This window comes from Pseudomaricurvus sp. ABR4_320, assembly GCF_056159445.1.
Genome location: NZ_JBSWVF010000006.1, coordinates 1 through 115,343, shown reverse-complemented (window position 1 = coordinate 115,343; position 115,343 = coordinate 1). Strand labels below are relative to the sequence as shown.

Sequence of the window (115,343 nt, the reverse complement as noted above, 5' to 3'; positions counted from 1 at the left end):
TAACCGGGCACTCAGGTGCAGGCAAGAGCACCCTGCTAAAATTGTTGTTGCTGATCGAGCGTGCCACCAGTGGTGAAATCTGGGTTGATTCCCGTCGTTTGGATAAACTTAAATCCCGCCATATTCCGGGGCTTAGACGCCGGGTAGGTGTTGTATTTCAAAATCCCCATTTGCTCTACGATCGGTCGGTTTACGACAATATTGCGCTTCCGCTCCTGATTGAGGGTTACTCTCCGAAAGAGGCGGGACGTAGAATTCGAGCGGCATTGGACAAAGTTGGCTTGCTGCACTGCGAAAAACAAAATCCCCACGTATTGTCTGGAGGCGAGCAGCAGCGAATTGGTATTGCACGGGCAATTGTCAACAAACCCAGAATGCTCATCGCCGATGAGCCAACGGGAAATTTGGATCCCGATCTCTCCAGTGAAATCATGGAACTCTTTCAGCAATTTAGTGCAGTGGGCGTTACGGTGCTCGTTGCGACGCACGATATTTCATTGATTCGGCAGATGCAACGCAGGGTATTGCATCTTGAACAGGGACAATTAATTGCAGACGAGTTCTTAGCACATGTCGACTAAACGCGATGGGTCAGCCCGGCGCGGCGAAGGACGTGGGGCACAGGTGCGAAAGAAGCGAACCGGTTCAAAACTGGTCAATTGGGTACATCATCATCGCGAGAGTGCTTTGGGAAGCTTGCGCCGGATTTTTCGCCATCCTTTGCAAAGTTTGGCGACTTGCCTGGTCATTGCTGTAGCGCTTGCCATGCCGGCCCTGATGTATTTAGGCGTCAACAATGTTCAACAATTAGACCAGCATTGGAATGGCAATCCGAAGTTCACCTTGTTTTTGAAAGAGGCTCCAAAACTGGAAGCGCTTGACCTTTGGCGTCAGCAGCTACTGGAAAATCCGTTGATTGCTTCGGTGACCTATATCTCGCCGGAACGTGCGCTTGATGATTTTGAGCAGGCTTCGGGTCTTGGGGCTGCTATCCGTATTCTCGATGAAAATCCATTGCCCCCTGTTCTGGAGGTTCTGCCCGAGGCCAGTGCCGAACCCTATGAGCTGGACCAGTTGGCGCTAAAATTTAACGCTGACGTCCGCATTGACGACATGGTGTTTGATCGCACTTGGGTCAAACGGTTACATGCACTGTTGGCTGCGGGGCAGAGGCTAGCACTTCTAACGGCACTTCTTCTGGGGTTTGGCATTCTTATCATTATTGGTAACACCTTGCGGCTTGCCGTTGAAAACCGCCGCGAAGAGATCATCGTAATCAAGCTGGTTGGCGGCTCAAGGGCATTTGTACGTAGGCCCTTTTTGTATTCCGGCTTCTGGTTGGGCTTGTTAGGAGGACTTTTGACCTTGCTTATGGTTTGGGGAGTCTCGGAAGCACTGCGCGAGCCCATTGCTCAGCTGGTGAGCGCTTATGGTTCCAGTTTTCGGCTACAGGGGCCGGATGTCTCTGAAGTCGTCGTCTTTCTTGCGGGGGCTGCGGGTCTTGGGCTGATTGGCGCGTGGTTGTCTGTAGGACGCCATCTGAAAGCCGTTGAGCCAGAATGATTAAGTTGTGGATAAGTTTTTAACTGGATGATTTCATTGTAAAATTTTCAATAACAATATGTGGGTAAATAATCGTAAAAAGGGAACTTTTCCACATCCTGGAACTCTATAATTCGAGATGCTAAACTTCTTACGCTTTAGCTTCTGACTTGTTTGTCCATTTACGGTAGCTGTTTCAATTTTGGAGAGATTTAATGGGTAAAAGCTTAATGCCTGCTGGAGTTCTTGCGCCGGGGGGTAACCTCAACGCATACATTCAGGCGGTTAACGGCTTCTCAATCCTTTCCGCAGAAGAAGAGAAGCAACTGGCGGAAGAGCTCTACTATCATAATGACCTCGAGTCTGCACGTCGCCTTGTTATGGCGCACTTGCGCTTCGTGGTTCATATAGCCAAGTCTTATTCTGGCTATGGCTTATCTCAAGCTGACTTGATCCAAGAGGGAAACGTCGGCTTGATGAAGGCTGTGAAACGTTTCAATCCTGAAAAAGGTGTTCGCCTGGTGTCCTTCGCGGTGCACTGGATCAAGGCTGAAATGCATGAATTCATCCTCCGCAACTGGAGGATTGTGAAAGTTGCAACCACGAAAGCTCAGCGCAAACTGTTCTTTAACTTGCGCGGCGCTAAAAAGCGGCTGGCGTGGTTGTCTAACGAAGAAGCTGCAGCTGTTGCGAGTGACTTAAACGTTGAAGTAAACCAAGTGCGCGAGATGGAAGGTCGTCTTGCCGCTTATGACTCCGCGTTTGATGTCGGTGTTGATGACGACGACGACACTGCGTTCCAAGCTCCTGTGCACAGTCTTGAAGACAAAAGATTTGACCCAGCGCGTCAGTTAGAAGATGCCGATTGGGAAGAGTCTAATGTCAACAGCCTTATTCTAGCCCTTGATGGTCTGGACGATCGGGCGAGGGATATCATCCAGCAACGCTGGTTGAACGAAGAAAAGGCAACATTGCATGAACTGGCGGCGAAGTACAGTGTTTCTGCGGAGCGCATTCGTCAGTTAGAAAAAAATGCGATGAAAAAAGTAAAAGCCGCTATGGAGGCTTAACAGCTTTTTTCTACGGTCTTTGTACCTCTTAATCAAAAGCCGCCCATTTGGCGGCTTTTTTATTCGTTTAAGGTAAGGCAAAATACGCTTTATCAGGTATTCAGTGAGACTGATTGCCCCTTTTTGCTTCGTTTTATATGCATCCATTTATGGCTAAGATGTTTTTGCTGGCAGCTACGCTCAGTGGCTTTCTGGCGGTTTGTTTTGGCGCCTTTGCTGCTCACGGTTTGCGCGGAAAAATTGAACCACACCTGCTGTCGGCGTTTACGACCGGTGTTCAATACCATTTTTACCACACGCTGGCGCTGCTGTTGTTGGGCTTGTGGATGCTGAATGGCCGGCCTAGCGGTGAAGAGCCAAGTAGAGCTCTTAACTGGAGCGGTTACGCCTTTATCTTCGGTATTATTCTGTTTTCCGGAAGTCTATACGCAATGGCGCTGGGCGGACCGTCATGGTTAGGTCCACTGACACCGGTAGGTGGCGTTAGCTTTTTGGTTGGCTGGATTTTACTTTTTTGGGCTGCTGGTCGAGTCGAGCGCTAGCTGTTCCTGCAAATTACCTCTCATACACTCTCGGTCAATGATCGTTGCTACGACCACAAAAGAAATAACATCATGAACACTGAAAGCCGAGAACCGGTCATTGAATCAAAACAGAAATCGATCCGTTCTTATGTAATTCGTGGCGGGCGTATTACCGAAGCTCAACGACGCTCCTTTGATCAGCACTGGCAGACATTTGGGCTCAGCTTACACGACGGCTTAATGCAACCTCAGGATACCTTTGGACGCAACGGCTCTGTGATTGTGGAAGTAGGGTTTGGTATGGGGGACAGTCTGTTAGAGATGGCTATTAACGAACCCGACAACCTTTTCATCGGTATAGAAGTCCACCCTCCAGGTGTTGGCGCGTTATTGAATAACGCGTCTAAGGCTGGTGTCGAGAATCTGAGAATTTATATGGCTGATGCCATAGATGTTCTTAGCGACTGTATTGAAGATGGCAGTCTGGACCGGTTTCAACTCTACTTTCCCGATCCCTGGCCGAAGAAAAAACATCATAAACGCCGAATTGTTCAGACCCCTTTTGTTGAGTTAATAAAGCGAAAGCTGCGGCCAAATGGGATTTTGCATATGGCGACCGATTGGGAGCCCTATGCCGAATATATGTCCGAAGTATTAGAGGGCGCTGAAGGGTTGACCAATACAGCGACAGGATCTTATGCAGAGCGTCCTGACTTTCGGCCGGTGACAAAGTTTGAAAAGCGAGGGGAGCGGCTGGGTCACGGTGTCTGGGATTTACTCTATTCTCGTACTCCAGAGTAAGCCCAAAAAACCATTGTTACGTAGATACCTTCTTGTGTGCTTATGCGCCATTGCAGAATGACAGCCCTGTTGGCTGAGAGGAATAGATATCAATGAAGAAACTGATGTTGGGAGCAATGCTTGTTTTGGCGGGTTGCCAGAGCACCTACTACAGTGCGATGGAATCTGTAGGTTTTCACAAGCGTGATATCTTGGTTGATCGAATTGAAGAGGTTCAAGAGTCGCAGGAAGACGTAAAAGAGCAATTTTCCTCCGCTCTCGACAGGTTCACTATCGAGCTTGATTTTGATGGTGGTGATCTCGAAAAAATCTACAAAATCGTTAATACAGAATATGAGAAAAGCCGCGAGCGTGCGGACGAGCTCAGCGAAAGAATTGATGATGTTGATAGTGTCGCCAATGCCTTGTTCCGCGAGTGGGATAAAGAGCTCGATGAGTACAGTAATACGGCTCTGCGTCGAGACAGTGAAGCGCAGCTGAAGGAAACTCAGCAGCAGTACAGCCAGATGATCACAGCGATGCGCAGTACTGAAAGTAAGATGCAGCCTGTCTTGTCAACACTGAAAGATCAGTCGCTTTACTTGAAGCATAACCTTAACGCTCGGGCCATCGCATCGTTGAAAACAGAATTCGGTGGACTTCGTGAAGACATTAACCAACTGATTCGTGACGTCGAAACGTCTATCGAAGAAGCTGAGCGGTTTATGGCAGCGCTGCAAAACTAAATGGTATAAGCCAATATTAATTTACGACCAAAATATCCGTATCTAGCTGGTCGAGAATTTTCTCAGCGGTGTTGCCGATGAGCGCACCGTTGATGCCCCGTCTTGCTACAGTCCCAATAATTAACGCGTCTGCTTTCAGTTCATCGCAAACGCCAACAATGGCAGATGTTGCTGCTCCAGTACGAAAATGTACTCTACTCGCTGGAATACCATAGGTTTCCGCGACTCGGTCTTCATCTGTTTCTTCTTCGTCGCCGTCAACCAACGGATCCAAAGTAAGGGAAAAGTCACCATCAGAGTGGAAAGCGGCGGCGATATGCAATTCCGATTGCGTGGCTTTTGCCAGGCGCTGTCCCTCGGTAATAATCGCATTGTTCAGTAATTCATGACCGGAATCGGCGGCGTCCAGGCATAGTGCTGCCACCAGTCTCTGTTCCATCCACGGGCTACCGTCTTTTACGAGCAAGGTCGCACAGGGGGCATGGCGAAGCAGCGTGATATCAGACGTTTTTTGTAACTGGCGAGAAACTCTTGAATGCCGGAAAGACGATTTCAATACCATGTCTGCACCTGTGCGACTGCAGGCATGCACGATGGCGTCACGCCAATTCTGATTCCAATAGGCTTCTGTGCGGACGCTCAACCCTTCTTTGCGCAATGGTTCAGCCAGAAACTCCAGACTGTCTTTGATACCGTTAAGAATGGATTGTTTGGCGTCTTTACGTGAACGATAACCGGTAAAATCATCGGTAAAGTCACAACAAAACAGGTGTAATGCAGCGCCGCTATCTACGGCGATCTGCTCGGCACGTTTGAGAGCAATTTGATCATTTTGCGTGGGATCAATGACAACCAGAAGCGTTGCGGGAACCATGTTTGCCTCCTGTTTTATCGTTGTGTTTACTATGTCATAAAACCACGAGGGGGAGTAGAAATACTCGGCTAGAGTTGACTGGGAACAAGATCAGGACGTCAAATCTTCGAGTTGCTGCTGTAACTCGAACCATTCCTCTTCTACAGATTCAAGTTGCTGTCGCAGTTCACCTTGAGCTTTTAAATGTTCCTGTAATTTGTCTTTGTTTTCATCTTCGTACAAGCTGGTGTCGGCGAGCTTTTCTTCAAGTTTATTCAGCCGAGATTGCAGTTTTTCAACGTCGGACTCTCGTTTCCGAATCTCTTTCCGCAGCGGCTGTAATTTCTCCCGCGCTGCAGCACTGGCCTTACGTTCCGCTTTGCGGTCAACGCTAGGAGCGCCACTTGGCGCGGATGTCGATGCGTTTTTCTGGCGTCCTTCCAACCATTGGTGATAATCATCCAGATCGCCATCGAAAGGGCTGACACTACCGTCTGCAACCAGTAAAAACTCGTCGACACAATTTCGCATTAAGTGGCGATCGTGAGATATCAATAAAACAGCGCCGGGAAAGGTTTGCAATGCCATTGTCAGGGCTTCGCGCATTTCCAGATCCAAATGGTTAGTCGGCTCATCGAGCACGAGTAAATTGGGGCGCTGCCATGCAATGAGAGCCAGTGCGAGTCGCGCTTTTTCTCCGCCGGAAAAATGGGTGATCACCTCGAAGGCTCTATCGCCGTGAAATCCGAAGCCGCCGAGAAAGTTCCTTATCGACTGCTCGCTGGCCTTGGGGTCGGAGCGCTGCAAATGCATAGCGGAAGAAGCGGATAAATCCAAAGCTTCTAACTGGTGTTGATTAAAATAGCCGACGGCGAGATGTTCACCGCTTACCCGCTGGCCGTTCTGAGGAGAGATTTCTCCGATCAAAGCCTTAAGCAGCGTCGATTTTCCCGCGCCATTAGGACCGAGTAGTCCCAGTCGCGAATCTGGCTCAATTCGCAAATCCACTTTTTCCAAAATGGTCTTATCGTCATAACCAATAACGGCCTGCTGCAGTGTCAGGAGCGGTTGCGAGGTCTTCTCTGCACAGGGCAAGGAAAACTGGAAGGGAGAGTCGACATGAGCGGGCGCTATAAGCTGCATCCGCTCGAGCGCTTTTAGGCGACTCTGAGCCTGCCTGGCTTTTGTTGCCTTGGCGCGAAAGCGATTGACGAATTTTTCGATGGATTCAATTTGTCGTTGCTGGCGTACAAACATTTGCTGCTGTTGCGCGAGTTGTTCGGAGCGTTGCCGTTCAAACGCACTGTAGCCACCGGAGAACAAATGCAGTTGTTGCTGATCAATTTGAACAATATGGTTGACGGTATTGTCCAGAAAATCCCTGTCGTGGGAAATAATGATGAGTGTACCTCGAAATTGTTCAAGGCGCTGCTCCAGCCACCAGGTGGTGTCCAAATCCAAGTGGTTGGTCGGCTCGTCAAGTAACAGCAAATCCGCTGGACACATCAGGGTTTGAGCAAGATTTAACCGTATGCGCCATCCACCGGAAAAGTCGGTGACAGGTCGGGCCCCGTCTCCGGGGGCGAAGCCGAGACCTCGTAGTAATTCCTGAGCGCGGGCTTCTGCGGTGTAGCCGTCGATGGTTTCAAGCTCGCCGTACAGATGAGCCAGTTGCTCGCCTTTATCAGCGGGTGTCTGATCAATCTGACGCTGGATATCACGGAGTTTTTGATCACCATCGAGAACGAAATCCAGTGCCAGACGCGTGTCGTTCCCGGTTTCCTGCCGCATATAGCCGATGCGCCAATTTTGCGGAATTTGGCAATCACCGCCATCGGCGCTCAGCTGTCCGCTTAACAGCTGAAAAAATGTCGATTTGCCACACCCGTTTTTTCCAATTAACCCAATACGTTGACCGTCATGAAGACGAACGGACGCGCTGTTAAGCAGTATTTTACTGCCACGTTGCAGGCTGAGTTCGTTGATGACAATCATGGTAGCTTCCTATTGGTACAATCTGGAAAAGGCAGAAATGGCTTAGTCGTCACCGAATAAACTGGGATGTTTGGGCGGCTCAGGCTCTTTTTCTTCGCGATCAGTTTCAGCGGGCGTATCCAGAGATAGTTCGGCTTGACCGCTATCGATGGTGTCGTTTGCAGCTTCAGTGATCGGCAATGTCGCTTGCGGAGACGTTTCCTCCTCGATAGGTTGTGAAGGCTCCTCTGGCAAATCGAGTTTGAGTTCGGTCTGAGCTTCGTGGCGGGCTTTTTTGCCGCGCGCCCCGGCTTTTGATGTTGTAGCCGTCGACTTCTTGACTCGTTTCTGCTGTTTCTTTTCAAGATCTTTCAGCAGTTGGGCTTCGGCTTTCGCACTTGCCGCGGCGAGCAGGCTGACCATGCGCATACTCTGTTTTAGGCTTTTCAGCGCCTCTCTGGCTTCAGCCAGTTGGTTACGGCAGTCTGCGACCTGTACTGATTTTTCGCTGACCAGTTGCGACAGGGTTTCGACTTTATTCTGCGCCGCCGCAGTTTTCCGCTTTTTTGCGGCAACTTTTGCTGTGGTTAAGCGGGTGCGAGCTGTCGTCAGCTGTTTTTTACTGGCATCACTTGCTTTCATCGCTTGGGCAACGGCTTTCTCTGCGGCAGAGAGCTTCTGCGCGCGAGCTTTTTGCAGTTTAACTTCAAGCTTGCCGATTTCTTTTTCGATGATTGCCACTGGATCAACGGGCTTCTTACGTGCGGCCATGAAATCCTCCTTATTGAAACTGGGCGCTATAATAGCCGCTTTCTGCCAAGAATATTACGGCTGAAAAAGGAAAATTTAGCGACGGTGGCAGAATTTCCTCAGCTTTTGGTGGTGAGCATCTAATCCGATATCCGTGTTGGGGTGTGCTTTTGAGGATATCCATAATTATTTGTGCCAACGGCTGAACCAGCCTTGCATTCCCCGGTCTTAGTGGTCAGCATAGGCTTCGCCGAGCGGCATACTCGAATTATTACAGGACTACCCATGTTATCTAAGAAAATCTGTAAACCTTTGGCCCTGACCATGTTAATTAGCGGTATAGGCTTTTCTCAGGCGCCATTGGCAGAAGATGAAGAATTCAAAACTCTGTCCGAGAAGGTCAGCTATATCTTGGGCTACAACATCGGACAGAACTTTAAGCGCGAGCAACTTGACGTTGACTTGGATATTTTCCGTAAAGCGATGGAAGATGTTCAAAAAGGCGAAGAGCCGCAAATGACCCAAGAAGAAATGCAAACGGCAATGCAACAGCTGCAAGAAATGCAGCAGGCCAAGCGCAATGAAATGTTGGAAATGGTCGGCAGTGCGAATCAAAAAGAAGGCGAAGCTTTCCTGGCTGAAAATGCCAAAAAAGATGGCGTTGTCACAACAGATTCTGGCTTGCAGTATAAAGTCGTGAAAGAAGGTAGTGGACCCAAGCCTTCTGCGACCAGCAAAGTGACAGTTCACTATCGCGGAACGCTGCTCGACGGCACTGAGTTCGACAGCTCTCACAGCCGTGGCGAGCCGGCGACTTTTGGTGTTAATCAGGTGATTCCTGGTTGGACCGAAGTGTTGCAATTAATGCCGGAAGGTTCTACCTGGGAAGTTTATATCCCGTCTGAATTGGCTTATGGTCAAGGCGGTGCAGGCAGCGATATCGGTCCTAACGCTACTCTGATCTTTGAAATCGAGCTGCTCAGCGCCAACGCTGAAGGCTAATCTTCGCTGAGGGCTGGAAAGCAGCCCTCACTCAAGCCTTCTGGTTTTCACGTCGGTAGTAGAGTGAGGACCAGATTGGCGGTTATTTCTCTCGTTTCAGCCCAAACTGCAATCCATTTGATGCGGTTGCCAGGTATTGGCCGGATTTACCACTAAAGGCGACAGCGAGAACCGCTGCACCGGTAGGCTCCCAGGCGTTGCGTTTAGGGAGGCGCCAGCCTTGTTGCAGTGTCATCGAACGCGTGTTCCAAAGTTGTACGATTTGATCTGGTCTTCCCGTTAGCAGTCGCGATCCGTCTTTGTTGAATTTTGCGGTTGTAAATCGGAGGCCGCGTTTCAGTTTTTCTGCCGCCAGCGGAATTTGTCCGAGGGTTTTCCCGTCATCAGTGCGCCAGACGATGGCTTGATCGTATTTCGCCGCGGAGAACGCGATCTGGCCATCTGGGCTTAAGGCGACAACTTGCACATCTTCTTGATGTTGTTGCAGGTGCAATTGGCGACCTGACGCCATATCCCAGAGTCGAGCGGTATTGTCCTCTGAGCCGGTAAGAGCAAGGCGCCCGTTATCACTCAGGGCCACGCTGCGAACTCGATTATCATGTTGAAAACGCCGCTTGATGCCGCCACGCCGGATATCAAACAGAACGGCGGATCCATCGCTGAGTCCGAGCAGAGCATATTCCCCATAGGCACTTAAGGCGATCGAGAGTATTTCGCCGGGTGCTGTCCAGTAGCGGATGGCCTGGCCATCTTTAACACTCCACAGGACGATAGTATGGGCTTCGGCGGTCACGGCCCAGTCACCATCGGGCGAGAAGTCTGTCGCGACAATGGTGGAATACTCTCCCTCCTTGTGATTCCAACTATAAAGACGCTCGCGACTGGAGAGCTTCCAGAGGCTTCCTCCATGTTCGACAGAACCCAGACTCAGAAACTTGCCGTCATCGGATATAGCTGCTGCCTCAGACCCGCGTACGGCGACTTCCAGCGTTGCATAGGGTTTTGAATAGTCACTGCATCCGGTGATTGCGAAAAGGGTAACAATCACCGACAGCAGCCAGCCGGCACGAAAACGCCGGTCGGGATAGGTCATGAAGTCGTCTCTCTACCAAAAGCTAAAAGGCCATCAATTGTCGTACTATGGGTCTTTTAAGTATCGTCTATCTGGCAGAGTGCTGCTGAAAATTTAGTTGACGGTCTGCTGGTTAGCGACGTAGAGGGTATCGATCATTTGATCTTCGGCGTCAAAGCGGGTTGCCATGACCTCTCCAAGTTTGGAAAGATCTTCGCTGATGGTTTCCAGATCGTCTGTTTCCAGATATTTATCGTTAAAATCCAGAATAAATTCTGTCGTATTATCAATAGTATCGAATAAAGTCCGTGCTTTTTGTAGGGCCTCTGCATCAGAGGTTTCACGTCCTTCTTTAATCAATTTGTCATAAATTTCGAAGTGACCGGCCGAGACGTAATCCACGAGGATCTCGCAAGTGCGTTGCAGTTTTTGACCTGCGTCGCTGCAACCCGGCTCTTCGCTAAGGTTGCAATAATTGATGATGAGTTCCTGTCGCTCTTTTAGCCAGCGGTCGATCATATCGCTCGCTCCGCCCCAACGCTCCTGCGCTGATTGGATATTTTTGAGCATCTGTTTGGTCCTTTTCGTAAGCCGGGGTAATTTTATTTCGAATTAATTGTACTACGGAATTGTAAAATGCGTGGAAAATTTCACCAATTCGCTCATGACAATAACGTTGCGAGATAGGGAAGTGTCAGCGCCGAGAAGGCGCCCGTCAATCCCATCGCCAGAGTTGCAAATGCACCACTGGTGCCGTCAACGTCGAAGGCTCTTGCAGTGCCAATACCATGCGCATTGAGCCCTAGTATCAAGCCTTGGTGTTTGGAATCATTCAGCTTCAAAAGTCGAAACACCAGTGGGCTGGCGATAGTGCCAATGATTCCAGTGAAAACCACGACACCGGTGGTCAGCGTGGCGAGGCCTCCAACCGATTCAGCAATGCCAATGGCGATCGGCGTAGTTACGGATTTGGGTAGTAGAGAATGTACTACCAAGTCGTTGGCACCGAGTATCCAGGCAATCAAGATTGCGCATGCAGGTGCCAGTAGACTGCCTGAGGCAATGAGAATGATAATTGGCTTTGCCAGCCGTCGAATGTGGTGAAATTCTCGATAAAGCGGAATCGCCAATGCGACTGTGGTTGGTCCCAATAAAAAATAGAGTACCTGATTGGCGTCGACGTAATCTGTGTAGTCAATGCCGCTTAAGCTTAAAACTGATGCGATGACGACAGAGCTGATGGTAATGGGATGCAGCAATGCGTTTCGCCCGCATTTTTCATAGACTTTTAGCCCGCCGAGAAAAGCTCCTAGTGTTAATAAAAGCAGAGCTGTTGGCGTTAAAAAGTCAGACGCGAATTGATTCATGGGGAAGATTTCCGAGTCAGGCTTTTCAAAATGCCTCCGGTCAGAAACATGCTGGCGACCGTTCCAACAATCATTGCACCCAATAACGCCGGCCAGTATTGATGTAGCTCTTCCGGTAGAAAAAAGAGACCGACACCGGCGGGAAGAAAAAACAGACTGAGGTGCTTGATAAGCCCGCTGGAAACTTCCTCTAATGGTTTAGATGGTCCCCCTTTGATGGCGAGGGTTAACCAAAGAAAAAGCATGCCAATAACCGGTCCAGGAACCGGGCTGCCTGTCACATGAGCGGTGATTTCACCGAGCCATTGAAACAGGAGCAGTACTGCAAACCCCTTTAACATATTACTTCCGCACGGCCTGCCAGATATTCGCTGCAATCAACGCCGCAAAACTGATGGCTACCCAGGCTGGCATGCTCAAGCCTATGAAGGACCAAGACACATCGGCGCAGTTTCCGTCACCTTGGAACAGCAGAGACAATGCCTGACCTAAGGGAAAATTTTCAAACATATAGCCAAGGCCAGGTCCACAGGAGGGAACCTGATCTTCCGGCAGGTTTTGAATCCAGACATGGCGCAATGCCACACCCATACCGATCACACCAAAGACCACCCCGACGGCGCTGTATATACGACGACCCAATTTTTCCGGGTTGTGTGCCGCGGCGGCAAGTGCCGTGAGGCCAACCAAAATAACAAATATGCGCTGAGTGACGCAGAGGGGGCAGGGGTGCATGCCGAGTGCATACTGAAAATAGAGTGCGCAGGCCATGAGCAGTGCACAAACTACAAAAATTGCAAAAAACGAAAGTCGAATACCCAGCATCTACGGATGCTCCTCTGAAATGCAGGCTACACTAGGTGAAATACCCTGTTAACTCAAGGGACGATTTTCACCTATTCGCGATTACAGTTTGGTTTCTTTCGCGGATAGTCCAATCATTGAAACCGGTGAGATGATGTTGCAAATCAAGACGTTCTGGCTATGGATATTTGCCGTTTGCCTGTTGTTGGCCAGTATAAATTCAATCGCTCAAGACGAAGAAGAAGCTGCGGAAGAAACCGGTCCCCGGTCTATCTACATTCCGTTAAAGCCACCCTTTGTCGTCAATTACGGCGGGCCGGGGCGCCTAAGATACATGAAAATCGAAGTTTCTGTTCGAGTAACCAGCTCTGCAGGTGCTCGGGCAATTCGCCATCATATGCCCTTCATCCGTAATGACTTGATCTTGCTGTTCAGCAAACAAACTGAGGAGGTGCTCGATACTCAGGCTGGAAAAGAGCAGCTGCGGCAGGAGACAGTCAAAGCTATTAACAATATCCTGGAGGTAGAGGACGGCGAAAGCGATCTTGCCGATGTCTACTTCAATCAATTGGTCTTGCAGAAGTAAAAGAGCCATTAAAAATGGCTCTTAGCGACACGTCTGCTCTGTTTAAGCTGTCAATCTTCGTCGTAGCTGGCAACGTAGTCGTCAGCGCTGAGGGTATCTTCCAGCTCACTCAGATCAGCCGGCTTCACTTTGAAGAACCAGCCGTCGTCAAAAGGTGATTCGTTTACGGTTTCAGGGGCATCTTCAAGAGCCGGATTGATGGCAACCACCTCTCCGGATACCGGCGTGAAAATATCGGACGCCGCTTTTACGGACTCCACGACACCGGCTTCCTCGCCAACATTGACGGTGCTGCCAACTTCTGGCAACTCAACGTAGACCACATCGCCCAGGCTCTCTTGGGCGTGATCGGTAATACCGACAGTTACCGTGCCATCCTCTTCAAGCCGAGCCCATTCATGACTGGCCAGATACTTGAGTTCTTTACGAACTTCACTCATGTTTCATTCCTCATCCAACACGGTGTCTGTATTCATTGTTGGTCTACTGGCGGGCGAGAATGATCCGTTAATGTCTTTCATCTGGCGCCAGTAGCCATCCGGAAACGCTTTCAGGGCATATTTTAACGGGATTGCTTTGGCGAAAGGAAGGTTTCGCAAGCGCTCGTGTTGATTGACGAGTATCGTGGCCGCGTATGGAAGAATATCGATTGTGCCTATGCCTTGTTGTAAGTGTGCGCTCACTAAGAGCTCCGGCCCTGATTTCGGTATATTCTCTGTCGCTGGCTTGCAAGGTGTTCGCTCTGTTCACGCGTTTGCTAAACTTCTGAGATCACGCCAAATTTCCTCTGGTACTTCCACTGGCTTTCCGATGTCAAGAGCGTTATGAAACGGGTTATTAAAACGTTAGTTGTTCTGTGTTGTATTGTTTTGCTCGCTGTTGGCGGGGTGGTTTCTTATGTGCTCTTCGTGCTGGATCCAAATCAGTTTAAACCCCAAATTGAAGCTGTAGCGGCTGAGCAGGGCTACCCCCTGCGAATCACAGGAAACATCGAGTGGCAGTTCTTCCCGGTATTGGGATTGAATCTCGCGGGCATCAACCTTTCAGGTGGCTTGTTGTCAGCAGAGCAGGTGTCTGCGAGTCTCGCTTTAAAACCACTGCTGCAAAAGCGCATCGAAGTACAGTCGGTTGATTTAAAAGGAGTAAGTGCCAATCTGGTCAAAGATGTGTCAGGGGTTGGCAATTGGGAGTCTCTTGGCAAGACGGCTTCGTCAACGCCGCAGCCCAAGCCTTCTTCTGAGCCTACGGTTTCAGAGGGAGGAGAAACCACATCAATTGAGCTCGCCGTTCAGCATGTCAAATTGTCGGACGTCAATCTGGATTATCTCGACGAGCAAGCCGGAAGTCGGGTTCAGGCCAAGGCGCTCAATCTTGCTGTTTCTGGGTTTAATTTGGGGGGGCGGCCGTTTCAATGGCAGCAGGAAGGTCAAGTCGATGTTGACGGCTTGCCGACCATTGAGCTTTCCAGCCGAGGAACTATAACGATTGCGAGCGATTTTTCCAAAATTGACTTGGCAGGTGTTGAAGTAGATGCCCGCAGTGACGCCAACAGTAAAGCTTCGCTGGTCGTTGACGGTTTTGTTGAGCTGGACCCTCTTACCGTCGAAATGAACCTCGTTTTGGCCCCCCTCAACGGGGCAAATTGGGCTAAGGCACTGCATGTTGAGTTGCCTGAGATGTCGAACCCAAAAGCACTGTCTCGGCTTGGCTTGACGACATCCATTTTAGTCGACAGCGAGCAGTACCGACTGCAGCCCTTGCAGCTTGATCTGGACGACACCGCGTTTTCGGGGCACGCCGTGTACCGAGCCGATGGCAGCTTTGTGGTCAACTTGGAGGGAACATCAATAAACCTAGATGATTACCTCGCCCCAGAAGCGCCTGAATCGGCACCTGAAACAGCAGGTGAAACAGGGAACAAATCGCCGACAGCATCGACAGCCGCTGTGGCAGCATCCGACGAGCCAATTGATTTAACAGCATTAAAAGACATCAACGGCAGCCTGAGTACATCTATGGAAAAGGTCATCGTTAAAGGATTAACCGTTACCAATCCACAAATCCAGATGGCTGCAGCCGACGGCCTTATCCAAATCAAGAAGATTATCGCGGATATGTACGATGGCCATATCGATGGGAATGCGCAGCTGGATGCTCGACAGCCTCAGCTCAAAATTACATCAGCAGGAGCGATAGAAACCCTCCAATTGCAACCGTTACTGACAGATCTCGCCGATGAAAAGCGGCTTAGTGGTGGTTTTGAAGGCACTTGGACGTTTAACGCAGCGGGTAAATCAGCGGCACAGCTGCAAGCAGCATCCGTCGCTAACCTGGCATTACAAGCTTCGAGTCTAAGCATTGCTGAGCTCGACATTGAGCGTAACGCCTGCACCCTGGCAGCGCTGGTGAATCAAGAGACGGCACCAGCGCTCACCTGGAAAAACCGCACAGACCTGCAAGACGTCACCGTACAGTTACGCCTGCAGGGCGAAGAGGTTCAAATCCAGAAAATGGCCGCTGGTGTTGAAAATCTCGCTGTTGCCGCAAAGGGAAAATTAAATTACGCAACGGGTAAATTTGAAGTGCCGGTCGATGTCGCGTTCGTCGGTCAAGCGGACCCCGAAAAAGACTGCCAGGTTAGAGATCGCTGGCGTAATCAGCTGTTGCCCTTGCGCTGCAAAGGTAACTTAGACGCTTTTTCAGCGCAGACTTGCCTTCCCGATCGCAAGCGCCTGGACGACTTGTTGCGCGATGAGCTGAAAGACAAGGCAGAAGACAAGCTGCGAGATGTGTTGCAAGACAAGCTCAACTTCGACGAATCCGAAGACCTGGATAATCTCTTAAAAGGCTTGCTGAGACGTTAGTTGATTAAAAATTGGTCTAGCGCAATACGCTTCTGCATGCAAAGGACGCTACAATAGGCTGTCGACAAGTTGCAAAGTAGGTCGTAGCAAGTATGGATGCTCTCGTAATTAACCGCTCACTCACGGTCATCAAAACCGCCCGTCCCCCATTTTTAGTGCTGACGCCAGTTTGTTTATTACCTGGTGTTGCCGCAGCGATATTGGCAGGAGCCGATCTGGATGTTTCACATCTGCTCTTAGTCTTTGTAGGAGCGCTTTGTGCGCACATTAGTGCGAACAGCTTTAACGAATACTTTGATTTTGACTGTGGTCTCGATGAGCGTACCCAACGCACGCCGTTCAGTGGCGGTAGTGGCGCTCTTCCCACGGATCCTGCAGCACTGATCTCTGTGCTCTGGTTTGCCATTGCGACCCTGGCGGTAACCATTGCCGTGGGACTTTACTTTGTCGCATTGAGAGGTCTGCCCCTGATGGCGTTGGGTTTGATTGGTGTGATCACACTGGTGGGGTACTCCCGCTGGATCAATCGCAGCCCCGGACTCTGTCTGATCGCTCCGGGTCTGGCCTTCGGTCCCTTATTTGCTATCGGCACCTATCTCAGTTTGGTACCGTCTGAAGACGTGACTTTGGGCGGTATTCAGGTCGCGTTTTTACTGTCACTGCTGGGATTTTTTCTCTCCAATAACTTGCTGTTGCTGAATCAGTTTCCCGATATTGACGCAGATCGAAGTGTGGGGCGTCGAACGTTTCCTGTCGTGTTTGGCCCCAGAGCTTCGCTACAGGTATACCTACTCTTTTTAATTTCGACCGCGACGGTTATTCTGTTTCTTGTCGCGACAGGAATCCTGTCCTACTACACGTTGGTGGCTTTGGGTCCATTGGTGCTGGGGCTGAGGGTCTATTTGCAGCTTAGGCGTCTGTTGATTGATGACCCTGAGAATTGGCGTCAAGCGATGATTTCCTCTATGGGAATGAACGTTCTTATGGTATTACTCACGCCCGCTATTCATGCCTCCATCGTAATTGTGACGAGTATCCATTGACCTCAGTGCAATCCCAGAAATACCCCGCTACCTTCAGCGATGCCATCCTCCGTTGGGCTCTGCAGTACGGTCGTCACGACCTACCATGGCAGATAGGGCGTACACCCTATCGTGTTTGGGTATCAGAAATCATGCTGCAGCAGACCCAAGTTGCTACCGTGATTCCATACTACGAGCGGTTTATGGCCGAGTTTCCTACGGTGGAAGCCCTTGCCGCTGCTCCCATCGATACAGTCCTACATTTGTGGACGGGCTTGGGCTATTACGCCCGAGCCCGAAATCTGCACCGGTGTGCTCAGATGATTGTCGAGGACTTTGATGGCGAATTTCCGGCCGATGTCGCCAGCCTGTCGGATCTACCTGGCATTGGCCGCTCTACGGCGGGAGCCGTCGCCAGCCTTGGTCACAATTCTTGGGCGCCAATCTTAGACGGCAACGTGAAACGCGTTTTAGCGCGCTATTTTGCAATTGATGGTTGGCCGGGGAAGTCCGACGTCTTGGCAAAGTTATGGCACATTGCAGAAAGCCATACACCGGATGTTGATTACGCCGCTTATAACCAAGCCATGATGGATTTGGGCTCCATGGTTTGTACTCGCAGTCGTCCCCAGTGCAACATCTGCCCAGTGCACGCAGGTTGTCAGGGGCGCAAGAGCGATCCAACACAATACCCAGGTAAAAAGCCTAAGACGAACAAGTCTGTCAAAGTAAGTAAGTGGTTACTTATAAAAGCGGAAGATGGTAAGTGTCTGCTTGAGCAGCGACCTCCCAGCGGACTTTGGGGAGGGCTTTGGGTGTTCCCGGAACTGCCTGAAGACGAGGATGCGATGGCTTACCTACAGCGGCGCTGGCAGATTAAACCGGCTCGTATTGAAACCTTGCAGAAATTTCGCCACACGTTCAGCCATTTCCATTTGGATGTAGAGCCGTTACTGGTTGATGTCGCTTGCCCCACTACAAGCATCGGCGAAGCGGGATACTGCTGGTATCATAGAGCGACGTCAGAGCCTATCGGCTTGGCGGCCCCAGTCGATAGACTATTGAAATCTCTACAGCCTTCGGAACCCTTGTTGCTCTAGTCACGCTGTCTAGGTCAACCCGGATCGGATATCACCACGCAATAGGAATTCCCATGAGTCGAAGTGTATTTTGCCGCAAATACCAACAGCAAATGGATGGGCTGGATAGCCCGCCATTTCCCGGTAAGAAGGGGCAAGACATTTTTGAGACGGTCTCACGCCAGGCCTGGATGGAATGGTTAGAACACCAAACTATGCTGATCAACGAAAAGCATCTCAGCCTGATGGATCCTGAGTCCAGAGCCTATCTCAGCGCGCAAATGGAAGAGTTTTTCGCCGGCGGCGACGTCGACAAAGCCGAAGGCTATGTGCCACCCGAGGAGCAGTAGTCAAAGTGTAACTTACTGCGTAGAGGGGCTTGACTCCGGTGGAATGAGCGGGTTTAATACGCGCCTCCTATCGAGCAGTAAATATCTGATTTACCTGCTTATCTTTAGGCCCGGATAGCTCAGTCGGTAGAGCAGGGGATTGAAAATCCCCGTGTCGGTGGTTCGATTCCGCCTCCGGGCACCATCTCCTAATTCTCTCAGTTTCTCTGACGATATCGGTCCAGCGAAATCACATTATCGGGTAATTGCTCGTGTTTCTGTTCCAGTTGGTCTGTTTTGCCTGACGTTGGAAAGCTGTCTAAGAGTGCGAAAAATTCCTGGATCGGCCAGATATGATCCTTTTTGCTTTTAATTTTGGTTGGTCGGTCTGCGAGCCAGGCGCCGAGGCGATAGCCTGCTCCGGCAATATCACCAATATTCCCATTATTCACATACAGAGAATGTTCAACATCCAGAGCCATTTGGTTCATGGTGCCCTGAACCGAGCGGTCGGTTTGGGTATCGAACTGCAGACGTTGCAGGGCCTGACTGGCCGCATCCATCTGAGATTCGTTTGCCCCGCATTTTAATATCGTATTCATCAGCGAGTCGCAGAACCACCAGTCGAGCCTCGCAAAATCGGGTTTGGTCAAGCAGGGGAGAAAGACGGGAAATCGCGTGGCGTCGTGCACAAAGAGCACGCAGTTACGGCGCTGTAAGGTTAGCAAATTGGCATGCCATTGACCCAGATCATTGTCTGATGGATGGTCATGAAGAAGAAATGGCTGAGCCTTGGTCTCCATTGGCAGTATGCCCTGGTCATCTACCGGAAGTTTGGCGAGGAGCTTTTTCGTGCTGTGAACTGTCAGCATGATGGATCCTTGATTGCAGAGTGGGGAGTAGCTTTCTTTGCAATGAGCAACATTATCAAGAATACCTCCAGCTTTGGCGAATTTGCCGCGAAATTTAACGGAATGTTAATTGTCTCTAACGATGACGATTGTGTAGCATGTCGCTTCTGACATTTAGGGGTTTTTGGCGCCAAAATGTCGATTCATGGATCTTCAGATTTACATAAGGAAAGCCGATGTCTTTAACCATAGGTAACGATAACCCCAATACCGATTTTGGGCCAATTCCCGGAGATTATTCCAGCTACGGTTATGTCTATGACGACGCGACCAATTTGACCTGGGCGCAGTGGGGTGACACCGTGAGTGAATACGGTGATTGGTACTGGCCCGATGAACAGGCTCAGCAGTATTTCCCCGCATCCGAATGGCGTGTGGCGACCGCTTCTGAATTTAATTCTCTCTTAAGTAATTTCGATTTGACCACCTATGAAGGGATGTCTGAAGTCTATGATTACTTTTATGCGTGGGAAAGTTCTGAGTTGGCCGTAGGTTTTGGTACGACAGATACCTATGAGGATGGGGATTCTGCTTTCTTTATGAACCTGGATCCGGATCAGGATTACTATACCCACGATGCCTACTATGTCATTTCATCCACACGTGGACTAGACAGCGGCCTGCCAATTACGACCTGGGGTACTGCGCTCGTAAAGTCTGGTAACGTCAGTGGTTATGATGTCCCTGAATTAGATGGCACGGCGGGAAGTGTAGCGTTGGCATTGGCGATCGGTTTGTTTTTAATTCTAAAAGAGAAGCGTCTGTTTCGTTGATACCAATCGAGCGCCTGGTATGCCTCTTCTGTGAATTGCTTTGTTATTGTTGCGACCCCGAGGACGGGGAGCACCTTGCTCGCTCAGCTTTTAAACTTCCACCCGCAGGTAGTATGTGGAGGCGAGTGGACTGGCCATCTACGGCCATGGCAAAAAATCAGTGGTATATCCCGGGCGTTTGACGGTGATTTTCGAGTACTGAAAGAGAAAAATCGCAGACACTTGCTCGACAACCTGGATGATAAAGTCACCCATTTAGGGTTTCGCGCGCTTTTCCGTTCGTCTGATAAGTGGCTTTTCAATCCGGAGTTTAGTTTAACTAGGATGTATGAGCGGCTTGGCGCCACGTTAAGGTGGCTTGCCGGTCGTCCGGACATTGCCGTGCTCCATTTATGCCGGGATGATCATCTGGCCTGGCTAAGCTCTTACTTGCTATCGCGGGAAACCGGTCGCTATTTTCGAACGGTCTATCCCGATGATTTGAAAGTCTCGATTTCCCCGCGGGAAGCGCTTAAACGAATCCAGTCAAAAGTGAGTCTTGATGCCCGGCTGGCTGAGTTACAGAAAACCAATCCGTACTTGCCGATGACTTACGAAGCGTTGAGTTCACAGATGACCGAATCAATCGGCGATGCCCTGGGGTTTTTAGGACTTTCTAAAGATAACTATTCGATAGACACTGAGTTGCTGCTCAACAAGCAGTCTCAGGGGGCTGTTTCTGATCGTTTTGAAAACTATTTGCAGATAAAAGCCACGCTAGATCGTTGGTGTATACAGTAACTTTATTCATCGTCAAAAGGCTGTATATTGCGGGGAGTCATCGCCGCTGCCGTACCTTCTAATAAATCCATGCCGGGCAGTTGGTTGTGCCGACGGCGATGTTCTGCCTGTGTTTTGGATCTTTCTGTCGTTCGGCGACGGTCTCTGTAGAGTAGATCTCGTTTGCGTCTCTGTTCGGCGGAACTGCGTTGCGACCAGCGAAATCCCAGAGCCCGTTTACGACTTGATGTGGTTTGCGCTTTCCATTTTCGAGCATTAGGGCGGATGATGCTATCTCCTGTGTCGTTCTGACAGACAAGTATATAGAATCATTTTTAAGGATTTGTTTCTGGTTCTTTAGAAAGCTTTACTTTTATGGAGTCAGAATCTACCAGAGCGTGTAATCTGAAGGGCTATTTTCACGCGTTTATTCTAGAGTCGCTGGGGAAATTTCTTTAGGAAATCTGAAAACTGGTGTTCTGCAAAGCAGGGTCGGCCAACCCAATAGCCTTGATAGTAGTCGAATTCAAGGCGTTTAGCTGTGTCAAAGGATTCCCGATTCTCTACGCCAACGGCGATAACTTTGCAGTCGAGGGCGTTCGCCATTGCACGAATGCCGGCGATGATTCGATAGTTGTTGGGCGATTTATTGAGACCAAGAAAAAACTTCTGATCTATTTTCAAATAAGAGCACCCCAGATTGGCGACAAATTCGATAGAGCTGTGACCACTGCCGAAGTCGTCGACAGCAAGCTGGAAGCCAAGTTCCGTGAGAGTGTGCAGGCAGCACTGAGTGGTATTCTCATGTTCTGTCAGATAGTTTTCTGAAATTTCTAAAATTACGTCGTCGTTTGTAAGGTTGTGTTGCTTTATCTCATTGCAGAGGATCGAAATGATCCGTTTATCCCGGCACAGTTTTGCCGGAACATTGAGGGAGAGCTTTAATTCTGGCTCCTGCCGCTTCCACTGGGCAAGTTGTCGCAGTGATTCACCGAAAAGCCATTCGTGAAACTGGCTACAGGCACTGGTCTCCAACACTAATCCGATGATTTCCGTCGGACAAACCCAGTTGTCTCCGTGGTGCCAGCGTACCAGTGCTTCAACGTGGGAGCAGCGTCCGGTCTCAACGGAAAAGATTGGCTGGTATGCAAGGGATAGCGCGTTTTGCGCCAGCGCGTTGGGCAGTGCGTCTGATAGAGTGTTGGTGCGGAGTCTGCGTTTTTCGAGTTCAGGGCTATAAACAGCGATCTGCGCGCGACCTTTCGATTTGCATAAGTATAACGCCAAGTCGGCTTCGCGCATTAACGCTTCATAGGATGTCGCGTGACCGGGAAAACAACTGATACCGATAGAAGGGCTGACGTTCAATTCTATGTCGTTCCAGGGGATCGGCTCGGATATTCCGTGCAACAATTTTTGCCCGACGATTTCTGTCGTGGTTTGATCGGCTTCAGGGAGGAGTATGGCGAACTCGTCACCACCAAGCCGGGCTGCGGAATCCGTTCTGCGTATAACGGAAGAGATCCGACGGGCAATGGTATTGAGAAGGTGGTCTCCTGCGGGATGGCCGTAGGTATCATTGATTTGCTTAAAGTGATCTAGATCCAAATAGATCAACGCAAAGTGACGATTGTACCGCTGACCTTCGCGAAAGGCTTGTTTTAGTCGGTCAACGAATATCGCTCGATTGAGCAGTCCGGTAAGTCCGTCATGTATCGCTTGGGCTTCAATTTGAGATTGAAGATTAAAGGTTTGAAGTGCGTGACTGAGAGCCCGTCGTAATTCTGATCCATCCAATCCATCTTTTACCAGATAGTCCTGAACACCCATTTTCATGAGCTCGGCGACCAGTTTCTCGTCGCCGAATCCTGTACTTACAACGATGGGGAATGGGATGCGTTCATACTGACGATTGAGATCGGCTATCAAATGTTTCGCCGTATTCTGATGTAGATGGTAATCCATCAAGCACACATCAGGTAAGTCGCGTGAGATTTCCTCCCGCGCATCTTCCAAGTTTTGCGCTAGGCAAATTTCCGTAAACTGAGAATCGTCTCCCTCCAGCAGTCGCTGGCAGTGTATGGCGTCAGCAAGATTGTCATCGATAATTAAGAGTCGACAGCTGTCTCTCTGTGAGTCGCTTTCTTGTTCCCTAAGATAAGCTTGATCGAAAGACATGGAAGTTTACAGCTCTAACGTATTGATGGACGGTGTTGGAAGGATCGCGGTATGTAGCCAAAAATCATTAATGTGTTTCGCAAGAAGCGCGTATTTTCGCTCTTCTGTGGGCTTGATCAAAAAGGCATTGGCGCCATAACGGTAGGCTTCGATGACATCTTTTGGTCGCGAACTGGTTGTTAACATCAAGATTGGGAGGTGCTTTAACTGCACATCGTTTTTCAGCTCCCTCAGTAGTAGCAATCCATTTGTGGGCGTAAGGTTAATATCTAAAAGAATCAGATCTGGAAGAGACGTTGAATCCCTTGTAGTTTCTGGCGGGCGTCTTAGAAAAGAAACCGCATCCGCTGACGTTGTAAAAGGCAGTATATCTCCGTCGATAAAACCATCTTCAGAGCAGCGGCTCATTAGCGTTTGGTCTGACAGGCTGTCGTCAATGAGCATCACCTGGGCTCGCTGCATGATACCGCCTCGCTCATTTCAATATTCTCTTTATTTTTAGATGATGATCTGGGTAGGTGTAAGGAAAAGGTTGTACCAAAGCCATCTTTAGCATTTTCAACGGTCACTTTTCCGTTGTGGCGAGTAATGATCTTCGCAACTACGGCTAATCCGATTCCTGTGCCTGTGTATTCATTCTCTCGATGTAGTCTCTTAAATAACCCAAAAATCGTGTGCTTTTGCTCTTCGTCTATGCCAATTCCATTATCTGTAATTGAAATAATGGATTCTTCCGCAGTATCTCTCGCAGAAATTGTCACCAAAGGTGGAATGTCTTGCCGGTGAAATTTTAAAGCGTTTTGAACGATGTTTTGAATTGCAAGGCTGAATTGTGATGAATCCACGTACAGTTCTGGCAAGTTACCCGCAACCTCTACCCTAGCACCGGTATCCTTGATAGCGTGTTGTAGCTGTTCGATGACAGTATTGACAATATCCAAGAGCTGGTGCTTTCCGAACTTTAAGCCATGGCTTCCCACGCGTGACATATCTAAAAGACCATCCACAAGTGATCTCATACGGCGACAAGCTTGGTCAATAAATTGTTTATCTTGATTGGCTCTTTCTGTATTTCCGGATTCCATGTCCTGAATAAAATAATCGCTGAAGGTCTGTAGTGTCCTAAGTGGCTCTTTCAGATCGTGAGCGGCTGTGTAGGCAAACTCTTCCAGCTCTTTATTCGATTGCTCCAATTGTAAAAGTGTATGGCGCAACTTTATTTCATTCGTCTTGCGCTCATGAATATCGGTTAGGCTACCCGCCATCCGCAATGGATTTCCAATTGCATCGCGAGAGGCTGCTCCTGTTCCTCGAAACCAGCGAAAACCTCCATCTTTGGTTCTAAGTCGGTATTCAAGATCGCAGGGTTCACTTCGGTACAAGTGATTGTTCAGACAGACTCTGAGCCGATCGACATCATCGGGATGTACCAGCCGCATAAAATTTTCAAGGGTTGAGGGGAAATCGAGGTTTTTGTAGCCAAGCAGCTCATACAGTCTCGGGCTCCAATAGGCTGCCGATTGCTTTACATCGTGCCAATCCCAGATCGCAGAGCTGGATCCCGCCACCGCAAGATCAAAGCGTTCGTTGACGGACTTTAGTTGTTGCTCTGTCTGTTTGAATTCGGAAATATTCTGGTGAGTAATAATAAATTGTTCAGGGTTGTCGTCGATGTCCCGTATCAGTAATCCGTTCGACTCTAGCCAAACGGTGGATCCATCTTTTGCGCAAAATCGGGATATTCGCTGGAAGTCTTCGCAATCTTTGTTAATTAATGCGGCGAAGTGACGTGTAAATCCTCGAAGGTCTTCGGGGAAGATGACTTTTTGCCAATTGGGTCGAATTCGGTGATAGACGTCGGGACTGTATCCTAGGCAGTGCCAAAAACCGGGGCTGAGCCACTCCTCGCGTTGTGATTTAAGGTTCCAGATCCAAAAGCCGTCGAGAGAATGGTTGTCTAGGAAATTACTGGCTTGGGGGTATTGCCTAATCAGCTGCTTAAGCTGCAAACAGACGTTGTGCTCATCTGCGCAAGTGCTTGATGGCATTGATGCCGTGCTCCACCAATTTTGGTCTTGATTATTTTCGCGACCAAAAGATCTTTAATGTAATAGCTATCAATGAAACGTGGAGGGCTTATCCTCCCATTTTTACTATAGACCTTGGAAAGGCAGATAGAACTCGCCCCTCATATCAATATTGTCTAAAGATAAGATAGATATCGCCCGAAGTGATGTTCAGCGCACTATAGGTGATCTTTGACGACATAGATGGGATGAGTGTCACAGTTGTTTGTGAGCTTTTAAAGCCGACCATTTGGATTCAGTCCTACGACTTAAATGCCTAGATTTCTTTAAGCCGCCTCTGTTTTTTCTTTCTGTATCGGTAGCGTAATTTCAATTTTTCGGTCAAAGCCTTGGGTGCTAGAGATTGCTATTTCTCCATCTGCATTTTGTACGATTTCCATAATTTCTATGATGCCCGCACCCATGCAGTTTTCGAGTACGGCCTCATGTTCCGATGTGGGCTTCTGTAGAATAAGGGTTTTTAAAAGAGCTTCATCACTTTTGGAGTCAATGGTTTTAAACCCAGCGAGATTACGCTCTTTGGATTCTTGTCGCATTCTTCCGTAGTCGACACCAGTTCCGTCATCGCTAAATTGAATTTTGCACGTACCACATTCTAAAATGGAAAGGGCAATATTAATTTCCGCAGTTGGGTCTTTGTGGATAGCTGTACGAAGTTGAGGTGATTCAATACTGCTGACTACAGCGTTTCTTATGAGCTTTACACAGAGCTCTTTGATCAGGCGTTTGCGATCGTCGGGTAGATTGCTCGTATCAACGTCATAAAGATTTAGTTCACATGCCTTGCTGTACCGATTGGCGAGACCTTCTGTTAAGGCTTGGAGCCCTAGAGAAATGACATCTTGGGGGGATGATTCTGGTTGTGTATCGAAAGACAAACTCTCTTGAAAACTTTCATTATCAGGATTCGCAGAAAGATCCATCTCGGCCTGCGTAAAGATATCTTCCAATTCTTCGTCAGACCATAGAATATCGTCGATGGACGTTGCCGTATCTCTTACCAGATTAGCAACATCTTCTTCCAGCCGTAGTAATCGCTCGAGAAAGCTGTTTCGTGTCAGTTCCGCAGCCCTGGATTTAGTTCTTCGAATGGAGCACAAAACCCGGTTGATGTGTTCGTGTAGCTTTTTTATGTCGGCCTGAGAGGCGCCAAGCTGTACTTTTATTTGACCGACAATCGTTTCAGTGACGGAAATAAACTGATCGATATTGTCGGTTTCGGGAATTTCCTCCGGCGTAAAATTTAGCACTGAGGCGGGTAGCTTGTCAGTGTTATTTGAACGGTTATTGACACGATTAGTGGGTTGATCTGCCGATCTTTTTGAATGATGGGCGAAGAAAAAAATCACATAGAAAAATGATGCGGACATCACGGTCACGCTGGCTAATTGCAGAAGGCTGGTGGTTTTCACCTGAGAAGCGGTCGTCTCTTCAATACCCGTCGAGATCTCCTCTAACAAAGCGTTGGTTGTGATGTTAGTAATGTCTGTATTCGCCAGAGTTTGTTGAACAATTTGATCGCCTGAATCAAGTTGTTCGGAGATATAAAAATTGCAAGCAAGCAGAAGCATGCTGGTTGTCAGAAACAGAGCGATTGCGATGGCAACTGGCTTGTACTTGGGAAAGGCGAACTGCATGTAAAACATCTCTATCTAAAGCGTCTTTCTGATCCAATGTCGTCAGAGACAATTACGTTTACAGGCATTCCTTGTGATTGCTGTGCAGGTGCGCATTCTGTTTTCAAGCAGAAGTTTCCTTGCGCGGTAAAACCAAGGCATAGAAATGGCGTTGTTTTCACCGTCTGTATTAATGATGCTCATTCTAATCATTATTTGGCGCGTTTATTTGATGTAGTTCACAATTTGTGGCGAGGGTTTTTGCTAGCGGCACAAGAACTCAATGGATGTTTCAGGTGCCAACAAAAAGATTATGAGGGAACGCCATTTGAAGTGGTTGGCGGAAAGCTTGGGCGCATAAGTTGCGGTTTTTTATAAGCAGAGTGCATAAAAATGGAGAAAGCGCCCTCATTGGGCTTATTTATTATTTACTAAGCGTGTCTTCCAGTTTGTTTAAAGGGGGCTTGGTATTTCTAGAATGTCTATGTCGCTAAATTATTGGAAAAACGCCAGGGCTCTCATTTCAATACTGGCTCGAGGTGGTGCATCCGGTGGGCAGCTGTGGTCATCAAACCCGGTATGAGGTACGCAAAAGGGGTTTCCATCGCGCCATCCCAAGGTGGTAAAGAGAAGTGCTTCTGTAGCGTTCATGTTTGGAAAATAAACCCATCGATGCTTCTCTGAGAAGCGAACCAGCAGCGCTTCGAAACTCCAGTCATCTCCCCCAGTAACATCGAATATTGCATCAGCGACACGAGTATCTGAGCTTTCGAGAGTACGGCTGTCAAGCAGAGCAAGGGGAATGTCTTGGGGTGGTGGCGTCAGTGCGCGCCATATATTGAAATAGCGAAACTCAGAATAGTCCTTTAAGTCTGCGTTATATGTTGCGAGCGCCTGTCTTGCGAAGTGTCTAGCGGTCTCTGCTGTGACGTCATTGTGGATAAAGCGGGCGGGATAAGAATTATTTAAACTGCCGGCTGTCGAGGACCTTTCGGAGAAACGTAGTACCCCTGGGGAATTGCATATTACCAAAGCTGCTTCTGTATGGTGTTGAACAAGTTCGATAATTTCATTGTGATAGCGAGAACCAGTTTCCTCGATATCTTTAAAATTACTGACTTGAGTCGGAGCGTCGATCAGGCAAAAGCCTTCGGCATCTAGCGAGGGAGTTTGCGACAGAGTGCGGCCGTTTTCAATTTGGACTCGGCGGGAATCGAGCTGCAACCGATCACGACTCTTGTCGTTGGCATAAAATTTCGGCCGTTCTTCCATTGGGCCAATATAATTGAGTTCAGCACTAATCGCTTCTTTCATCTTCAGCAGCCTTATTTTTATCTCTATTGTTATTAAATGACTTGTGATAAAAAGTATGTTTTTGAAAAATATACTTTATTTTTCTGTTTATAATAATGATCAAATTAAATTGATAATATCTTCCGATATTGTTATGTGTCAATTGTCATAACGTCTTCTATGTGGCTATCCGCAGGTCTCGTGAGAAGCTGATACAATCATTTCCTTTGTCTTGTTGCCAACTCATGAAGTTTATCCATACCTCCGACTGGCACCTTGGTCGGCAATTTCACGGTGTGTCGCTGCTCGAAGATCAGCGTTTGGCGCTGTCTCAAATCATTCAATATTGTGAACAGGAGCGTGTTGATGCTCTATTGATTGCCGGCGACATCTATGATCGAGCGGTACCTCCGGCGGCAGCCATAGAGCTATTGGATGAAACGCTTACCAGGCTCTGTGATGATCTTGGAATTACCGTGATTGCCATTTCTGGAAATCACGACAGTGCGACTCGACTGAGTTTTGGTTCCCGCCAATTACAGCGAGCTGGCCTACATATTTGTGGCGATTTAACCGAGTGCGGAAAGCCGATCGTACTGTCGAGTGGCGATAGGATTGTGCATGTTTATGCCATGCCATTTTTCGAACCAGCATCCGTTCGCGACGCCTTTGGCGATGAGGTGTCATCTTATGACGAGGCTCATCGCCGGCTATTGCAGGAAATTACACCTTTCTCTGACGCCGCCGATGCCCGGATTTTGGTCAGTCATTGTTTTATAAGTGGTGGCGTTGAATCAGAGTCTGAGCGTCCGCTGACCATCGGCGGAACAGATTCTGTAAGCTATGAACCTCTGTCTGAGTTTGATTATGTCGCGCTTGGGCATCTGCATACGCCTCAATATCGGGGAGCGCCTCATATTCGCTATTCAGGATCTCTGCTGAAATACAGTTTCTCAGAAATGGGTACTGGCAAGGCGGTGACTTTGGTGGAGTTGACGGATTCGGGATCTCCGCTCATACGACAACTGCCCTTGCAGCCGCGACGTGAGCTGCGCATGTTGGAAGGTCCATTAAACGAACTCTTGGCAGCGGCTAGCGGAGATTCTCGCCGAGAGGATTATCTGCAAATACGCCTGACCGATACCCATGCGCTGTTGAATCCTATGGCGAAATTGCGTGAGTACTATCCGAATATACTTCTCTTGGAAAAAACAGGTTTGCAAGCTGCAGAGATGCAGCCTGTGAGTCGGGACGCTCTCCGGCGCCAGGATATAGACATCTTTCGGGATTTTTTTGAGCAAGTCACTGGGCAGCCTCTCAATGATGCTCAGGATTCGGCCGCTCGTGATCTGATCGAAAGTCTTCAAACTCGGCAGGAAAGTCAATGAAACCACGCCGTCTGATACTCCAAGCGTTTGGTCCTTTTGCTGGGCGGGAGGACCTGGACTTTACCCGGTTGGGTGAGGCCCCCTTGTTTTTAATTAATGGACCGACAGGTGCTGGCAAAAGCAGTTTATTGGATGCCATGTGTTTTGCGATTTATGGCCAGACCAGTGGTGCGGATAGAGATCTAACCCGGCTGCGTTCGGATCTTGCAGAGCCGGAAACTGTGGCTGAAATCAGTTTCGAATTTAGTCTCGGTAGGGAAGTCTATCGCGTGCGTCGGGTGCCAGCTCAGGAGCGGGCCAAGGCGCGCGGAGAAGGTACGACGCAGCAAAAACCAGAGGCACAACTTTGGCAGCTTTCTGAAAGTGGCTCAGAAAAATTACTGGTGCCACGCAATGTAAAGGAGGTTGGTGCACGTTTGCAGGAATTGATTGGTTTGGATGTGGATCAATTTCGTCAGGTCATGGTGCTGCCTCAGGGCAAGTTTCGACAGTTGTTGCTCGCCGATTCTCGTGAGCGTGAATCTATTTTTGGACAACTGTTTCAGACATTTCGTTATGAAAAAATCGAACAGGCCTTTCGCGCGCAGGCTCGTGGTATTGAGGAGCAGGTGCGCGAAGTACAAAGTCGGTCAGATGGTATCCTGTCGAGTGTTGATCTGACCGATGAAGCGCAATTAGTGGCGGAGACCGAGCAGTTGCAGTTTCAACATGCTCAAGCTCTAGCGGAGCGGCATTCGGCGTCTCAGGTGTTAGAGCGGCATAACAGCCGTTTAACGCAAGCGTTGGAGTGGCGGCGTCGACATGAGTCCTTGCAGCAGCGTCGAGCAGAGCTGGCTGCGCATCTCGAAAAATCTGACGAATACCAATCTTGGCAAGATCAATTGACGCTTGCTCTACAGGCTGAGTCTTTGCGTCCTGCCTACGAGCGCAGGAATTCGGAACGTCAGAGAACGGAATCCTTAAAACAAAGTATATCTTTGGCGCACAAGGAATCGCTGCAGTGGCAGGCGGCGCTTGAAAAGTCTTCAGTAGCGTTAAATCAGCACTTGGAAAAGCAGACTTATATTGATGAGACTCGAAGAGAATTAGTCTCCCTTCGTGAAGCCGAATCTGATCTGGACGTGTACTTTCGAGAGTGTCAGGTCTTGGAAGAAGACCGGCGGTCAGTTGATAAGCTGCAAGATGCAGAGTTGAGTATTGATGCTCAGCTAAAAGCTCTCGCGAACAACTTTTCTGAAAATCACCATAAACAGCAATCTTTCCGCGAGGCTTTAGCGACCGATATTCATCTGGAGCGAGAGCAGTCACAGTTACAACTTTGTTCTCGGTTACGCGAAAGGTTGGCGGTTTTGTCATCTAGTCTCCACAAAAGTGAAGCGCGTGTGGTTGAGCAGCAAGCTCTAGCGCAGAGTGCGGAATTAGCCTGGGAGGCGAGTCAGAAAAAAGCTCTGCAGGTAGAGCTTGCGTGGCACCAAAGTCAGGCTGCGTTGCTGGCAAAGCAATTGCGGCAAGGCCAGCCATGTCCTGTGTGTGGCAGTTGCGAGCATCCCAGTGTTGCAGCGAGTCAGCAGTTTGGTTCTTTCGTCGAAAAATCCGTTGTAGATGCTAGTCGGAAGCAGGCGGACGCAAACAGGCTTGTTTTGCAAACGGAACGGGAAGCATTGTTGACCTGCCAATCGGAGTGTCAGCGATTCCAGCAAGACATTGACGATGTCACCAAAGAGTTGCGCAGGGAATTTGGTGAATGGATGGGGCTGGATGCTGCAGAGTTTGACGCGCTGTTAGTGACAAATCATACACGTCGAAAAGAGCTTGCAGGCATTCGACAGCAGCTTGAGCGGGCTGAACAAATCGCGCAGCAATGGGAGGTCCAACGAGAGGCGCTCAATACCCAGTTACACCAGCTGCGAAAAGATTTGCAGTCGCGTCGAGAGCTGATGATACAGCGAGAATCAAAAATAGCCGGACTGGAAGAGCGGATTCCGGAGGCGTGGCGTGGCAGTGATAAACTCGCGTTGAGAATCAACGAGCTGCAACAGGCCATTGATGTTTGGGATGGTGAGCTTGCAACACTGAATCAGTCTATCGTTGACCATCGCAGTCTGCATGATCGAGCTCAAGCATCTGTCGATCAACTATCGTCGCAATGTCGTCGTCAAGAAGCGTCTGAGAAAGCGGCCGCGGAAGCCTTTCAACAGCAGCTTGTCGATGAGGCATTTGCTGATGAGTCGACCTTCGTTCAGGCTCTCTGTCGTCGTGAAGACAGGGAACGCTTACAGCAGCAATGTTCAGCTTACGAATATCGACAACAGCAACTCGAAGGTGCGGTCAGCGAGTTGTTGCGTTCGATGGAGGACTATAAAGGCATTGTCGGTGAAGGAGCAGACAAATTTGATATTGATGGTTTGCAAGGATTGGTGCGCCAGGCGAAAGATCAATTAGAGCGTGCAGAACAACATTGGCAGGGGTTGGATCGAAGAGTGGTATCTCTGCAGCGTGTGCAAGAAAAACTGACGGAATTGCATCGCGAACACGAAAGTCTGGAGAAAACCTACGAGGTCTTTGGGACTTTAAGTGAAGTGGCAAATGGGCAGCGCGGTCAGCGTATCAGTTTGCAGCGATTTGTGCTCAGCGTTCTGTTGGATGATGTGTTGATTCAGGCCTCCCAGCGTTTGTCTCGAATGAGTCGAGGTCGTTATCAGTTGTTGCGGCGAAGTGATCGCAGCAAAGGCAATCGAGCTTCTGGCTTGGAGTTAGATGTTGAGGATTTTTATACCGGGCGCAGTCGTCCCGTGGCGACGCTATCCGGCGGGGAATCGTTCCTGGCCGCTCTGTCATTGGCGTTGGGGCTGGCTGATGTGGTGCAAGCCTATGCTGGCGGTGTGCGCTTGGAGACACTTTTTATCGATGAGGGGTTTGGCAGTTTGGATGCGGACTCTCTGGATCTGGCGATGCGAACCCTGATCGAGCTGCAGCAAGATGGTCGAATGGTCGGCATTATTTCCCATGTCAGCGAGCTGAAAGAGCAATTGACTCAGCGCGTGGATGTGATCAGTGATCGCGGTGGCAGCCACATTGTTGTGCGCAGCGATCCAGCGAGTGCAATAGCTGTCAGCGCTACGGTTTGAAATCCCCAGGTCGAATACACAGTTTCTTTATTCGGGAGGCCAGTGTCGTTGGATTGATTCCAAGCAATTCGGCGGCGCCTCCGGCACCGGATACTTTGCCTCGGGATTTTTGCAGCGCGGATAAAATCGCTCGCCGTTGCTGCTCGCGGAGTTGATCTTCAGTCACCAGTGATTTGGGGGGCGCTTCGGAGGTTTTTAAAAGACTCGAACGTGAGGGCTCGCCAAAGGTATCGTCGAAGCGAATCAGATGGTCGCGACAGAGGATAACTTGACGCTCGATCACATTTTCCAGCTCACGTATGTTGCCGGGCCAATGGTAGCGGATGAGCTTATCCAGTTCTGACAGAGATAGGCGTAAGTTGTCTCGGTTAAATCTCTGTCCAGCTTTTTGTAAGAAGTGTTGAGCAAGAAGAGGAATATCCTCTGGCCTTTCTCTTAGTGGGATGGATTTTATGGGAAATACATTTAGCCGAAAATACAGATCCTCTCTAAACAGGCCATCGTGAACTAGAGATTCCAGATCCCTGTTGGTGGCGGCAATGACTCTCACGTCAACGTGGCGAGTTTGAGTCTCGCCAATACGTTCGAACTGTTGCTCTTGGAGAACCCGCAAAAGCTTTCCCTGTAGATGAAGTGGGATTTCTCCCACTTCGTCGAGGAATAGGGTGCCTTCATGAGCCAGTTCAAAGCGACCGGTGCGATCTGAGTTGGCCCCGGTAAATGCGCCGCGACTGTGGCCAAAGAATTCACTTTCAAACAGGTCTCCGGGAATGGCGGCGCAGTTGACCCGAATGAGCGATCGATGTGAGCGCTTACTCTCTTCGTGAATCCCGCGAGCTATGAGCTCTTTGCCCGTTCCGGATTCTCCGTGAATCAGTACGGTAGCGTCTGTTGGGGCGACCATTTGCATCTGCCGCAGGGTATTTTGCAGGGCGGGACTCTTCCCGACAATTTGGTGATTGAGTTCTGAGCTCAGCTCTTCTTGCAGATAGGCATTTTCCATCTCCAGGCGATTTTTCAATCGCTCCACCTCTTCCATGGCCGCTAACAGTTGGCGTCGATCAGCTTTTTTTTCGGTGATGTCACGGAAGATTACGACTGTGCCTATGATTTCATCCTGATCGATGACCGGAGTACTGGTGTATTCCACCGCCAGAGGTTTTCCCTGGCGGGTCCAAAAGGTGTCGTCATCTACCTTGTGAACCGTGCCGTCCCGAAAGGCCGCAAAGATCGGACAATCTTCAGCTCGGTAGTGGCTGCCATCTGCATGGGAATGGTGGACGACTGAGTGCATGTTGCGTCCACTGAGTTCCGCATTGGAATAACCCAGAATGCGTTCCGCTGCAGGATTAACAAAGGTCACCATACCTTGAGCATTGAGTCCGTAGATGCCTTCGCCTGCGGCCTCCAGCAGTAGTCGGTTTTCCCGCTCAAATTCCTGAAAAACCCTGGTCGCTCGGTTCCAGCTTTCCAGGCCCGCTGCGTGGTGTGTGTTGGCGTCGGATTGAGCGCGCAGGGTATCAATTGTGGAAAGGTCCTGTAGGCAAAGATGAATAACCTTGCGCTCTGAGTGGTGATAGTGATTCCCGGAGACTTCGACGCGGACGTCATCAGAGCCGGCGGAGATCGTTAGCTGGTCACTCCAGGCCTCCCCCCGGCTGATGATTTCCTGTGTCAGCAGCAAAAAGGCATTCATCGAGGAGTGAAAAAGCTGGCTTGCGCGCGCCTGTTGGATCTGATGGTTGTCCTGGCCGAGTAGTTTTTGCGCAGCAAGGTTGACCGCGATGATTTCATCATCCTGGGGGCATATGACGATTTGGGCGATTGGGCTCTGCTGAAAGAGGTCGGACATGTCTGCTTCTGCGCAAGAGAGAGGCTTTTACGATATCTCATGTATTTGATTATGAAAAATCATAAATAACGAAATTTCGTGATTTTGATTTAGAGGATTCACACCTTCTCGGTGTCGCCTATCGTGTCTACAGACGCTGGCAGCCGTGTGATTGCGGCATTTCTAGGGTTGGCATTTAGGCTGGCACTGGCTTTGCTCTATGAATATTGATCAACGTAACCGAGTGTTTTACCCATCAGTTAATGACATCAAAAGGAGCATGAAATGGATAAAGTGACCATGACAGAAACCATTATCGCAGCGAAATTGGCGAGGGATTTGACCTGGGAAAAAATGGGTGCAGATCTGGACATGTCGCCGGTTTGGTTGACGTCTGCTTGTTTGGGAATGAATAGCGCTCCGACAGAAAAAGCCGAGGCGATCGCCGCCTATTTAGAGTTAGAGCCTGACGTCGCCCAAGCTTTGGCTGCCTTTCCCACAAAGATATGGGATCAGACGGTACCAACCGATCCTCTCATTTACCGTTTGTATGAAATCGTTGGTGTCTACGGCGAGACTCTCAAGGAAGTGATACAAGAAAAGTTTGGCGATGGAATCATGAGCGCGATCGATTTTTCAATGGAGGTCGACAAAATCGAAGATCCCAAAGGCGATCGAGTATTGCTCACAATGAATGGTAAGTTCTTGCCCTACAAGTCCTGGTAGCCGTTTGCTGGTCAGCGGTGCACTGGTGCCGCTGATCATTGAGGTCTATTCAAGACACTATGATAAAACGATAAAGGAAACCACAATGACTCAAGAGATTCCTCAGGAGCGCCCTCCGCTACCACCCTTTTCATATGAGGATGCGGTGCTTAAAGTTCGTAAAGCCGAAGATGCCTGGAATGGTAAAAACCCGGAAGCGATCTCCATGGCATACACGGAAGACTCACGTTGGCGTAATCGGTCCGAATTTGTTCACGGAAGGGCTGAGATCGTCGCATTCCTGCAGCGAAAGTTTGCTGCCGAATTGGAGTATCGTCTAATCAAAGAAATTTGGGCGTTTAGCGAAAACCGGATTGCCGTGCGGTTTGCTTACGAATGGCATAATGCTGCCGGTGATTGGTTTCGATCCTATGGAAATGAGAACTGGCAGTTTACGTCTCAAGGATTGATGGCAGAGCGTCACGCCAGCATCAACGATGTCGCCATTGCTGAGTCTGAGCGAAAATTTCGCTGGGAAAGTTCGCTCAGGCCCAATGACTATCCGGGGTTAACGGAATTGGGGTTGTAAGCAGCGACCGTTGTTATGGCTCAAAACTTCATTGCAACGCCAACATTGATGACGGGCCACCAGTCGTAATCTTGCAGGTCTTCTTCTAAGTCATCGAGTTCGGCTTGGATATCGTCGTCAATTGAGGCGCAGGCGGCGGGATCGATACAGGTGTAGTCAACAGAGACATCGGGCGAGCCGGTATGGATGAAACCCAGGTCGAAAACAAAGCTGAAGCGACCCTCGCCGACGGCATTGCCCCAGCCAAGTCCCAGGTAGGGGGCGAAGTCGTCGATCTCGGCATCGACACTAACATCGGCAAGATCGGATGCCTGGTATACTGTGTCGTTAATGGTGTAGGTGCCTTCTACGGGTTCGCCGTCGCCACCAAGCCGACCGTCAAAAAAGTGGAAGAGGCCTGCGCTCACTCGCCAACCACCACCAAAAGGGTGCCAGTCGAGCATAACGGAAGCGCTGCTCATCTCCAGTTCGGCGTCATAAGTCACTTCAGTTTCTTCATAGTCATCACTGTATTCCAGTGCGTTATAACCCGCCCTTACGTTAAATCGATCGGCGAGAGGGAAGGTTAACTCGAGACTGGCACCGGTAGTGCCGGCTTTCACACCGACGCCAACGTCAGCCTCAGCGACAGGAACGGCGAGTATGGCAGGGACGAGAAGGTATCTAAATTTCATGGGTGTGGCCCTAAATTAACGACGACTGGCTATGACAGTCTTTGATGATTGAGTTGCGGTGGCAACTGCACTTTATTTACTCTAGCAAAGATCGTCTGATAAAAGTTGATCATTCGTAGAAAGTCGAAAGGGTGTGTATGCCTGCTGTCGTGTATTGGATTAGAGACCTGCTATGAAGTTTCCTCGTTTTGAACAGAATACGCTGGAGAAGGTCTCCAAGGAGGCGTTCGATACCCGTGAGCCTAAGCTCCAGGTTGATTTACTGCGAGTGCAAAGGGAGAGTCGCGCTCGTGGCCTGCCAATCATCATTCTTGTCTCTGGCGTTGAAGCGTCAGGAAAAAGTGAAGTCGTCAATCGACTGAGCAAATGGTTGGATATGCGTAACGTTCGCACCGTTTCGTTCTGGGATGAGTCTGACGAAGAGAGGTTTCGCCCGCATTTTTGGCGTTTCTGGCGGCATATGCCTGGTCGCGGCAACATCGTCATTATGTTCGGTTCCTGGTATACCGACGCCATTTTGCATCGAGCCCTGGAAGACGATGTTCCTCAGCGCCGGCGGGACGATGTGGATGCCCAGTGCCATCAAATAAATCGTTTGGAAAAACTGTTAACCGATGATGGCTACTTACTCATAAAGTTCTGGTTTCATATTTCTGCCAAGGAGCAAGCCCGTCGCATCGAGAAAAAAGCTCGCAAGGGTCGTTTGCTGTCGCCCTATGAGTCTCAGTTGGTTGGCAAATACGATCGAGTTCATGCCTCTGCGCATCGTGTCATTGAGCATACGGATACTGCGTACGCACCGTGGATGGTGATTCCTGCGTCGCAACCGCGCAGTCGAGACTTGCGAGCGGGAGAATGTTTGTTGGCCGCCATGCAGAACGCTTGCTCGGCAGCCACAGATATTCTGACTGCGCCCTCGATCAATCCACCGCAGGTTCGGCTTGCCAATATCAGTCAACAGCAGCTCGTCAGTGAAGACAAGTATTCTACAAAGCTCAAGACGTGGCAGCGGCGGGTGCACGATCAGCACTGGCGGCGGTGGGAGAAAAAGCAATCGACAGTACTGGTTTTTGAGGGGTGGGACGCCGCTGGAAAAGGTGGAGCTATCCGTCGTCTTACTTCCGCAATGGATGCGAGGCTGTTTCGTGTTATACCGATAGCGGCACCGTCAGATGAAGAGTTAAACCATCATTATTTATGGCGCTTTTGGCGTCTGATACCGAGAGACGGTTATTGCACCATTTATGACAGATCTTGGTATGGCCGTGTTCTTGTCGAGCGTGTTGAGCAGCTGACCCCGCGAGAACGCTGGCAAAATGCTTATCAGGAGATCAATGCGTTTGAAAAGCAATTGACAGATCACGGTGTTCGACTGCTGAAGTTTTGGCTGCATATTACGCCAGAAGAACAATTATCCCGTTTTCATGAACGGGAAAATGTCGACTATAAGCGACACAAAATAACCGATGAAGATTGGCGTAATCGGGATCGTTGGGATGACTATTGGCAAGCCGCTGAGGAGATGTTTGCCAATACTGATACTGAGAACGCGCCGTGGCACATTGTACCTGCGAACGATAAGCGCAGCGCTAGAATTCAGGTGCTGAAGACCGTAAGTCGCGCGATGAAACAGGATTTGAAGCGTTGAGTTAGAGTTATCGACTGAACTGCGTGCGATTGTGCCCGTTGGCCTTTGCGTAGTACAACGCTTCTTCCGCCAGTCCGAGCATTTGCCTGGCTCCGTCATTTCCCGTCAACAGCGCGGAGGTGGCTATTCCGGCGGAGAGGGTTACCACACTGGATACTAGCGATTTTCCGTGGCTAATGGCGCGCTCCTCAACTCGAAGGCGAGCCTGATCCGCAATTAAAACTGCGCCTTCCAAGTGTGTATCCGGCAGCAGGATTGCGATTTGAGCGCCATGGTAGCGGGCAATAAAGTCATTGGTTCGAGTGGCGACCTTAGCAAGTTCTTCAGCGACGTTTACCAGGCATTCGTCACCGGCCTCTTCGCCGTAGGACTGATTGAATGCCGTGAAGTAATCAATGTCTATTAGCAGAAGCGCGAAACTGGTTCCATTGCGTTTCCACCGCGCCCATTCCTGATGCAGGCGTTCGTCGAAGGTTTCGCGTTTGAACAGTCCGGTCAGAGTGTCGGTTTGCGAGAGGCGACTGAAGTTCTCCTGACTCTGGCGCAGCTGGCGCTCTTTGTCGGCGATGATCGCTTGCAGCTGCCACTGATCAGAAATATCTCGCATGGTTCCGGCAAGCTCGGTTACCCGTCCTGAATCATCTTGTTTTGATATTCCAACGGTGAATTCCATCGTTCGCCAATAGCCGCCTCGGTGCTGTAGGCGTTGTGTGAAGGTGGTTGATGTTTGCTGAGCAGTAACCAGGGCTGACAGTTCTTCTTTGCCACTGTTTAGCTGCTCTGGATCAACCCATTGCCACCAGCTTTCAATATTTGATGGAAGCTCACCTGCATGAAAGCCAAGTAGCTCTGCCCAGGTTCCGTCATAGCTAAAAATATCGTTTTCAGGTTGCCACATCCAGACGCCGAGACCGTTTAAATTAAGCAGTTTCTGAATAGATGTTTCTGGCAGTCTGCTGGCCGCATCCACATTGGCATAAAAAACGCTATAGATCGCTTCAATGTCACCTGACGCATTTCTTTGTAGAAACTGATCGCAGATTAGCGGCTCATCGACATCTTTTAGCTGAGCGTTAAATCGATGGCGGGAGACAAGTCTGTTGGTTTCCAGGGACTGCCATTGGCACAAGTAATCCAACTGGCCTTCTGGTGTCATTAAATCGAGCAGCGATTGAGGATTCCCAGCATCATTTTTGGTTGGCTTTTTTGATCTGTTAGCGCCCGGTACTCGATAGGCGTCACTGATAAACCGAATGATTCGGCAGCGGTCATCAAAGGCTTCATGCACGCACAGCAGCGGCTGCTGGTCATCTTGACCAACAAACGCGTCGCTGCAGATCTCCAGAGAGTAATCTGCCGCAGCTAGCTCTTTTTTGTGTGCTGAATTTGACAAGTAACCTTTGCGCCAAATAGGGGTTTCTTTGAGGATGGCACAAAATCAGCGGGTTGCAAATTAAGGGGCTGGGGTGGCCTGGAGATTGCTCTTAGCAGGAGATTTGGATATTTCAGTCGTTTTTCACAATCTAAAGAAAAAAACAGGTGTTTGTAAACAGGAAAGATGTGCTAACCCACTGGATGGGGCGGCGACCGTTCACCTTTTAAGTTCAAACGTAAAGGGGTATTCTTGCCTGATGAACTACTTTCGTACAGTTCATCTTAAAGACCACCGTTGAGCGTTCGCAGTGCCTTGGGCAGCAGACGTTTAGTTCAGCGGGGTTTGAGGGTTAAGCCAATAACAATAACATAGCAGTAAGCTGACTAAATTGGCCAACACAGCGAAAAGACCTAAGTGCTAGAGGTCATGCTGGTGGAGCTGTGTCTCGTGCAGACAGCATATTGCTGACTTGGGGAGGATTACCATGGTATCGAGTCAAGTTGCCCGTTACCGGTTGATCGCCGTAGGATTCTCGTTGATCGCCGCGATCTTTGTCGCGGGCCTTTTGATCTTTAATCAAAAAGTTAGCCGAGAGATGCTTCATTACCAGCGCCTGCTGGATCATCAAAAATATCTCGTTAAGGATCGCTTGGCGAGTGAGCTTGCGAGAGCTAAGGTCGACTTATTAGCCGTAAAGCTACAGCTTGCTGCAACGGATCGTCTTTCCGTCGCTTTTCCTTTTGACAGATCCTTACTTGAGCGAGAGTTTGCTCATCTTATGGAGAATGACCCTGCGGTTGCCAGCATGCGTTGGATTGATCGGCAGGGGATGGAGCAGGCGCGGGTTAATCGGTTAGCAAGCTCGCCAGCTGATCCTGTCTTATCTGCGGATCGTCTCCAGGATAAATCTCATCGATATTACGTTGAGCAGGCGATGTTGCTCGATCAAAATGAAGTTTATGTGTCTCCACTCGATCTTAATATTGAAAACGGAAAGATAGTTCAACCTATCGAGCCAACGCTCAGATTGGCGATTCGTACGGGTGAGAGAGAAAGGATGTATACGGGCCTTCTGGTTGTAAATTATAACTTGCAATCTCTATGGAATTCTCTCACTGCCGCTTCAGAAAATATCGCCATCACTGAGCTCATTGATTCTGATGGTTATCGATTATTTAGCACCTTTTCAAAGGCGATATCTTGGCGCCAGCTTAACTCAGAGTCGGCTCGATTGCCTGCGAAAGAAATAGTACGTATACAGCGATTGGCCGATTCAAGCGCACCGGAGAGAAGTGCAGATGAATTAGAGCACGTGAGTCGACTGGCGGTGTCTGGTGGAATCGAGTCGATCTACATCGTCAGTAAAGCTCTGCCGGACTATATTGAAAAGCTGTCGCGAAGAGCGATGTCTGAGACCCTCCCTCTGATTGTTTTACTGCTGATCTTAGCTGCCGCTATTTTTGTGGTTGTGTATGGCGCTCAACGGCGGGAAAGAGACCTGTCAAAGAAATTGTATCGACAGCTCCAAAAACTGGAAGAGAATTCTGCGTTGAAATGCTACTTCCTTTCGAGTTTGAGTCATGAGGTTCGAACGCCATTGACGGCGGTAAGTGGCGTTTTGGATCTTACTGACGCGGCATCTGTAACGTTAACGAGGAAGCAGAAAACGTACGTTCGTCAGGCAACGGAATCTCTGCTGTCTTTATCTTCAGATATTTTAGACCTAAGCCATATTGAATCAGACGATCTGGTGTTGACCCCCGCACAGCTTTCATTTGTACCGTTAATAGAGAAAGTTCTACTGCGCCAGCAGGAGGTTGCTGCGTGTAAACGAGTCACATTATTTTTGCAGTTGGAAGAGGGGATACCGGAAACATTGGTTGCAGATGGTAGGCGAATCGAGCAGCTTCTCAACAAGCTGTTGGACTATGCTCTGCGGTTTTCGCGCGCGGGTGACATTATTTTTAGAGTCGCTCCGGAATTTATTGGCAAAGACCAAGTGGCGCTGACATTTTCTATCGATGCCAGTGACTCTGCTGTATCTGCGGACGAGCTTGGGTTAATGCTGAATCCAATGAGATTGAACTCGAGCGAACACAGTAAGTATCGCAATGCCGGTGTCGGCTTGTACCTAGCGAATCGTCTATTGGGAGTGATGGAAAGCCACATCGAGATTGAACAAAGTTCAGACGTCGGTGTGAACTATCGCTTTTCCCTCATGCTGCCTTGGCATATAACCCCTCAACAAAAGCAGCTGTTAACGGCAGAGCTTCCGGCGGATATCGCATTGTTGATCGTCAGCGACTCCGTTGCCTTTATAGAATCTAGTGTTAGCCTCCTGTCTCTATATAAAGTGAGGGTCGATTCAGTGGGTAGCTCATCATTGCGAGAAGCCTGTTCGAAGGACGAATTTGACTTGATATTGGTAGATCTTGATAGCGTCTCAGAGAACATACAACCTGCTTTTAGTGCACGATCTAAAATCCGCTATTGTGGTTCATCTTCGCGCTTGTCGGAAGCTTCCTCGCAAATAATGCAAGGGGTTAATGTTCCTTATTTAAGTGCGCCGATTCTGCCTAGGGATATTCTACAGTTGTTATACCAAGAGGGCTTCCTAGGAGGTAGATCATCCAACGCCGTTCAAGTGAAGGCTCGTAGTGAGTGCCTGGAAGAGTTTGTGACGACATTACCCGGAAACGATATCGCAAAAATTTTACTGGTCGAAGACAACGCTGCCAACCGCAATGTTATTACAGAAATGTTGCAGCGCCTTTGTCTTGATGTGGAGGCTGTGGAGACGGGGTCGGCTGCAGTCGAGTGCATTCGTCAATCTCACTATGATTTGGTGTTTATGGACATCCATATGCCCGTTGTCGATGGTCTGACGACAACGAGAAATATCCGGCAGTTGCGCTCAGAAAGAGAGCTGCCCATCTACGCACTATCTGCGATGACTGCACCGGATGATTTCCATATGGCGAGAGAAGCCGGCATGAACGGTTACCTGGCAAAACCTGTGCAGATCCCAGAACTGAGAGAAATTTTGCTTAGGCATTTGCCCAATGTTTTGAAAATTTCGATTGCCAGGGAGGAGTCAAGAAGCAACCAAACGGTGTTTCCGGATGCGGCAGCACAGGACTCCAATGGTCGTAAACATCTTATGGAGGCCCTGCGTCGAGATCCGGATTTTGATTTGCAAAAATTGCCTCCAGCGTTAGCAGATCCTTCTCAGTTTGAACGAATGATAAACGCATTTCGTAAAGACCTGCAGCCGTTATTAATTGCTTGGCACAGAGACGGAGCTGGGTGGGATGTCAGCTATAAACAACGAGTAGCACATCAGTTAAAGGGTGCCGCAGCGGCAATAGGGGCTGGTGACCTTGGAAGACAGGCCGAAGAGACGGAACAGATGGTTCGCGCACGAGGCGACATTGATATCAGTCCGTTGATGGAGGCGCTGGAGGTCGTATTGCAAAAGGTCGCTAGTGTATGATTTCCTCGTGCTGCAAAGTCGTTGAATATTTAACAGCATCTTGGCAGTTTAATACGGATTTTTGATTACGATTTGAGGACAGAGCTTCATCGAAATTGTTATAGTGCTCTAGTGTGGTGATAAGCGAAGGTAGGTCACTTGAGTCTCGCAAAACGTAAACGTCCTCGGATAGCAGTTATTGATGATGATAGAAGCTGCTTAGAAGTTATGTCGGCTGTCCTGAGTTCGATGGGGGAGGTTGTGATTTACTCCAGTGGCGTTGAAGGTCTGAAATCCGTTATTGCCGATCCTCCAGATGTGATTTTGTTGGATGTGAATATCCCCGATATGGATGGCTTTTCCATCTGCGAAAAAATCAAAAATAACCACAATACCCGAAATCTACCGATCATTTTTGTCACCGGTGAGGGCGATCTTATTTTTGAGCAGAGAGCCTTCAAGGCCGGCGCTGTCGATTTTCTGCAAAAACCCCTGTCTCTGGTTCGAGTAAAGTTGCGGGTCAAAGCACATTTGGCGCTAAAACGCCTGACAGATCGTTTTGAAGAAATGTCGCAAACGGATTATCAGACCGGACTGGCAAATCGGCGGGCCTTTGAATCAGAATGGTTGAGAGAGTGGAATCGAGTTCAGCGCAAACGACAAAGTTTGGCGCTTTTTCTGATTGATATTGATCATTTTAAAGAAGTTAATGATCAGCATGGCCATTTGGCTGGCGATCAATGTATCGAAGCTTTGGGTGAGCTGCTGGGTAATCAGTTTCAGCGAGCTGGGGAGGTGGCTGCTCGCTTCGGTGGCGAGGAATTTGTCGTTCTCTTGCCCGATACCAATCGAGATTCGGCGGTAACTCAAGCCGAGCGCTTATTGGATCTGGTTCGTGAACTTCCGATCGATTTGCCGATTGGTCGGCAATTGCGAGTGTCTGTCAGTGTAGGAGTCGCAACCATCGACTTTTCCACCGGCGCTGTGGCGTCAGAAGAAGAGGCCTATCGGGTTTCTCAAAGTGACAGCCTCAAGGAGATGATGGCGGCAGCTGACGATGCACTCTATCAGGCGAAGTCTTCGGGGCGAGATTGTTGGATTCAGATCAATTGTGCCTGCGATGAACGCCTGGGAGATGACGAATAGCGCGGGCATCACAGCAACGTTTGCTACGAATTAGGTGATGTGATGCCGCGGGTACAGTCGGATGACTTACGAAAGGTCTTTTAGTAGAGCGTCCCAGTCATAACTGGTGTCGCCAATCACATAGAAAAACGGATTTAAGATATCGTCTTTCTGGTTGTAACGAAGCAGATTCAGATCGATATCCACCACTTTGCCACCTGCTGCTTCAACCACGGCTTGAGCGGCTGCGGTATCCCACTCGCTGGTCAGCGCCAGGCGAGGGTAAAGGTCGGCAGCACCTTCAGCGACAAGGCACAGCTTCAGTGAGCTTCCCATGTTTTTGGTTTCTGTCGCGCCCAGTTGAGTGCTGATCGTATCGAGCAGTTTTTCGACGGCTTCGGCGCCATGGCTGCGGCTGGCGACCACTTCGATTGGCTTGCCGGCGGCTTTTACATCATCGATTTTACGGGTTTGGATCGGCTGGCGTTGGCCTTCAGCAATCTTGAACGCGCCTTCGCCTTTGACGCCTGCGTAGGTAATGTCGAGCACGGGAACGTATACAACACCGAGGACCGGAACCCCATTTTCCACCAACGCAACGTTAACGGTAAATTCACCATTACGTTTGATAAACTCTTTGGTGCCGTCCAGAGGGTCAATAATCCAGTATTTAGACCAGGCAGAACGGACGGCAAACTCCGGTAACTTACCCTCTTCAGAGAGAACGGGGACGCCGTCAAGCATGTCGGCCAAGCCCGGTGCTAAGATTTTGTGGGCGGCGAGGTCGGCTGCGGTAACAGGCGAGTTGTCGGCCTTTTTGTCGATTTCCATGCCCTCACTGGCATTGTAAACTTCGATAATGGCATCGCCGGCGCGGCGGCACAGATCAATGACCTGATCAACGAGGGTTTGGCTCACTATAATGCTCCTGCTAGATAAATTTAGGCCTTAAAACAGACGACTAGTATACAGAGACTTGTGCATCCCTACATGAGGCAACCGCCTGAAATTCAAATAATGGTATCGGCATTTTAGATGATTGATTGGCATGATATAGACACGGTACTGCTCGATATGGACGGTACTCTGCTGGATCTTCACTATGATAATTACTTTTGGCTGACCCACTTGCCCCTGCGATATGCCGAGATACATGGTGTTCCTGAAGCTGAGGCAAGACAGCATTTACACGGCTTGGTGAAAAAGCTAGAAGGCACGTTGCAATGGTACTGTCTTCAGCACTGGTCTGATTTGTTGGAGGTTGATGTTCGGACCCTCAAAGAAGAGGTCCGCCATAAAATTCGAGTTCGCCCTCATGTTGACGCTTTTCTCGCCAATTTACGACAGAGCGGTAAGCGCGTTGTTTTGGTGACGAACGCACATCCGGACAGCTTAGATCTGAAAATGGACGTGACTGGATTAGCGGCGGCACTTGATCGATTAATCTCCTCCCACGAATATGCGGCGCCTAAAGAGTCGGCTGATTTTTGGCGCCAACTCCAAGACGCGGAGCCCTTTGATCCTGAACGGACATTATTCGTGGACGACACGGTTCGAATACTGGCGGCAGCCGATCGGTTTGGTATCCGCCACTTGCTGTGCATGCACCAGCCGGACAGCGAAGGCGAGCATCGCCAGATTGAAGACTATCCTGCGATTCACCACTTTGATGAAATTATGCCAATACCCCATGGATAAAGTTCGAATCGACAAGTGGCTTTGGGCTGCTCGCTTTTTCAAAACCCGTAACCTTGCCAAACAAGCCATTGAGGGCGGCAAGGTTCAGTGTGATGACCAGCGTGTGAAAGCCAGTAAAGAGGTCCAGTGCGGAATGTGCTTGCGAGTGCGTCAGGGCTGGGACGAAAAAGTGATTAAAATCATCGCTTTGTCAGATCAACGGCGAGGCGCACCAGAGGCCGCTAAACTCTACGAAGAGACGCAGGAAAGCGTTGAGAAGCGAGAGCTGGCGGCGGCCCAGAGAAAAGTCGTCCGCGGTGATGATTGGAACCTGGTCGGACGGCCCAACAAAAAGCAGCGTCGCCAGATTCACAGATTTAAAAACCGTCGCGAAGACGGTGACGGCTGGCCTGAATAAACCCTTGGGCCGAAACGAATTCAGGTGTGAGGCTGTTGGAGTACTGATGACGACAAAGGCGCGTATTCTGGGAGGGATAGTTCTCCTGTTTTGGATCAATGTCGTTACTGCCGACGAGGTGGCGTCCATTGAAGATGCGGTGGTTAAAATCTATACAACGACGGCGCCCGCAGATTACTTCACTCCCTGGTCGCTACTGAATGCCCGTCAGGGCAGCGGTTCTGGCTCAATTATCGACGGCCAGAAAATTCTGACGAACGCTCATGTTGTTGCCGATGCCACCTATATCCAAGTGCAAAAACACCGAGGATCAAAACGTTATCTGGCAAATGTGGTGTTTGTTTCCCACGCCGCTGATCTCGCGTTGCTGGAGGTCTCTGATCCGGATTTTTTTACGGGTATCAAACCCCTACCCATTGGAGAGTTGCCTGCACCGTTACAAGAGGTGGCCGTGTTTGGCTACCCGTCGGGAGGCACGACGCTCGGCGTAACCCGTGGCGTACTGTCGCGGGTAGAACATCAGCGCTATGCTCACAGCGGCGGATATTTTCTTTCTGGGCAGATAGACGCAGCCATCAATCCGGGGAATAGCGGTGGACCAGTAGTGTCACAAGGTCAGCTAGTCGGTGTGGTTATGCAGGCCAATGTCGCCTCTCGAGCTGAAAATCAGGGATATTTCGTGCCACCCTCCATCGTGAGACACGTGTTGAAAGATGCTGCGGATGACCAACAGGGCGGCTTTATCGAGTTGGGTTTTCGTACACAGGATCTTGACAGCCCAGCAGCGCGGGCACGTTATCGGGCGCCGGATGATGGCACGGGGGTTTTGGTCGCTCAGGTTTTTGAAGGGTTTCCTGCTGCGGGGCATTTGCAGCAGGGTGATATTATTGTCGCCATTGACCAGCAGCCTGTCGCTGAAGACAGTACGGTAGAAGTTTTACATGGCCAGAGAACCAACTATAAATTCCTCTTGGATCAATTTCATCCAGGTGATCGAGTAACGTTAGACATCATTCGAGACGGCAAACCTCACTCGCTGGAGCTGCTTGCGCAGGCGGGTAAGCGGGAGATCCCTGTCGTAACGCCCCAAGCCTTTGATGAAGAGCCGCAGTATTTGGTTTATGGGGGTGTCGTCTTTGTGCCGCTAAATATGAACCTGATTCAGCGGTGGGGCAATCAATGGCAGCGCCAAGCGCCGATTGATTTTCTTTATTCCCGCAGCTTGAATACAGACGACGAACGGCAACAGCTCGTGGTAGCGTTGAGAGTCCTCGCGGCCGATGTGAACTTGGGTTACCACGACTGGAAAAATTGGATAATTCAAAGAGTTAACAATCGACCTGTCCGCAACTTCGCGGAGTTTTGTCGCTGGATGACTGAGGCGCCGAGGGAATACACCGTGTTTAGCGACGAGCGTGGTTATCAAATGGTTATTCGCCACGATGCTGCCCAAGAGTCCGAATCTGAATTACTGGCGCGCTATCGAATTGAGCATGCCTCGCGCTGTGTCGCGCCATCTGGTGAAAAATAAGTCAATGAGCGCTGTTTTTGCTTCCAGGGCTGGTCGGCATGTCGATCTGGAAATCCGATAAAATCCCCGCCATCACCGCAAGTTCTAACCCCTTACATGGTATGATTGCGGTTTGTGTGTCGCGCACCCGATGCAGCGAATTTCAACGACGCTTGTTACGTCTTTGAGACGCCTGATCCGCGACGTCAATTCTTTGCGGTAGGGCCGCAGTGCAGGGTTATATCATGGCAAGTAGTGATCTTTTACATCGTTTTCTGTTTGAGGAGCTGGATGTTCGTGGCGAGCTGACAACGCTGGATCACAGCTACGCGCAAATGCAGGAAAACAACGCTGATTTGCCCGAGCCTCTGCAAAGGTTGTTGGGCGAGCTTGCCGCAGCGGCAGTACTACTCTCTAGTTCCTTGAAATTTAATGGTATTTTGACTCTGCAAGCCAAGGGTAGTGGGCCGGTTTCTCTAATGATGGCGGAATGCACGCATCACAGTTCTGTGCGAGGAATTATCCAGTGCCGCGATGGTGAAGAGATGTCTGTACCAAGCAGCCGGATATTGACCGATCTGGTGAAGGACGGCGTTCTCGCCATTACCATCGAGCCAGAAAATGGTGAGCGCTATCAGGGGGTTGTGCCTCTGGACAAACCGACACTGTCTGAATGTTTGGATTTCTATTTCGCTCAGTCCGAGCAGTTGCCGACACAGCTGTGGCTCGGGTGTGATGGTACCCTTGCGGCAGGTCTGTTGTTGCAGTCTTTGCCAAGACAGGTAACCGATGCGGAAACTCACGATGAGGCCTGGGAGCGTGTCACGACACTGGCGTCTACTATCACCGATGAAGAGTTGCTGGGGCTTGCGCACAGCGAGTTACTCTACCGATTATTTCATCAGGAAAAGGTCCGTCTTTTCGAGCCAGCGTCCATCCGCTTTGAATGTCGTTGTTCCCGCGAGCGCAGCGCCAACACACTGATTTCTTTGGGCCGTGAAGACGTAGAGCAAATCCTGCTGGAGCAGGGTGCGATAAGCATCAATTGTCAGTTCTGTAATCAAAGCTATCTGTTTCGCGAGGAAGATCTGGATTCCCTGTTTGGCAGCGGCGACCACCCACTGCATTAAAGTGAATCAGACTTCGCGTTACTCGACCTCAAACCAATGGCAGGAAACTCTATGGGATACTCTGAAGAGCTCGATCAGAGAATCTATAACGAATTAAGTGTGCCTGAGCTCGTAGAGCAGGCGGTGGCTCGAGGAGAGGCGCAGCTCACGTGCGACGGGGTTCTGGCATTGCCGCCTGGCGATCAGGTAGGTTGGTCCGTAGAGGATCGCTTTATCGTCGCTGAGCCCTCAACGGATGAATACATAGAGTGGGGTGAATTTAATCGCCCATTTACCGTTGATCAGTTTGATGCATTGTGGACACGAGTTGAAGAGCATCTGGCATCGGTAGATCACTTTGTCTCGTATCTCCATGTTGGTAATGACTTACATCACTACATTCCCTTTAAACTGGTTACAGAAACCGCATTTCATAGCCTTTTTGCGCTAAATCTTTGTTTGGATCTTGAGTCCTACAACAGCCAGGGCAAAGAGGAATGGCGTGTCCTGCATGCGCCGGGCTTTCTCTGTGATCCCGAGCGAGATGGCACCTCTTCAGAGACTGGCGTCGTGATTAACTATGCTTTACGACGTGTCTTGCTGGCGGGAAGCCATTACGCGGGCGAATTGAAGAAAGCTTTGTTTTCGGTGCAGAGTTTTCTTCTGCCTGAGAAGGATGTTTTGCCGTTACACTGCTCGGCCAATCAGGGTGAAAATGATGATCTGTGTATTTTCTTGGGGCTTTCGGGTACCGGGAAAACGACCTTGGCTTGGGACTCCAAACGCCGGTTTATCGGCGATGATGAACATGCTTGGGGGCGGGACCAGTTTTTCAATCTGGAAGGTGGTATCTACTTGCGCACGGCTGATCTAGATCGTCAGACCGAGTCGTTGTATCAACGAGGATACCGCTTTGGTGCTCTGCTCGAAAATGTCGCCTTGAGCGAACAGCGGCAGACCGAACTTGAAGAGTCTACGGTATTAGTGAACGGGCGCCTGTCGTTCCCGCTCAGCTTTCTTGGTGACGAAGACGCAGGCTCTCTGGCTACGTCACCCTCTTGTATTATTTTACTCACTTGTGATCTGTACGGCGTATTACCGCCGGTTGCGATACTGACGCCGGAAGCCGCCGTGTACCATTTCATTGCTGGCTACAGTATGCGACTGTCTGACAGTGAAGCGGGAGCCGAAACGGGCGTCGAGCCGACGTTTTCCGCCGGTTACAGCGCTCCTTTTATGCCGAGATCTGCCTTGGAATATGCTGAATTGTTGAATAAGCGCCTGGCGGAATCCGAGAGTCACATCTATTTGCTGAATACCGGATGGCGAGGAGCGCAAGGGCATGAGCGAATGCCGCTGGCATTAACCCGGCGTCTGGTGACGGCCTGCCAGCAAGGGGAGTTTCTCGATCAGCCTACACGTCAATTACAGCCGCTCAATTTAGTGATACCCGCCACCCTGGAGGGTGTAGACACGGCAGAATTAGATCCGGCAGCCAGTTGGCCTTCCGCAAGTGAATACGAGGCAGCTGCGTGGAAACTGGCTGCACGCTTCGCAGGGTATATGGATAAATTTGACGTGAGTTCAGCCGTTCTGGAAGCCGGTCCACTCTTGATACGTTAGTTGTCTCGTTGTTCGTTGAGCCAGCTTTCCAGAATTAAACGTGCAGCGATGGAATCGACTGGGTCTTGAACATAATTGCCTCTGTGTCCTCGCTCATCTGCTTGAGCTTTGGCGTCACGAGAGGAGAGACGTTCATCCTGCATATGAACGATGATGTTAAAGCGGCCGTGTAATCGGCGACCGAATTTTTCCGCTCGGGCTGACAGCTCGCTGCTGCTGCCATCCATGTTAAGAGGCAGGCCAACAATTAACGCCTTTGGCTGCCATTCATCGAGCAATTTTGCAATCTGATCCCAGTTTGGAATGCCATCGCGCGCGCGCAGTGGTGCTAATTCAGACGTGATTTGTGTTGCAGAGTGGCCACTGGCAACGCCAATCGAGCGCAAGCCAAAATCAAATGCTAGCAGTTGCACGATTGAAAATACGCCTTTAGGCGTGGCCTGCGGTTGCGGATATCAAGTTGAGATCAATGCCGAGGCTGTGCGCAGCGGCGGTCCAGCGCTGCTCCAGCGGCGTGTCGAAAACAATGCGGCTGTCTGCCGGAACCGTAAGCCAGGCGTTATTGGCAATTTCCTCTTCAAGTTGACCTGCATCCCAACCTGCATAACCCAGTAGGAATAATCGCTTTTGCGGGCCTTCGCCATGGGCCATGGCGGCAATGATGTCTTGCGATCCGGTCAATAAAACATCGTCCGTCAAGTCGACCGTCGAAGCCCAGCGTTGTTCAGGGGAGTGAAGAACAAAACCACGATCGGTTTGAACTGGCCCTCCTGAAAGCGCCGGCTCTTGGAAGTCGGTGTCTGGGGTTGGGAGCCCCATTTGATCATAAACTTCATCCAGCATCATCTGCGAAGGCTGGTTTATTACCAGGCCCATAGCGCCATCTTCTGTGTGATCACAGATGAACGTGATGGAATGGGAAAACAAAGAATCACTGAGGCCGGGCATGGCAATCAGGAAGTGATTTCTTAGAAATCCCTGCTGTTCCGTTGAAGAAGGTTCGGTCGGTTTCATAGAGGTCAGTATTGGGATCTTGTGCAAGGAAAACAAGTCTTTTATGCATAACTACCGTAAAGGGCAAAAATCAGGAGCCGGAATGTCTGGCAGAGACTCCCGTCAATTCAAAATGCCAGGTACGAATTATTTCGATCTTGTCTGTTTGATCCCCAATTTCTTCAGGAAAAGGCGCGAACGGGCTGGCCATTCTAACAATACGCAGAGCCGCTTCATCAAGCAGTGCATGTCCGGAGCCTTGCAGGAGTTCAACGTCACTGACGGCGCCATCTCGGGTTAGGGTAACTGCAAGTCGAAGACTGCCAATGAGGCGTTGGGCAATCGCTTCCGGTGGGAAGTTTTCATTGCCGACACGCTCAATACGCTGTGTCCAGTCGAAGAGGTATGCGGCTTCCGGTGAGCCTTTCGCGGCTACGGAGGTAATTCTCTTAACCCTTGGACCTTCTCCGAGCGCTTGGCGTTGGCGGTCGAGCTTGGCCCGCAGGCTGGCGATTTCATTTTGCAATGTCATCTCCTCACTTTTTGTGAGGTTTTCCTGCTGCTCTTCAGCCGTTAGAGTCAGGCGAGCACTGAATTGGCTTTCGCCCACTGTCGTGACGGGCGATGACGCGCGTTCCGACGCATCGGAGTGTTGAGACGCCGCCGCTGCATCGCCGGCTTGTCGGATAACAGTGTCTGCAATTTGGGCTTGCTGATCTGTGGTGAGTTCCTGTGTTTTATGGCCGTCGCCGCTGGCTTCCTGATTATGTTGAGCCAGAAACTCAGCATGATCAGGAAGCTCAGAACTGCGCTGGGTCGTAAGCGTAACATCCAGTGAGGGGATGCCTTCTCGACCGAACTTCTCATCAAAGGTAATGCCCAGGATCAAAATGGCATGCACGGCAGCAGCCACAAACAATGTAAATGTCAGGCGGTCGCCACTTTGACTGGCAGCGGGCGTCAATGTACTCATGAAATTTGTATGCGCTATTTCTCAGAATGGTTGGCGGCCAGGCGCGCTTCGATGGCAAGCATCAACTGCTCGCCAATATTGGTATTGAATGCCTTATCAATTTCCCTGACGCAGGTGGGGCTTGTTACATTAATTTCTGTCAGATAGTCCCCGATGACATCCAGTCCGACAAAGATAAGACCTTTCTCTTTCAGTGTAGGCCCGACCTGCCGGGCTATCCAATAATCCCGCTCGCTGAGTGGCTGTGCAACACCGCTACCGCCGGCTGCCAGATTCCCTCGGGTTTCGCCATCTGCGGGTATTCTGGCCAGGCAGTATGGGACAGGTTCGCCATCGATCATCAAAATGCGCTTGTCGCCTTGCTTGATGTCTGGCAGATACACCTGAGCCATGATCAATTGATGGCCGTGATTCGTCAATGTTTCCAGAATAACACCGATGTTGGGGTCGTCTGCTTTGCAGCGAAAAATACTGGCTCCCCCCATGCCATCCAAAGGCTTGAAAATGACATCTCCGTGACGTTTATGAAATTGCCGCAACAATGAAGCCTTACGGCTAACGAGCAGCTCAGGACAACACTGGGGAAACTGTGTGGCAAAGACTTTTTCATTGCAGTCGCGCAGGCTGCGAGGGTTGTTGACGATAAGCGTGCCACTTTTCTCCGCCGCTTCCAGAATATAGGTGCTATAAATATATTCATTATCAAATGGCGGATCTTTTCTCATTAAAACGACGTCGAGCTCGCCCAGAGGGCCGGACACCATTTCACCCAGTTCGAACCATTGATCCGGGTTGGCGAAAACCTGTAACGGACGCATTTGTGCTGACGGGACGGCGCCGTCGAGATAGAGATCAGCTTGCTCCATATAGAAGAGCTCAAATCCACGCTCTTGAGCGGCCAGTAACAGTGCGAGTGTGGTGTCTTTTTTGAAGTTGATCCCAGCAATGGGATCCATTACTACGCCGAGTTTGGATGTCATGGGAAATTGTGCCTGATGACTGCAAAAGAAGCGGCTAGTTTAATCTTCTGGAGATGCAAATCAAAACATGGTTAAAGCGGCACTGGATTTTGACGGCGACAAAGATTGTAAGGCGTACCTCGATAAGTGTGAGAAACAAATCACAAATTCTCGGAAGGGTTCCGCGGCGTGGTTTATATTTAATTTCAGCGGTGTATTTTTTGATAAGGAATTGACTGCAGGACAAGACCCCAGCAGGGACTAAAAGGGTTGTGTAAACGGAGCGATACCGCCACCACAAACCGGTGCCTGCCGCATGCATCTGACGGTCATAGAACTTAGCTACAGGTCAACAAGTGATGGAAATGAGTCTGGAAAATCTTAAGGTAATGGTTATTGACGACAGTAAAACCATTCGCCGTACTGCAGAAACCCTTCTCAAAAAAGCCGGCTGTGTGGTTGTTACCGCAACCGATGGATTTGATGCATTAGCAAAAATCGCCGATACCCGGCCAGATATTATCTTCGTGGATATCATGATGCCGAGGTTAGACGGCTATCAAACGTGTGCGCTGATCAAAAATAACAGCGAATTCAAAAATATACCGGTGATTATGCTATCCAGTAAAGATGGCCTTTTCGATAAGGCAAAAGGCCGGATCGTCGGTTCTGATCAGTATCTGACGAAGCCTTTCAGTAAAACTGAGCTGATCGGCGCTATCGAGGAGCACGTCAAGGAAACGGCGGTTTCCTAATATAAATACTTAAAAGACTGCCAGCTTACGAACATCTGGCAGCAGTTTCGACCTGATATATTGATTTCTGAGTGCAAAGGTATGGCAAAAGTACTAATCATCGATGATTCTCCAACGGAAACTCATAAGCTGACGACGATACTTCAGCGCAACGGTCACGAAGTTTTAGTCGCTGACAGTGGCGAAAAAGGTGTCGAAACGGCAAAAGCAAAGCACCCGGATTTAGTACTGATGGATATCGTTATGCCGGGACTAAATGGCTTTCAAGCGACGCGGCAGCTGAGTAAAGCACCTGAGACTAAAGATATTCCCGTGATTATCGTAACCACCAAAGATCAGGATACGGATCGCGTCTGGGGATTACGTCAGGGCGCGAAAGCCTATTTAACAAAGCCGGTAAATGAAAAACATTTATTGGAAGCCATGTCTCAATTCATAGCATAAGGCAATAGGGGCAGCAGGTGTCTTTAGGCGGTTCTACATCACAGACAGCAAGTGAAACACCTTTTCGTATGCTCGCGGCAATCGCCGCGCGAGCAAAAAAAAGTGCTCGGGAACTACCCGCTCAAAATGACGTTCAAGTTCACTGGAGCGGGATTGGTTTCGAAATTCTCGGCCATGCACTCGTGGCGCCAATGAGTGAAGTGAGCGAAATGCTAGAAGTACCTGCTTATACCCGTTTGCCGGGTGTACAGCCATGGGTTAAAGGCGTTGCAAACGTTCGAGGTCGGTTGTTGCCACTATTTGATCTGCCCGGAATATGTGGTGACAAATTACGATTATCCAGAAAATCCCAGCGAGTCTTGGTTATTGAATTCGGCGAGGTTTTTGCCGGTTTGGTTGTAGATCGAGTCTTGGGTGTTAAACACTTCTTTCATGAAAGCTACTACCCTGAAGAGATGCCGGTTGCGGAATCCTTAAAGGGGTTGATGCAGGGCGGCTTTTACGAGAATCAGGAAGCTTGGCCCGTTTTAAGTTTTCAAAAATTACTCGAAGATCCTATTTTTATGAATGCTGCTGCCACTCAGGCAGGCGCGTAATCGTGAACTTAACAGACACAGTTCAGCGCTATATAGCTGAAAGGAAAGTGGGCAGCAGTGGATTGCTGATTGTCCGTTCAGGAGAGAAAGATGAGCAATAAATCGAAAGGCTTTTTCGCAGCTGCCAAAGACAATAAGTCTATGGCGGCACTTGTCGTGGCGGCAGTTTTGGCGCTGGGAGGGACCGCTTTCAGTGTCTTTACAGTGCAGAACAACTCCGCTCGTGATCAGGTCTATTTGAATACTACGGCCGAGCTTAGAACGCTTTCTCACCGTTTGACGGTTCTATCAGAAGAGGCGACCTTAGGAAGTGAGATGTCGTTCGATAGACTGCAGCGCATTCTGACGAACATGTCCAGCTATTGGCAGCAACTGGAGAACATGGACTCTTCTACAAAAATTGCATTAGCCAGTGAAATTTCTGCGGTGAACTCAGTCTGGGAGAGAGCTAAAGGCAACGCTGAGACGATCATCAACAACAAAGATACCATCATGTTTATGACGGGTGTTGCTCGTCAATTGAACGAATTACTGCCAGAGCTGCAAGCTCAACAGAGTCACGTCAACGAAGTGCTTTTGGATCGTGGGGCGTCTCCTTCACAAATTGCGATGGCGCAAATGCAGTCGCTACGTATCGAACGTATCAGCCGAAATATTGAAAAGATGCTGTCAGGTAGCCGTGGATCAGCGGATGCAGCAGATCAGTTTAATCTCGATGCCAATCTGTTCGGCAAGGTGTTAACTGGCATGCTGGAAGGCGATGCAGCAATGTCGATTCCAAGAATCAATAACGCTGAAGCTCGTGAAGAATTGCAGGCGATGAGTGATAACTTTTCGGTTATCAATGACTCGATTCGTGAGATCTTTGACTCCTCATCAGCACTGTTTGCAGTGCGTCAGGCGTCTCAGGATGTGCTGCGCGATGAATCAGAATTCTTGAGTACTATTGCCGCTTTGGCGACAGGTGTTTCCGAGTACGGACCCCAGCGCCTGCCAAACAACATGACGACCATGGCGGTCGGTGGTGTAGCACTGATTCTGTTGTTTCTAGCTGGTTTAAACATCTATGTAGTGACTAAGCGTCGACTGGAAGAAACAGCGGCTACCAACGAAAGAAACCAGATGGCGATTTTGCGATTACTGGACGAGCTGGCTGATCTCGCAGACGGTGACCTTACTACCAGTGCAACGGTAACTGAGGATTTCACGGGTGCTATTGCTGACTCTATTAACTACACCATTGACCAGTTGCGGGTACTGGTTTCGCGGATTACGGAAACATCTGAGAGTGTATCAACCGCAGCTCAAAAGACGCAGAAAAACGCGCTCCAATTAGCCGAAGCATCAAATAATCAGGCGCGGGAAATCGCAGGAGCCTCTTCCGCGATTAACGATATGGCAACCTCAATTGACCAGGTATCTGCAAACGCAATGGAGTCAGCTTCGGTTGCGGAACGGTCAGTATCGATCGCGAGTAACGGTTCAAATGTGGTGAAAAACACCATTCACGGAATGGATACCATTCGTGAGCAGATCCAAGACACGTCCAAGCGTATTAAACGATTGGGTGAATCGTCACAAGAGATTGGTGACATCATCTCTCTGATTACCGACATTGCTGACCAAACCAACATTCTCGCATTGAACGCGGCAATCCAGGCAGCCATGGCGGGTGATGCTGGTCGAGGCTTTGCGGTGGTAGCGGACGAAGTTCAGCGATTGGCTGAAAGATCTGCCGCGGCAACTAAGCAGATTGAAGCGCTTGTCAAAACCATTCAGAACGATACCAACGAAGCGGTTATCTCCATGGAGCAAACCACTTCTGAGGTGGTTCGCGGAGCAAGACTGGCACAGGATGCAGGTGTTGCCCTGGAAGAAATTGAAAGTGTATCGACCAGCCTTGCAGATTTGATTCAGAAGATTTCGAACGCTGCACGTCAGCAAGCGGGCTCTGCGAATCAAGTGTCCAACACCATGAACGTCATTCTCGATATTACTTCTCAGACATCAACTGGCTCATCAGCAACGGCGGAATCCATTGGTAATCTTGCCGAGATGGCGGTCGCACTGCGTCAATCTGTTGCCGGCTTTACATTGCCAGAGTCTTCTGCGAACTCTTCAATGATGGGAGATTCAGGCTCATCAACATCCAGTGAAATTGACATGGATATGGATTTTGATCTTGATGAAGGCGCTATGGTGGAAGAAAACCGGGCCTAGATCTGATCGCTCTGTTGCTGAAATCCTATCTGAGTTTAGCAAGCTAACGTCGAGAGTTTTCTCCAGGTAGGTGCATCACCGAGATGCCATTAGTCATCTCATTCGAGTCAAGTATGCTAACGCCTCGATGGTCGAGGTGTTTGCCAACCCTGAAAAAGGGGAATACCGAATTATGGTAGATAGACATCAACGAATCGCTTTAGGATGGGTCACGGCAGAGCTGGACGCTTTGTTGAGCGAAGCGCGTACCTGCCTCGAAGACAATAAGAAGAACGAAGCTGGGGCAGAGGGTCTGTCACCTTGCCATGACGCACTGCGTCAAGTGCGTGGCTTTTTGCAAATGGTTGAGCTGCATTCTGTTTCGCTTATGGCCGAAGAGATGGAGCTACTCTGTGCAGCGTTGATCGACGGCACTGTGGCCGATATCGAACACGGGCGAGAGTTTTTGATGCAAGGGGTGGTTGAATTACCCCTGTATTTAGAAAAGATTAAAAATGGGCAGATAATCTCTCCTCAAACGTCGTTGCCATTGCTGAACGGGCTTCGAAATTTACGTGGTGCAATACTGTTTCCCACCAGCCAATTTTTCACTCTGGACTTGGATCCGGATCGAGAAATTCGCGGAGAAAGGGACCCCTCTGCCAGCAACGATGTTCAATACGAGTCGGTTTTACTCAAGTTGCGGAAAATGTTTCGCCTCGCTGCATCGGCTCTGGTTAAAGGAAAGCGCGACAACGAAACCCTAAGTTATCTCAAACTAGCTATTGAAAAACTGGCAGCATTAACCTCCGGGACACCCAGACATGAAGTCTGGTGGGTTGCCCAAGCCCTGTCTGAATATATTCTCGATAATGAAGACTCCGTAGACCAGGAGGCAAAGGGAGTACTTCAGAGTCTCGATCGGGAGATCGCGCTGCTTGAAACCGGTGGTGTTGCGGGCCTGGATAAGGCGCCGAAAGATGATCTTCTGAAAAGCCTGCTTTTTTTCCTGATGCGGCTCGAGCCTAAAGGCGAGCGACTCACAGAAATCCATGAACTCTATAACCTTGCAGAAGCGGCGCAACGTTACACGGAAGAAATGGAATCCGTACAGCTAAATGCACCGGATACTGAAACACTTAAGACTGTTACCGTCGCAGTTGAAGAAGAAATGGCGGAAATTAAGGGGCTTTTGGAAGCCGCGGATACAAATCAGGCAATGGCCCAGGTGGCAGTTGCCCTGCGCAGGCTGGCGGATACCCTTGCAGTATTGGGATTTGCCGAATCGCGTCATAGGCTGACTCAGTTAACGGAACAGTTTGCTGTCTACGAGGCGGAGCCCGAATCAGAAGCCAAAGTCGACCGAGATCAGATTCTTTCTGCCGCGGAACAGCTGGTTGATATCGAGCACGAACTGTACGCGGCAATTAACAGTCGTGCCACAGGAAAAAACGCCGGTCAAACCGCAGAACTCTATCAATTGCAACAAGCTCAAGAGAGTGTTCTTGGCGAAGTCGGAGCCGATCTGCAGGAGATACGGAACAGCCTGACAGATTTTGTTTCCGAGCATTTCAATCGTGACAAAATTCAAGATCTGCCAGAGATTTTTGCCAGACTATTCGGCTGCATGGTCATTTTGGAGTTGATTAAGCCAGCACAATTGACCAAGGCTTGTGGCAACTATCTAGAAGAAATTCTCTCATCCGATGGCGAGCCGGAATGGGAGAAGATGGAAGCCCTTGCAGATATTGTCAGTCGACTCGAGTACTGCGTTCAGCTGCGTAAAATCGGTGTCGTTGAAGAGCCCGAATTGCTTGAAATTGCAGATAAAAGCTCGGTTCAGCTCGGTTATCCAAGTTCTGAGATTACCGTGGCTCGAATTAGCAGTGATGCAGAGGCCGATGACGCTGTCGATGTTGCACCAACGGACTCTGTAGACGAGGAGCAAGAGACTGAGCTGGATGCGACCGTGACGGAGGCGGAATCCTCCGAAGCCGTAGAGGCGGCAACAGATACTGTTGAAGAACCGGAAGAAGATGAGATCGACGAGGAAATCCTTGAGATTTTCGTTGAAGAAGCCGGGGAAGTTCTTGAAGCCATCGATGAATTTTTCCCCAAGTGGGCAGCCGATTTTGGCGACTCTGCGTCATTGGGTGAATTTCGTCGAGCCTTCCATACCCTGAAAGGCAGCGGCCGGATGGTCGGAGCAGACACGATTGGTGAACTGGCTTGGGCTGTGGAAAACATGCTGAATCGCATAATCGATGGCGCGATTTCTCCGTCAGCTCAGTGCAGCGAATTGATCAGTCGAGTGCGCGCGCTTTTGCCTGAGCTTATTGACGCTTTTGAAAATCGTCAATCTGCGCCACAACCAGACTTGGTCGAGCATCTTAGAGTGTGTGGAGAAGCGATCTCGAAAGGTGGGTCACCCAATCTTGAGTTTGGCGCTGAACAGACTGATACCAATGAGGCGGCGACACCTGAAGCAGCACCCGAGGCTGTTATCGACGAGGTGGTTGTAGAAGAACCGATCGCAGAAGTTTCAGAGACAGTCACAGAAGTTGTCGCTGAGTCACAAGCTGACGAAGCCGACATGTCTGACGATTCAACCGATACGGTCTTGCTTGAAATTTTCGCAGGCGAAGCGCAGGGCCATCTGGATGTCATGCGCGAATTTACCGCGCACATGAATGCTGCGGCACCCAGTTATGCGCCGCCTACGGATGATCTACAGCGCGCATTGCACACGCTGAAAGGCAGTGCGCACATGGCAGAAATCCATGGCATTGCGGAGATGGTGACGCCGTTGGAAAAGCTCGTGAAAGAGTTGCGAGCGCATCAGCTGTCCGTAAATAAAGATTTTATGCAGTTGCTGGAAGCCTACTGCAGCGGTATTTCTGATCTCCTCGCTGCGATTGAACAAGGGCGCAGTGATCCAGAACCCGACAACGAACTGGCGAGCCGAGTCGCGGGTGTGCGGGACAGTGTTTTGCGAGATGCAGAGGCCTCCGCCGGCGAAGATATGGACGCCAGGGTCGATCCCAAAGTTCTGGCCATCTTTATGGCGGAAGAGCTGGACTTGATCATCCACGCAGACGAAATTCTTCCCGAGTGGCGTATGGCGAAGCAAGGCCCCGAGGGCCCTGGAGCCATGCTGGAAGAATTGGGGCGTTTGGAGGAAGGGGCCGAGCAGGCGAATCTCCCGCCTGTTGCTCAACTTGCTGCGAAGATTGCAGACATTTATCTAGCGGCCGACGAGAACCTCACAATTCTCAGCGATAGCGATTTTGATCTATTGATCTCCGCTCACGAACAATTGTTGGATCGTGTGGATTTGGTCGCTGCGGGTCAAAATATTCCAGACCTTGATGCTGATTTCGTCAGTGCTTTGGAAGAGATCGTCGAGGTTTGCAGTCGTCCTGCATCAGATGTCGACAACGCGGATGCCGAGCAGACTGAAATTCCTGTGGAAGGTGAGCTGTCGGCTGAGGAGGTTAACGCCACCCCAATTGAAGAGGTTGCCGAAAACCTGATTCCAGAAACGGATCTGGAAGAAGAAGTTGTCGAAATCTTCCTCGAGGAAGTGGATGACCTTCTAGAAGAAATTGAATCGGCTATTCAAGCTTGGCAGGAATCTGGCAGTGAGGCCGACAATGAATTGCTGCAACGTGCACTGCACACCTTTAAAGGTGGTGCCCGTATGGCAGGGCTCAATACGTTGGGCGAAGCCGCACACGATTTTGAGTCGGAAGCCATCGCCGCACTAAGAACGTCAGATGCCATTGCCTTCGATCACTTCTATAAGCAACTGGATCGCCTTTTTAAAGGTGTCACACAGCTGAAAGGGCGTACAGCGGCACCGGGCGAAGGGGCTGTTGAGGCTGTTGTCGTTCCAAACGAAGAGATTGTCGCCAGTTCCGAAGATGTGCCTAACGCGGAACAACCTGCAGTGGCTGACATCGAGAATGCGACGTCGGATGTATCCAGTGACGTAGGAAACTTGATTCCAGAAACGGAACTCGACGAAGAAGTTGTCGAGATCTTCCTGGATGAGGCTGATGACCTGCTCGAAGAGATTGAATCAGCGATTCAGGCGTGGCAGGAATCCGGTACTGAGGAAGACTGCGAGCTCCTGCAAAGAGCGTTGCACACCTTTAAAGGTGGTGCTCGCATGGCAGGTCTTTACACTTTGGGTGAATCTGCCCATGTGTTTGAATCCAATGTCATTCTAGCGTCGAGACAAACAGAAGGTGTTGAGTTTAAGACATTCTTTGTTGAGTGGGACAAGTTATTCCAAGGTGTCTCTCAGCTGAAAGCTCGTCAGGAACAGGATGCTGGCAAGTCTGAAGTGCCTGTTGCTGAAGTTAAAGACGCTACAGATGAATCGACAACGTCGGTTCCAGAAGTGTCGAACGAAGAGGTTGTCAACGCGCTGGAAGATGGCGTCGATCCAGAAGCTCTGGCCATTTTCCTCAAAGAAGCCCACGACATCATGTGGTCGATGAGCTCTTCTATCGCTTCCTGGAAGAGAGAGCCAGCGGCGAGATCCAATGCCGAGCAGCTGTTGCAGGAGTTGAGGAGCTTTAAAGGCGGGGCACGGCTGGCGGGGCTTATGCAACTTGCTCATACCACGGAGCAATTTGAAGGGGCAGTAAACGGACTTAAACAGAGCAGTCACCTGGATAAGGGGGCCATAGATACTCTTGCCGAATGGCTGGACACTCTGAAGAAGAGTCTCTCGGATATCGAAGCCTCAGCCCCGAAAGGGGCGGAACATCGAGCCGCGACAAGCGACGCATTGCACCAGGGGCAGGCCCCAACAGAATCGAACGACGACAGCTTCCCCGGGAAGCCTTCCCCCCCTGTGGACAACGTTCTCCCATTCGTCCCCAAAGGAAAGCCCGCCCCAAGAGGAGCCCCGCTCCCTGGGCTACCTGGAGGTGGACACTACACGGGAGAAACCGGCGCGGTGGCTTCGAATCTTGCCACCGCCACTGCGCAGGCCCGTCGATCGGCTCCTCAAGAAGCTGTTAAGGTAACCGCCGAGCTTCTTGAGGAACTGGTAAACCTTGCGGGTGAAACATCAATTACCCGCAGCCGTATCGAAGAGCAGCTCAGTGAGGTTGGTTTCGCCATTGAAGAAATGGACGCGACCATCTCCCGCCTGCAGGAACAATTGCGACGCCTGGATATTGAAACCCAGGCGCAAATTGTATTCCGGCAGGAGCAAATGGAAGTTTCCGATGATTTCGATCCTCTGGAAATGGACCGCTACTCTCACCTCCAGCAACTCTCGCGTTCGTTGATTGAATCCGCATCGGATTTGACGGACTTGAAGATCACTCTGATCAACAAAAAGCGAGATACAGAAACTCTGTTACTGCAGCAATCTCGAATTAACACCGACCTTCAAGAAGGATTGATGCGTTCGCGCATGGTGCCTTTTTCACGCCTGGCACCGCGGCTCAAACGAATTGTTCGCCAAGTTGCTGGCGAATTAGGTAAAAATATTGAATTAGATTTCGCAAACGTTGATGGGGAGATGGATCGCACGGTTCTGGAGCGTATGGTTGCGCCGATGGAACACATGCTACGTAATGCAATCGACCACGGTATCGAAAACCTCAAGCAACGTCAGGCAGCGGGCAAACCAGAAACCGGTAGAATTCTGATTTCATTCGAGCGTGCCGGTGGTGAAATTGTATTGCGTCTGCGTGATGACGGACGTGGAATTAATCTTGAAAAGGTACGCCAAAAGGCGATAGATCGCGGCTTGATGAAAGAAGACGCCGATCTGGATGACCACGCCATCATGCAGTTTATTCTTCACGCCGGATTCAGTACCGCCGAATCTGTAACGCAGATTTCCGGGCGCGGTGTTGGTATGGATGTGGTTAGCTCTGAAATCAAACAGATGGGCGGAACCGTCAGTATCCATTCGCAACAAGGCAAGGGAACGGAATTCGAAATTCGCTTACCTTTCACTGTGTCGGTCAACCGTGCATTAATGGTTGCCATTGGTGATGATCACTATGCGATTCCTTTGAATACCATCGAGGGTATCGTGCGTGTTAGTCCGTTCGAGCTCGAGCACTATTATCAAGATCCCAACGCGCGCTTTGAATACGCCGGTGAGTCTTATCAAGTGAGATATCTAGGGTCTTTGTTGAGATCAAATGCACAGCCGAAGTTAGACAGTCAGATATTGCCGCTTCCCGTTGTGCTTGTCAGGACATCGGCAGCGACCGTCGCTGTTCAGGTTGATGCTCTTTTGGGTAGCCGTGAAATTGTTGTGAAGAGCCTCGGACCACAATTTGGCAGTGTCCCTGGAGTATCAGGAGCGACGGTAATGGGGGACGGCAGCGTCGTTGTTATTCTCGATCCACACGCACTTATTAGGCAGGATGCAGCGACGGCGTTTGCGGCCATGCCAAACTTATCTTCGGTCGAGGCAGATAATGATGAGGATCGCGCTCGAGTCGTTATGGTCGTGGATGACTCTGTGACAGTCAGAAAAGTAACCAGTCGATTCCTCGAGCGTGAAGGTTTTGAAGTCCGCACGGCAAAAGACGGTGCTGATGCCATACTTCAATTGCAGGATTTTATTCCGGACGTCATGTTGCTTGATATTGAGATGCCACGAATGGATGGTTTTGAAGTGGCAAAAACGATTCGGACCAGCAGCCGGTTGAAGGATTTGCCAATCATTATGATTACCTCTCGTACCGGCGACAAACATCGTGACAGAGCCTTATCACTCGGTGTAAATGACTATATGGGCAAGCCTTATCAGGAAGATAAGCTCCTAGCAGCGATAACTTCCCTCGTTGGTACAGGCAGCCATGAATCCCTCGAGAACTGAAAAAAGTAAATTTTCAATGCAAGCGGGTGTATTAACCTCCTGTCACGTAGACACTGGCGTGTTAGAGGATATCCTTCGGTCAAATGGTCTCCAAACCTCGCTAATTTTGCGAATTGACGAGCAGGGGTCTTTGTCTGAAGAGGTTCCGGAGGAGGGTATTGGCCTTTGGATACTGATGCTTGGTGATAATGAAACCTGTCCGGAAGAGCATGAATCCAAGTTATTGAACTGTCCGAACGTCATGATATTGGACGCGCCACCAGCCAATCCAGATGATGTGTACGATGCTCTGGTCTGGCGTCGGCGGGTCACCGATAAATTGCTACAGTTGCCTGGCTTAATGCGCTGGCGAGAGGAATCGCGGCCAAAGGCCGCATTTATGTGGCTGGTGGTTGCAGAGGGGCGGGGTGCCCGTGACTCGGTGAGTGAGTTTTTTCGCAGTTTACCAGGTGGAAGTGAAGCAGCGGTCGCGGTCTACATGCACACGACAGAAGTCGATGTGACAGACAGCTGTCAAATGCTTCGTGGTGTTTGCAAAGACCCAATTAAATTAGCAGAGCATGGCGACGTTTTTTCGCGGAACGAAGTTATTGTCTTGGGGGATAAAAATGTTGAATTTTATCCTCGTGGAATATTGGTTGAGCGTCCCCCATCCAGCGAGAGGCCTGGTCGTGATGGCCCCTCGTTCGATCAGTTGATGGCTAATTTTGCTCGCAGCTACGGCGAACATTGTGGCGTCATCATTTTAAATGGAAACGGCAGTGATGGTGTTCGCGGCGCTCGATTGATGAAGTTGGGGGGTGGACAGGTATGGGTTCAATCTCCATCGAGCTGCGTTTTGGGACGCTTACCAGAAGCCGTTTTGGAGCGTCAGGGGGTGGGCTTTATGGGAACACCCGCAGGGCTCGCAATTCAGTTTGGAAAATTCATGGAACAAGTGAGGTCGAAGACCTCCGCTAGGATGATGTGATGGCTAGTTTGGCTGAAACAATCGATCAAAATGTGCAGGATGACCTTTCCTGTCTAATGATTCCCCTGAAGCAGACAAAACTGTTGCTACCTGGGGTCGCGGTTGCGGAAATCGCACCCATTGCCGCACCGTCGCTTATTTCGGATGCGCCCCCCTGGTTGCTAGGGTTTTACCAGTGGCGTAATCAACAGGTTGCACTGGTAGACTTTGAATGCCTCCGCTCTGAGGCCGAGGAGCCGGTGTTGACCGAGCCGAAACGTATTGTGGTGCTGAATCGTACTGGCTGGAGCGGCTCAATTTCATTTTTTGCGGTGGTTGCAGCGGGCATTCCTCGATTGACCCAGGTGACGGAGGACAACTGCCTGGAAGACAGCGGCGTTGAACTGACGGGTTGGGAAATGGCCGCTTTAAGTTGTGGGGGAGAAAAAGCCGTTATTCCAGATCTGGTGGGGCTGGAAAAAGCTGTGGCAATGTTTACTCAATAGGGGTAACGGTCGACAAATCGCCCCAAATGAACTGCAAAATACTGACGGCGGTCAGTGGGGCTGTTTCGGTACGAAGCACTCTCGGTCCGAGTGCCAGGGGGAGATACCCATTTCCTCTGGCGGCTGTAATTTCATCATCAGTCAATCCGCCTTCCGGTCCAATTAACAGGGCGACGGAATGAATCGAAGCGGTTGAATCCAACGCCTCTGCTGCGCGATGATCCAAAACGAAACACGCGTCTGCGGTGGTTTCGCGAATCCACTGAAGGGCGGTCACCGGCTTTTCGACACACATAATTCGGTTGCGTTGGCATTGCTCACTGGCTGAAATGACAATCTGCTGCCAGTGGTCCAATTTTTTATCTAATCTTTGACCGGTTAACTTAACCTCGCTGCGTTCGGAAAACAGCGGTGTGACATGTGAGACGCCGAGTTCTGTCATTTTTTGCAGAACCATATCCATGCGTTCGCCTCGGGAGATTCCGATACCGACATGGATCGACAGAGGCGATTCACGATCTGCGGTCAATACCTGTTCGATGTGTACTATTGCCGATTGCTTGGCAATCTCAGTAAGCGTCGCGTGGTATTCACACCCATCACCATTAAACAGTATGAGCTCTCTACCGGCGCGCATCCGCAGAACACGACCCAGGTAATGGGCAGTTTTTTCCGGGAGTTGCACGTCGTCACAATGTGCGAGAGCGGCTTCCGTATATATTCTGGGGATACGCACGAGTAGATATCTGGAGTTATTGGTTACGAAAAGGCGTTCAGATCCTGGACGATCTTGTAAACAGGTTCGGCCTGATTCATGGTGTAGAAGTGTAACCCTGGAGCGCCATTATCTAACAGTGTTTCGCAGAGTCGTACGACCACGTCGTGGCCAAACGCTTTTAGACTGGCTTCATCATCTTGATATGCAGCCAATTTATAACGTAACCAGCGTGGAATATCGGCTCCGCAGCCGTCACTAAAACGTACCAGATTCTTGTAGTTAAGAATCGGCATAATACCGGGATAAATCGGGGCATCTATCCCTGCTTTCTGGCAAGCCTCCATAAAATAAAAAAAGGCGTCGGTATTAAAGAAATACTGGGTGATGGCACTGTTTGCACCGGCCGACAACTTGCCTGCAAGGTATTTGATGTCGGTGTCGTAATCTTTCGCTTCCGGGTGAATTTCCGGATAGGCTGCGACCTCGATGCGGAAGTGATCGCCAAAATGCTCGCGAATAAAGGTGACTAATTGGTTGGCGTATATCAGCTGGTAGGATCCACCCATTCCTGACGGAATGTCGCCGCGCAGTGCGACGACCCGATCGATGCCGGCATTTTTGTAATCGGTCAATAACCCAAGAATAGTTTCTTGAGTATCTCCGCCAAAAGATAAGTGTGGCGCAACGGAAAAGCCACCTTCGGCAAAGTGTGTAACCAACCCACGGGTGTTGTCCCGGGTCGAGCCCCCTGCGCCATAGGTCACAGAGTAAAACGCGGGCGACAGGGCGTTCAACCGATCACGAACTTCGATGAGCTTGTCCCTTCCCGCCTCGGTTTTAGGCGGGAAGAATTCCAGACTCAGACGTGGTGTTGAGTCATTCATGCAAGGATATCCTTAATACTTGTAAGCTTCCGGCTTGAATGGGCCTTCGACTTTCACGTTGATGTATTTGGCCTGATCGTCGGTCAGGCGCGTTAATACGCCACCGAAACCTTCAACCATATCCTTAGCGACTTCTTCATCCAGTTTTTTCGGCAGTACTTTCACATAAACTTCAGACGTTTTTTCTGAATCCATAGAGTCTGCAAACTTACGCTCATAGAGGTAGATCTGTGCAAGAACTTGGTTGGCAAAAGAACCGTCCATAATACGAGATGGATGGCCAGTAGCATTGCCCAAGTTGACCAGGCGACCTTCTGACAAAAGAATCAGATGATCATTTTCAGCTTTGTCCCGATAGATCTTGTGGACCTGAGGCTTAATTTCTTCCCACTCATAGTTTTTGCGCAAAAAGGCAGTGTCGATTTCGTTGTCGAAGTGGCCGATGTTACAAACCACTGCGCCGGATTTCAGACCTTGCAACATAGCAGCATCGCAGACATTGATATTGCCGGTGGTGGTAACAACCAAGTCAGTATTTTGCAGCAGAGCGCGATTGACATCGGCAGCCTCGCCAGTGTTAACGCCGTTGTTATAGGCAGAGACGACTTCGTAGCCATCCATGCAGGCTTGCATCGCGCAAATTGGGTCGATCTCGGTAACTTTAACGATCATCCCTTCCTGGCGCAGGGATGCGGCAGAACCTTTGCCGACATCACCGTAACCGATAACCAGCGCTTTTTTACCTGAGAGCAAGTGGTCGGTACCGCGTTTGATCGCATCATTGAGCGAATGACGACAGCCGTATTTGTTGTCGTTTTTTGACTTGGTGACTGAATCGTTGACATTGATCGCGGGAACTTTCAACTCGCCGCGCTCCAGCATTTCAAGAAGGCGATGCACACCGGTGGTGGTTTCTTCTGAGATCCCGTGAATCTTTTTCAGCATGTCAGGGTACTTGCTGTGGACCATCTCAGTCAGGTCGCCGCCATCGTCCAAGATCATATTGGCATCCCAAGGGGTGGAGCCGTCTTTTTCTGAAAGAATGGTTTGCTCAATGCACCAATTGAATTCCTCTTCGGTTTCACCTTTCCAGGCGAAAACCGGAATACCTACGGCCGCAATAGCTGCAGCAGCATGGTCTTGGGTTGAGAAAATATTACAGGAAGACCATCGTACATCTGCGCCCAAATCCACCAGTGTTTCAATTAGGACGGCGGTTTGAATGGTCATGTGGATGCAGCCCATAATTTTGGCGCCGGCCAGAGGCTGAACATCTTTGTACTTACGGCGTAATGCCATCAACGCGGGCATTTCACCTTCGGCGATGATGATTTCCTTACGGCCCCAATCGGCGAGGCTAATGTCGGCAACTTTGTAATCGGTAAAACCGTTTGGTGCGAGTTGTTCTGCACTGCTCATAATATCTCTCCTGTCGCTATCAAAAGGCGATGGCTTGTGTCTGAGTGATTAGGAATTAAATAGCCGCTTTCAGTTCTTCGGCTTTGTCGGTTTTTTCCCAGGTAAAGGCGGTAAAGGTGGTCGACTTCTGCTCGCCGTTTTCTGTCCAAGAATAACTGGCTTCGACGGGTTCGCGCCCGAAGTGACCGTAAGCTGACGTCAATTGATACATGGGATGCAGCAGATCGAGGACTTTGGTAATCGCATAAGGACGCAGATCGAAGGTGTTGCGAATGGCAGCGATTAATTTCTCATCGCTGTATTTTCCTGTACCAAAGGTGTTCACGGAGATGGACGTTGGTTCTGCAACGCCAATCGCGTAGGAAACCTGTACCTCGCAGCGGTCTGCCAGGCCTGCGGCAACCACATTTTTGGCCACGTAGCGGCCGGCGTAGGCGGCTGAGCGGTCAACTTTTGAAGGGTCTTTTCCTGAAAACGCACCGCCGCCATGACGTGCCATGCCGCCGTATGTATCGACGATAATCTTACGGCCAGTCAGGCCTGCGTCACCCACAGGTCCGCCAATGACGAAATTGCCGGTAGGGTTAATGTGAAATTTTGTGTCGGCGTGAAGCAATTCTGCGGGAAGTACGCCGCGAACAATATGCTCCATAACCGCTTCGTGAATATCGCTCTGGCGTATATCTGGATTGTGCTGAGTGGACAGTACGATCGCATCAATCGCTTTCGGCTGTCCGTTCTCGTAGCGCAAGGTTACTTGGCTTTTTGCATCGGGGCGCAGCCAACCGAGAGTTCCGTCGCGGCGCAATTGTGATTGGCGTTCTACTAGGCGGTGGGCGTAGTAGACCGGTGCCGGCATCAATGACGGGGTTTCATTCGTGGCGTAGCCGAACATCAAGCCCTGGTCGCCAGCACCCTGGTCTTCTGGTCGAGAGCGGTCGACACCTTGGTTGATATCGATGGATTGCTTGCCAATAGCGTTGAGTACGGCACAGGTTGCGCCGTCGTAACCAACATCTGAGCTGTTGTAGCCAATATTGATGATGACATCACGAATGATGTCTTCCAAGTCAACGTAACAGGATGTTGTCAGCTCCCCGGCGACGATGGCCATGCCAGTCTTAACCAGAGTTTCAACGGCGACACGCGCGTATTTATCACGGGCGATGATCGCATCGAGGATAGCGTCAGAAATCTGATCTGCCATTTTATCGGGGTGACCCTCAGATACAGATTCAGAGGTGAATATGGAATATTCTGACATGGATTAAACTCCTGCAGCCTTAGTGTTGCTGATTGATCGGTTTAAAGAACTGACGCAGTTGTACTTGAAAGCCATTGCGCAGTCCCAGGTATTGACTCTGTCCTTCTTCCAGGCCAGCGAGTCTGGCCCAATTACTTAAATCTTCCGGTTCAAACCCCAGCCACAGATCACCACAGGATTCCCGAGCCCACTGTTGATCGTGTAGGCATAAATCGGTAATGAGCAGGGCTCCGCCAGGCGTTAGCAGGCGTGCCAGGACATCCATGGTGCTGGCTGGTGACGGCAAGTGGTGAAACACCATATTCACGACGATGCAATCCGACTGGAGTGAATTTGCCAGAGCCTGCTCAGCATCACCGTGGACGAATTCTATATTTCCAAGCTGTCTGCTTTGGGCCAGCTCGCGAGCCTTACCGAGCATTTCGGACGAAATATCCAGTGCGATGACTTGCTGGAAAGTGCCTGAGAGAACGTCGAGAAATTCGCCTTCACCGGGGCCCAGCTCCAGTGCCTGTGTGGTCGCCGCCAGTTTGGTGTGATTCAGTAATTCTTGAACGGCGTCTGCGTAAACAGGATAGCTGGCGATGAGGTCTTGTTGATCGCGAAATCGGTGCAGGTTTTCCGAGAAAAACTTTTGCGCCATGAGCTGCCGTTCTTTCTGTACCTCTCCGAGCCGCTGTTGAATCGTGTCATTGAGCGGCGTGCGGTCGATAAGGTGAAACAATTCTTCCAGCAAGGCTGCGGGCAGGCCTTCGCGGCTCGCGAGATTGCGTCGATAGAAAATGGAATTGCCCTCACGGCGGGAGGTCAGCAAACCGACGTTGGTGAGCACCTTGAGATGGTGACTCATGCCTGACTGCTTAATATCGAGCAGTTGGGACAATTCCATGACACTGAAGGAATCTCTGGCCAGCAATCGCAGGATTTCCAGACGCAGAGTATCGCCCGCTGCCTTGAGGACTCGGGACAGAGAGTCAATGGCAGTGGCTTCTTCCGCAATATCTGACGCCATGAGTGAATGATTCATGACGGCAGTCTAGCAGGTAATTGCAATCTATATCAAAATATTTTGATATAGAATCCTGAGTTGATCCTCACAAATGACATAAGCGAAGCGCCGGCGCTATTTCCATTCGTTGAGAATGATGCCAATGCCGATACGTTTAGAGCGATAGTTGTAGTCGATCAGGGTTTCACCATAACCGTTTACATACTCCAGGTAACCGTTGAGAGGTCCAGGCAATGGAAAAATCAGGTTCAGTTGCACGGATGTCTTGTTATCGTGACGTTTCAGGTTATTGCGCAGCTTGATGGAAAATATTTTCGCTGGATCCCACTGGTAAGACGCCCGATAGTCGGCATAGCCTAGGTAATCCTCGATATCCGGGTTGTCGTCGTCTTCTCTGTCTTCCGGGAGCCGATACCAAGGCTTGACGGTGTATGTCCAACGGTTATGAGTCAGAGTTGTCTCTAAAAATAAGCGGTTCCAGCTGCGAGAGAGTTCATCGCCACGGCCATTTGATTGATGATTGAAGCCGAGCGCATACCTTTCGAGTTGTAAGTTGAGAAAGTCGAAGTCTTTGTTGGTTTCATGCTCCCAGAAAATCTCTGGTTCATAGTTGGTTTCGCGGAAAGGGGCGGATACATCGCTGTTGTACATTTGCCAGAAACTCAACTGGCTGTAGGCAAGCCAGATTTTTGAATCCTGGATAAATAAATCTTGGGCGAGAGGGATTTTGAAGCTGATCTGGTACTTGAGCTCTTCGTTGTCGAGTATTTGTTCCGGCTCGTCGGCAAGATCTTCATAGTTGTCTCGGAAAGGATCTTCGTTAGGCGCTTCAGAATAGGTATAAGGCAGAATATAGGTAGCCTTATAGGGCTGAATTGAAAAATCGTCGTCAAAAATCTTGTAGGTGAACTTGCGCTTGCGGACCACTTCCTCTTCAGTAATTTGCTGGCCGTCGTTGGTTTCGCTTCCTATGACCGGCTCTATAGGAGTAAACAGCGAGTCATAACAGGCCAGACGATCGCGATCAATATAGATTGAGCGGCAGTCTTCAGGCGTTCTGGCGTAAGTAATAGAAGAATACAGGGCCAGGGCAGAAGCCAGGGCCAGGCCTTTCGACCTTTGCATACATAAAAACATGATAATTTGGTGACAACCCGTGAAATCGGCGGCGGAAGTATACGTTTTTTTGTTAATTCACGCGAAGGTTAACTCTGCATGAGCATAGCGCAGTTATATGTCGGTATCGCGACGTTAGATATAACCTCGTTCGGTTAAGACGCCGAGGAGCGGGATGTCCCAGCTGGCGCTGTCGAGGGACGAGACCTGTTGGCAGGTATGGGCGAGGCCAAGTAACTGCGGTTTTTGAATTCTGAAGCGGGATTTAAATGCAAAGCTGCGATCGTAAAAACCGCCACCCATGCCCAGCCGTTCACCTTTATGATCAAATCCAACCAAGGGTAACAGTATCGTATCCAGGTGGCGTGCCGGGCGGCATGGAACGCTACCGAGCTGAGGCTCTGGGATCCCAAATCGATTTGGTGCGAGACGGGCGTTTTTTCGCCAAGGCAAAAACCAAAGGTGGCCTTCTCGATAGGGGTGCAGCTTGGGAAGATAGATCTTTTTACCCTGGCGCCGCAGCTCTTGCAGAAGTGGCCGTGGGTCAATTTCACCGTCACTGGGCCAATAGGCCGCAATGTGTTGGCTTTTTTTCAACACTGGGTGCTGGTGGAACCGGCGACATAATTGTCGGGCTGCTTGTCGCTGCTGGCGTGGAGACAGGCTACGGCGTCGGTAACGCAACGCCTTGCGCAGTTCCTTGCGGGTAAATGGAGCGCTATCGAGAATGTCTACGTCGGGAAAAAACGCCATAACAATACTACGGAAAGAGGAGCCCCGAGAGTGCGGCTGTCGACTTGGCCTTGAACCGAAAGGTTCAAGGTGGGGGCCCCTGCAATATCTCAGGCTTTCCGTCAGGCGGACATGCACACTGATATTGGCGAGTTGCCCCCGGGTTACACATTATCGGCTCGAGGACTCGTCAACTGGCCAACACCTCAGGGTTGCAACCAGTATAACGCACACCTGTCAGCCTCGACAGATTGACCTGCCCGCTAGAAAGGCGTATGGGCTTGCTGGTCCTGCGGGTCTGATCTTATCCCTCACCCCGGTCTTCGCTGTCGAGTAATGCCTGGCTGACTTTATCGTTCAGCCGATCCAGTGTGGCGTCATCTTCCTGTTGTTGTTTTACATTTCGCCTGGCTTCTACCAGTTCGTGACTCAGATTTAATGCGGTAATGATGGCAATTCTCTCCAGGCCGATGACACTTCCCTGGTTGCGGATTTGTCGCATGCGAGCATCGAGGTCGGCGGCCGCCTCATGGAGTGCTGTCACTTCATCCTTTTGACAGGCAACTTGATATTCCTTATCCAGAATTTTAACGAAAACGCTATCTGACATAGGACATCGCGGCGGGTGCCGCCCTCACTGGGTTATGTTTGGGGCTCAAGGCTTTTCAAGCGTTGAATCATGGCCTCGATGCGGTATTTAGCCTCATTATTTTTCTCTTTAAGACGGGCGCATTCCGATGTCAGTTCAGTCTCTTTCAGTTGGCGCCGATTTAGTTCCTGAGAGAGGCGCTGATTCTTATGCTGCAAACGTTCATGGCTGGCCAGCAATAAGTCTATATGGGCTTCCAGTGCAGCAAGTTTGTCCTGATTCATCGGTGACTGGCTCTTTGTCGAAAGCGTGGGCGGGCAAAATATTCGTCTGTAAATAGGCTAAGTATAATGGATAGAGCAGGGTGATGAACTGAGACTTGTGTGGTTACATGGTAGAATCTCTATATTTCAGGTGCATATTTCATGTCGCAGCCCGCAGCCCTTATTTCTTTCGAAGAGCTCAACCATCTGCTGGTGCCTTTAGGGGCGCTTAACAGCCCTTCGCAGTTGCACGGATTTCTGGCAGGAAAATTGTCCGGCGGCGCTCGGCCAGAGGGCGATGCCTGGATGGCTGAAGCCATTGAGTTTCTAGATTTGATTACCGATGACCAGGGCGTCGTCGGCGATAATGAAGAGCGTGGCCAGTTAGCCCTGGCGCGGTTGTATCCGACAACTCTGGCGCAGCTGCAGGATGACCACTTTGGATTTCAATTGCTGTTACCTGCCGATGACGCAGATGTCGACGACCGCTCGGTGGCGCTGGGTGAGTGGTGTCATGGATTTCTGGCGGGATTGGGAAGTGCTCGGCTTGATCCGAGCACGAAATTTTCACCGGAAACCGCAGACGCTCTGCGGGATCTCGCGGCGATTGCCAATGTTGGTATCCCTGATGAGTCCAGTGAGGAAGAGCATCAAGAGGCCCAGGCTGCTCTCGAGGAGTTGATTGAATACGTGCGGGTTGCGGTGATGACCCTGTTTGGGGAGGTCTGCGGCAGCGATGATCCAGAGTCAGGGCCGACGCTGCATTGATCCTCAAAAAATTGTGTGCACGGAGACATCAACTCCGTGCTCTGCGAAGTGTAAAAGAGACGAACTATAGGAGTGCTCCATGGCGATAGATCAGCAGGAGTTTGCACGGCGTCGGCAGCAGCTGATGGACTTAATGGAGCCCAACAGCATCGTGGTATTACCTGCCGCCGCAGAAAAAATACGGTCACGGGATACCGAATATCCCTATCGTCAGGATAGTGATTTTTATTATCTAAGCGGTTTTGTCGAACCAGAAGCTGTCATGGTGTTACTGCCCGGCGCAGAGCATGGTGAATTTCTGGTTTTTTGTCGTGAGCGTGATCGGGCGCGCGAGCAGTGGACTGGATATCGTGCGGGGCCTGAGGGGGTTAGAGATCGTTACGGTGCTGACGACGCCTTTCCTATTGATGAGATTGACGACATTCTGCCCGGTTTAATCGAGGGACGTACCCGTATCTATTATTCCTTAGGGCGTAATTCTGAGTTTGATCACCAGGTTATGGGCTGGGTTAACACCATCCGCAGTAAAGTGCGCTCCGGTGTCATTCCGCCAAGTGAAATGGTTGATCTTGAGCACTTTCTGCATGAATTGCGTTTGTTCAAAAGCCCGGCCGAGATTGACGTCATGCGCCGCTCCGGCGAAATAGCTGCTGCTGCTCATGTTCGCGCCATGCAGACGGCCAGGCCGGGTCTGCACGAATACCATTTGCAAGCCGAAATCGAATACGAATTTGCCCGCTCCGGGGCGGTTGCACCAGCCTATAGCTCGATCGTTGGCGGTGGCGCGAACGCCTGTGTCCTTCACTACATCGAAAATCGCGATCTGCTGAAAGATGGCGACTTGGTTTTGATCGATGCGGGCTGTGAATACGAAGGCTACGCCGCCGATATCACGCGAACGTTTCCCGTGAATGGTCGCTTTTCTCCAGAGCAAAGAGCGCTCTACGAAGTCGTGTTGAGGGCGCAGGAGGAGGCGATTGCGGCGACTGCGCCAGGGCGTCTTTGGCAGGATGCCCATGATGCCGCGGTACGAGTGATCACCGAAGGACTTATCGAGCTGGGCTTGCTGCAAGGTAAACTCGATGAGTTGATTGAAAACAATGCCTATCAGCCATTTTACATGCACCGTACCGGCCACTGGTTAGGTTTGGACGTACACGATGTCGGAGACTATCGAGTCGATGGTCAGTGGCGCGAATTGAAAGTGGGCATGTGTATGACCGTTGAGCCAGGTATATACGTATCTCCCGATGACACATCCGTTGAGGAGCGTTGGCGCGGTATTGGTATTCGTATTGAAGACGATGTTGTCGTGACCACCGGCGGCTGTGAAATTCTGACTGGGGGAGTCCCAAAGACCATCGCCGACATCGAGGCACTGATGGCAACCCCGTAGATTAACTCGAGCGACATAAAAAGATGCAAACGGATATCGCCATAATCGGCGGGGGCATGACTGGGGCAACCCTGGCCTGCCTAGTGGCGCAGACCTCTCCACAGCTGCACATAACCTTAATTGATAGTCTGCCTTTCCCGAGCGCCAATAGCCCGATCTACCAGCCGAGCTTTGATGATCGGGTGACCGCTTTGGCGAACAGTTCCGCCGAACTGTTGCAGCAACTTGGCGTATGGCAGCAAATTGCTGAACAGGCCACGCCAATAACAACCATCCATGTTTCTGATCGGGGCCATTTGGGTGGCGCGCAGATGAGCAATTCAGAGCTGGGTGTTGATGCTCTCGGCTATGTGGTGGCTAACGCCTGGCTGGGGCGGTGCCTGTTTCATCGGTTGGAGGAGTTTCCGCACATACGTACCTTGGCGCCAGCAGATGTTGTTGGATTGCAGCCTAAGCGCTCAGGTGCATCACTGGCAATCAACCAAGGTGGTGAGGTCTCGACCTTAACGGCTCGAGTGGTCGTCGTGGCCGATGGCCGAGATTCCGAACTGACTCGACAATTGGGTATTCATCGAGAGGTCGATGATTACCAGCAGACTGCCATTGTCGCAAATGTCGCTTTTTCTGAGCCTCATCAGGGCCGCGCGTTTGAACGTTTTACCTCAGTTGGCCCTGTCGCCGTGTTGCCGATGGGAGGTGCTGACGGGTGTCAGGGCGCCCTGGTTTGGTCCCGAGCCCATGACGACGCGAATAGATTGCTGGCGATGGAAGAAGCGCCCTTTTTAGACGAGCTGCAAGCGGCGTTCGGATATCGCATCGGCAAATTTACGCGGTGTGGTCGAAGAGAAAGTTATCCGCTGTTGCTAACTCAGGCAAAGGAACAGATTCGCCGGGGCATCGTCGTAATGGGGAATGCCGCGCATACCTTGCACCCTGTGGCCGGACAGGGTTTTAACCTTTCATTGCGAGACTGCTCGCAGTTGGCGGCGTGTCTTGCCGGATTGACCCCGGAGACTGACAGCTGGCCGCTGTTGCAGCACTACCAAGCGCGCCGACAGGTTGATCAAAACGTGACGATCTCGATCAGTGATCAATTGATCCGATGGTTTACCAGTGCTGAATTGTCTCGCGCCGCCGCTCGCAGCGGCGGTTTGTTAACCATGGAATTACTGCCACCCGTTAAAGAACTATTTACTCGCCAGACCATGGGTGTATTGAATGGGAGGCCATCCATGATGCCGACGTTACATCGTCGTGGAATTCGCAGAGGAGCAGTCTAGAGTGAGCTCGAATTCAATGCATGCCGATGTCATTATTGTGGGGGGTGGATTAATCGGCAGCATACTGGCCAGTAAGCTGGCGAAAGCGATGACAGGGATAGAGGTGGTCGTCCTTGAAGCGGCAGGAGAGCCTCCGGTCTACAGCGGCGCACAGGCTGATCCCCGCGTGGTAGCGCTTAATCGGTCTTCGCAATCCCTGCTGCAAGATATCGGCGTGTGGGACCAGATTCTCACTGAACGTGCCTGCCCTTATTATGCGATGTGCGTCTGGGAAGAGCTCGGTACTGCCGGCGTTGATTTTTCCAGTACGGATATTGGCGAGACCGATTTAGGCCACATTGTTGAAAACAGTATTGTTGTCAGGGCGTGCCGGAACCAGTTACTCAATGTCCCGACAGTCACGTTACTGACGGATGTCGGGCGGGTGACTCTGGGTGATGACGAAGGTGGCGATCGCTCCGTTACCCTGGCCGATGGGCGCCGTATTTTCGCGCCACTGATCATCGCCGCAGACGGTGCTGAATCGCACATCCGGTCTGCAAGTGGTATTGCGGTCGACGAGCGAGATTATGGCCATGTGGCTCTGGTGGCAACCGTGCGTACAGAATTCAGCCACGAATACACGGCCTGGCAAAAATTTCTCGATGACGGTCCGTTGGCATTTCTTCCTCTGTCTTTGGGGGAAGAAGAGCCATTGAGTAGCCATTATTCCTCAATTGTCTGGTCTTGCAGCCCTGACCGTGGGGAGGCGTTACGCGACTTGGGGAGTGATGATTTCTGCCGACAACTCAGCGATACCTTTGAGCATCGCCTGGGCAAGGTTTTGGACGTTTCGCCGCGTCACGTTTTTCACTTACGCGCTCGCCATGCGGAGCGGTATCACGCTGCTGGAGTGGTCTTGGTCGGTGATGCTGCCCACACGATTCACCCTCTGGCAGGGCAGGGGGTGAATCTGGGTTTGAAGGATGTACGGGCGTTGGTCGACGAGTTGCAGCGAGGCCATCAGCGCGGATTGTCGTTACGGGATTCGTCGGTTCTGGCGCGTTATCAACGTCGCCGCCGGGGGGATAATCTGCTGATGCTCACGGCTATGGAGGGCTTCAAGCAGCTCTATGGTGCGGATGCTCCAGCTCTGCGCTGGATTCGGAATGCCGGTATGCGAGGCTTTAATCGCTTGGCGCCCATCAAGCATCAAATTATGCGCCGCGCGTTAGATTTATAAGGTGCCGCGTACTGGCAGGCTATCTATTTCAACTGCGTTGCCAGCGGCAGCTCTGTGGTATTTTTGATGCGGGTTACCGCCACGTTGGAGTGAATTTCCCGTATCCCGGTCATTTGCGCTAGAAAGCTGCGCACAAAGGTTTCGTAGTGACGAATGTCTCGCGTGACAATTTTCAGCATATAGTCCATGGTGCCGGTCATTGTGTAGCATTCGACCACTTCAGGCAGGCCTGCGACAGCGCTTTCAAACTCTTCAAGGCTTTGGCGGCCATGTGCGCTCAGACTGACACTGGCAAAAACCACCACGTCCATGCCCAGCTTTTCGGGATTTAATATGGCCACTCGGCGATCGATATAGCCAGCTTCCGACAGACGATTTACGCGTCGCCAGCAAGGGCTTTGAGACAGTCCAATCTTGTCTGCAAGGTCTGCGGCCGTGAGGCCCGCATCTTCTTGTAGGAGGCTCAGAATACGAATATCGGTAGCAGTCAGATCCTGTTGCATAGCTTTTCTTATTATTTAGGCTTTTTTGGAAGTTTATGCCTCCAAACCTGCTTTTTGCCAGAAAAATAACAAAAAAATGCCCTCGCGCTAGCGCTATTCTGTCAGTAAGACGTTGACATCAATAACAATAATGAAAGAGCGTGGAGGTGGATATGAACCTGCGACAGGTGACTCTCGATGACAAATTTCAGCGCCCGTCCGGCGACATGTTTATGTCGGGTATCGATGCCTTGGTGCGTCTGCCGATCCTCCAGCATCAACGGGACTGCCAGTCAGGGCTGAATACTGCTGGCTTTGTCTCTGGCTACCGAGGCTCGCCTCTGGGCGGGCTAGATCAGACATTCTGGAAAGCGAGCCAGTGGTTGCAAGACCATAACATTGTTTTCAAACCCGGCGTGAATGAAGAGTTGGCAATGACTTCCGTATGGGGAAGTCAGCAGATAAATCTCTTTGATGGCGCCAAATACGACGGCGTATTTGGGCTCTGGTACGGCAAGGGGCCAGGCCTGGACCGCTCCGTTGACGCCTTGCGTCATGCCAATGCGTTTGGCACATCTCCCCATGGCGGTGTCCTGGTTGTCGTCGGTGATGACCACGGCTGCAAATCATCGACCTATCCCTATCAAAGTGAGCATGTGTTCATGGGGGTTTCTGCCCCGGTATTGGCACCCGCTAACGTTCAGGAAATCCTGGACTACGGTGTGCTGGGGTGGGCTATGTCTCGTTACAGCGGCTGTTATGTCGGCTTAAAAGCCATCACTGAAAATGTGGATTCCTCCATGACCGTAGAGGTGGATCCTGTACGACTTCCTGTTCGTTACCCCGATTCGGTTGTGGCGCCCCAGGGCGGCTTCAATGGGCGATTACACGACACACCGCTGGCTCAGGAGGAGCGACTGAATCGGCACAAAATTTATGCCGCACGAGAATTTGCTCGAGCCAACCACATCGACCGCATAACTCATGACTCCCGGCAGGCAAAGCTGGGTATTATCACCTCCGGCAAAGCCTGGTTGGATGTTCTGCAGGCCCTCGAAGACCTGGGGATTGACGCCGAGAAGGCCGCTAAGATTAGATTGCGAATCTACAAAGTCGGCATGCCTTGGCCGCTGGAACCTGTTGGTGTACATGAATTTGCGCGGGGCTTGAAAGAGATACTGGTTGTCGAGGAAAAACGCTCCATCATCGAAGACCAGTTGACCGGGCAGCTCTACAATTGGCCCGTTCGCGAGCGGCCGCGGGTGGTGGGAGAAAAAGATGAACTGGGGCAGGAGCTGCTGGGGAATCTTGGCGAGTTGACGCCAGCTCTCGTCGCACAGTCGATTGCCGTGCGTTTACGTCCAATCTATACAGACATGGACATCGAGCGGCGCCTACAATTTTTGGCGGTGAAAAAACAGTCTCTCGCACAGACGCAAAGACCCTTGCGAACACCGCACTATTGCTCGGGCTGTCCGCACAATTCATCGACGGTAGTACCGGAGGGTAGCCGTGCGCTCGGGGGTATCGGTTGTCACTACATGGTGACCTGGATGCATCGCGCAACGGATACTTTCAGTCAGATGGGAGGCGAAGGGGCGGCATGGATTGGCCAATCGCCTTTTACCCGTACGGAGCATGTTTTTCAAAATCTCGGCGATGGTACCTATTTCCACAGTGGTATTTTGGCGATTCGCGCTGCCATATCTGCGGGCGTCAACATCACCTACAAAATACTCTACAACGATGCTGTTGCGATGACCGGCGGACAACCACTGGATGGCCAACTCAGCATTGCGGATTTGCTCGATCAACTCCGCAGTGAGGGCGTGCAGCGTATCGCTTTGGTGAGTGATGAGCCTGAGAAATATCCGGCACAGTTGACGGCGCGTGATGGGTTAAGCGTACACCATCGGCGTCGATTAAATAACGTGCAGGAAACTATGCGACAGGTGACTGGCGTATCCGTCCTTGTCTACGATCAAACCTGTGCCGCGGAAAAGCGTCGACGACACAAAGTGGGTGCTCTTGGTGAGCCGAAACGCCGTGTATACATTCATCCTGAACTTTGCGAAGGCTGCGGAGATTGCAGTCGTAAATCCAACTGTCTTTCTGTAGAACCGTTGCAAACTGACCTGGGACGTAAACGACGCATCAATCAACACGCCTGTAATAAAGATTTCAGCTGTGTTGAAGGTTTTTGTCCAAGCTTTATTTCTCTCTACGGTGCTGATGTTAAAACGGGTGTTGGGGCGCCGTCTCCGTTGTTGCTACAGACTTTGACCATGCCTTCATTACGCAAATTGGACGGCGCATGGAATCTTGTGGTCGCAGGTGTTGGCGGAACCGGTGTATTGACCGTCAGTGCGATCCTGGGGATGGCAGCCCATTTGGAAAATAAGGGAAGTTCTGTTCTTAATTTGACGGGCTTGGCGCAAAAGTTTGGGGCAGTGGTTTCTCATGTACGTATTGCCAAAGATCAACGTACGATTCGAGCTGTTCGAGTTCCCGCGGGCGATGCGCATCTGTTGCTAGGGTGTGACCTTATCGTCAGTGCGGGCGACGATGCCCTGTCGAAAGTGAACTCAGACTTTTCTCATGCCGTGATCAATGATCATTTGTCTCCAACGGCAGAATTTATCGCTAATCCAGATGTCGACTACCCAATTGCAGAGATGAAATCAGCAATCGAGGGAGAGCTTGGTGAGGGCCGAGCTTCGTTCGTAGATGCCAGCGATTTGTCGGAAGAACTGCTTGGTGATCCGATTGCCGCCAATAGTTTTCTTATGGGGTATGCCTGGCAACAGGGACTGATCCCGTTGGAGCAAGCGTCAATATTTCGCGCCATCGAAATCAATAATGTCGCCGTTGTGGCGAGCATTAACGCATTTCAATGGGGGCGACTGTCTGCTGCCGGTATAGGCGTGTCTCGAGAAGGCCAGGTTGATGTTCAAGAATTGGATGTTCTGGAAGACGTTGTTAGAGATCGATCCCGGCGTTTGGTGTCTTATCAAAATGAATCTTACGCTCAACGCTATCGTGATTTTGTTGAGCGGTGTCGAGAGCGGGAATCGATGCTGGATTGCAGAGGTGATTATCCTTTTACGTTCGCTGTCGCCAAAGCCTATTATCGTTTGCTGGCCTACAAAGACGAATACGAAGTTGCCCGACTTCTATCGGCAGAATCTTTCAAAACAAAACTGAGGGCCACGTTCAATGGTAATTATCGGGTTCACTATCATTTTGCGATTCCGCTTTTGAATAGGCTCAATTTTGGGCGACAGTCTGCTGTTAAGATCGAATATGGCGCGTGGATGTCGGTTCCTTTGAAAGCCCTGGCAAAACTGAAATGTCTTCGTGGCAGTTGGTTCGACATCTTCTCGTACACCAAAGACCGAAAGCTCGATAAATCGCTGATTTTTGAGTTTGAACGTTTGGTAGATCGGGATCTCTTGCCTAAACTGAATAGGAAAAATTTGTCCGCAGCCATCGACGTAATTAACTCTACGGAGACGATTCGAGGTTATGGCCATGTTCGCAGTAAATCGGTGATGGCCTGGCGTAACGGGTTGTCTCAAAAACTGGCAAATTTGAATCCGTCGGATGCCGACACAGTCCAGATTATCAATTTCGATAAGGTCGTGTAGGAGGTCGTCAGTGAGTTTGTTTGAACACCCGTCTTATGACAATCATGAAAAAGTGGCTTTTATGAATGATCCCAAAAGCGGATTGCAAGCCATTATTGCCGTTCATAATACCCAGCGAGGTAGCGCTCTTGGCGGTTGCCGTATGTACCCTTATCGCGACAGTGATGCGGCGTTGAATGATGTGTTGCGGCTGTCTCGCGGAATGACGTATAAATCTGCGGTAGCTAATCTGCCATTAGGCGGTGCGAAATCAGTAATTGTGGGTGACTCCCGATTGCACAAAACGCCGGAATTGTTGCGAGCCATGGGGAGTTTTATCGACTCCTTTGACGGGCTTTACACAGCAGCAGAAGATTCCGGTATCAGCGAGCAGGATTTATCACTCATGGCTGAGACCACGTCACATGTCACGGGGATCAGCTCCGCCAACACGTTACGGGGAGATCCTTCTCCGGCTACTGCATTTGGTGTCTATGTCGGTATAGTGTCGTCGGTGGCTAGAAAATTTCAAACACGTGACCTCAAGGATATGACCGTCGCTGTTCAAGGCTTGGGGAACGTTGGATATCACTTGGCGAGGCGCCTGCATGCTGCCGGAGCCAAGCTTTGGGTCAGTGATATCTTCACCGAAAATGCCCGCCGGGCTGAAGCAGAGTTTGGAGCCACATTGGTTTCACCGCGAGAGATTATGCAGCTTGACGTGGATCTCTTTTGTCCCTGTGCGATGGGGGCTGTGCTGGATGAAATGTTACTCGATACCTTGCAGGTGTCGATAGTTGCCGGATGCGCCAATAACCAGCTCGCACAGGACCATGTCGGTGAAATGCTCGCGGCGAAAGGTATTCTTTATGCGCCTGATTATGTCGTTAATGCTGGTGGTGTCATCGATATTTTTTATCAGCGACAAGGTCGCTCTAGAGAGGATGCGGAAGCGCATATTTCCGACAATATTGGCCAAAGCCTCGATGAAATTTTCACGGAGCATGAACGCACTGGCGTCGCGACCAATCGCCTCGCAGATGCATTGGCGAGACGGCGACTAGAAGGGGAAATTTGCGTTGATGAGGTGGCAGCCTAGGAGAGCCTGCCTCGAAAACGAAGATTAACGGTCTTGTTAGAATGGGACATCAGGCGCGAAGTTTTTACGCCTGATGTCTTTTGAATGCTTACTCTGCCGCTGGAGGCGAATCTTTGTAAGTATCCCAGTTGTTGATGATTTCATCGACGACACGACTTCCAACCCGGTAGGCATTTTCCAGTGCGACATGCAGGCCGGCGTAATCTTCACCTTCTAATGCGAGATTTTCGGCGGCCGTTAATCCTGGTGGCGGCAGTGTAAAGTTACTCGCGGCTCGCAAAATCATAAATCGATCGTAGTCGACTTTGCCTGCGCGATCGAGGTAGGTCAAAGACTGTGCCGTGGCGGTATCTTCCATCGCAGACGAAACAAATTTACCTTCACCTTGTGTCCAGTAATCTACCCACTGATTCGCCCAGTCGTTCAGTACTTCGCCGTGCCAAAAGGTCATCGCGGCGAGGTTGTCACCAATCAGAACAAAAGGTTTCCGTTGTGCCTCTGGGTAGTTATCGTAAACCTCGCGAGTTTCACTGATGTGCTCATCATCGGTCAGCTCAATGTCTTTTGTCAGCGAGAAGGCCCACTGGGTCAGGGGGCGGTTCAGTTCAAATACCTCACCAAGATTTGGCGGCATGGTTTCCGGATAGGGTTCTTTGGTGAACAGCGGAAAATACCCGGTGGTCCAGTCATTTGGCATTTCACGAGTATCAATTTCATGGGCGAGGTCGCCGTCGACTGCCCACTCGGCCCACGCCACGCTGCCGATAGAGGCATCGGCCGGATCAAATCCGGCGATACCGGCAACCAGCCAGTAGGCTTTCGTTAGATCAAAGCGCGGGTCCAGTCCTAGGGCCATGATGGCAGACGAGGCTCGATTGGTTCCCATGCCGGTGACCATACCCAGAACGCCCGTTTCAGGATTTAGATATAGGTCGTGGTAGGATTGAGGAAAGGGGAATCGAACATCGAGACCCTGACGTTCTTTCCATGTTTGAAATTCTCCAGGGTCGTCACCCGTATCATCACCGACCTCAAACATAGTAACGACGACCATTTTGATGGGAATCGGAGTTGGATTCATGGCTTGATTGTCGCTCGAGGGTGACTGAGAGGCACAGCCAGTCATGATCAGCGCGAGCAGTAAATAGCAAAGTCTCGTTGGCAGCATAGTCTTATCCATTACGGGGTGGTTGTTTCTGCGCTAAGACAGATTTTATAGTGATCACAGATAAATTGATGAGTGGTGATGCTTGTCTCGAGGTAGTCTGTCTCACCGTCGTTTGTCACAGTGGTGGCAAACTCGTTGAGTCTCTCTTCATAGTCTTGCAACAGGTCCGTTTTGATCGCCTCTTCAACAAAACTGTGACTGAGCGAGTTTCTGCCCAATTGTGTCAACTCTTTCCATGAGAGATTGAATTCTTTGACTGCGACAAAATACTCGTCCGTCATTGTAGAATCCCACATGCCTCGATCGTCGGTCGACAAAGCGACAGGAATGCCGAATCGCAGATATTCAGGAAACGGGTGTTGGCTGTAGTCGCTGACATATTCCAGCAGTAGGTTGCTGATCAGGTTTATTTCTACTAGGTAGTCATTATTTCGCATCAACAGCATGGTGTCAGGGTCTGTTATGAGGTTGACACCGTGACCGATACGACTCGCGCCAAGCAGTAGAGTGTCGCGCACATGATGGTTGGGTTCATCCACCTCGCCGGCATGGATCGATAGCGGAATGCCAGGCAGCTGTTGGCGCATCTTGCGAAGGGTTGGCAAGAAACGCAGCGGGTAGCCTTTGTCATTGTCTTCGCGGCCAACCATATTGATTCCAACATACAAATCGCGATGACGATCCACGAATCGATAAATCCATTCCAGATCTTCCTCTGCGTTGGGAATAAACCTAAGCAGGTAATATTGCAGGCGGACGGTTACGCCCGTCGCTTTGGCGTCTTCTTGAGCAAGACGTTGACGGAAAATATCCGCCACGTCATCTGGCTCAAATTGGCTGCCATCTTTTTTCAAATAGAAGCGAGTGCCTTCCTGGGTTTCCAGATAAACCAGGCCTTCTTCGGCAAAGGCCGCCATGTTTCGGTAGATCATCTCCGCATTAATATACGGATTCGCGCCTAGCTCACCAAGGCGCTGCCAATGAGTTTGGAAGAATTCTTCACGACCTTCGTGGGACTGATCAAGCCGCAGGCTGTTTAGCCAGGCGGCTTTTTCATTCGCATTCAGCTCGTCAATGGCTTTGAATTCCGATTTCTCGCACTCAGCCAGCTTTTCATAGCTGCTTTCCTGTAGGTTTCGAAACAGAAGTAAATAAGGCGCGGGGCCAAATTCATTGCTGCCATAAGGAACACAATTGGCAATGCGGGTTTTGGTGTAATAGCGATAACCCCCATTTGCGTCTTCATCGGTGGCAAGCTCGTACCACCATTCGCTGAAATTTGAGCCGGTCAGATGATTGTGCAAATCACCGCCTTTCGGAAGTTCGTGCAGAAACCGATAGAGTTCTTCATTGCTGGCATTGTGTTTGAAGTCTTCAAACCATTGATCCATGGTGTCGGCATGGGTGAGAGGGGCGAGCAGTAGGTAGCAGCTGCTCAGCCAGCGGGCAATTGTGTGTTTGAGTTGGGGCATAGTGATCAACGAAAGGTATTTAAAGGAAACGCAGATAGACTTTATGAGTTGGCCAGATTCCGCATTGTCGATTTCTGGCAACGTCGTGATCATCGGTTTTAATCGCGATAGGCGCAAGTCCAGCAATTCCTGTTCCAGAAGTTAACCAATTGGACAGGTTTTGATTTGGCGCTGATTTTGGGCGCTATAAGAAAGAGCTGGAAGGACTGAGCTATGAAGAATGGCTTGTTTTGGTGCCCTTTGGCTTGCCTTGCGTAGATTCAGGGCGAAATCTCAAAGATGGTTGCGAGGGAGACTCAACAAAAAAAGGCCAGCTTCCGAAGAAGCTGGCCGCTTGCCAAAGCTGTACACATTGTGGAGATGGGGTTCGCTGAGCGCCTTTCAGTGCTCGTCGCGTTGAATTCTGGATTCTATCCAGGCCACCAGCAGACCGCCCAGAGTACCGGCGAGGACGATGCCGCCAAAACTGATGCCTAAGGCGAGTGCGCCTGTTGCAGTTGGGTCAATCATTTCCTTCCTCCAGAAGACTTGCTGGTTGCCGTCAGTCGCTGTGCGATGGTTGAATATTGCCGAAATCGAGACGGTTCTGCGTTGACCTGCATCAAGGGATTTGCCGCTTTCAAGATTTGGGTTGCGCAGCTGTCGAGTGACTTATCTCGAGTCAGGAGTATAATTCGCGCTCCACGGGACGCCGCTACCCGGGGTGAGACTAGCAACGATGGGGGATTTAGGTGGTGGAACGCAAAGCATCGGTATCGCGGGATACGCTGGAGACGAAAATACAGGTATCGGTCAACCTGGATGGTACAGGCCGAGCCGACTTATCCACCGGCGTTCCATTTCTTGAGCATATGCTGGATCAAATCGCTCGCCATGGTTTGATTGATTTGACGGTGACCTGCGACGGCGACACTCATATTGATGACCATCACAGTGTCGAAGACATAGGTATTACGCTCGGACAGGCATTGGCTCAGGCCGTGGGTGATAAAAAAGGTATTCGACGCTATGGGCATGCCTATGTTCCCCTTGATGAGGCGCTATCCCGTGTCGTCATCGATTTTTCCGGTCGCCCCCAGTTGAATATGGACATCCCATTTACCCAGAAGCGAGTGGGATCTTTTGATACCGAGCTGGTATGGGAGTTCTTCCAGGGATTTGTAAACCACGCTCAGGTGACATTGCATATCGATGGGCTAAAAGGTCATAACGTCCATCACCAGGTTGAAACAGTTTTTAAAGCGTTTGGACGTGCCTTGCGGATGGCTATGGAGTTGGATCCTCGAATGGCTGGCGTAACGCCATCGACTAAAGGCAGTCTTTAAGGAACAGGCGGCAGGCTATGGGCAACAGACTGGTAATCATCGATTATGGCATGGGGAATCTGCATTCGGTGGCAAGTGCGATACAGCATGTTGCTGCTGAAACGGAGGTGATCATCAGTGGTGATCACGAGACAATTCGCAGCGCTGACCACGTCATCTTTCCCGGCGTTGGCGCAATGCGTGATTGCATGGCTGAGATCAAGAATTTGCACTTGAATCAACTGCTGCCAGAGATTCTGTCTAACGGAACGCCTGTACTGGGAATTTGTGTCGGAATGCAGGCTTTGCTCGACAGCAGCGAAGAAAACAATGGTATTGACTGCTTAGGCTTGTTCGCGGGACAGGTAAAGTTCTTTGGTGGTTTCGACGCCGTTAGGCAGGCGCCTGTCAAGCTGAAGATTCCGCACATGGGTTGGAATAACGTACGTCAATCTCAGCATCATCCGCTGTGGGATAATATCGCGGATAATAGCCGCTTCTATTTTGTCCACAGTTACTGTGTCTGCTCCGACGATCAGTCACCCGTTGTTGGCCGATCTGAATATGGAATCGAATTTGATGCGGCGATAGCCAGAGATAATCTGTTTGCCGTGCAATTCCATCCGGAAAAAAGCCATTCTGCGGGATTGCAGTTATTGAGTAATTTTGTACGTTGGAATGGACGGGTAGACTGACTAAAGTCTATCGCCTGGTGTGTGAGTATGATCGGGCAGAGATGCCATCAGAAAACTCATTAGTGCATCGCGGCTGTGTTTGGTAAAGCCGGTAAATCTGCCGCCGATGACAAATCGGTTTTGTGCAATTCGTCGGGCATACAGCATGCTGCAGTTGGCCAAAACAGTTTGCAAACCCGTTGGTGTATCCAGTTCAAATTGGATTTCTATTTCAAGGGGGCGATGGGGGTCTGGGCGTTGAATGTTTGGCATCATTGCTTCCAGAACCTGAAAGCTGCACTCGAGTTGCAGGCCACCCAGTGACAGATTGGTTATGCGTCCGTTACCCCATTGCTCGTGTGCATGCAGTTGAGCCTCAAGAGCCGTGTCAACTCTGACTTCGCGACGGCGATTAAGCGGCGTGGGTGTAACCAAGTTGTCCTCGATATGTCGCGTGTTCAGTTGCCAAGTCAGCTTATTGGCTTCGCTTGGCGGTGATAACAGGCAAAACATCGCGAAATTCGGTCTTCTGCCTATTGAAAAGCGTAGACTGAAATTTGTGATTTCGCAGCCTTAATCCCGATTTGGTGTGCAAAGACAGTGCACTCTAGATGGGTGAAACTTAACGATTGGAGCAGAAATGCCACTGGCAAAGCGCATTATTCCCTGTTTGGACGTTGATAACGGTCGCGTCGTGAAAGGAGTCAATTTTGTTGGAATTCGCGATGCAGGCGATCCCGTAGAAGTTGCTATTCGCTATAACCAGGAGGGGGCTGATGAGCTGACCTTTCTGGATATCACCGCGACCCATGAGAATCGCGACACAACAGCCCATACGGTAGAAAAGATTGCACGTGAAGTGTTCATTCCTCTTACTGTTGGTGGTGGTATTCGCACGGTTGATGATATACGAACCATGCTTAATGCCGGCGCGGATAAAGTCAGCATAAATTCTGCAGCGGTGAAGCAGCCGGAATTTGTGCGTGAGGCCTCACAGCGTTTTGGCGCCCAGTGTATTGTCGTCGCCATTGATGCCAAGCAGGTGAGCCAGCCTGGGGAACCAGAACGATGGGAGATTTTCACTCACGGCGGCAGAAAGCCCACTGGAATCGATGCGGTTGAATGGGCAGAAAAAATGGTTGATTACGGTGCCGGTGAAATCTTGTTAACCAGTATGGATCGAGACGGCACCCAAAATGGATTCGATCTTAAGCTGACGCGAGCTATCAGTGATGCGGTTGGTGTGCCGGTCATTGCCTCCGGGGGTGTGGGGGAACTGCAGCACCTTGCTGATGGGGTATCGCAGGGCGGAGCTGACGCCGTACTGGCGGCGAGTATTTTCCATTTTCGCCGCTATTCCATCCGCGAAGCAAAAGAATTCATGCAGGCGCAGGGCATTGAGATGCGCCTTTAATTCACTGTAGCGGCAGGATATGAAGTCTTGCCGCCGACTCAGTTTGCCCGATCTTTCGGCGGGGCAGAATACAGTCGCAAGGTATCGGAAAAATCCGGTCCGCTGGTGCGAACGAAATTGATAAATTCGCTGCAGCCTTGAACGGCGGCTGGGAGCGTGTCGTATGGGCCGATGTCCGCGCCTTCGCGAGTCGTGAAATACCAGTATTGATCCCGCTCATAAAAACGTTCCTTACGCATAGGGACCTGTCCAGTTTCTCCGGCACGTAAATTTGTCATGATCAAACTCTCTCGCGGCCAGCGGCGCGCTGTCAGTTGGGACGGGTTAATTTTAAATTTAGTCCATTTCTGACGTTTTTAAAGTTTCCTCCGATTGGCCGAGAGTGGGTGGCGGCATGCTGGCGATAGCATCGTCCAGTAACAGCTGGCTGACGCTAACAAGCTCGACCCCTTGCTTGTCCAAATTTGGCAGAATTGACTGCAGAAATTCCAGAGTTTCTGGGTATGGGTGGCCGATAGCGATGGCGCTTCCCTTCTTTTTTGCAAGGGTAAGAAGGCGTTCAAACTGATGTGCAAGATTGGTTTGTGTACGCTCGTTGTCGAGAAAGACATCGCGCTTGCGCGTGGCGATCGCAGCCGATTGAGCACTGGTTAAAGCAACACTGGCGGCGGTTGTGCGACTGTCGATAAAAAACAGGTTTTCTTCGGCGAGCCGGCTCATCAGCCACTGCATTCTGGTGGCGTCTTGGGTTAAGGCGCTGCCGCGATGGTTATTTAAACCTATCGCGTGAGGAACCGCCTGTAAGTTTTCGGAAAGGGTTTTCATAAACTGCGCCTTATCCATGCCTGTGTGCAGCAATCCGGGATCACTAGCGATGTTGCCCACATCGCTCATGGGGACATGAACCAAAATGTCTTTCCCTTGCTGGTGCCCAAGATTTGCCAGTTCCCTGCTATTTGGGCTGTGGGGGAGTACCGCCAGTGTTATCGGTGCAGGAAGGTAGACGGCAATTTCACCATATCGTCGGCTGTAGCCGATGTCATCAATGATGATGGCAATGCGCGGGCCATGGGGCTCTGCCGGAAGACTCAGAGGAAGAGGTTGAATGGTGTGCAAGTGATCCGTCGTCACGACGGTCAGAATGTCTGCTGGCGATTGGCTCTGTTCGGGCGGGTCATCGCGAGATGTCAGATCCCAGGACGTACAAGCGACGAATACGGCAATTGCCACACACAGGCAGAGCCCAATGGACAGCAATGCGCCTCGGGTCCTGTCCATCGGTGTAAATCTCCGGAATTTGGGCGTATTGCGGGCTCGTCAGCCTAACCTGCGGTGATTTGCTTGCCAGGAGGCTGACGGGCTGTGAATCAATGTGAGTTGGCTTCTTTTTCCAATTGCGCGACGGCTTTGGTTTGCGAGGGTGCGCGCTTGCTACCAAACAGATTCAGGCCTTTTAACAGATTCAGGGCTTCAAACATCTGGTTGTCTTTTTCAAACAACTCCTGATTGCTGCGATCTGCGAGCTTACGGTTTTTACTGTCCAGAGCGGCACCGCCGTTGCCGTTCTCAAGACGACCCGCTAGGTCGGCTTCATGCATGCTGTTGCTTTCTAGCGATGTGACCTCTGCTCGTTCAACCTCGATATCCGGGCTAATACCCTGGGCCTGAATTGAGCGTCCATTAGGTGTGAAATACAAAGCCGTTGTCAGTTTGATGGCGCGATCATCCGCCAGAGGAATGACGGTTTGAACCGAGCCTTTGCCGAAGCTCTGAGTCCCGAGAATGACCGCTCGACGATGGTCTTGCAGGGCGCCAGCGACAATTTCCGATGCAGACGCAGAGCCATCGTTGATGAGGACGACGATGGGGGTGCCATCGCTGAGGTCACCTGGTTGTGCCTCGTATTTTAGATCGGCGTTGGTCACTCTACCTTCTGTATAGACGATGAGACCATCGTCCAGAAATGCGTCTGCGACTTCAACAGAAGACTGCAAAACGCCTCCTGGGTTATTGCGTAGGTCGAGTATCAGCCCTTTGAGAGGGCCTTTCTCTTTCAGTTCCTGCAAGGATTTAACGACATCGGCACCCGTGCCTACTTGAAACTGAGCAATACGAATATAGCCGTATCCGTCCTCCAGTATGTCTGATCGCACACTCTGCACGCGGATGATGTCTCGGGTAACGACCAGCTCAATCGGTTGTTCTTCTCCCTCGCGCACAATCGTCAGGTTAATATCGCTGCCGCGAGGGCCGCGCATCATATTAACTGCCTCACCTAACGCCATACCTTTCACGGGGTTGTCGTCAAGTTTGATGATGACATCGCCCGCTTGCACGCCCGCTCGAGCGGCAGGGGTATCATCAATGGGGGATACGACTTTCACGAAGCCATTTTCCATGCCGACTTCTATGCCCAAGCCGCCAAATTCGCCGGTGGTATTGACCTGGAGGTCATCAAAGGAGTCTGCATTCAAATAGGAGGAGTGAGGATCCAGCTCTGACAGCATGCCGATAATGGCGTATTCAAGCAGGGTCTTGTCATCAATTTCCTCAACGTACCCCTTGCGAATATGCTCGTAGACTTTGGTAAAGGTCCGCAGATCATCCAGCGGCAGTTTTCCCGCAGGGGTATCTGCGTTCTCGACATCTGTGGCCGTGGGTAGGGGGGCGTCAGCCTGCTGCGCGAGCAGATTGGATACGCTTGTATTGGCGCTGGCGGCGGAGGCCCAGATGCCACTGCCAGACAGTGCCAACAGCAAAGTTGTAATTACAGGTGTGCGCAGCATTAACATTTACTCCATAGACCCGGCGTCCGGTCGGGAAGCGGTCATTGTATCTTCCGTGCCTTGGAGGGGGAAAGCGCTCCGGAGTTCCAAGGCAGGTAGTTCAGATTATATACACTCCAGTCAGCCTTTGTGGCACCACAAAGACGGATCTGTGGGTTTTCCTTGATGACGAATTTCAAAATACAGGGCTGTGTTATCCAGGCCGCCACTATTACCCACCCTGGCTATCACGTCGCCGGCAGCGACCATGGCACCGGTTTCCTTTAGCAGAGACTGGTTATGCGCGTACAGGCTCATATAGCCACCACCGTGATCCACGATAATAAGTAAGCCATGACCGCGCAAATAATCGGCGAATACAACCTGACCGCTATGAATCGCACGAACATCACTGCCCATGGGGGCTTCGATCAACATGCCTTCCCAGCTTAATTTACCAGCCAGTTTACTGCGACCGAAGCTGTGCACAATCTTGCCTTTGGTAGGATACGTCATTTGACCTTTGCGTTTTGCGAAGGATTCACCATTTTGCATCGCCTCTCTTTGCGCAATCAATGCGATGACATCATTCAGCAGCTCCTGCAGGCGTTCGCGGTCGTTGACTTGCTGTTTGAGCTGGCTGTTTTGATCGGCAATTTGCTGCTCAAGTAGGGCAAGGGTCTGGGCGCGCTCCTGCTGATTGGCTTCCAGATCTGACTGCTCTTTCTGTAGGGTGAGATGCTGATTATTTAAGCTTTTTTCACGTTCGGCGATTTGTGGTTCCAGTGCGTTGAGCTCTTCAATGGCGTTCAAATAGGTTTGCGCTCGCTCAAGTTGCGCGTCGGATACATATTTATAGTAGGTGTTTATTCGCTGAATATCCTGAGGGCTTTGCTGATTCAGCAACAATTTGAGTTGCGAGTGATCGCCCTGGCGGTAAGCCGCGCGCACGTAGGCGGCAATTTCGTCTTTTTTGCTGCGCAGATTGGCCTGAATTTCGGATCGTTGATCCTGTAACGTTTGTAATTGTTCCCGTTCGTAGGCGATACGCGAATTCAGAATAGATATATCTTTAAGCGTGCGAGCGATAGCGGTTTCTGCATTGCGCAGCTGTCTTTCCAGGCGGGTGCGTTTACTGCTGAATAAACTGAGCTGACTCTCACTGTTTTTGATGTCATCTTCCAACTTTTTCAGTTGGGCTTCGTACTCTTTACGCTCTTCGGCAGGATTTGCTGCGAAGCTCGCGTGGCTGACGATTGCGCAGAGAAGCGTAATTAGCAGTAGTGGTCGAAATTTCAACATGTGGCTCGATCAGACATTATCCGTCTAACTTTAGTGGCATATTGCCTGGGAGCCAAGTGGTGCAACGACCGCCGCTGTGGCGGTCGAAGTGCAAATTAACGAACAATCTTAGTCAACGAGGTTTTTGCCGGTCATCTCGCCGGGCTGTGAAATGCCCATTAGGTGCAGCATGGTTGGTGCGATGTCCGCGAGGCTGCCGCCGCTGTGTAATTGCAATTCACGCTTGCCGATATAGACCAGTGGAACTTCTAGCGTTGTATGCTGAGTGTGTTTTTGACCGTTGGCATCGTCAAACATGATTTCAACGTTGCCGTGATCGGCGGTTAACAGGGCTTCACCATCGACTTTATCCAGTGCGGCGAACACCTTGCCGAGACACTGGTCAATCGCCTCGACGGCCTTGACCGCGGCGTCAAAATCACCGGTATGACCCACCATATCGCAGTTGGCATAATTGCAGATGATAGCATCGAATTTACCGGATTCTATGGCTTCAACCATCTTGTCAGTGACCTCAAACGCACTCATTTCGGGCTTCAGGTCATAGGTCTCGACGTCGGGAGAGGGCACCAAAACACGATCCTCGCCTTCGTACAGCTCCTCCTGTCCTCCGCTGAAGAAGAAAGTGACGTGAGCGTATTTCTCCGTCTCTGCGATACGTAACTGGTGTTTGCCGGCTTTGGCAAGGGTTTCGCCGAAGGAGTTGACCAGGTCTTCCGGTGGAAATGCTATTGGCGCTTTGATATTCGATGCGTATTCGGTGGTTTGTACAAATGCGGCGAGGTTCGGCAAATTAGGACGTTCAAAGCCATCGAAATCCGGGTCAACGAACGCACGCGATAGCTGGCGAGCCCGGTCTGGACGGAAGTTCATAAACAGCAACGCGTCGCCATCACTGACTACGGCAGCCTCTTCGCCATCGCCAGCGATGATCGTTGGTTTAACAAACTCGTCGTTCTCATCGCGCTCGTAAGCGGCTTTTAAGCCCTCGACAGCCGTAGGTGCCTTGAATTCTGCCTGGCCCGAAGTCAGTAATTCGAAGGCCAGTTGAGTTCTCTGCCAGCGGCTATCACGATCCATGGCATAAAAGCGGCCAACCAAGGATGCGATTCGACCCGTTCCCAATGCTTTGAGTTTTTCCGTCGCGGCTTCCAGATCGGCCTCAGCACTGCGAGGTGGCACGTCGCGGCCATCAAGAAACGCGTGGATATACACTTTCTTGGCACCGCGCTTGGCGGCCAGCTCTGCCGCGGCGAGTATGTGGTCTTGATGGCTGTGAACGCCACCCGGTGAAAACAGGCCCATGATGTGCACGGCTTTGTCTTTGGATACGGCGGCGTCAACGGCCTCACAGTAAACGGGGTTTTCAAAAAAGTCGCCGTCGCTGATGGCTTTGTTGATTCGTGTGAAGCTCTGATAAATGATACGGCCTGCACCCAGAGTCATATGACCGACTTCCGAGTTACCCATTTGGCCGTCGGGAAGGCCCACCGCCATGCCAGAGGTGTGCACAAGGGTATGAGGCTGATTTTTCCAAATACCATCCCAAACGGGTGTTTTGGCTTTCAGGATTGCGTTGTATTCAACTCGATCGGTGTGACCGAATCCGTCGAGTACGAGAAGGACCAGAGGTTTTTTTACGTCAGGCATGCTTTGGGCTCCCTTATCCTGTTTACGGCTCCGGGCTTAAATACAGATTAAGCCTTGCTCACGGAACGTGCAAAAGTTGAAATGACTACCGATGCGAACCCTGCTGGACGGTCCATCCGGTTACTTCTGTGTACGACTGCATAAGTGTCAGAACGTCACCACCTGGCCAATAAAAACATCGTAAAGTGCCGATGTTACACACGAGAGTGTCTCACGATTTATAGGGCACACGTCTGTAGGCCAGTTCGTGTGGCCGCAGCAGTTTACCGTTTATACGTTGCGATCTCCAAGGTGGTTATCGGATCTCAAGATCATTGGTGTATACTTCGCCACCCGTTAGGGTGACGGCTGCTGCCCGTTTATGATGCAAAAGCTGCGCCCGGCATTGTGACATGGCGGCGGGATACCCTTACACGCGGATGCTTTGGTTTAGGTGGCATCGTGTTTTGCTATCGCCGCCTGCGGCGGGTCAATATTCAAAAAAGGTTTTTACGTGGAAATTTTAGCTTTTATCCAGGAACAGTGGATGTTGAGCAGTCTGTTGCTGGTTCTGGTGATACTCTATTTTTGGCAGGAGGCTCGCCGAGCAGGGCAATCCCTGTCCATTCATGCCGCGACAAAGTTGATCAACAGTGGCGATACCTTGGTCGTCGATTTGCGGGATGCGAAAGATTTTGCGGCGGGTCACATCGTTGACGCGATCAACATTCCCTATACAGGATTCAAGGATCAGAAGTCTCAACTGGAAAAGAGTCGTGATAAAACCATACTTCTGGTGGACAAATTAGGTCAGCATTCCGGTAGTATCGGTCGTATGCTCAAGGCAGACGGATTTACCGTATCCCGCCTGGGTGGTGGAATGAGTGAATGGCAGGCGCAGAATCTTCCCGTTGTAAAGAAGAGGTAATTTGAGTGCAGGATACTTCGCAACGCCCCGAAGTGGTGATTTACACCACGCGTTTTTGTCCCTACTGCCTGCGTGCGAAATCGTTACTCGAGCAGAAATCCGTTCCTTTTAAGGAAATTCCTGTCGATGGCAATGACACTTTGCGCCAGGAAATGGCGGCGAAAGCCGGACAGTATACCGTGCCGCAGATTTGGATTGGCGAACAACACGTGGGTGGTTGTGACGATCTAATGGCGCTGGAGTTTGCTGGCCGTTTGGATGGGCTGCTAAACCCCTGAACAGCAGGTGCCTTTTAGGCATACCTTCAAGACAATGACTAGACAAGTAAGTAAGTTAGATAAAGTTAGATAAATAAGGATCTAAAATGGCTGATGACGCTAACAACATCAACGATGATGCGGTTCAACAGAACACGGGTGGCGAGCAACAGTTTGCTCTGCAACGAATCTACGTAAAGGACCTCTCCTTCGAAGCGCCGATGGGGATCGAAGCCTTCCGCAAGAACTACAAGCCGCAAATCAATCAAGAATTGAACACCAAAACGGTCAAAGCGGCTGAGGATCTGTACGAAGTCGTTCTGCGTCTGACCATCACGGTGAAACTGGAAGACGAAACTGCGTTTTTGGTCGAAGTTCACCAGGCAGGCCTGTTCGCGATTAAAGGCATTGAAAACGACCAAATGGCTCACGTGCTTAACAGCGCTTGTCCGAACATTCTTTTCCCATATGCTCGCGAAACGATTGATAACATGGTTACCAAAGGTAGCTTCCCTCCTATCATGTTGCCACCGATCAATTTCGATGCTCTCTTTGCGCAGGCTCTGGCGCAGGCGAAACAGAAAGCCGAAACCGAAGGCGCTGCTCCTTCCGTTAATTAGTGTTTGGCCGCATCAGCGGCCATTTTCACTGTTAACACTCGGGAAAGTCACCTGTAACTCGTTTGCAGGTGGCCCTGCTCATCCCATCCTGCTATCTTCTCGTCTACACCCTGCCCACATCTAATAATACTGACGTCCAAGATGTTTACGTCTTGCCTCTGCGAGTTCAGATTTTGCTGTCGGGCGATCGCTATAGACAACTGATGCAGGTCCTATGATGATGAGATCGCTACAGCTCGCCTTGGGCTTGCTGATTCCTCTGTTTGCTTTTGGGCAAACGGCCCCCACCGAAGTTATTGCGTTTGACGTTCGAGAAAAATCGTTTAGTGACCAGCTGGAAGCGTTGGGCACCTTAAGTGCGCGCGAGAGTGTTGAAATTCGGGCAACGGTTACCGAGCGTGTCATCACTGTTAATTTTGAGGACGGCCAAAACGTTAAAAAAGGCGACTTGCTGGTGGAAATGGACTACCAGGAAGAGCAAGCAGCACTGCTGGAAGAGCAGAGCGTACTTGATGAAGCGCGGCTGCAAGCCAATCGAATCGATCCTCTTGTTGCCAGTGGCGCGGCCACACAATCTGTTCTTGATGAGCGTCAGCGTTCGGTTAATACCGCTCTGGCGCGAATGCAGGCGATACAATCACGTATAGATCAGCGTCGAATCCGGGCGCCCTTTGATGGGGTGCTGGGTTTTCGCAATATCAGTGTCGGGGCTCTGGTTGAGCCAGTGACGGTGATAACCACCATCGACGATATCGACGTCATGAAACTGGATTTCACTCTGCCGGCAATCCATTTGTCGCGGCTGCAGCCGGGTACTCAAGTGGAAGCACAGTCTGCTGCCTTTCCCGGCGAGCGGTTTCTGGGAGAGGTTCGAACGGTTTCGAGTCGCGTCGACCCAATCAGTCGCTCAGTGACCGTCAGAGCGGTTGTGGATAACCCGGAGGGATTGTTAAAGCCGGGTATGCTAATGCAAGTACAGATGGCTTCGCGCACGCGTCAAGCACTGGTGATTCCCGAAGAAAGTTTGATCAGTGTGGCCAATAAAAATTATGTCTTCGCGATAGATAACCAACGAGAGCCTGCTGTCGTCGATCGTCAAGAAGTGATTATTGGTCAGCGCAATGCCGGTGAGGTTGAAATACTGTCCGGTTTGTCTGCGGGGCAGCAGATTGTCACTCATGGTATTACCCGTATCAGCGCTGGCGCACCGGTAAAAATTATCAGCACTCAGCGGGGCGGGGAATCACTGGCGGATCTTCTGCCTGCCGACAGTGACGAACGACGTGGAGCAGACACTCTGTGATTGTTTCCGACATTTCCGTAAAGCGTCCGGTATTTGCCGCGGTTATTTCTCTACTGTTGCTGGCCTTTGGTGCCGTTTCTTACGATCGACTGTCGCTGCGCGAATATCCGGACATCGACCCCCCAATCGTTACGGTGGAAGTAGAGTATCCCGGTGCGCCCGCCAATATTATCGAAACGCGAATTACGGAACTGATCGAAGAGCGTATTTCGGGCATCGAGGGCATAGACTTTATTGAGTCAGAATCCCGCGATGGTGCCGCCGAAGTGATGATTCAGTTTGTCGTCAGTCGGGATATCGATGCGGCTGCGAACGATGTTCGCGATCGGGTGTCCGGCATTCTCGATAATCTGCCAGAGGAAGCGAATCCTCCAGAGGTGCAAAAAGTCGACAGCAATGACGATGTGATCATTTGGCGTAATCTGACCAGTGAAACCATGACGCTGCCGGAATTGACCGATTATGCGGAGCGGTATCTGGTTGATCAATATTCCGTGATTGATGGCGTAGCACGGGTTCGTCTGGGCGGCGGCCAACGTTACGCCATGCGGGTGTGGCTGGATCGCCGTGAGCTTGCAGCACGGAATCTCTCTGTCGGTGACGTCGAAAGTGCGCTGCGCGCGGACAACATCGAATTGCCAGCGGGCAGTCTGGAGTCCAATCAACGAATTTTTCAAGCCAGGGTAGATCGTAACTTTAAAGAGCCCGAAGCCTTTAAAAATTTGGTCATCGGCCAGGGTGATGACGGCTATCTGGTTAGATTAGGTGATGTCGCTCGCGTAGAACTGGGTGTCGAAGAAGATCGCATTACCTTCAAAGGTAATGGCATCTCCATGATTGGCTTGGGCGTCGTGCGACAGTCCAATGCCAATACGTTGGATGTGGCGGAGGGGGTGCGTAGCGTCACTGAGCGTCTCAACACCAATTTGCCAAAAGGGATGGTGATCGCAGACAGTTACGATGCGTCGGTATTTATTTCGTCGTCCATTGAAGAAGTTTATTCTACTTTGCTCATCGCAATGGTGTGCGTCATTTTTGTGATTTACCTGTTCCTTGGCAATATCAGAGCGACGCTCATACCTGCGTTGGCGGTGCCTGTGTCAGTCACGGCAACATTTATTGCCATTTACGCGATGGGGTTTTCCATCAACCTTTTGACGCTGCTGGCATTAGTGCTTTCCATTGGGTTGGTGGTCGATGACGCTATCGTTATGCTGGAAAACATCGTGCGACGAATCCAGGATTACGGCGAAACCCCCTTGGTTGCGGCTTACCGAGGAGCAAGAGAGGTTGGATTTGCTGTGATTGCGACCACGTTGGTATTGATCGCGGTGTTTGTGCCTATCACCTTTTTGGAAGGTGACGTTGGGCGCTTATTTACCGAGTTTGCGTTGACGATGTCGGCCGCGGTCGGTTTCTCATCAGTGGTCGCTTTGACATTGTCGCCGATGTTGGCGTCGAAAGTTCTGCGGCAGCGTTCGGCATCGGAAAAACCTCAAAAAGGTCTGGTTGATACGCCATTGCGTTGGCTCAGTGCGCGCTATTTGGCATCTCTGCGTCGGGTTATGGCGCAGCCTCTGTTGGTGGTGCTCGTGTTTGTCGGACTGGTCGCACTGACGGTTTGGGTTTACCCCAAGGTGAATCAGGAGTTTACGCCCAAGGAAGATCGGGGTTCATTTTTTCTTGTCGTCGATGCTCCTGAAGGGGCCAGCTTTGACTATATTCGCGGTTACATGGATGAAATTGAGCGACGATTGCTGCCCTACGTTGAAAGTGGCGAAGCAACACGGATGCTGATACGTGCGCCCAGGGATTTTGGTGCGACCTCTACTTTCAATACTGGAATCGTCATTGCTGTTTTGGAGGATTGGTCAAAGCGTCGTAGTGCTTGGGTGATTATGGATGAAATACGGGAAAAGCTCGCTGATCTTCCCGGTGTTCGAGCGTTTCCAATCATGCGCCAAGGACTCGGAGGCGGTACTGAAAAGCCTGTCCAATTTGTCTTGAGCGGTTCAACCTACGAAGAGCTGGCGGAATGGCGCGATATAGTAATGGCTGCCATCAATGAGAATAATCCCGGATTGCTGGATATTGATGCCGACTATAAAGAAACCCGTCCTCAACTGGATTTTGTCGTCGATTACGATCGTGCCGCGAGTCTTGGGGTAACGACAGATGAAATTGGTCGGTCTCTGGAAACGCTGATGGGCGGACGACAAGTCACCACTTTTTTGAATCGTGGTGAAGAATATGACGTGATCGTTGAAGGGGAGCGCAGTGATCAGCGTACCTTGGCCGCCATTCAGAATATCTATGTACGCTCTGAGCGCACAGATCAAATGATTCCTCTGTCGAATCTTGTCACGGTGCGAGAGTATGGCGCGGCACGTTCGTTACTGAGATTCAACAAGTTGCGTTCGATTACGATTGAAGCCGATTTGGCAGACGGTTATTCGCTGGGCAATGCGCTGGAATATCTTGAGCAATTGGCGCGGGATAAATTACCGGATACGGCAGTGATTGATTACAAAGGGCAGAGCCGAGATTTTGTGACGTCGGCATCGTCGTTAATCTTTGTCTTTTTGCTTGGTGTCGCGGTTGTGTATCTTGTGCTCGCAGCGCAGTTTGAGAGTTTCGTGCATCCGGTCGTGATTATGTTAACCGTGCCTCTTGCGATTGGTGGCGGGCTCTTTGGTTTATGGGGCAGTGGGCTGTCGTTAAACATCTACTCCCAAGTGGGTCTGATTATGTTGGTGGGCCTTGCGGCTAAAAACGGGATTCTTATCGTTGAATTTGCAAACCAGCGGCGCGATGCCGGGCTGGATTTCGACGCCGCCCTGCTGGAGGCAACACAGACACGTTTTCGCCCCATTGTTATGACCGCGTTAACCACGATTGCTGGATCAGTACCTTTAGTCATCGCCGCCGGTGCCGGTGCGGAAACTCGAATTGTTATCGGTACGGTCGTACTCTGGGGGGTTACTGCAGCGACCTTCTTTACCTTATACCTTGTGCCTGTGGCCTATGGTTTGATCTCACGTCGCACCCGTTCACCGGAAGCTGTCGCTCAGCAATTGAAACAGGAGGAGTCACAGCAGCTGGGTGGTCCTGTTAGTCCGGGGTAGGAGATCGGTAAGTCGTTAGCCAGGGGATTTCGCTATAAGTTTTCCGGGTGGAATTTTTCAAGCCACTCGGGAAAATCGTCGAAAGGCATAGGTCTGGCGATGTAATGCCCTTGAGCAAAGTCACAGCCTAAAACTCTAAGAAGGTTGAGCACCTCGGGTGCTTCTATGCCCTCTGCGGTGACTTGAAAATTAAAGCGGCGGGCGATGTTTAAGACCAGCTCAACAATGTTCATATCTTCTTCAGAGCGGTGCATATTGAGCACAAAGGTTTTGTCGATTTTCAGTTCCGAGGCTGGAACTTCTTTAAAATAAGACAATGAAGAATACCCGGTGCCAAAATCGTCGATCGATAAGACTACGCCCATTGCGCTGAGACTCTCTAGGTTATTCTGGCCGTTCTCCTTATCTTCCATAACGGCAGATTCTGTAATTTCGACGGTTAAACTCTCGGCGGGAACATCCCAGATCGCCAAGGCATCTTTAATCATAAACACCAAATCCCGATGGGCGACCAGATTTGCTGAGACGTTGATTGAAATATTCATCTCCCGACCGGTTTTACGCAGTCGTTTGAGCATTCGCAGAGCGGTGTGCACAACCCACTTCGTGAGCTGAAAACTGTGGCCGAGACGTTCTGCGGTACTGACCAACTTTTCCGGCGATACAAAATTTCCTTTATCATCTTGCCAGCGTAATAGAGCTTCAGCCTGGGTAACTTGGCCACTGGGTAGGTGGAGTTTGGGTTGTAGATAGAGCATCAACGCGTTTTCTTGCAAAGCGTTCAAAAACTGGTCTTCTAGTCGCCAGCTTTGCGTCTCTATGGTGAGGGATTCTAAATCTTGTTCCTGCCAAGGGTGCCCTTCTTTGGACTGCAGCAGAGACAGCTCGGCCTGATTAAACAGTGATTCCGCCGTATGGCTACCTTGTTGGTTATACCCAACACCCATTGAAATTTGCAGGCGCACACTTTCGGTCTCTGTTTCGAGCGTTGTCCCAAGAGATGCTTCGATTCGGTTGCCGGCTAAAATTAAAAAACCAAGGTTGGGGAGATCCGCGAGGATAAACGCCAGTTGATTGCCGTTGATACGAAAGAGGGAATGCTCAACATTAACCAGAGCCTCCAGGGCCTGCCAGGTCAGTGTTAGCGCTCGGTCGCCAAAAGTATGACCGAGGAGGTGGTTAACGTGTTTGAGATTGCGGATGTCGATCAGTGCCAAGCCGGTATTTCGAGGGCTATCGTCACCTCCCATGTGCTCGCTCAGATACGTAAGGAATCGTTGGCGTTCGATTATGCTTGGCGGTGTCACAAAGATTGTCCTGCCGACGTTAGAACTTGAGCGCGGTCAAGTTAATGCCATAGGCGTCTGATTCCAGACTTCGAGTAATATTGAGCGGCTCACCGTGTTCGTTTTCAAAAACGGAACAGAGATCGATAAACTCGGTATTTGCAACCGGCGCCTTCTCTCGATCAAGCAGCAAAATGATTTTCGGGCGCAAACGGCGCGCTCGTGTGACCGCCACCACCACACCGACTTCACCGGTACTGAGTTCCACCAATGTACCCGATGGGTAGATGCCAATAGCCTGGATGAATTCCTCGATTAATTCGCCCTGGAAATCGATGTCTTTCCACTCATACAGTTTTTTAATGGCTTCGGCGGAGGAGATCGCCTTGGCGTAATAGCGATAATTGGTAATGGCATCATAGCAATCGGCGATGGCGGCGATGCGGGCGAACAGAGGAATATCGCTACCGGCAAGTCTATCCGGATATCCGGTGCCGTCAAAGCGTTCATGATGATGGATGATCATCATGCAGACTAAGTCATTAATGTCGCTTTTTTCTTTAATCGCTTGCAGTCCGATTGCTGGATGAGTACGAATTTCCTCGAGCTCTTCTTCTGAGAGACGATCTTTGCGGGTTAAGATGTCTTTGGGCAGTAGTGTTTTGCCTATGTCAAACAGGACACCACCAAGTGCGAGCAAGTTGAGATCGGCTTTGGGCAGCCCCAGCTGCCGACCTAAAGCAACACACCAGATGGCGCAGCCCAGCGCATGTCGAAAGTTATACTCATCACCACTTTTAATACGTGCCAGCCAAATACAGGCGTCTGGATTGCGAGTGATACTGTTAACCAGAGGGGAGACCGCCTGACGGATCTTGCCAATATCCAAGGAGGCAAGTTTGTCGCCTCCAAAGACAAGATCTTGTAGAACGCCTTCCAGATCGGTAAACGCCTGCAGGGCTCTTGGGTATTCCTCCTGCACAGAGGTTTCCTCAGAGTAGGTGGTCAATTTCCGACCTTTGAGTTCTTCGCTGATCGGACGACTGACGGAACGCTTTTGTAGTGTTTTTAAATGTGCCTGTACGTCGGAGCGTGATTGAGCCGCGTCGACGTGCACGTAATGGCAATACTTTTGCAAAGCGGCAAGATCTTCGACGCTCTGAACTTGAAAGCCTTGCATCAAAAACGGCGTTTCCAGCCAGGGACGGTCCAGATCGCTCACATACATTCCGATCTTTAGATGATCGCAAAGAACTCGGACAGTTTTGGCAGGCATTAATAACGATCTCTTACTTGCACTTTGGCTTTCAGTGACTGCCTGTACAGGCAGCGAAAACAGCAAACGGTGATTGTTTAAAGATAGTCTAAAAACGTCGCGGATACTTTTTAGTCATCAGGCCCTTTGGGACGACTTTTCTGAGATTGAGACGTACGTCAAACTCAAATTTGGCAGCTCTCCATAGAGTCAACTTATCGGCATTGGCAAATATTTTCTAATTAATTGCTAATTATAATGATATAGATGTCAGGATTTATATTTTGGAGGAATAGGCATCTACCGCACCTCGTACTTCTTCTTATAGAATTGCGCCGGATTCATACCCCCCTCTATACAATAAAAGGATAAAGTAAGTGAATCAGACCTTACGTAACACCTCAGAAGATATCGCTCCTGCGATCACGTTCAATGGCGACGCCGGTTACCACATTCAGGGTGATCGAGTGACAGTTTCAATCGCAGAGATCGCCAACAACCGTGCCTTCGGCAACCTCAGTGGCACCATCGCTGTAGAGTTGTGGGCACTGTCGACAAGCTATACCGATGGCAATTTTCAAGGCCAGGCGCTGGCAGCAACCACGATCGGCGAGCTGCAAGGACAGCACTGCCTGCGTCAATGTCAGTATGATTTAGTCTTTCATGCGCCAGCTGCCGGTGAATGGCATCTTTGCCTCATGATTCGCGAATGGGAGCAGGGCGGCTATGTGACTCGGGATTTTGTTAATTTCCCGGTTACCTATGTGGCATCTGAAAACCGTCCCGCAGTGACGAAAACGACTGATAACGTCATTGCGGTTGATTTTGGTGACGTTGCCGGTCGTGCAGAGCCCACGTCTGATGACCAGGAGCCTAAGACCACCGCGAAAAAAACCGTCAACGAGTCGACGGCAAAAAAAGTGGTTAAGCCCGTTACGGTCGAGGCTGACGTCAAACCGGCAATTCAAAAAACCGAAAGGGCGCCTAAAGCGTCTACCAAGGTATCTGTTAACCAAGCGTCTCTTGCTGAGCTGGAAGGCGTTTCCGGTATCTCTAAAAAACTTGCGAAGAACATCGTTGAAAGTCGTCCGTTCAAGCGACTGGAAGAGTTATTGAAGGTTACGGGAATGGGCAAAAAGCTGTTGAAAAAGCTCGAGTCAAAGATCGAACTTTAAGACTGTTCTTTGACGACATTCTTCCCCAGTGTCATCCGGGTAGCCGCTTATGCGGCTATTTGTCCTGGTATTGTTCTGAGTCTTTTTCTGCCGCGCTAAATGGTGTACGCCAATCAGTTAGGAGCGTGCTGAGTCACTCGCTAGCGGACAAACAAGCTGCCCAGGTTCTGTAACTGACTTTGCGACGTATTGCTCAAACTATCGAGATAGGCGTTAAGTACCTGCGGGATAGGCTGACCGGATTGCCAGCTTGACAGCAACTTTTGCAGAGCGGTTTGCGTGCGGCCGGACAGGGCCCCTCCGAGAGGATCCTGTAAATCACCCGCCATTTTGGCGCAATACAACTGCTTGGATTGATGGTTTGTTTCCAACAGATCCAATAAGTAGGACGCGGCTGAACGAAAGGCCTGCTCTGTCAAGGGTTGCTGTTGGCAGGGTTGAGAATACCAGGCGCACAAAAATTCAATCGGGCCTAGCGAGCGAACCTGACTCAGAGGGAGTTCTGTACCTGGTGAATCTTGGGTTCCCCAGGCGGACAGGCGACCACTGGGAAGGCGACCCGTTTGCAGAGCTTTAACAAGCGCTTCGGTCAAAAGGCTTTTGGCCGAACGATCTCCGCCAGCAGAAATTAAACATAAAATCTGTAAAAAAGCGGGGTAGAGGTCGTCACCGAGCTGTTCGGCCAAGTGCTCAATCAACTGCACCCGCTCCTCTACACCGGGAAGTGCGAGGCACCCGCCAACAAGGTTGCTGGCAGCGCTTTGCCAGTCCGGGCTGGAGTTTAATCTGCGAGCCATGATACGGAAACGCTAAGGTTCGGCGTGGGTGATCGGCGCCAAAATAGCCGCTGCAATCTGTTGAATATCCGCAGTTGCAGGGAAAGCACCCTGATCAGGCGTCAGCTTAGTTTGGCTGAGGAGGCCTAAGGATGAAAACCAGTCGTTGGGTGTATTTACGTGGTACGCTGAGTAGCCCGCACCCGCCGGTAGGGAGCTCCCGCTATTACTAACGTTGCTGGTATCAGAAACATCTGCGCCAGAAACACCATGAGGCCCGACGCTTGCGTAGTGATTTACAGTATTCATCTAGTAGAAGCCTTCGCCTGATTAAACGACTCCTGAGTGAAACAGCTTCCTGCCTGCCAGCTTTACAGCCTTGCCTTCCAACTCATACCGTATTTCAACGACTGGGGGGAGATCACCGATCGGAAAGGGAAATCCTCTGTCGCGACATACACCGTTCAACGTCATTCCGGTATAAGCAATTGGAAATCTCAAGATACCTCCAGTGTACCCATACCTTGCAAGTCAGGCCACTGGGGAAAACCCATATCGGTATTTGCTAGATTTGGTGTGCTACCCATGTGCGTGGGAGCTACCTTACGTCGATAACCTGAATGCCGGGTGTAGACGTTGTAGCCATTCAATCGGTAAAGCCAGAGGCTCAAGGTGCCTCTGGTTTATGGCGTGAGTTGACGAAGAGTCACGACTCTTCCGTTTGCACAGTGCCGAGCTTGAGGGCTTTTGACTTCATCAAATGCTTACCCTGCACCTCATCAATCGGCTCTAAACTAGAGAGACCAACCAAACCCACGAATTGCTTGAGGAACACAATATCGCCCGCATTTAATGTTATCTCCGCTCTACCTTCAAAGGCGGCGCCGCTGCGGATGCGATGCTCACCGGGTGGCAGCTCGATGCTTATATATTGACCGGATCGTGTGTACCCAATTTTACTTCTCTTGTCAGCTTCTTCAACATAGATGAAATTGGGCGACATTCCCGCAAGATACACTTCAGGCCCTGGCCGTAAAATGTAGACCATCGCTTGGCCATCGGCCGGTAGCTGTGGCAATTGATAGCCGGCTATCTCAGCCCGCATCGTTTCTGGCGCTGGGGTGGTCGCGCATCCAGCAATAAGCGCAATTGAAGCAACGAAAATGAACGCAGCCATACGGCGAACGAACGACATAAGGACTCCTTAATTCTTGCAGTAATTATGAGAAACATCGCGCAGGAACCTTATGAGTTCAGGCGCTGACATAATGAATGACAGCATTCTTAGAGCAGGGACTTACGCTGGATCAAACGTTCTTCTTCTGTGCTATCACGAAAAAATACCGACCAGGTAAGATCGAAACTTATCACCAAGCAGATTGGTATTAATGAAAACAAATCAATTCTGTAGAGGCAAAATAGCTGCGATACTGACGAGGTTTCAAGCCTAGTTAATCCTCTAAAAGCGAACCACTGGGGAAAACCCAGGCACAAAATCAGTGAGGTTATGCCTGCTTCACTCTAATGCCTGGAGTCAACGTTCTGACTGAAGGTGAAGGGATGCTGTGATTGGATAGGTAAGCCACGCTAGACTTAGCCTTAAAGAGCATTAAGGCAAACACTTTGTTCTTTATCTTTAATCAGCACTCAAACAGCCAAAGGCAGATTTTTATGTATTCGGATGGCAGGTAAAAATGATGTCTTCAAAGCAACTCAACAAAATCAGTAAATTTTTGATTTTAGTCTTACGCCATAAGCCAGAATCTATAGGGCTTACCCTTAATCAACACGGCTGGGCAAACATAGATGAGTTGATCGATAAAACTAATGTTACCGGAGAAACGAACAGCTTGGACCGGGCTTTAATACAGGCAGTTGTAGATGATAACGATAAAAAACGCTTCATTATTTCTGACGATGGCCAACAAATTAGAGCTCATCAAGGTCACTCGATTGATGTTGATTTGCAGCTAAAACCAATAACACCACCGGAGTTTTTATACCACGGTACGGCTACTCGTTTTCTGGATAGCATTTTGAAAGAAGGATTAAAACCGCAGCAGCGTCAACATGTGCATTTATCTACGGATATTGAAACTGCTACCGCCGTTGGTCAGCGATATGGCAAGCCGGTTATTCTAGAAATTAAATCTCAGGCAATGCATAAACAGGGCTTTGTGTTCTATCGGTCGGAGAATGGCGTTTGGCTAACAGCTACGGTTCCAGTTCAATTTATCCGTATATTTTAATGCGCATTCATATCTTTCAGGTGAGTTTTCGAACACATCAAGCTCGAATGTTCGGGTGTATTAAAATTTGTTGTTTTGGGTAATTTCAAATATACGACGAAGTTCTAAATGCGGTTAATCAATAGAGAGCCGTCGCTATTTGGCTAGGAATAAGCCGGGCCGAGTAAGCACTGAAAGAATCAGCGTATAATGTTTGATATCTCTAGCTGTACAACAGTGGGGGGTAAATTGTTAAACACACAGTCAACCGGCTATCTGCCAGCAACGGGTGAACCATGACCATTCTTACCCAACAGATTCGCGCTGTCTATGACGATAAAACTATTCGTATCTATCAGGCTTACAGCGATGCGATAGCAAACTCTGCTTTAGAGCACGGCACGTTCAAGTCGCCGCCCTTCAAGATGGAACGCATGACGTGGATTAAGCCATCTTTTCTTTGGATGATGTACCGTTCTGGCTGGGGTAAAAAAGACAGCGGCCAAAAACGCATTCTGGCCATCGACATTACAAGGGAAGGTTTTGAGTGGGCGCTGGAACATAGCCTGCTTAGCCATGATGCGCATAATTATAAAGACAAAGAAGAGTGGCTAAAAATTAAAAAAGCAACTCCCGTTCGCATCCAGTGGGATCCCGAACGGGATTTGCATTTGCAGCCATTGGAGCATCGCGCCATTCAGATCGGGCTCACCAATGAGGCTGTTCAGCTCTATGTGAATGAGTGGATTCAGAATATTACTGATGTTACCGAACTGGCATCAGAGATTCACTCACGTGTAGAAGAGAACAAACTAGTAGACGCTAAACAGTGCCTACCAAAGGAGATTCCGTACACGATTCCTGATGACATTAGTAAACATATAGGCAGATAGCCCTATTACCATTTAGAAACATCATCAGGAGGCGCAATTTTTTCACATAAACTTTGAACACCCTCGAGGGGGTTCGATAATAAGAGAGATGGATTACGTACACGTAAAGCACCTTTATTTATAGGTTATTTACGTGAAATTCAGAGCATCCCTAATATTCAGTCTGTCGCTTCTATTAATATTAGGGTTATTGCTTTCATCAATGACAATTAAGAATTTACTTGTCTTTTTTGGATTTGGATTATTTCCTCCTTGCACCCTCAAAACAGCCGTAGTTTCTTCAACACTGTTTGCAACTATACCTCAAGACCTTCCGCCAAATTCGCGAATCGACTGTAACAATCAGCTAACTGAACATTATTTGCTAAGTCTCCTTCTACAAATAAGCGATCTAGTCTTATTCGGCCCAACACGGCATATTGAGTCATATTTTTAACTTGGCTAAATGTGCCTTCAAGCTCCCTCAAAGCTACAACAGCATTTTCGCTAGAACCAGACTCTTGCTTTAGAATCTGTTCTAGCAATTGCGCTTCTGTTTTTAGCCTGTTGAGTTTATCTTCTAGCATATCATTGACCCGTTATGTAACGATTTAGAGGCTGAGCTTCTGTAAATAAATCACGACTTGTTACTAATGTTTGAACCTCTCCACCGCTTCTCAAGTGCTCTCCACTGTTAACGGAGAATTTTGCAATCTGGCTTTGGAAAACATCAACATTACTTTTTGCCGTAACTGAATATAACTCAAAACTGCTTGGAATTTGTGGCAATCCAAGCATTTCTCCAATAGCTTGAGGATTATTAGGCAGGCGCTCCAGTACATCCCCGGTCACAAAGTATGGAGTTGACCCATTCGGTGGAGACCCAGTTGGAACTAGTTTAAATAGTTGATCACCTTGCCGTAGTGATACTGTGGAAGGTAAGTCTACGCCAGATTCCAGCATATCCCTGGACATACGCAATGCCCTATCTGGGGACATACCCGCTTGTTGCAAAGATTCAAACATTTGCTGGCCAGCTTCATATTCTCTTGGGTCGCTGATTTCCATCCCCAAGGCTCTGGAAGTATTCCAATTAACTTCTGCTGGAGATACTAAAGCCTTGTTTGGAACAACAACCCCAACCGCCTCTGCATCATAACTCAGTTTTGAGGCATCAGTAACCTCAGCACTTTTGAGAGGAGATAGGCCTGTAGCTCCGCTTTCACTAACGTTTATCGCGCTGCTTGACAGCTTGCCATCCTGTATCAGCTTGTTGATATCCGCGCTGGCGTCTAATGCATTAACAGACCGGCTGGAGAAGGTTCTCCCGGCAGCAACAAGACTGCCACCCGCACTGCCCAGGCTTAAGACAACTTCACCGATGGCAGCCTGTCCGGGACTGAGTCCTGCGGCTTGCAGCCCTTCATTGAGGAAGGTGTTTTGACTTTCTCCACTGAAGGCCGTGCGGAAACCGGCCTGAGCATTGTCAGCACCATTCGCAGCGAGGGTGCCGAAGCCAACGGCCCCAATAACCGTGGGGCTGCTAAAGAATCCACCTACGATGCCTACGCCGGTTTCAACCACACCAAAGGTTCCCTGTACAACACCACCGGCGCGAGTAAAGAATTCCTGTCTTTCCTGAGTTTGACGTAGTGGCGTAATCAATACGTTTTGAATAACGTCACGCCGGGTGATGTCATTGTTTTGGTAGGCGTTTTCCGTCTCCAGGAGATTGGCCAAGCCTGGGAGAGGAATAATTAAAAAAGGCTACACTGTGAGGTTTTTTTAAAGAAATTTTGAATGGTTCAAAACACATCAAACCAACTGATCAATTATCATCAATCTAAAAAACTGAAGCCTTCAAGCTTTTTCCGGGAGAGATAGTAAGCCAAGTATTCGTCCATTTTTTTTCTGGGGTCTACTAGCTCGGTTATGACATCCATATTTCGGCCTTTAATATGAAACACTCTACCATCACAAGCTTTTTCATTAATAAATAATGCATCTAAGCTCTCGGTCAATAGCCAGAATCGAAGATCTTCTCTTTCACAACCGATGGAACTAACAAGTTTCTCGACATCCTTTCTTGATGCACCACTACCTTGTTCATAGTCTTCAAGATCTAACCGAGCTGAATAACGAAAGGGAGTATTCCACCAATCCATAGGGCAATAGCTGTTGTCCGTCATACAGAAAGAGTTAAACCATCGATAAATTTCCTTCCAGCTAGTAGGAAGCATATGATAATCCTCATCAAAAATTTGTCCCTCTTTTTCAACAAACACAGGCTGCAGCAAAAAGAATAAATTATTGTCAGAAGATTGAACAACGATATATGAGACCCATTCTCTAGCTCCCTTTTGTATCGCTAGTTTAGGTTTATTCCAAACAGTATCGATAACACGAGCGGTAGATTCGAAGCTTTTGCTAAATAAGGGAAAAATATCAGTAAAAGTGCCGCCTATACCGGCTAATATGCTTTTGTCTATATGAGATAATGCCTCTTCGGGTATGTCTTTCTGGTGAGCACAGATAAAAGGATATGATAAATTCATTTTACATTTTACCGATATTTAATTTGTAGAATTCATTAATGCGGCGCTGAATTGATCGTTCGACATCAATTTGGACGTCCGTTAAATTTCGCACATACTCTGAATCTAAACTATTTTTCTTATAAGTTGACCAGCCAATCTTCGAACCTTTAGATGAGTTGAAATGTTTTGGTAAAGGTTGGAGGTTACCAACATCTATCCGATCATGAATAATTAGTATTTGCTGCTCAGTTGTCAACTTATTGAACTTGGGCAATCTCATTATTTCTTTTACAGGATAGATATGATCAACTGCCATTGTTTCATTCACCGGGGCTTTCTTGAACGTATTGCTGACAGGATCCAGATATCCCATGTCTTGAAATCTTTGGCTAACATCAGTTGGTACTGTACGAATGACCTTCCCATTGATTATCGCGCCACCTTGACCAAATAAATTATCTACCTCTTGCCCTACAAAAACTTTGCTGGTGAAGGTTCTTCCAGCAGCAACAAGACTGCCACCCGCACTGCCCAGGCTTAAGACAACCTCACCGATGGCAGCCTGTCCGGGACTGAGGCCTGCGGCTTGCAGCCCTTCATTGAGGAAGGTGTTTTGACTTTCTCCACTGAAGGCCGTGCGGAAACCGGCCTGAGCATTGTCAGCACCATTCGCAGCGAGGGCGCCGAAGCCCACGGCCCCAATAACCGTGGGGCTGCTAAAGAATCCACCTACGATGCCTACGCCGGTTTCAACCACACCAAAGGTTCCCTGTACAACACCTCCGGCGCGAGTAAAGAACTCCTGTCTTTCCTGAGTTTGACGTAGTGGCGTAATCAATACGTTTTGAATAACGTCACGCCGGGTGATGTCATTGTTTTGGTAGGCGTTTTCCGTGTCCAGGAGATTGGCTAAGCCTGGGGTAGGGCTGCGGGCTGCTTTGCGGGGTGAGTCTGGGGTTAAACCCAGAGAGATGGATCACGGACACACGTAAAACATCTTTATTTATATGTAGTACGCTAAAATCAGGAAAGCGCTCTACACCACCAATGCCGTTGAGGCTAAAATCAAAAGCCCAGCACTCCACCGGGCCTTTTAACTAAACCAGCGTAAAAGCGCCATTGCTTTGAGTAACGACTTTTAACATCTCATCATTCAAGTTAAATGACGGGTTAAATTTGAAGTTACCTTTGAGTAGCTCTATTCGTTTTTGTAGCAGAGGAAATTTCTTTTCTTGGCAACAATTATCAAGATATTCCCACTCGTCTGAGGCTGTAAAAAAGCGCTCCCATTTTTCGTCTAGCGCTTTCACCTCACTGGATTGCAGCTCATCATCCAACTGGGATAATTCTTTATTAAAGGTTTCAACCCATGAGGATGGCAAAGAGCATTTTAACCCAGCTTCAACAACTCTTTTGCTGTAAGACCTAGCTCCAACTTCCGTGTAAACAGCCGATAAAAGCAACCATGCCCTAGCAACTCCATCTTGGAGAATAGGCTTACCCTGTAAATCATCAATAAGCTTAGAATCCGACAGACACCGCAAATAAAATCTCGCCTCATCTGTAGCCAAATCATACCGCCCCTGCCTTGCCAACAAGTCCGAGTAAAAAACTCGGACAGGATGAAGAGATTGCGGATATCTCTCTAAAAAAGTAGGTATAAATCTAAACGCTTCAGTAATATTTTTTTCAAATACAATACCAAGCGCCCATGCCAACTCGTGCTCTCCGACACCATCATTGGCAAGCGAAGTTTCCAAACCATTAACAACATCAGCAACATTATCGGAAGCTAATGCTTGTTTGATTAAATTTTCTAAATTCGACATAACTACTCTCTACAGGCGGAAATATCTATCCAAAGCACATATAGGCTCTCATCCGCCGTTCTCCAACCTAACGTGGCATATTCATTAGTATTGCTTTAAGTTGCTTTTCTCTTCCATTCTTTACACACCAGATTGGTGATTTTCCCTGCAAAGCAGGAACTTTAGCAGACAGCCATTGCTCCGGATCAAGACAAACCTGAGATACAACCATAGCAAGCATCTCATCTCCACCAACCAAAGCTAAAAGCTCATCTTTTCGTTCAAACTCAGACCATTTCTTTTCAAAAAGCTTGGCAAAATTTTGCCAAGCTTTATCGCCTAAATAACTGTTATCATTCATCGCACTCAAACCTATAAACCATCAAAAAGAATAATATTAGCTCCTCCCTTATCCCTAGCAGATGGCACTAATAAGCCAGAATAACCCTCCCTTTTAGCCCAATCACCGATATCATGAGTCAATTGATAGTTATGGCTAATATCAATAAGGTCGCCCCGATTAACATTCATCTGATTTCTAACTTGATTCTTTCTCAAGTCCAGCAAATTACTTTGCTTTATATCTTGAGTCACAAGAACACGGCCATCTAGCGCACCATAATGACTTATCTCGGCCCGAGCTGTAGCTTCTGTTGTACCCGCATAAACACCTCCATTCCCAGGTTGGGTATAACGATGATTAGACGCGACATTCCACTCATGCGCCTGCCAGGTACTTTCTAAACGATTTGGATCATTAACTTCGTACCTATAAATACGACCTTCATAGGTAGAACTTTGAGGTTTGAAGGAAGGTGAAACCCAATCAGATTTCTGCAGATGAGGGCCTACAAAATTCGGGTCGTATACATCTCCTGAATATGGCGCGCTGTGGGTATATTTGTTTGAAACAACACTCCCATCAACAACCCCAACCGCCTCTACATCATAACTCAGTTTTGAGGCATCAGTAACCTCAGCACTTTTGAGAGGAGATAGGCCTGTAGCTCCGCTTTCACTAACGTTTATGGCGCTGCTTGACAGCTTACCATCCAGGATCAGTTTGTTGATATCCGCGCTGGCGTCTAATGCATTCACAGACCGGCTGGAGAAGGTTTTCCCGGCAGCAACAAGACTGCCACCCGCACTGCCCAGGCTTAAGACAACTTCACCGATGGCGGCCTGGCCGGGGCTGAGTCCTGCGGCTTGCAGCCCTTCATTGAGGAAGGTGTTTTGACTTTCTCCACTGAAGGCCGTGCGGAAACCGGCCTGAGCGTTGTCAGCGCCATTCGCAGTGAGGGCGCCGAAGCCAACGGCCCCAATAACCGTGGGGCTGCTAAAGAATCCACCTACGATGCCTACGCCGGTTTCAACCACACCAAAGGTTCCCTGTACAACACCACCGGCGCGAGTTAAGAATTCCTGTCTTTCCTGAGTTTGACGTAGTGGCGTAATCAATACGTTTTGAATAACGTCACGCCGGGTGATGTCATTGTTTTGGTAGGCGTTTTCCGCCTCCAGGAGATTGGCTAAGCCTGGGGTAGGGCTGCGGGCTGCTTTGCGGGGTGAGTCTGGGGTTAAACCCAGAGGGGTTTCTTCGAGGATATCGAATGCCTGCCGTGCCTTCTTAGGATCTAAACCCAGGGTTTCAACGGCGGCATCAAACTGCTCACCCTCTAAGTTGGCGTGGACGGCTTCCAGCATTCCGTAGAGCTCAGCATCCGGGGAAAGCTCTGTTTCCGGTGAGGGTTGCGCTGCTTGGGTGCCGTCGCGGTAGGTATTCCCGTTTTCGGCTACTTGTTGCAATATGTCGGTGACCTGATTTTGGTCTGAGCCAATCTGATCGGCCGTTACATTGGCGTCAAGGATAAAGGTATCCTGAACACCACCAATACCTGCGCTTTCACCAGAAAAGTCATTCAGTTCAGTCATGACGGCATCGGCTTCTGCCAGCGCGTTATCCAGCGTTGCCTGTGTTGACAGCTGATCCAGAGTTGATTGTGTTTCGGGATCCAGGCTCGGAATATCAAACCCGGCTGCGGCTAGGTCGGCATCATCAATGCTAAGATCGTCGAGGTTGAGCTCCACA

General features: G+C 50.1%; 106 protein-coding genes, 1 tRNA gene and 1 other RNA gene (1 of these 108 running past the window's edge). 51 read left to right on the top strand and 57 right to left on the bottom strand.

Annotation, left to right across the window (positions count from 1 at the left end):
* The 6 genes from ftsE to ACXAFR_RS13860 all read left to right on the top strand — a co-directional run.
* Positions 1–581, top strand: the 3' portion of a protein-coding gene (ftsE, locus tag ACXAFR_RS13885) for a cell division ATP-binding protein FtsE (protein WP_475177873.1). 97 nt of this gene lie to the left of the window's left edge; 581 of the gene's 678 nt are visible here — the last part of the coding sequence; its start codon lies beyond the left edge, outside the window; the stop codon is at positions 579–581.
* Positions 571–1,563 (top strand): permease-like cell division protein FtsX, encoded by a 993-nt coding sequence (gene ftsX / locus ACXAFR_RS13880; protein ID WP_475177871.1) that lies wholly within the window; start codon positions 571–573, stop codon positions 1,561–1,563. The genes ftsE and ftsX overlap by 11 nt, the downstream gene beginning before the upstream one ends.
* 194 nt (positions 1,564–1,757) lie before the next feature.
* The gene (gene rpoH, locus ACXAFR_RS13875; protein WP_475177869.1) at positions 1,758–2,612 is read left to right on the top strand and encodes an RNA polymerase sigma factor RpoH; all 855 of its coding nucleotides are present in this window, start codon (positions 1,758–1,760) and stop codon (positions 2,610–2,612) included.
* 149 nt (positions 2,613–2,761) lie between these two features.
* Positions 2,762–3,154 (top strand): DUF423 domain-containing protein, encoded by a 393-nt coding sequence (locus ACXAFR_RS13870; RefSeq protein ID WP_475177867.1) that lies wholly within the window; start codon positions 2,762–2,764, stop codon positions 3,152–3,154.
* Positions 3,155–3,226: 72 nt separating this feature from the next.
* Positions 3,227–3,937 (top strand): tRNA (guanosine(46)-N7)-methyltransferase TrmB, encoded by a 711-nt coding sequence (gene trmB / locus ACXAFR_RS13865; RefSeq protein WP_475177865.1) that lies wholly within the window; start codon positions 3,227–3,229, stop codon positions 3,935–3,937.
* 92 nt (positions 3,938–4,029) lie between these two features.
* Positions 4,030–4,662 carry a DUF2959 domain-containing protein gene (locus tag ACXAFR_RS13860; protein WP_475177864.1) on the top strand — a complete coding sequence of 211 codons (633 nt, stop codon included), beginning with the start codon at positions 4,030–4,032 and terminating at the stop codon, positions 4,660–4,662.
* Between the two features lie 16 nt (positions 4,663–4,678).
* Here the strand turns inward: ACXAFR_RS13860 and ACXAFR_RS13855 are convergent, their stop codons facing one another.
* The 3 genes from ACXAFR_RS13855 to ACXAFR_RS13845 all read right to left on the bottom strand — a co-directional run bounded on the left by ACXAFR_RS13855 (position 4,679) and on the right by ACXAFR_RS13845 (position 8,260).
* Positions 4,679–5,536, bottom strand: coding sequence for a universal stress protein (locus ACXAFR_RS13855; protein WP_475177861.1), 858 nt, complete (start codon positions 5,534–5,536; stop codon positions 4,679–4,681).
* A gap of 90 nt (positions 5,537–5,626) precedes the next feature.
* Positions 5,627–7,510, bottom strand: a complete 1,884-nt coding sequence (locus ACXAFR_RS13850) for an ATP-binding cassette domain-containing protein (protein WP_475177858.1) — start codon at positions 7,508–7,510, stop codon at positions 5,627–5,629.
* Positions 7,511–7,552: 42 nt separating this feature from the next.
* Positions 7,553–8,260 carry a hypothetical protein gene (locus ACXAFR_RS13845; RefSeq protein ID WP_475177856.1) on the bottom strand — a complete coding sequence of 236 codons (708 nt, stop codon included), beginning with the start codon at positions 8,258–8,260 and terminating at the stop codon, positions 7,553–7,555.
* A 264-nt stretch (positions 8,261–8,524) separates the two neighbouring features.
* Here ACXAFR_RS13845 and ACXAFR_RS13840 point away from each other — a divergent pair, with 264 nt between their 5' ends.
* A complete protein-coding gene (locus ACXAFR_RS13840) occupies positions 8,525–9,241 on the top strand; it encodes an FKBP-type peptidyl-prolyl cis-trans isomerase N-terminal domain-containing protein (protein WP_475177854.1) in 717 nt (238 codons plus the stop codon).
* Positions 9,242–9,323: 82 nt separating this feature from the next.
* On the opposite strand, the gene ACXAFR_RS13835 is transcribed toward ACXAFR_RS13840, so the two are convergent.
* From ACXAFR_RS13835 to ACXAFR_RS13815, 5 genes are all read right to left on the bottom strand, one after another.
* A complete protein-coding gene (locus ACXAFR_RS13835; protein ID WP_475177853.1) occupies positions 9,324–10,334 on the bottom strand; it encodes a WD40 repeat domain-containing protein in 1,011 nt (336 codons plus the stop codon).
* Positions 10,335–10,427: 93 nt separating this feature from the next.
* On the bottom strand, positions 10,428–10,883 hold the full coding sequence (gene rsd, locus ACXAFR_RS13830) for a sigma D regulator (RefSeq protein WP_475177850.1): 456 nt from the start codon (positions 10,881–10,883) through the stop codon (positions 10,428–10,430).
* A 92-nt stretch (positions 10,884–10,975) separates the two neighbouring features.
* Positions 10,976–11,680 carry an LrgB family protein gene (locus ACXAFR_RS13825; RefSeq protein WP_475177849.1) on the bottom strand — a complete coding sequence of 235 codons (705 nt, stop codon included), beginning with the start codon at positions 11,678–11,680 and terminating at the stop codon, positions 10,976–10,978.
* Entirely contained in the window at positions 11,677–12,021 is a 345-nt protein-coding gene (locus tag ACXAFR_RS13820; protein WP_475177848.1) for a CidA/LrgA family protein, read from the bottom strand. Before ACXAFR_RS13820 ends, ACXAFR_RS13825 begins: the two co-directional genes overlap by 4 nt.
* Before the next feature lies 1 nt (position 12,022).
* Positions 12,023–12,505, bottom strand: a complete 483-nt coding sequence (locus ACXAFR_RS13815; protein WP_475177846.1) for a disulfide bond formation protein B — start codon at positions 12,503–12,505, stop codon at positions 12,023–12,025.
* 130 nt (positions 12,506–12,635) lie between these two features.
* Between ACXAFR_RS13815 and ACXAFR_RS13810 the strand changes: the two genes are divergently transcribed.
* Positions 12,636–13,070, top strand: coding sequence for a flagellar basal body-associated FliL family protein (locus tag ACXAFR_RS13810; RefSeq protein ID WP_475177844.1), 435 nt, complete (start codon positions 12,636–12,638; stop codon positions 13,068–13,070).
* Between the two features lie 50 nt (positions 13,071–13,120).
* Here the strand turns inward: ACXAFR_RS13810 and gcvH are convergent, their stop codons facing one another.
* Positions 13,121–13,510, bottom strand: a complete 390-nt coding sequence (gene gcvH, locus ACXAFR_RS13805) for a glycine cleavage system protein GcvH (RefSeq protein WP_475177842.1) — start codon at positions 13,508–13,510, stop codon at positions 13,121–13,123.
* Positions 13,511–13,513: 3 nt separating this feature from the next.
* Complete coding sequence (locus ACXAFR_RS13800) at positions 13,514–13,753, bottom strand: hypothetical protein (protein WP_475177840.1); 240 nt, start codon at positions 13,751–13,753, stop codon at positions 13,514–13,516.
* Positions 13,754–13,894: 141 nt separating this feature from the next.
* Here ACXAFR_RS13800 and ACXAFR_RS13795 point away from each other — a divergent pair, with 141 nt between their 5' ends.
* From ACXAFR_RS13795 to ACXAFR_RS13775, 5 genes are all read left to right on the top strand, one after another.
* Entirely contained in the window at positions 13,895–15,934 is a 2,040-nt protein-coding gene (locus ACXAFR_RS13795) for an AsmA family protein (protein ID WP_475177838.1), read from the top strand.
* Between the two features lie 92 nt (positions 15,935–16,026).
* Positions 16,027–16,977: a prenyltransferase gene (locus ACXAFR_RS13790; RefSeq protein WP_475177835.1), complete on the top strand. Its 951-nt coding sequence runs from the start codon at positions 16,027–16,029 to the stop codon at positions 16,975–16,977.
* 5 nt (positions 16,978–16,982) lie between these two features.
* Positions 16,983–18,056: an A/G-specific adenine glycosylase gene (mutY, locus tag ACXAFR_RS13785; RefSeq protein ID WP_475178375.1), complete on the top strand. Its 1,074-nt coding sequence runs from the start codon at positions 16,983–16,985 to the stop codon at positions 18,054–18,056.
* Positions 18,057–18,109: 53 nt separating this feature from the next.
* Positions 18,110–18,385 carry an oxidative damage protection protein gene (locus ACXAFR_RS13780; RefSeq protein ID WP_475177833.1) on the top strand — a complete coding sequence of 92 codons (276 nt, stop codon included), beginning with the start codon at positions 18,110–18,112 and terminating at the stop codon, positions 18,383–18,385.
* Positions 18,386–18,493: 108 nt separating this feature from the next.
* Positions 18,494–18,569: transfer RNA gene (locus tag ACXAFR_RS13775), tRNA-Phe, on the top strand.
* A gap of 13 nt (positions 18,570–18,582) precedes the next feature.
* Here the strand turns inward: ACXAFR_RS13775 and ACXAFR_RS13770 are convergent.
* A complete protein-coding gene (locus ACXAFR_RS13770; protein ID WP_475177831.1) occupies positions 18,583–19,236 on the bottom strand; it encodes a DUF6933 domain-containing protein in 654 nt (217 codons plus the stop codon).
* Between the two features lie 215 nt (positions 19,237–19,451).
* Between ACXAFR_RS13770 and ACXAFR_RS13765 the strand changes: the two genes are divergently transcribed.
* Positions 19,452–20,048, top strand: coding sequence for a hypothetical protein (locus ACXAFR_RS13765; protein WP_475177828.1), 597 nt, complete (start codon positions 19,452–19,454; stop codon positions 20,046–20,048).
* Positions 20,049–20,078: 30 nt separating this feature from the next.
* Positions 20,079–20,828: a sulfotransferase gene (locus ACXAFR_RS13760; protein ID WP_475177826.1), complete on the top strand. Its 750-nt coding sequence runs from the start codon at positions 20,079–20,081 to the stop codon at positions 20,826–20,828.
* 411 nt (positions 20,829–21,239) lie between these two features.
* On the opposite strand, the gene ACXAFR_RS13755 is transcribed toward ACXAFR_RS13760, so the two are convergent.
* The 5 genes from ACXAFR_RS13755 to ACXAFR_RS13735 form a co-directional block, all read right to left on the bottom strand.
* Positions 21,240–22,985: a putative bifunctional diguanylate cyclase/phosphodiesterase gene (locus ACXAFR_RS13755; RefSeq protein ID WP_475177825.1), complete on the bottom strand. Its 1,746-nt coding sequence runs from the start codon at positions 22,983–22,985 to the stop codon at positions 21,240–21,242.
* Positions 22,986–22,991: 6 nt separating this feature from the next.
* A complete protein-coding gene (locus tag ACXAFR_RS13750; protein WP_475177822.1) occupies positions 22,992–23,447 on the bottom strand; it encodes a response regulator in 456 nt (151 codons plus the stop codon).
* Positions 23,429–25,033 carry a PAS domain-containing sensor histidine kinase gene (locus tag ACXAFR_RS13745; protein ID WP_475177819.1) on the bottom strand — a complete coding sequence of 535 codons (1,605 nt, stop codon included), beginning with the start codon at positions 25,031–25,033 and terminating at the stop codon, positions 23,429–23,431. The genes ACXAFR_RS13750 and ACXAFR_RS13745 overlap by 19 nt, the downstream gene beginning before the upstream one ends.
* Before the next feature lie 305 nt (positions 25,034–25,338).
* Positions 25,339–26,643, bottom strand: coding sequence for an ATP-binding protein (locus ACXAFR_RS13740; protein ID WP_475177817.1), 1,305 nt, complete (start codon positions 26,641–26,643; stop codon positions 25,339–25,341).
* 540 nt (positions 26,644–27,183) lie between these two features.
* Entirely contained in the window at positions 27,184–28,002 is an 819-nt protein-coding gene (locus ACXAFR_RS13735) for a CmcJ/NvfI family oxidoreductase (protein WP_475177815.1), read from the bottom strand.
* Positions 28,003–28,226: 224 nt separating this feature from the next.
* Here ACXAFR_RS13735 and ACXAFR_RS13730 point away from each other — a divergent pair, with 224 nt between their 5' ends.
* A complete protein-coding gene (locus tag ACXAFR_RS13730) occupies positions 28,227–29,369 on the top strand; it encodes an exonuclease SbcCD subunit D (protein ID WP_475177813.1) in 1,143 nt (380 codons plus the stop codon).
* Positions 29,366–32,497: an AAA family ATPase gene (locus tag ACXAFR_RS13725; protein ID WP_475177810.1), complete on the top strand. Its 3,132-nt coding sequence runs from the start codon at positions 29,366–29,368 to the stop codon at positions 32,495–32,497. Before ACXAFR_RS13730 ends, ACXAFR_RS13725 begins: the two co-directional genes overlap by 4 nt.
* Here ACXAFR_RS13725 and ACXAFR_RS13720 read toward each other — a convergent pair.
* Positions 32,487–34,349, bottom strand: a complete 1,863-nt coding sequence (locus ACXAFR_RS13720) for a sigma 54-interacting transcriptional regulator (RefSeq protein ID WP_475177808.1) — start codon at positions 34,347–34,349, stop codon at positions 32,487–32,489. The two genes, ACXAFR_RS13725 and ACXAFR_RS13720, sit on opposite strands and share 11 nt — an antisense overlap.
* Positions 34,350–34,613: 264 nt before the next feature.
* On the opposite strand from ACXAFR_RS13720, the gene cynS reads away from it, so the two are divergent.
* Together cynS and ACXAFR_RS13710 are read left to right on the top strand one after the other, a co-directional pair.
* Positions 34,614–35,054, top strand: a complete 441-nt coding sequence (cynS, locus tag ACXAFR_RS13715) for a cyanase (protein ID WP_475177806.1) — start codon at positions 34,614–34,616, stop codon at positions 35,052–35,054.
* An 85-nt stretch (positions 35,055–35,139) separates the two neighbouring features.
* A complete protein-coding gene (locus tag ACXAFR_RS13710; protein WP_475177803.1) occupies positions 35,140–35,622 on the top strand; it encodes a nuclear transport factor 2 family protein in 483 nt (160 codons plus the stop codon).
* Between the two features lie 20 nt (positions 35,623–35,642).
* Here ACXAFR_RS13710 and ACXAFR_RS13705 read toward each other — a convergent pair whose 3' ends face one another.
* Positions 35,643–36,296, bottom strand: coding sequence for a hypothetical protein (locus ACXAFR_RS13705; RefSeq protein ID WP_475177800.1), 654 nt, complete (start codon positions 36,294–36,296; stop codon positions 35,643–35,645).
* Positions 36,297–36,468: 172 nt separating this feature from the next.
* Here ACXAFR_RS13705 and pap point away from each other — a divergent pair, with 172 nt between their 5' ends.
* Positions 36,469–37,944 (top strand): polyphosphate:AMP phosphotransferase, encoded by a 1,476-nt coding sequence (gene pap / locus ACXAFR_RS13700; RefSeq protein WP_475177798.1) that lies wholly within the window; start codon positions 36,469–36,471, stop codon positions 37,942–37,944.
* Positions 37,945–37,951: 7 nt separating this feature from the next.
* Here the strand turns inward: pap and ACXAFR_RS13695 are convergent, their stop codons facing one another.
* Positions 37,952–39,337 (bottom strand): sensor domain-containing diguanylate cyclase, encoded by a 1,386-nt coding sequence (locus ACXAFR_RS13695; RefSeq protein WP_475177795.1) that lies wholly within the window; start codon positions 39,335–39,337, stop codon positions 37,952–37,954.
* Positions 39,338–39,803: 466 nt separating this feature from the next.
* Here ACXAFR_RS13695 and ACXAFR_RS13690 point away from each other — a divergent pair, with 466 nt between their 5' ends.
* Both ACXAFR_RS13690 and ACXAFR_RS13685 read left to right on the top strand, forming a co-directional pair.
* Positions 39,804–42,812, top strand: coding sequence for a response regulator (locus ACXAFR_RS13690; RefSeq protein ID WP_475177792.1), 3,009 nt, complete (start codon positions 39,804–39,806; stop codon positions 42,810–42,812).
* A gap of 138 nt (positions 42,813–42,950) precedes the next feature.
* Positions 42,951–43,937, top strand: coding sequence for a GGDEF domain-containing response regulator (locus ACXAFR_RS13685; RefSeq protein WP_475177789.1), 987 nt, complete (start codon positions 42,951–42,953; stop codon positions 43,935–43,937).
* Between the two features lie 66 nt (positions 43,938–44,003).
* Here the strand turns inward: ACXAFR_RS13685 and cysQ are convergent, their stop codons facing one another.
* The gene (cysQ, locus tag ACXAFR_RS13680) at positions 44,004–44,834 is read right to left on the bottom strand and encodes a 3'(2'),5'-bisphosphate nucleotidase CysQ (protein ID WP_475177787.1); all 831 of its coding nucleotides are present in this window, start codon (positions 44,832–44,834) and stop codon (positions 44,004–44,006) included.
* A gap of 117 nt (positions 44,835–44,951) precedes the next feature.
* On the opposite strand from cysQ, the gene yrfG reads away from it, so the two are divergent.
* The 5 genes from yrfG (at position 44,952) to ACXAFR_RS13655 (ending at position 50,253) form a co-directional block, all read left to right on the top strand.
* Positions 44,952–45,614, top strand: a complete 663-nt coding sequence (gene yrfG, locus ACXAFR_RS13675) for a GMP/IMP nucleotidase (RefSeq protein ID WP_475177786.1) — start codon at positions 44,952–44,954, stop codon at positions 45,612–45,614.
* Positions 45,607–46,011, top strand: a complete 405-nt coding sequence (locus tag ACXAFR_RS13670) for an RNA-binding S4 domain-containing protein (RefSeq protein WP_475177783.1) — start codon at positions 45,607–45,609, stop codon at positions 46,009–46,011. Before yrfG ends, ACXAFR_RS13670 begins: the two co-directional genes overlap by 8 nt.
* 46 nt (positions 46,012–46,057) lie before the next feature.
* Positions 46,058–47,542, top strand: coding sequence for a S1C family serine protease (locus ACXAFR_RS13665; protein WP_475177782.1), 1,485 nt, complete (start codon positions 46,058–46,060; stop codon positions 47,540–47,542).
* A gap of 224 nt (positions 47,543–47,766) precedes the next feature.
* Entirely contained in the window at positions 47,767–48,651 is an 885-nt protein-coding gene (gene hslO, locus ACXAFR_RS13660) for an Hsp33 family molecular chaperone HslO (RefSeq protein ID WP_475177779.1), read from the top strand.
* A 51-nt stretch (positions 48,652–48,702) separates the two neighbouring features.
* Positions 48,703–50,253, top strand: a complete 1,551-nt coding sequence (locus tag ACXAFR_RS13655) for a phosphoenolpyruvate carboxykinase (ATP) (protein WP_475177778.1) — start codon at positions 48,703–48,705, stop codon at positions 50,251–50,253.
* Here ACXAFR_RS13655 and ruvX read toward each other — a convergent pair.
* The 4 genes from ruvX to gshB form a co-directional block, all read right to left on the bottom strand.
* Positions 50,250–50,669 (bottom strand): Holliday junction resolvase RuvX, encoded by a 420-nt coding sequence (gene ruvX, locus ACXAFR_RS13650; RefSeq protein WP_475178372.1) that lies wholly within the window; start codon positions 50,667–50,669, stop codon positions 50,250–50,252. The two genes, ACXAFR_RS13655 and ruvX, sit on opposite strands and share 4 nt — an antisense overlap.
* Before the next feature lie 13 nt (positions 50,670–50,682).
* Positions 50,683–51,267, bottom strand: a complete 585-nt coding sequence (locus ACXAFR_RS13645) for a YqgE/AlgH family protein (RefSeq protein ID WP_475177776.1) — start codon at positions 51,265–51,267, stop codon at positions 50,683–50,685.
* 70 nt (positions 51,268–51,337) lie between these two features.
* Positions 51,338–52,219 carry an energy transducer TonB gene (locus ACXAFR_RS13640; protein ID WP_475177774.1) on the bottom strand — a complete coding sequence of 294 codons (882 nt, stop codon included), beginning with the start codon at positions 52,217–52,219 and terminating at the stop codon, positions 51,338–51,340.
* Between the two features lie 14 nt (positions 52,220–52,233).
* Entirely contained in the window at positions 52,234–53,199 is a 966-nt protein-coding gene (gshB, locus tag ACXAFR_RS13635; protein WP_475177773.1) for a glutathione synthase, read from the bottom strand.
* A 338-nt stretch (positions 53,200–53,537) separates the two neighbouring features.
* On the opposite strand from gshB, the gene pilG reads away from it, so the two are divergent.
* The 7 genes from pilG to ACXAFR_RS13600 all read left to right on the top strand — a co-directional run bounded on the left by pilG (position 53,538) and on the right by ACXAFR_RS13600 (position 65,489).
* Entirely contained in the window at positions 53,538–53,933 is a 396-nt protein-coding gene (pilG, locus tag ACXAFR_RS13630) for a twitching motility response regulator PilG (RefSeq protein WP_475178370.1), read from the top strand.
* Positions 53,934–54,014: 81 nt separating this feature from the next.
* Positions 54,015–54,377 (top strand): response regulator, encoded by a 363-nt coding sequence (locus ACXAFR_RS13625; RefSeq protein WP_475177771.1) that lies wholly within the window; start codon positions 54,015–54,017, stop codon positions 54,375–54,377.
* 17 nt (positions 54,378–54,394) lie between these two features.
* Positions 54,395–54,973, top strand: coding sequence for a chemotaxis protein CheW (locus ACXAFR_RS13620; protein ID WP_475177770.1), 579 nt, complete (start codon positions 54,395–54,397; stop codon positions 54,971–54,973).
* A gap of 90 nt (positions 54,974–55,063) precedes the next feature.
* Complete coding sequence (locus tag ACXAFR_RS13615) at positions 55,064–57,193, top strand: methyl-accepting chemotaxis protein (RefSeq protein WP_475177768.1); 2,130 nt, start codon at positions 55,064–55,066, stop codon at positions 57,191–57,193.
* A gap of 172 nt (positions 57,194–57,365) precedes the next feature.
* A complete protein-coding gene (locus ACXAFR_RS13610) occupies positions 57,366–64,034 on the top strand; it encodes a hybrid sensor histidine kinase/response regulator (RefSeq protein WP_475177766.1) in 6,669 nt (2,222 codons plus the stop codon).
* 16 nt (positions 64,035–64,050) lie between these two features.
* Positions 64,051–65,004, top strand: a complete 954-nt coding sequence (locus tag ACXAFR_RS13605; RefSeq protein ID WP_475177765.1) for a chemotaxis protein CheB — start codon at positions 64,051–64,053, stop codon at positions 65,002–65,004.
* Positions 65,004–65,489: a chemotaxis protein CheW gene (locus tag ACXAFR_RS13600; RefSeq protein WP_475177764.1), complete on the top strand. Its 486-nt coding sequence runs from the start codon at positions 65,004–65,006 to the stop codon at positions 65,487–65,489. The genes ACXAFR_RS13605 and ACXAFR_RS13600 overlap by 1 nt, the downstream gene beginning before the upstream one ends.
* Here the strand turns inward: ACXAFR_RS13600 and ACXAFR_RS13595 are convergent.
* The 10 genes from ACXAFR_RS13595 to ACXAFR_RS13550 all read right to left on the bottom strand — a co-directional run bounded on the left by ACXAFR_RS13595 (position 65,479) and on the right by ACXAFR_RS13550 (position 73,504).
* Entirely contained in the window at positions 65,479–66,225 is a 747-nt protein-coding gene (locus ACXAFR_RS13595) for a 16S rRNA (uracil(1498)-N(3))-methyltransferase (protein ID WP_475177761.1), read from the bottom strand. The genes ACXAFR_RS13600 and ACXAFR_RS13595 overlap by 11 nt on opposite strands.
* Positions 66,226–66,248: 23 nt before the next feature.
* A complete protein-coding gene (metF, locus tag ACXAFR_RS13590) occupies positions 66,249–67,091 on the bottom strand; it encodes a methylenetetrahydrofolate reductase [NAD(P)H] (protein ID WP_475177758.1) in 843 nt (280 codons plus the stop codon).
* A 12-nt stretch (positions 67,092–67,103) separates the two neighbouring features.
* Entirely contained in the window at positions 67,104–68,510 is a 1,407-nt protein-coding gene (gene ahcY, locus ACXAFR_RS13585; RefSeq protein ID WP_475177754.1) for an adenosylhomocysteinase, read from the bottom strand.
* A 55-nt stretch (positions 68,511–68,565) separates the two neighbouring features.
* Complete coding sequence (gene metK, locus ACXAFR_RS13580; protein ID WP_475177752.1) at positions 68,566–69,774, bottom strand: methionine adenosyltransferase; 1,209 nt, start codon at positions 69,772–69,774, stop codon at positions 68,566–68,568.
* A 19-nt stretch (positions 69,775–69,793) separates the two neighbouring features.
* Complete coding sequence (locus ACXAFR_RS13575) at positions 69,794–70,801, bottom strand: ArsR/SmtB family transcription factor (protein WP_475177749.1); 1,008 nt, start codon at positions 70,799–70,801, stop codon at positions 69,794–69,796.
* A 96-nt stretch (positions 70,802–70,897) separates the two neighbouring features.
* Entirely contained in the window at positions 70,898–71,908 is a 1,011-nt protein-coding gene (locus ACXAFR_RS13570; RefSeq protein WP_475177747.1) for a phospholipase A, read from the bottom strand.
* A gap of 126 nt (positions 71,909–72,034) precedes the next feature.
* Positions 72,035–72,652, bottom strand: coding sequence for a 5-formyltetrahydrofolate cyclo-ligase (locus tag ACXAFR_RS13565; RefSeq protein ID WP_475177746.1), 618 nt, complete (start codon positions 72,650–72,652; stop codon positions 72,035–72,037).
* Positions 72,653–72,669: 17 nt separating this feature from the next.
* Positions 72,670–72,847, bottom strand: a non-coding RNA gene (ssrS, locus tag ACXAFR_RS13560) — 6S RNA.
* Between the two features lie 88 nt (positions 72,848–72,935).
* A complete protein-coding gene (locus ACXAFR_RS13555; protein WP_475177743.1) occupies positions 72,936–73,241 on the bottom strand; it encodes a cell division protein ZapA in 306 nt (101 codons plus the stop codon).
* 32 nt (positions 73,242–73,273) lie between these two features.
* A complete protein-coding gene (locus tag ACXAFR_RS13550; protein WP_475177742.1) occupies positions 73,274–73,504 on the bottom strand; it encodes a hypothetical protein in 231 nt (76 codons plus the stop codon).
* A gap of 141 nt (positions 73,505–73,645) precedes the next feature.
* On the opposite strand from ACXAFR_RS13550, the gene ACXAFR_RS13545 reads away from it, so the two are divergent.
* The 4 genes from ACXAFR_RS13545 (at position 73,646) to ACXAFR_RS13530 (ending at position 78,149) form a co-directional block, all read left to right on the top strand.
* A complete protein-coding gene (locus ACXAFR_RS13545; RefSeq protein ID WP_475177739.1) occupies positions 73,646–74,251 on the top strand; it encodes a UPF0149 family protein in 606 nt (201 codons plus the stop codon).
* A 79-nt stretch (positions 74,252–74,330) separates the two neighbouring features.
* Positions 74,331–75,647 (top strand): Xaa-Pro aminopeptidase, encoded by a 1,317-nt coding sequence (gene pepP / locus ACXAFR_RS13540; RefSeq protein WP_475177738.1) that lies wholly within the window; start codon positions 74,331–74,333, stop codon positions 75,645–75,647.
* 23 nt (positions 75,648–75,670) lie between these two features.
* Complete coding sequence (gene ubiH, locus ACXAFR_RS13535; protein WP_475177737.1) at positions 75,671–76,927, top strand: 2-octaprenyl-6-methoxyphenyl hydroxylase; 1,257 nt, start codon at positions 75,671–75,673, stop codon at positions 76,925–76,927.
* Position 76,928: 1 nt separating this feature from the next.
* Positions 76,929–78,149: a UbiH/UbiF/VisC/COQ6 family ubiquinone biosynthesis hydroxylase gene (locus ACXAFR_RS13530; protein ID WP_475177736.1), complete on the top strand. Its 1,221-nt coding sequence runs from the start codon at positions 76,929–76,931 to the stop codon at positions 78,147–78,149.
* Between the two features lie 23 nt (positions 78,150–78,172).
* Here the strand turns inward: ACXAFR_RS13530 and ACXAFR_RS13525 are convergent, their stop codons facing one another.
* Positions 78,173–78,652, bottom strand: coding sequence for an Lrp/AsnC family transcriptional regulator (locus ACXAFR_RS13525; RefSeq protein ID WP_475177733.1), 480 nt, complete (start codon positions 78,650–78,652; stop codon positions 78,173–78,175).
* 152 nt (positions 78,653–78,804) lie between these two features.
* Between ACXAFR_RS13525 and ACXAFR_RS13520 the strand changes: the two genes are divergently transcribed.
* Together ACXAFR_RS13520 and ACXAFR_RS13515 are read left to right on the top strand one after the other, a co-directional pair.
* Positions 78,805–82,278: an indolepyruvate ferredoxin oxidoreductase family protein gene (locus ACXAFR_RS13520; protein ID WP_475177732.1), complete on the top strand. Its 3,474-nt coding sequence runs from the start codon at positions 78,805–78,807 to the stop codon at positions 82,276–82,278.
* 10 nt (positions 82,279–82,288) lie between these two features.
* Positions 82,289–83,356, top strand: a complete 1,068-nt coding sequence (locus ACXAFR_RS13515; RefSeq protein WP_475177730.1) for a Glu/Leu/Phe/Val family dehydrogenase — start codon at positions 82,289–82,291, stop codon at positions 83,354–83,356.
* Positions 83,357–83,444: 88 nt separating this feature from the next.
* Here the strand turns inward: ACXAFR_RS13515 and ACXAFR_RS13510 are convergent, their stop codons facing one another.
* The 3 genes from ACXAFR_RS13510 to ACXAFR_RS13500 all read right to left on the bottom strand — a co-directional run bounded on the left by ACXAFR_RS13510 (position 83,445) and on the right by ACXAFR_RS13500 (position 86,506).
* On the bottom strand, positions 83,445–84,524 hold the full coding sequence (locus tag ACXAFR_RS13510) for a purine nucleoside permease (protein ID WP_475177728.1): 1,080 nt from the start codon (positions 84,522–84,524) through the stop codon (positions 83,445–83,447).
* 11 nt (positions 84,525–84,535) lie between these two features.
* Positions 84,536–86,113 carry an adenosine deaminase family protein gene (locus ACXAFR_RS13505; protein ID WP_475177727.1) on the bottom strand — a complete coding sequence of 526 codons (1,578 nt, stop codon included), beginning with the start codon at positions 86,111–86,113 and terminating at the stop codon, positions 84,536–84,538.
* A gap of 264 nt (positions 86,114–86,377) precedes the next feature.
* The gene (locus tag ACXAFR_RS13500) at positions 86,378–86,506 is read right to left on the bottom strand and encodes a hypothetical protein (protein WP_475177726.1); all 129 of its coding nucleotides are present in this window, start codon (positions 86,504–86,506) and stop codon (positions 86,378–86,380) included.
* Between the two features lie 221 nt (positions 86,507–86,727).
* Here ACXAFR_RS13500 and hisB point away from each other — a divergent pair, with 221 nt between their 5' ends.
* Together hisB and hisH are read left to right on the top strand one after the other, a co-directional pair.
* A complete protein-coding gene (hisB, locus tag ACXAFR_RS13495; RefSeq protein ID WP_475177723.1) occupies positions 86,728–87,321 on the top strand; it encodes an imidazoleglycerol-phosphate dehydratase HisB in 594 nt (197 codons plus the stop codon).
* A 17-nt stretch (positions 87,322–87,338) separates the two neighbouring features.
* Positions 87,339–87,995: an imidazole glycerol phosphate synthase subunit HisH gene (hisH, locus tag ACXAFR_RS13490; RefSeq protein ID WP_475177722.1), complete on the top strand. Its 657-nt coding sequence runs from the start codon at positions 87,339–87,341 to the stop codon at positions 87,993–87,995.
* On the opposite strand, the gene ACXAFR_RS13485 is transcribed toward hisH, so the two are convergent.
* On the bottom strand, positions 87,996–88,487 hold the full coding sequence (locus ACXAFR_RS13485) for a PilZ domain-containing protein (RefSeq protein WP_475177719.1): 492 nt from the start codon (positions 88,485–88,487) through the stop codon (positions 87,996–87,998). It abuts the gene before it with no gap.
* Between the two features lie 127 nt (positions 88,488–88,614).
* Between ACXAFR_RS13485 and hisF the strand changes: the two genes are divergently transcribed.
* Positions 88,615–89,388 (top strand): imidazole glycerol phosphate synthase subunit HisF, encoded by a 774-nt coding sequence (hisF, locus tag ACXAFR_RS13480; protein WP_475177718.1) that lies wholly within the window; start codon positions 88,615–88,617, stop codon positions 89,386–89,388.
* Positions 89,389–89,426: 38 nt separating this feature from the next.
* On the opposite strand, the gene ACXAFR_RS13475 is transcribed toward hisF, so the two are convergent.
* The 5 genes from ACXAFR_RS13475 to gpmI all read right to left on the bottom strand — a co-directional run bounded on the left by ACXAFR_RS13475 (position 89,427) and on the right by gpmI (position 95,105).
* Entirely contained in the window at positions 89,427–89,666 is a 240-nt protein-coding gene (locus ACXAFR_RS13475) for a DUF6316 family protein (RefSeq protein WP_475177717.1), read from the bottom strand.
* 58 nt (positions 89,667–89,724) lie between these two features.
* Positions 89,725–90,666: a divergent polysaccharide deacetylase family protein gene (locus ACXAFR_RS13470; protein ID WP_475177714.1), complete on the bottom strand. Its 942-nt coding sequence runs from the start codon at positions 90,664–90,666 to the stop codon at positions 89,725–89,727.
* A gap of 89 nt (positions 90,667–90,755) precedes the next feature.
* Complete coding sequence (locus tag ACXAFR_RS13465) at positions 90,756–92,174, bottom strand: S41 family peptidase (protein WP_475177713.1); 1,419 nt, start codon at positions 92,172–92,174, stop codon at positions 90,756–90,758.
* Positions 92,175–92,294: 120 nt separating this feature from the next.
* Positions 92,295–93,455 carry a murein hydrolase activator EnvC family protein gene (locus tag ACXAFR_RS13460; protein WP_475177709.1) on the bottom strand — a complete coding sequence of 387 codons (1,161 nt, stop codon included), beginning with the start codon at positions 93,453–93,455 and terminating at the stop codon, positions 92,295–92,297.
* Between the two features lie 108 nt (positions 93,456–93,563).
* Positions 93,564–95,105, bottom strand: a complete 1,542-nt coding sequence (gene gpmI, locus ACXAFR_RS13455) for a 2,3-bisphosphoglycerate-independent phosphoglycerate mutase (protein ID WP_475177707.1) — start codon at positions 95,103–95,105, stop codon at positions 93,564–93,566.
* 493 nt (positions 95,106–95,598) lie between these two features.
* On the opposite strand from gpmI, the gene ACXAFR_RS13450 reads away from it, so the two are divergent.
* The 5 genes from ACXAFR_RS13450 to ACXAFR_RS13430 all read left to right on the top strand — a co-directional run bounded on the left by ACXAFR_RS13450 (position 95,599) and on the right by ACXAFR_RS13430 (position 101,317).
* Complete coding sequence (locus tag ACXAFR_RS13450; RefSeq protein ID WP_475177705.1) at positions 95,599–96,012, top strand: rhodanese-like domain-containing protein; 414 nt, start codon at positions 95,599–95,601, stop codon at positions 96,010–96,012.
* Positions 96,013–96,017: 5 nt separating this feature from the next.
* Complete coding sequence (gene grxC / locus ACXAFR_RS13445) at positions 96,018–96,290, top strand: glutaredoxin 3 (protein WP_475177703.1); 273 nt, start codon at positions 96,018–96,020, stop codon at positions 96,288–96,290.
* Positions 96,291–96,376: 86 nt separating this feature from the next.
* A complete protein-coding gene (gene secB / locus ACXAFR_RS13440) occupies positions 96,377–96,889 on the top strand; it encodes a protein-export chaperone SecB (protein ID WP_475177701.1) in 513 nt (170 codons plus the stop codon).
* 214 nt (positions 96,890–97,103) lie between these two features.
* Positions 97,104–98,192 (top strand): efflux RND transporter periplasmic adaptor subunit, encoded by a 1,089-nt coding sequence (locus ACXAFR_RS13435; RefSeq protein ID WP_475177700.1) that lies wholly within the window; start codon positions 97,104–97,106, stop codon positions 98,190–98,192.
* Complete coding sequence (locus tag ACXAFR_RS13430) at positions 98,189–101,317, top strand: efflux RND transporter permease subunit (protein ID WP_475177698.1); 3,129 nt, start codon at positions 98,189–98,191, stop codon at positions 101,315–101,317. Before ACXAFR_RS13435 ends, ACXAFR_RS13430 begins: the two co-directional genes overlap by 4 nt.
* Before the next feature lie 32 nt (positions 101,318–101,349).
* Here the strand turns inward: ACXAFR_RS13430 and ACXAFR_RS13425 are convergent, their stop codons facing one another.
* Together ACXAFR_RS13425 and ACXAFR_RS13420 are read right to left on the bottom strand one after the other, a co-directional pair.
* The gene (locus tag ACXAFR_RS13425; RefSeq protein WP_475177696.1) at positions 101,350–102,624 is read right to left on the bottom strand and encodes a putative bifunctional diguanylate cyclase/phosphodiesterase; all 1,275 of its coding nucleotides are present in this window, start codon (positions 102,622–102,624) and stop codon (positions 101,350–101,352) included.
* 19 nt (positions 102,625–102,643) lie between these two features.
* Complete coding sequence (locus ACXAFR_RS13420) at positions 102,644–103,879, bottom strand: HD-GYP domain-containing protein (protein ID WP_475177694.1); 1,236 nt, start codon at positions 103,877–103,879, stop codon at positions 102,644–102,646.
* Positions 103,880–104,235: 356 nt separating this feature from the next.
* Between ACXAFR_RS13420 and ACXAFR_RS13415 the strand changes: the two genes are divergently transcribed.
* Complete coding sequence (locus tag ACXAFR_RS13415; RefSeq protein ID WP_475177692.1) at positions 104,236–105,033, top strand: helix-hairpin-helix domain-containing protein; 798 nt, start codon at positions 104,236–104,238, stop codon at positions 105,031–105,033.
* Between the two features lie 140 nt (positions 105,034–105,173).
* On the opposite strand, the gene ACXAFR_RS13410 is transcribed toward ACXAFR_RS13415, so the two are convergent.
* From ACXAFR_RS13410 to ACXAFR_RS13395, 4 genes are all read right to left on the bottom strand, one after another.
* The gene (locus tag ACXAFR_RS13410) at positions 105,174–105,830 is read right to left on the bottom strand and encodes a hypothetical protein (RefSeq protein ID WP_475177691.1); all 657 of its coding nucleotides are present in this window, start codon (positions 105,828–105,830) and stop codon (positions 105,174–105,176) included.
* A gap of 12 nt (positions 105,831–105,842) precedes the next feature.
* Positions 105,843–106,118 (bottom strand): hypothetical protein, encoded by a 276-nt coding sequence (locus ACXAFR_RS13405; protein ID WP_475177689.1) that lies wholly within the window; start codon positions 106,116–106,118, stop codon positions 105,843–105,845.
* Between the two features lie 21 nt (positions 106,119–106,139).
* Positions 106,140–106,310 (bottom strand): hypothetical protein, encoded by a 171-nt coding sequence (locus ACXAFR_RS13400; protein WP_475177687.1) that lies wholly within the window; start codon positions 106,308–106,310, stop codon positions 106,140–106,142.
* A gap of 205 nt (positions 106,311–106,515) precedes the next feature.
* Positions 106,516–107,004 carry a hypothetical protein gene (locus tag ACXAFR_RS13395; protein WP_475177686.1) on the bottom strand — a complete coding sequence of 163 codons (489 nt, stop codon included), beginning with the start codon at positions 107,002–107,004 and terminating at the stop codon, positions 106,516–106,518.
* A gap of 499 nt (positions 107,005–107,503) precedes the next feature.
* Between ACXAFR_RS13395 and ACXAFR_RS13390 the strand changes: the two genes are divergently transcribed.
* Together ACXAFR_RS13390 and ACXAFR_RS13385 are read left to right on the top strand one after the other, a co-directional pair.
* Complete coding sequence (locus ACXAFR_RS13390) at positions 107,504–108,058, top strand: RNA 2'-phosphotransferase (protein WP_475177684.1); 555 nt, start codon at positions 107,504–107,506, stop codon at positions 108,056–108,058.
* Positions 108,059–108,333: 275 nt separating this feature from the next.
* Positions 108,334–108,930 (top strand): DUF4291 domain-containing protein, encoded by a 597-nt coding sequence (locus ACXAFR_RS13385; protein WP_475177682.1) that lies wholly within the window; start codon positions 108,334–108,336, stop codon positions 108,928–108,930.
* Positions 108,931–109,226: 296 nt separating this feature from the next.
* Here the strand turns inward: ACXAFR_RS13385 and ACXAFR_RS13380 are convergent, their stop codons facing one another.
* From ACXAFR_RS13380 to ACXAFR_RS13350, 7 genes are all read right to left on the bottom strand, one after another.
* A complete protein-coding gene (locus tag ACXAFR_RS13380) occupies positions 109,227–109,496 on the bottom strand; it encodes a hypothetical protein (RefSeq protein ID WP_475177681.1) in 270 nt (89 codons plus the stop codon).
* A gap of 1 nt (position 109,497) precedes the next feature.
* Positions 109,498–110,649 carry a hypothetical protein gene (locus ACXAFR_RS13375; protein ID WP_475177679.1) on the bottom strand — a complete coding sequence of 384 codons (1,152 nt, stop codon included), beginning with the start codon at positions 110,647–110,649 and terminating at the stop codon, positions 109,498–109,500.
* A gap of 98 nt (positions 110,650–110,747) precedes the next feature.
* Complete coding sequence (locus tag ACXAFR_RS13370) at positions 110,748–111,464, bottom strand: hypothetical protein (RefSeq protein ID WP_475177677.1); 717 nt, start codon at positions 111,462–111,464, stop codon at positions 110,748–110,750.
* A gap of 1 nt (position 111,465) precedes the next feature.
* Positions 111,466–112,203 carry a hypothetical protein gene (locus tag ACXAFR_RS13365; RefSeq protein ID WP_475177675.1) on the bottom strand — a complete coding sequence of 246 codons (738 nt, stop codon included), beginning with the start codon at positions 112,201–112,203 and terminating at the stop codon, positions 111,466–111,468.
* A gap of 340 nt (positions 112,204–112,543) precedes the next feature.
* Positions 112,544–113,275, bottom strand: coding sequence for a hypothetical protein (locus tag ACXAFR_RS13360; protein WP_475177674.1), 732 nt, complete (start codon positions 113,273–113,275; stop codon positions 112,544–112,546).
* 67 nt (positions 113,276–113,342) lie between these two features.
* Positions 113,343–113,615: a hypothetical protein gene (locus tag ACXAFR_RS13355; RefSeq protein ID WP_475177671.1), complete on the bottom strand. Its 273-nt coding sequence runs from the start codon at positions 113,613–113,615 to the stop codon at positions 113,343–113,345.
* A gap of 11 nt (positions 113,616–113,626) precedes the next feature.
* A partial coding sequence (locus ACXAFR_RS13350; protein WP_475177670.1) for an RES family NAD+ phosphorylase occupies positions 113,627–115,343 on the bottom strand: 1,717 nt, incomplete at its 5' end.

What these genes read in the sequence shown, in the direction of transcription:
- ftsX (WP_475177871.1), top strand. Translation starts at nt 571, where the DNA reads ATGTCGACTAAACGCGATGGGTCAGCCCGGCGCGGCGAAGGACGTGGG.
- rpoH (WP_475177869.1), top strand. Translation starts at nt 1,758, where the DNA reads ATGGGTAAAAGCTTAATGCCTGCTGGAGTTCTTGCGCCGGGGGGTAAC.
- ACXAFR_RS13870 (WP_475177867.1), top strand. Translation starts at nt 2,762, where the DNA reads ATGGCTAAGATGTTTTTGCTGGCAGCTACGCTCAGTGGCTTTCTGGCG.
- trmB (WP_475177865.1), top strand. Translation starts at nt 3,227, where the DNA reads ATGAACACTGAAAGCCGAGAACCGGTCATTGAATCAAAACAGAAATCG.
- ACXAFR_RS13860 (WP_475177864.1), top strand. Translation starts at nt 4,030, where the DNA reads ATGAAGAAACTGATGTTGGGAGCAATGCTTGTTTTGGCGGGTTGCCAG.
- ACXAFR_RS13855 (WP_475177861.1), bottom strand. Translation starts at nt 5,536, where the DNA reads ATGGTTCCCGCAACGCTTCTGGTTGTCATTGATCCCACGCAAAATGAT.
- ACXAFR_RS13850 (WP_475177858.1), bottom strand. Translation starts at nt 7,510, where the DNA reads ATGATTGTCATCAACGAACTCAGCCTGCAACGTGGCAGTAAAATACTG.
- ACXAFR_RS13845 (WP_475177856.1), bottom strand. Translation starts at nt 8,260, where the DNA reads ATGGCCGCACGTAAGAAGCCCGTTGATCCAGTGGCAATCATCGAAAAA.
- ACXAFR_RS13840 (WP_475177854.1), top strand. Translation starts at nt 8,525, where the DNA reads ATGTTATCTAAGAAAATCTGTAAACCTTTGGCCCTGACCATGTTAATT.
- ACXAFR_RS13835 (WP_475177853.1), bottom strand. Translation starts at nt 10,334, where the DNA reads ATGACCTATCCCGACCGGCGTTTTCGTGCCGGCTGGCTGCTGTCGGTG.
- rsd (WP_475177850.1), bottom strand. Translation starts at nt 10,883, where the DNA reads ATGCTCAAAAATATCCAATCAGCGCAGGAGCGTTGGGGCGGAGCGAGC.
- ACXAFR_RS13825 (WP_475177849.1), bottom strand. Translation starts at nt 11,680, where the DNA reads ATGAATCAATTCGCGTCTGACTTTTTAACGCCAACAGCTCTGCTTTTA.
- ACXAFR_RS13820 (WP_475177848.1), bottom strand. Translation starts at nt 12,021, where the DNA reads ATGTTAAAGGGGTTTGCAGTACTGCTCCTGTTTCAATGGCTCGGTGAA.
- ACXAFR_RS13815 (WP_475177846.1), bottom strand. Translation starts at nt 12,505, where the DNA reads ATGCTGGGTATTCGACTTTCGTTTTTTGCAATTTTTGTAGTTTGTGCA.
- ACXAFR_RS13810 (WP_475177844.1), top strand. Translation starts at nt 12,636, where the DNA reads ATGATGTTGCAAATCAAGACGTTCTGGCTATGGATATTTGCCGTTTGC.
- gcvH (WP_475177842.1), bottom strand. Translation starts at nt 13,510, where the DNA reads ATGAGTGAAGTTCGTAAAGAACTCAAGTATCTGGCCAGTCATGAATGG.
- ACXAFR_RS13795 (WP_475177838.1), top strand. Translation starts at nt 13,895, where the DNA reads ATGAAACGGGTTATTAAAACGTTAGTTGTTCTGTGTTGTATTGTTTTG.
- ACXAFR_RS13790 (WP_475177835.1), top strand. Translation starts at nt 16,027, where the DNA reads ATGGATGCTCTCGTAATTAACCGCTCACTCACGGTCATCAAAACCGCC.
- ACXAFR_RS13780 (WP_475177833.1), top strand. Translation starts at nt 18,110, where the DNA reads ATGAGTCGAAGTGTATTTTGCCGCAAATACCAACAGCAAATGGATGGG.
- ACXAFR_RS13770 (WP_475177831.1), bottom strand. Translation starts at nt 19,236, where the DNA reads ATGCTGACAGTTCACAGCACGAAAAAGCTCCTCGCCAAACTTCCGGTA.
- ACXAFR_RS13765 (WP_475177828.1), top strand. Translation starts at nt 19,452, where the DNA reads ATGTCTTTAACCATAGGTAACGATAACCCCAATACCGATTTTGGGCCA.
- ACXAFR_RS13755 (WP_475177825.1), bottom strand. Translation starts at nt 22,985, where the DNA reads ATGTCTTTCGATCAAGCTTATCTTAGGGAACAAGAAAGCGACTCACAG.
- ACXAFR_RS13750 (WP_475177822.1), bottom strand. Translation starts at nt 23,447, where the DNA reads ATGCAGCGAGCCCAGGTGATGCTCATTGACGACAGCCTGTCAGACCAA.
- ACXAFR_RS13745 (WP_475177819.1), bottom strand. Translation starts at nt 25,033, where the DNA reads ATGCCATCAAGCACTTGCGCAGATGAGCACAACGTCTGTTTGCAGCTT.
- ACXAFR_RS13740 (WP_475177817.1), bottom strand. Translation starts at nt 26,643, where the DNA reads ATGCTTCTGCTTGCTTGCAATTTTTATATCTCCGAACAACTTGATTCA.
- ACXAFR_RS13735 (WP_475177815.1), bottom strand. Translation starts at nt 28,002, where the DNA reads ATGAAAGAAGCGATTAGTGCTGAACTCAATTATATTGGCCCAATGGAA.
- ACXAFR_RS13730 (WP_475177813.1), top strand. Translation starts at nt 28,227, where the DNA reads ATGAAGTTTATCCATACCTCCGACTGGCACCTTGGTCGGCAATTTCAC.
- ACXAFR_RS13725 (WP_475177810.1), top strand. Translation starts at nt 29,366, where the DNA reads ATGAAACCACGCCGTCTGATACTCCAAGCGTTTGGTCCTTTTGCTGGG.
- ACXAFR_RS13720 (WP_475177808.1), bottom strand. Translation starts at nt 34,349, where the DNA reads ATGTCCGACCTCTTTCAGCAGAGCCCAATCGCCCAAATCGTCATATGC.
- cynS (WP_475177806.1), top strand. Translation starts at nt 34,614, where the DNA reads ATGGATAAAGTGACCATGACAGAAACCATTATCGCAGCGAAATTGGCG.
- ACXAFR_RS13710 (WP_475177803.1), top strand. Translation starts at nt 35,140, where the DNA reads ATGACTCAAGAGATTCCTCAGGAGCGCCCTCCGCTACCACCCTTTTCA.
- ACXAFR_RS13705 (WP_475177800.1), bottom strand. Translation starts at nt 36,296, where the DNA reads ATGAAATTTAGATACCTTCTCGTCCCTGCCATACTCGCCGTTCCTGTC.
- pap (WP_475177798.1), top strand. Translation starts at nt 36,469, where the DNA reads ATGAAGTTTCCTCGTTTTGAACAGAATACGCTGGAGAAGGTCTCCAAG.
- ACXAFR_RS13690 (WP_475177792.1), top strand. Translation starts at nt 39,804, where the DNA reads ATGGTATCGAGTCAAGTTGCCCGTTACCGGTTGATCGCCGTAGGATTC.
- yrfG (WP_475177786.1), top strand. Translation starts at nt 44,952, where the DNA reads ATGATTGATTGGCATGATATAGACACGGTACTGCTCGATATGGACGGT.
- ACXAFR_RS13670 (WP_475177783.1), top strand. Translation starts at nt 45,607, where the DNA reads ATGGATAAAGTTCGAATCGACAAGTGGCTTTGGGCTGCTCGCTTTTTC.
- ACXAFR_RS13665 (WP_475177782.1), top strand. Translation starts at nt 46,058, where the DNA reads ATGACGACAAAGGCGCGTATTCTGGGAGGGATAGTTCTCCTGTTTTGG.
- hslO (WP_475177779.1), top strand. Translation starts at nt 47,767, where the DNA reads ATGGCAAGTAGTGATCTTTTACATCGTTTTCTGTTTGAGGAGCTGGAT.
- ACXAFR_RS13655 (WP_475177778.1), top strand. Translation starts at nt 48,703, where the DNA reads ATGGGATACTCTGAAGAGCTCGATCAGAGAATCTATAACGAATTAAGT.
- ACXAFR_RS13645 (WP_475177776.1), bottom strand. Translation starts at nt 51,267, where the DNA reads ATGAAACCGACCGAACCTTCTTCAACGGAACAGCAGGGATTTCTAAGA.
- ACXAFR_RS13640 (WP_475177774.1), bottom strand. Translation starts at nt 52,219, where the DNA reads ATGAGTACATTGACGCCCGCTGCCAGTCAAAGTGGCGACCGCCTGACA.
- gshB (WP_475177773.1), bottom strand. Translation starts at nt 53,199, where the DNA reads ATGACATCCAAACTCGGCGTAGTAATGGATCCCATTGCTGGGATCAAC.
- pilG (WP_475178370.1), top strand. Translation starts at nt 53,538, where the DNA reads ATGGAAATGAGTCTGGAAAATCTTAAGGTAATGGTTATTGACGACAGT.
- ACXAFR_RS13625 (WP_475177771.1), top strand. Translation starts at nt 54,015, where the DNA reads ATGGCAAAAGTACTAATCATCGATGATTCTCCAACGGAAACTCATAAG.
- ACXAFR_RS13615 (WP_475177768.1), top strand. Translation starts at nt 55,064, where the DNA reads ATGAGCAATAAATCGAAAGGCTTTTTCGCAGCTGCCAAAGACAATAAG.
- ACXAFR_RS13610 (WP_475177766.1), top strand. Translation starts at nt 57,366, where the DNA reads ATGGTAGATAGACATCAACGAATCGCTTTAGGATGGGTCACGGCAGAG.
- ACXAFR_RS13605 (WP_475177765.1), top strand. Translation starts at nt 64,051, where the DNA reads ATGCAAGCGGGTGTATTAACCTCCTGTCACGTAGACACTGGCGTGTTA.
- ACXAFR_RS13600 (WP_475177764.1), top strand. Translation starts at nt 65,004, where the DNA reads ATGGCTAGTTTGGCTGAAACAATCGATCAAAATGTGCAGGATGACCTT.
- metF (WP_475177758.1), bottom strand. Translation starts at nt 67,091, where the DNA reads ATGAATGACTCAACACCACGTCTGAGTCTGGAATTCTTCCCGCCTAAA.
- ahcY (WP_475177754.1), bottom strand. Translation starts at nt 68,510, where the DNA reads ATGAGCAGTGCAGAACAACTCGCACCAAACGGTTTTACCGATTACAAA.
- metK (WP_475177752.1), bottom strand. Translation starts at nt 69,774, where the DNA reads ATGTCAGAATATTCCATATTCACCTCTGAATCTGTATCTGAGGGTCAC.
- ACXAFR_RS13575 (WP_475177749.1), bottom strand. Translation starts at nt 70,801, where the DNA reads ATGAATCATTCACTCATGGCGTCAGATATTGCGGAAGAAGCCACTGCC.
- ACXAFR_RS13570 (WP_475177747.1), bottom strand. Translation starts at nt 71,908, where the DNA reads ATGCAAAGGTCGAAAGGCCTGGCCCTGGCTTCTGCCCTGGCCCTGTAT.
- ACXAFR_RS13565 (WP_475177746.1), bottom strand. Translation starts at nt 72,652, where the DNA reads ATGGCGTTTTTTCCCGACGTAGACATTCTCGATAGCGCTCCATTTACC.
- ACXAFR_RS13555 (WP_475177743.1), bottom strand. Translation starts at nt 73,241, where the DNA reads ATGTCAGATAGCGTTTTCGTTAAAATTCTGGATAAGGAATATCAAGTT.
- ACXAFR_RS13550 (WP_475177742.1), bottom strand. Translation starts at nt 73,504, where the DNA reads ATGAATCAGGACAAACTTGCTGCACTGGAAGCCCATATAGACTTATTG.
- ACXAFR_RS13545 (WP_475177739.1), top strand. Translation starts at nt 73,646, where the DNA reads ATGTCGCAGCCCGCAGCCCTTATTTCTTTCGAAGAGCTCAACCATCTG.
- pepP (WP_475177738.1), top strand. Translation starts at nt 74,331, where the DNA reads ATGGCGATAGATCAGCAGGAGTTTGCACGGCGTCGGCAGCAGCTGATG.
- ubiH (WP_475177737.1), top strand. Translation starts at nt 75,671, where the DNA reads ATGCAAACGGATATCGCCATAATCGGCGGGGGCATGACTGGGGCAACC.
- ACXAFR_RS13525 (WP_475177733.1), bottom strand. Translation starts at nt 78,652, where the DNA reads ATGCAACAGGATCTGACTGCTACCGATATTCGTATTCTGAGCCTCCTA.
- ACXAFR_RS13520 (WP_475177732.1), top strand. Translation starts at nt 78,805, where the DNA reads ATGAACCTGCGACAGGTGACTCTCGATGACAAATTTCAGCGCCCGTCC.
- ACXAFR_RS13510 (WP_475177728.1), bottom strand. Translation starts at nt 84,524, where the DNA reads ATGCTGCCAACGAGACTTTGCTATTTACTGCTCGCGCTGATCATGACT.
- ACXAFR_RS13500 (WP_475177726.1), bottom strand. Translation starts at nt 86,506, where the DNA reads ATGATTGACCCAACTGCAACAGGCGCACTCGCCTTAGGCATCAGTTTT.
- hisH (WP_475177722.1), top strand. Translation starts at nt 87,339, where the DNA reads ATGGGCAACAGACTGGTAATCATCGATTATGGCATGGGGAATCTGCAT.
- ACXAFR_RS13485 (WP_475177719.1), bottom strand. Translation starts at nt 88,487, where the DNA reads ATGTTTTGCCTGTTATCACCGCCAAGCGAAGCCAATAAGCTGACTTGG.
- hisF (WP_475177718.1), top strand. Translation starts at nt 88,615, where the DNA reads ATGCCACTGGCAAAGCGCATTATTCCCTGTTTGGACGTTGATAACGGT.
- ACXAFR_RS13475 (WP_475177717.1), bottom strand. Translation starts at nt 89,666, where the DNA reads ATGACAAATTTACGTGCCGGAGAAACTGGACAGGTCCCTATGCGTAAG.
- ACXAFR_RS13470 (WP_475177714.1), bottom strand. Translation starts at nt 90,666, where the DNA reads ATGGACAGGACCCGAGGCGCATTGCTGTCCATTGGGCTCTGCCTGTGT.
- ACXAFR_RS13465 (WP_475177713.1), bottom strand. Translation starts at nt 92,174, where the DNA reads ATGCTGCGCACACCTGTAATTACAACTTTGCTGTTGGCACTGTCTGGC.
- ACXAFR_RS13460 (WP_475177709.1), bottom strand. Translation starts at nt 93,455, where the DNA reads ATGTTGAAATTTCGACCACTACTGCTAATTACGCTTCTCTGCGCAATC.
- gpmI (WP_475177707.1), bottom strand. Translation starts at nt 95,105, where the DNA reads ATGCCTGACGTAAAAAAACCTCTGGTCCTTCTCGTACTCGACGGATTC.
- secB (WP_475177701.1), top strand. Translation starts at nt 96,377, where the DNA reads ATGGCTGATGACGCTAACAACATCAACGATGATGCGGTTCAACAGAAC.
- ACXAFR_RS13435 (WP_475177700.1), top strand. Translation starts at nt 97,104, where the DNA reads ATGATGATGAGATCGCTACAGCTCGCCTTGGGCTTGCTGATTCCTCTG.
- ACXAFR_RS13420 (WP_475177694.1), bottom strand. Translation starts at nt 103,879, where the DNA reads ATGCCTGCCAAAACTGTCCGAGTTCTTTGCGATCATCTAAAGATCGGA.
- ACXAFR_RS13410 (WP_475177691.1), bottom strand. Translation starts at nt 105,830, where the DNA reads ATGGCTCGCAGATTAAACTCCAGCCCGGACTGGCAAAGCGCTGCCAGC.
- ACXAFR_RS13405 (WP_475177689.1), bottom strand. Translation starts at nt 106,118, where the DNA reads ATGAATACTGTAAATCACTACGCAAGCGTCGGGCCTCATGGTGTTTCT.
- ACXAFR_RS13395 (WP_475177686.1), bottom strand. Translation starts at nt 107,004, where the DNA reads ATGTCGTTCGTTCGCCGTATGGCTGCGTTCATTTTCGTTGCTTCAATT.
- ACXAFR_RS13390 (WP_475177684.1), top strand. Translation starts at nt 107,504, where the DNA reads ATGATGTCTTCAAAGCAACTCAACAAAATCAGTAAATTTTTGATTTTA.
- ACXAFR_RS13385 (WP_475177682.1), top strand. Translation starts at nt 108,334, where the DNA reads ATGACCATTCTTACCCAACAGATTCGCGCTGTCTATGACGATAAAACT.
- ACXAFR_RS13380 (WP_475177681.1), bottom strand. Translation starts at nt 109,496, where the DNA reads ATGCTAGAAGATAAACTCAACAGGCTAAAAACAGAAGCGCAATTGCTA.
- ACXAFR_RS13370 (WP_475177677.1), bottom strand. Translation starts at nt 111,464, where the DNA reads ATGAATTTATCATATCCTTTTATCTGTGCTCACCAGAAAGACATACCC.
- ACXAFR_RS13360 (WP_475177674.1), bottom strand. Translation starts at nt 113,275, where the DNA reads ATGTCGAATTTAGAAAATTTAATCAAACAAGCATTAGCTTCCGATAAT.
- ACXAFR_RS13355 (WP_475177671.1), bottom strand. Translation starts at nt 113,615, where the DNA reads ATGAATGATAACAGTTATTTAGGCGATAAAGCTTGGCAAAATTTTGCC.